Source organism: Hydrogenophaga sp. PML113, assembly GCF_001777155.1.
GTDB lineage: Bacteria > Pseudomonadota > Gammaproteobacteria > Burkholderiales > Burkholderiaceae_C > Hydrogenophaga > Hydrogenophaga borbori.
Genome location: NZ_MIYM01000002.1, coordinates 110491 through 221720, shown reverse-complemented (window position 1 = coordinate 221720; position 111230 = coordinate 110491). Strand labels below are relative to the sequence as shown.

Annotated in this window: 107 protein-coding genes and 1 other RNA gene (2 of these 108 only partly in view); 68 read left to right on the top strand and 40 right to left on the bottom strand. The window is 71.4% G+C overall.

The window, feature by feature from the left end; all coding sequences use genetic code 11:
- The 3 genes from BHU06_RS04645 to BHU06_RS04635 all read left to right on the top strand — a co-directional run.
- Positions 1–2365: the 3' portion of an exodeoxyribonuclease V subunit beta gene (locus BHU06_RS04645; protein ID WP_070397981.1), read on the top strand. The gene continues 908 nt to the left of window position 1, outside the view; 2365 of the gene's 3273 nt are visible here — the last part of the coding sequence; its start codon lies beyond the left edge, outside the window; it ends in the stop codon at positions 2363–2365.
- Positions 2362–3678, top strand: a complete 1317-nt coding sequence (locus BHU06_RS04640; RefSeq protein WP_070397980.1) for a TIGR03862 family flavoprotein — start codon at positions 2362–2364, stop codon at positions 3676–3678. The genes BHU06_RS04645 and BHU06_RS04640 overlap by 4 nt, the downstream gene beginning before the upstream one ends.
- Positions 3679–3808: 130 nt before the next feature.
- Positions 3809–4759, top strand: a complete 951-nt coding sequence (locus BHU06_RS04635) for a hypothetical protein (protein WP_139146948.1) — start codon at positions 3809–3811, stop codon at positions 4757–4759.
- 139 nt (positions 4760–4898) lie between these two features.
- Here BHU06_RS04635 and BHU06_RS04630 read toward each other — a convergent pair whose 3' ends face one another.
- A complete protein-coding gene (locus BHU06_RS04630) occupies positions 4899–5252 on the bottom strand; it encodes a DOPA 4,5-dioxygenase family protein (protein WP_070397978.1) in 354 nt (117 codons plus the stop codon).
- Between the two features lie 14 nt (positions 5253–5266).
- Positions 5267–5363: signal recognition particle sRNA small type (gene ffs / locus BHU06_RS04625), an RNA gene on the bottom strand.
- A 70-nt stretch (positions 5364–5433) separates the two neighbouring features.
- Here ffs and dnaX point away from each other — a divergent pair.
- The 4 genes from dnaX to BHU06_RS04605 all read left to right on the top strand — a co-directional run bounded on the left by dnaX (position 5434) and on the right by BHU06_RS04605 (position 9589).
- On the top strand, positions 5434–7389 hold the full coding sequence (gene dnaX / locus BHU06_RS04620; RefSeq protein WP_070397977.1) for a DNA polymerase III subunit gamma/tau: 1956 nt from the start codon (positions 5434–5436) through the stop codon (positions 7387–7389).
- Positions 7390–7501: 112 nt separating this feature from the next.
- Entirely contained in the window at positions 7502–7834 is a 333-nt protein-coding gene (locus tag BHU06_RS04615) for a YbaB/EbfC family nucleoid-associated protein (protein ID WP_070397976.1), read from the top strand.
- Between the two features lie 11 nt (positions 7835–7845).
- A complete protein-coding gene (recR, locus tag BHU06_RS04610; RefSeq protein WP_070397975.1) occupies positions 7846–8448 on the top strand; it encodes a recombination mediator RecR in 603 nt (200 codons plus the stop codon).
- 82 nt (positions 8449–8530) lie between these two features.
- Positions 8531–9589 carry an ABC transporter substrate-binding protein gene (locus BHU06_RS04605; protein ID WP_070397974.1) on the top strand — a complete coding sequence of 353 codons (1059 nt, stop codon included), beginning with the start codon at positions 8531–8533 and terminating at the stop codon, positions 9587–9589.
- Between the two features lie 24 nt (positions 9590–9613).
- On the opposite strand, the gene BHU06_RS04600 is transcribed toward BHU06_RS04605, so the two are convergent.
- Both BHU06_RS04600 and gloB read right to left on the bottom strand, forming a co-directional pair.
- Positions 9614–11254: a transglycosylase SLT domain-containing protein gene (locus BHU06_RS04600; RefSeq protein WP_070397973.1), complete on the bottom strand. Its 1641-nt coding sequence runs from the start codon at positions 11252–11254 to the stop codon at positions 9614–9616.
- Positions 11251–12024 carry a hydroxyacylglutathione hydrolase gene (gene gloB / locus BHU06_RS04595; protein ID WP_070397972.1) on the bottom strand — a complete coding sequence of 258 codons (774 nt, stop codon included), beginning with the start codon at positions 12022–12024 and terminating at the stop codon, positions 11251–11253. The genes BHU06_RS04600 and gloB overlap by 4 nt, the downstream gene beginning before the upstream one ends.
- Before the next feature lie 68 nt (positions 12025–12092).
- Between gloB and BHU06_RS04590 the strand changes: the two genes are divergently transcribed.
- From BHU06_RS04590 to BHU06_RS04575, 4 genes are all read left to right on the top strand, one after another.
- Positions 12093–12860, top strand: coding sequence for a class I SAM-dependent methyltransferase (locus BHU06_RS04590; RefSeq protein ID WP_175442794.1), 768 nt, complete (start codon positions 12093–12095; stop codon positions 12858–12860).
- 66 nt (positions 12861–12926) lie between these two features.
- Positions 12927–13361, top strand: coding sequence for a ribonuclease HI (gene rnhA / locus BHU06_RS04585; protein WP_070397970.1), 435 nt, complete (start codon positions 12927–12929; stop codon positions 13359–13361).
- Between the two features lie 187 nt (positions 13362–13548).
- Complete coding sequence (locus BHU06_RS04580; protein ID WP_070397969.1) at positions 13549–14694, top strand: efflux RND transporter periplasmic adaptor subunit; 1146 nt, start codon at positions 13549–13551, stop codon at positions 14692–14694.
- A gap of 30 nt (positions 14695–14724) precedes the next feature.
- Positions 14725–17820, top strand: coding sequence for an efflux RND transporter permease subunit (locus BHU06_RS04575; protein ID WP_070397968.1), 3096 nt, complete (start codon positions 14725–14727; stop codon positions 17818–17820).
- A gap of 6 nt (positions 17821–17826) precedes the next feature.
- On the opposite strand, the gene BHU06_RS04570 is transcribed toward BHU06_RS04575, so the two are convergent.
- From BHU06_RS04570 to BHU06_RS04510, 13 genes are all read right to left on the bottom strand, one after another.
- A complete protein-coding gene (locus BHU06_RS04570; RefSeq protein WP_070397967.1) occupies positions 17827–18351 on the bottom strand; it encodes a hypothetical protein in 525 nt (174 codons plus the stop codon).
- A 121-nt stretch (positions 18352–18472) separates the two neighbouring features.
- Entirely contained in the window at positions 18473–19747 is a 1275-nt protein-coding gene (gene glp, locus BHU06_RS04565) for a gephyrin-like molybdotransferase Glp (RefSeq protein WP_070397966.1), read from the bottom strand.
- Complete coding sequence (gene mobA / locus BHU06_RS04560) at positions 19744–20373, bottom strand: molybdenum cofactor guanylyltransferase MobA (RefSeq protein ID WP_070397965.1); 630 nt, start codon at positions 20371–20373, stop codon at positions 19744–19746. The genes glp and mobA overlap by 4 nt, the downstream gene beginning before the upstream one ends.
- A gap of 15 nt (positions 20374–20388) precedes the next feature.
- Positions 20389–21504 carry a GTP 3',8-cyclase MoaA gene (moaA, locus tag BHU06_RS04555; RefSeq protein WP_070397964.1) on the bottom strand — a complete coding sequence of 372 codons (1116 nt, stop codon included), beginning with the start codon at positions 21502–21504 and terminating at the stop codon, positions 20389–20391.
- Between the two features lie 14 nt (positions 21505–21518).
- Complete coding sequence (locus BHU06_RS04550; RefSeq protein WP_070397963.1) at positions 21519–22280, bottom strand: SDR family oxidoreductase; 762 nt, start codon at positions 22278–22280, stop codon at positions 21519–21521.
- Between the two features lie 27 nt (positions 22281–22307).
- Positions 22308–23741, bottom strand: coding sequence for an aldehyde dehydrogenase family protein (locus tag BHU06_RS04545; protein ID WP_070397962.1), 1434 nt, complete (start codon positions 23739–23741; stop codon positions 22308–22310).
- A gap of 13 nt (positions 23742–23754) precedes the next feature.
- Positions 23755–25083, bottom strand: coding sequence for a TRAP transporter large permease (locus tag BHU06_RS04540; RefSeq protein WP_070397961.1), 1329 nt, complete (start codon positions 25081–25083; stop codon positions 23755–23757).
- A 31-nt stretch (positions 25084–25114) separates the two neighbouring features.
- The gene (locus tag BHU06_RS04535; RefSeq protein WP_070397960.1) at positions 25115–25606 is read right to left on the bottom strand and encodes a TRAP transporter small permease; all 492 of its coding nucleotides are present in this window, start codon (positions 25604–25606) and stop codon (positions 25115–25117) included.
- A gap of 120 nt (positions 25607–25726) precedes the next feature.
- Positions 25727–26671 carry a TRAP transporter substrate-binding protein gene (locus BHU06_RS04530; RefSeq protein WP_239478330.1) on the bottom strand — a complete coding sequence of 315 codons (945 nt, stop codon included), beginning with the start codon at positions 26669–26671 and terminating at the stop codon, positions 25727–25729.
- A 68-nt stretch (positions 26672–26739) separates the two neighbouring features.
- Positions 26740–27768 carry a D-erythronate dehydrogenase gene (denD, locus tag BHU06_RS04525; protein WP_070397958.1) on the bottom strand — a complete coding sequence of 343 codons (1029 nt, stop codon included), beginning with the start codon at positions 27766–27768 and terminating at the stop codon, positions 26740–26742.
- 40 nt (positions 27769–27808) lie between these two features.
- On the bottom strand, positions 27809–28486 hold the full coding sequence (locus tag BHU06_RS04520) for an aldolase (RefSeq protein ID WP_070397957.1): 678 nt from the start codon (positions 28484–28486) through the stop codon (positions 27809–27811).
- Complete coding sequence (locus BHU06_RS04515; protein ID WP_070397956.1) at positions 28483–29253, bottom strand: FadR/GntR family transcriptional regulator; 771 nt, start codon at positions 29251–29253, stop codon at positions 28483–28485. The genes BHU06_RS04520 and BHU06_RS04515 overlap by 4 nt, the downstream gene beginning before the upstream one ends.
- A gap of 89 nt (positions 29254–29342) precedes the next feature.
- A complete protein-coding gene (locus BHU06_RS04510; RefSeq protein ID WP_070397955.1) occupies positions 29343–30170 on the bottom strand; it encodes a metal-dependent hydrolase in 828 nt (275 codons plus the stop codon).
- Positions 30171–30324: 154 nt separating this feature from the next.
- Between BHU06_RS04510 and BHU06_RS04505 the strand changes: the two genes are divergently transcribed.
- Complete coding sequence (locus BHU06_RS04505; protein WP_254668114.1) at positions 30325–30876, top strand: dihydrofolate reductase family protein; 552 nt, start codon at positions 30325–30327, stop codon at positions 30874–30876.
- Positions 30877–30891: 15 nt separating this feature from the next.
- Here the strand turns inward: BHU06_RS04505 and BHU06_RS04500 are convergent, their stop codons facing one another.
- Both BHU06_RS04500 and BHU06_RS04495 read right to left on the bottom strand, forming a co-directional pair.
- On the bottom strand, positions 30892–32163 hold the full coding sequence (locus tag BHU06_RS04500; protein WP_070397954.1) for an MFS transporter: 1272 nt from the start codon (positions 32161–32163) through the stop codon (positions 30892–30894).
- Positions 32164–32215: 52 nt separating this feature from the next.
- Positions 32216–32944, bottom strand: a complete 729-nt coding sequence (locus tag BHU06_RS04495; RefSeq protein WP_070397953.1) for a sigma-70 family RNA polymerase sigma factor — start codon at positions 32942–32944, stop codon at positions 32216–32218.
- Between the two features lie 258 nt (positions 32945–33202).
- Between BHU06_RS04495 and BHU06_RS04490 the strand changes: the two genes are divergently transcribed.
- The 4 genes from BHU06_RS04490 (at position 33203) to BHU06_RS04475 (ending at position 39718) form a co-directional block, all read left to right on the top strand.
- Entirely contained in the window at positions 33203–33700 is a 498-nt protein-coding gene (locus BHU06_RS04490) for a c-type cytochrome (protein ID WP_070397952.1), read from the top strand.
- A gap of 143 nt (positions 33701–33843) precedes the next feature.
- The gene (locus BHU06_RS04485) at positions 33844–35034 is read left to right on the top strand and encodes an efflux RND transporter periplasmic adaptor subunit (protein ID WP_070397951.1); all 1191 of its coding nucleotides are present in this window, start codon (positions 33844–33846) and stop codon (positions 35032–35034) included.
- 12 nt (positions 35035–35046) lie between these two features.
- The gene (locus BHU06_RS04480) at positions 35047–38274 is read left to right on the top strand and encodes an efflux RND transporter permease subunit (protein WP_070397950.1); all 3228 of its coding nucleotides are present in this window, start codon (positions 35047–35049) and stop codon (positions 38272–38274) included.
- Positions 38267–39718 (top strand): efflux transporter outer membrane subunit, encoded by a 1452-nt coding sequence (locus BHU06_RS04475; RefSeq protein WP_070397949.1) that lies wholly within the window; start codon positions 38267–38269, stop codon positions 39716–39718. The genes BHU06_RS04480 and BHU06_RS04475 overlap by 8 nt, the downstream gene beginning before the upstream one ends.
- Before the next feature lies 1 nt (position 39719).
- Here BHU06_RS04475 and BHU06_RS04470 read toward each other — a convergent pair whose 3' ends face one another.
- Positions 39720–40706 carry an NADPH:quinone oxidoreductase family protein gene (locus tag BHU06_RS04470; RefSeq protein WP_070397948.1) on the bottom strand — a complete coding sequence of 329 codons (987 nt, stop codon included), beginning with the start codon at positions 40704–40706 and terminating at the stop codon, positions 39720–39722.
- Positions 40707–40864: 158 nt separating this feature from the next.
- Here BHU06_RS04470 and surE point away from each other — a divergent pair, with 158 nt between their 5' ends.
- The 5 genes from surE to rlmD all read left to right on the top strand — a co-directional run bounded on the left by surE (position 40865) and on the right by rlmD (position 45726).
- A complete protein-coding gene (surE, locus tag BHU06_RS04465) occupies positions 40865–41647 on the top strand; it encodes a 5'/3'-nucleotidase SurE (RefSeq protein WP_070397947.1) in 783 nt (260 codons plus the stop codon).
- On the top strand, positions 41644–42423 hold the full coding sequence (locus BHU06_RS04460) for a protein-L-isoaspartate(D-aspartate) O-methyltransferase (RefSeq protein ID WP_070397946.1): 780 nt from the start codon (positions 41644–41646) through the stop codon (positions 42421–42423). The genes surE and BHU06_RS04460 overlap by 4 nt, the downstream gene beginning before the upstream one ends.
- A 77-nt stretch (positions 42424–42500) precedes the next feature.
- Positions 42501–43394, top strand: coding sequence for a peptidoglycan DD-metalloendopeptidase family protein (locus BHU06_RS04455; protein ID WP_083292908.1), 894 nt, complete (start codon positions 42501–42503; stop codon positions 43392–43394).
- A gap of 12 nt (positions 43395–43406) precedes the next feature.
- Positions 43407–44192, top strand: a complete 786-nt coding sequence (locus tag BHU06_RS04450; protein ID WP_070397945.1) for a 3'-5' exonuclease — start codon at positions 43407–43409, stop codon at positions 44190–44192.
- Between the two features lie 115 nt (positions 44193–44307).
- The gene (rlmD, locus tag BHU06_RS04445) at positions 44308–45726 is read left to right on the top strand and encodes a 23S rRNA (uracil(1939)-C(5))-methyltransferase RlmD (RefSeq protein WP_070397944.1); all 1419 of its coding nucleotides are present in this window, start codon (positions 44308–44310) and stop codon (positions 45724–45726) included.
- Between the two features lie 97 nt (positions 45727–45823).
- Here the strand turns inward: rlmD and BHU06_RS04440 are convergent, their stop codons facing one another.
- Positions 45824–46141, bottom strand: a complete 318-nt coding sequence (locus BHU06_RS04440) for a hypothetical protein (RefSeq protein ID WP_070398239.1) — start codon at positions 46139–46141, stop codon at positions 45824–45826.
- A 108-nt stretch (positions 46142–46249) separates the two neighbouring features.
- Positions 46250–46948, bottom strand: a complete 699-nt coding sequence (locus BHU06_RS04435) for a Bax inhibitor-1/YccA family protein (RefSeq protein ID WP_070397943.1) — start codon at positions 46946–46948, stop codon at positions 46250–46252.
- A gap of 184 nt (positions 46949–47132) precedes the next feature.
- On the opposite strand from BHU06_RS04435, the gene BHU06_RS04430 reads away from it, so the two are divergent.
- Entirely contained in the window at positions 47133–47540 is a 408-nt protein-coding gene (locus tag BHU06_RS04430; RefSeq protein WP_070397942.1) for a heme-binding protein, read from the top strand.
- A 117-nt stretch (positions 47541–47657) separates the two neighbouring features.
- Here the strand turns inward: BHU06_RS04430 and BHU06_RS04425 are convergent, their stop codons facing one another.
- From BHU06_RS04425 to BHU06_RS04415, 3 genes are read right to left on the bottom strand one after another with little or no spacing between them, the layout of a single operon-like run.
- On the bottom strand, positions 47658–48068 hold the full coding sequence (locus tag BHU06_RS04425) for a biopolymer transporter ExbD (protein WP_070397941.1): 411 nt from the start codon (positions 48066–48068) through the stop codon (positions 47658–47660).
- Between the two features lie 4 nt (positions 48069–48072).
- Positions 48073–48819, bottom strand: coding sequence for a MotA/TolQ/ExbB proton channel family protein (locus BHU06_RS04420; RefSeq protein ID WP_070397940.1), 747 nt, complete (start codon positions 48817–48819; stop codon positions 48073–48075).
- Between the two features lie 32 nt (positions 48820–48851).
- Positions 48852–49562 (bottom strand): energy transducer TonB, encoded by a 711-nt coding sequence (locus BHU06_RS04415; protein WP_070397939.1) that lies wholly within the window; start codon positions 49560–49562, stop codon positions 48852–48854.
- A gap of 326 nt (positions 49563–49888) precedes the next feature.
- On the opposite strand from BHU06_RS04415, the gene BHU06_RS04410 reads away from it, so the two are divergent.
- The 6 genes from BHU06_RS04410 to BHU06_RS04385 are packed head-to-tail and all read left to right on the top strand — an operon-like array spanning position 49889 to position 54537.
- The gene (locus tag BHU06_RS04410) at positions 49889–50227 is read left to right on the top strand and encodes a hypothetical protein (protein ID WP_083292907.1); all 339 of its coding nucleotides are present in this window, start codon (positions 49889–49891) and stop codon (positions 50225–50227) included.
- A gap of 31 nt (positions 50228–50258) precedes the next feature.
- Positions 50259–50864, top strand: coding sequence for a DUF6162 family protein (locus tag BHU06_RS04405; protein ID WP_070397938.1), 606 nt, complete (start codon positions 50259–50261; stop codon positions 50862–50864).
- A gap of 32 nt (positions 50865–50896) precedes the next feature.
- Complete coding sequence (locus BHU06_RS04400) at positions 50897–51832, top strand: metal ABC transporter solute-binding protein, Zn/Mn family (protein WP_070397937.1); 936 nt, start codon at positions 50897–50899, stop codon at positions 51830–51832.
- Positions 51829–52635: a metal ABC transporter ATP-binding protein gene (locus tag BHU06_RS04395; RefSeq protein ID WP_254668113.1), complete on the top strand. Its 807-nt coding sequence runs from the start codon at positions 51829–51831 to the stop codon at positions 52633–52635. The genes BHU06_RS04400 and BHU06_RS04395 overlap by 4 nt, the downstream gene beginning before the upstream one ends.
- 58 nt (positions 52636–52693) lie before the next feature.
- Positions 52694–53599, top strand: a complete 906-nt coding sequence (locus BHU06_RS04390; RefSeq protein WP_070397936.1) for a metal ABC transporter permease — start codon at positions 52694–52696, stop codon at positions 53597–53599.
- A complete protein-coding gene (locus BHU06_RS04385) occupies positions 53596–54537 on the top strand; it encodes a metal ABC transporter solute-binding protein, Zn/Mn family (protein ID WP_070397935.1) in 942 nt (313 codons plus the stop codon). Before BHU06_RS04390 ends, BHU06_RS04385 begins: the two co-directional genes overlap by 4 nt.
- 4 nt (positions 54538–54541) lie before the next feature.
- Here BHU06_RS04385 and BHU06_RS04380 read toward each other — a convergent pair whose 3' ends face one another.
- Positions 54542–55231, bottom strand: a complete 690-nt coding sequence (locus BHU06_RS04380) for a response regulator (RefSeq protein WP_070397934.1) — start codon at positions 55229–55231, stop codon at positions 54542–54544.
- A complete protein-coding gene (locus tag BHU06_RS04375; protein WP_083292904.1) occupies positions 55224–56750 on the bottom strand; it encodes an ATP-binding protein in 1527 nt (508 codons plus the stop codon). Before BHU06_RS04375 ends, BHU06_RS04380 begins: the two co-directional genes overlap by 8 nt.
- 162 nt (positions 56751–56912) lie before the next feature.
- Between BHU06_RS04375 and BHU06_RS04370 the strand changes: the two genes are divergently transcribed.
- The 9 genes from BHU06_RS04370 to BHU06_RS04330 all read left to right on the top strand — a co-directional run bounded on the left by BHU06_RS04370 (position 56913) and on the right by BHU06_RS04330 (position 67353).
- Entirely contained in the window at positions 56913–58343 is a 1431-nt protein-coding gene (locus BHU06_RS04370; protein WP_070397933.1) for an efflux RND transporter periplasmic adaptor subunit, read from the top strand.
- Positions 58340–60346, top strand: a complete 2007-nt coding sequence (locus tag BHU06_RS04365; RefSeq protein WP_070397932.1) for a MacB family efflux pump subunit — start codon at positions 58340–58342, stop codon at positions 60344–60346. Before BHU06_RS04370 ends, BHU06_RS04365 begins: the two co-directional genes overlap by 4 nt.
- Positions 60347–60375: 29 nt before the next feature.
- Positions 60376–61779 carry an efflux transporter outer membrane subunit gene (locus BHU06_RS04360; protein WP_254668112.1) on the top strand — a complete coding sequence of 468 codons (1404 nt, stop codon included), beginning with the start codon at positions 60376–60378 and terminating at the stop codon, positions 61777–61779.
- Positions 61780–61903: 124 nt separating this feature from the next.
- Positions 61904–62566, top strand: coding sequence for a PepSY-associated TM helix domain-containing protein (locus BHU06_RS04355; protein ID WP_070397930.1), 663 nt, complete (start codon positions 61904–61906; stop codon positions 62564–62566).
- A 22-nt stretch (positions 62567–62588) separates the two neighbouring features.
- Positions 62589–63101, top strand: a complete 513-nt coding sequence (locus BHU06_RS04350) for a DUF2271 domain-containing protein (RefSeq protein ID WP_070397929.1) — start codon at positions 62589–62591, stop codon at positions 63099–63101.
- Positions 63102–63129: 28 nt separating this feature from the next.
- Positions 63130–63993, top strand: a complete 864-nt coding sequence (locus BHU06_RS04345; RefSeq protein WP_070397928.1) for a DUF4198 domain-containing protein — start codon at positions 63130–63132, stop codon at positions 63991–63993.
- 113 nt (positions 63994–64106) lie between these two features.
- Positions 64107–65126, top strand: coding sequence for an FAD:protein FMN transferase (locus BHU06_RS04340; protein WP_070397927.1), 1020 nt, complete (start codon positions 64107–64109; stop codon positions 65124–65126).
- A gap of 35 nt (positions 65127–65161) precedes the next feature.
- Positions 65162–66574 (top strand): sulfite reductase subunit alpha, encoded by a 1413-nt coding sequence (locus BHU06_RS04335; RefSeq protein WP_070397926.1) that lies wholly within the window; start codon positions 65162–65164, stop codon positions 66572–66574.
- Positions 66575–66648: 74 nt separating this feature from the next.
- Complete coding sequence (locus tag BHU06_RS04330) at positions 66649–67353, top strand: SDR family oxidoreductase (RefSeq protein WP_070397925.1); 705 nt, start codon at positions 66649–66651, stop codon at positions 67351–67353.
- Positions 67354–67405: 52 nt separating this feature from the next.
- Here the strand turns inward: BHU06_RS04330 and BHU06_RS04325 are convergent, their stop codons facing one another.
- Positions 67406–68452, bottom strand: a complete 1047-nt coding sequence (locus BHU06_RS04325) for an extracellular solute-binding protein (protein WP_070397924.1) — start codon at positions 68450–68452, stop codon at positions 67406–67408.
- A gap of 95 nt (positions 68453–68547) precedes the next feature.
- Here BHU06_RS04325 and BHU06_RS04320 point away from each other — a divergent pair, with 95 nt between their 5' ends.
- Entirely contained in the window at positions 68548–69492 is a 945-nt protein-coding gene (locus BHU06_RS04320) for a patatin-like phospholipase family protein (RefSeq protein ID WP_070397923.1), read from the top strand.
- Here the strand turns inward: BHU06_RS04320 and BHU06_RS04315 are convergent.
- Positions 69458–70162 carry a phosphatase PAP2 family protein gene (locus BHU06_RS04315; RefSeq protein ID WP_070397922.1) on the bottom strand — a complete coding sequence of 235 codons (705 nt, stop codon included), beginning with the start codon at positions 70160–70162 and terminating at the stop codon, positions 69458–69460. The two genes, BHU06_RS04320 and BHU06_RS04315, sit on opposite strands and share 35 nt — an antisense overlap.
- Positions 70163–70301: 139 nt before the next feature.
- On the opposite strand from BHU06_RS04315, the gene BHU06_RS04310 reads away from it, so the two are divergent.
- The 16 genes from BHU06_RS04310 to fabG all read left to right on the top strand — a co-directional run bounded on the left by BHU06_RS04310 (position 70302) and on the right by fabG (position 83860).
- Positions 70302–70541, top strand: coding sequence for an acyl carrier protein (locus tag BHU06_RS04310; protein WP_070397921.1), 240 nt, complete (start codon positions 70302–70304; stop codon positions 70539–70541).
- A gap of 2 nt (positions 70542–70543) precedes the next feature.
- The gene (locus BHU06_RS04305; RefSeq protein ID WP_070397920.1) at positions 70544–71803 is read left to right on the top strand and encodes a beta-ketoacyl synthase; all 1260 of its coding nucleotides are present in this window, start codon (positions 70544–70546) and stop codon (positions 71801–71803) included.
- Between the two features lie 27 nt (positions 71804–71830).
- Positions 71831–72118: a phosphopantetheine-binding protein gene (locus BHU06_RS04300; protein WP_070397919.1), complete on the top strand. Its 288-nt coding sequence runs from the start codon at positions 71831–71833 to the stop codon at positions 72116–72118.
- Between the two features lie 67 nt (positions 72119–72185).
- A complete protein-coding gene (locus BHU06_RS04295; protein ID WP_070397918.1) occupies positions 72186–72851 on the top strand; it encodes a hypothetical protein in 666 nt (221 codons plus the stop codon).
- On the top strand, positions 72848–74209 hold the full coding sequence (locus tag BHU06_RS04290) for an AMP-binding protein (RefSeq protein ID WP_070397917.1): 1362 nt from the start codon (positions 72848–72850) through the stop codon (positions 74207–74209). Before BHU06_RS04295 ends, BHU06_RS04290 begins: the two co-directional genes overlap by 4 nt.
- On the top strand, positions 74196–74498 hold the full coding sequence (locus BHU06_RS04285) for a 3-hydroxyacyl-ACP dehydratase FabZ family protein (protein ID WP_070397916.1): 303 nt from the start codon (positions 74196–74198) through the stop codon (positions 74496–74498). The genes BHU06_RS04290 and BHU06_RS04285 overlap by 14 nt, the downstream gene beginning before the upstream one ends.
- A 61-nt stretch (positions 74499–74559) precedes the next feature.
- Positions 74560–75462, top strand: coding sequence for an acyl-CoA synthetase (locus tag BHU06_RS04280; protein WP_070397915.1), 903 nt, complete (start codon positions 74560–74562; stop codon positions 75460–75462).
- On the top strand, positions 75459–76034 hold the full coding sequence (locus BHU06_RS04275) for a LolA-related protein (protein ID WP_070397914.1): 576 nt from the start codon (positions 75459–75461) through the stop codon (positions 76032–76034). The genes BHU06_RS04280 and BHU06_RS04275 overlap by 4 nt, the downstream gene beginning before the upstream one ends.
- Before the next feature lie 55 nt (positions 76035–76089).
- The gene (locus BHU06_RS04270) at positions 76090–78426 is read left to right on the top strand and encodes an MMPL family transporter (protein ID WP_070397913.1); all 2337 of its coding nucleotides are present in this window, start codon (positions 76090–76092) and stop codon (positions 78424–78426) included.
- Positions 78423–79082: an alpha/beta fold hydrolase gene (locus BHU06_RS04265; RefSeq protein ID WP_070397912.1), complete on the top strand. Its 660-nt coding sequence runs from the start codon at positions 78423–78425 to the stop codon at positions 79080–79082. Before BHU06_RS04270 ends, BHU06_RS04265 begins: the two co-directional genes overlap by 4 nt.
- Positions 79079–79897 carry a polysaccharide deacetylase family protein gene (locus BHU06_RS04260; RefSeq protein WP_070398235.1) on the top strand — a complete coding sequence of 273 codons (819 nt, stop codon included), beginning with the start codon at positions 79079–79081 and terminating at the stop codon, positions 79895–79897. The genes BHU06_RS04265 and BHU06_RS04260 overlap by 4 nt, the downstream gene beginning before the upstream one ends.
- Positions 79898–79910: 13 nt before the next feature.
- Positions 79911–80630 (top strand): trans-aconitate 2-methyltransferase, encoded by a 720-nt coding sequence (locus tag BHU06_RS04255; protein ID WP_070397911.1) that lies wholly within the window; start codon positions 79911–79913, stop codon positions 80628–80630.
- 20 nt (positions 80631–80650) lie between these two features.
- Complete coding sequence (locus BHU06_RS04250; protein WP_070397910.1) at positions 80651–81841, top strand: beta-ketoacyl-[acyl-carrier-protein] synthase family protein; 1191 nt, start codon at positions 80651–80653, stop codon at positions 81839–81841.
- Complete coding sequence (locus BHU06_RS04245; protein WP_070397909.1) at positions 81838–82656, top strand: beta-ketoacyl synthase chain length factor; 819 nt, start codon at positions 81838–81840, stop codon at positions 82654–82656. The genes BHU06_RS04250 and BHU06_RS04245 overlap by 4 nt, the downstream gene beginning before the upstream one ends.
- Positions 82653–83135 carry a hypothetical protein gene (locus BHU06_RS22355; RefSeq protein ID WP_070397908.1) on the top strand — a complete coding sequence of 161 codons (483 nt, stop codon included), beginning with the start codon at positions 82653–82655 and terminating at the stop codon, positions 83133–83135. The genes BHU06_RS04245 and BHU06_RS22355 overlap by 4 nt, the downstream gene beginning before the upstream one ends.
- A complete protein-coding gene (gene fabG, locus BHU06_RS04235; protein WP_070397907.1) occupies positions 83132–83860 on the top strand; it encodes a 3-oxoacyl-ACP reductase FabG in 729 nt (242 codons plus the stop codon). The genes BHU06_RS22355 and fabG overlap by 4 nt, the downstream gene beginning before the upstream one ends.
- On the opposite strand, the gene BHU06_RS04230 is transcribed toward fabG, so the two are convergent.
- The 5 genes from BHU06_RS04230 to BHU06_RS04210 form a co-directional block, all read right to left on the bottom strand.
- Complete coding sequence (locus BHU06_RS04230) at positions 83841–84608, bottom strand: glycosyltransferase family 2 protein (RefSeq protein ID WP_070397906.1); 768 nt, start codon at positions 84606–84608, stop codon at positions 83841–83843. The two genes, fabG and BHU06_RS04230, sit on opposite strands and share 20 nt — an antisense overlap.
- Positions 84575–85372, bottom strand: coding sequence for a 1-acyl-sn-glycerol-3-phosphate acyltransferase (locus tag BHU06_RS04225; RefSeq protein WP_254668111.1), 798 nt, complete (start codon positions 85370–85372; stop codon positions 84575–84577). Before BHU06_RS04225 ends, BHU06_RS04230 begins: the two co-directional genes overlap by 34 nt.
- A gap of 11 nt (positions 85373–85383) precedes the next feature.
- Complete coding sequence (locus BHU06_RS04220) at positions 85384–86385, bottom strand: hypothetical protein (RefSeq protein WP_070397904.1); 1002 nt, start codon at positions 86383–86385, stop codon at positions 85384–85386.
- The gene (locus BHU06_RS04215) at positions 86382–87719 is read right to left on the bottom strand and encodes an NAD(P)/FAD-dependent oxidoreductase (protein WP_070397903.1); all 1338 of its coding nucleotides are present in this window, start codon (positions 87717–87719) and stop codon (positions 86382–86384) included. The genes BHU06_RS04220 and BHU06_RS04215 overlap by 4 nt, the downstream gene beginning before the upstream one ends.
- A gap of 302 nt (positions 87720–88021) precedes the next feature.
- Positions 88022–88564 carry a phasin family protein gene (locus BHU06_RS04210; RefSeq protein WP_070397902.1) on the bottom strand — a complete coding sequence of 181 codons (543 nt, stop codon included), beginning with the start codon at positions 88562–88564 and terminating at the stop codon, positions 88022–88024.
- A gap of 251 nt (positions 88565–88815) precedes the next feature.
- Here BHU06_RS04210 and BHU06_RS04205 point away from each other — a divergent pair, with 251 nt between their 5' ends.
- From BHU06_RS04205 to BHU06_RS04170, 8 genes are read left to right on the top strand one after another with little or no spacing between them, the layout of a single operon-like run.
- Positions 88816–89802, top strand: a complete 987-nt coding sequence (locus BHU06_RS04205; RefSeq protein WP_070397901.1) for a histone deacetylase — start codon at positions 88816–88818, stop codon at positions 89800–89802.
- Positions 89799–90242, top strand: coding sequence for a thioesterase family protein (locus BHU06_RS04200; RefSeq protein WP_070397900.1), 444 nt, complete (start codon positions 89799–89801; stop codon positions 90240–90242). Before BHU06_RS04205 ends, BHU06_RS04200 begins: the two co-directional genes overlap by 4 nt.
- Complete coding sequence (locus BHU06_RS04195; RefSeq protein ID WP_070397899.1) at positions 90239–90958, top strand: nitroreductase; 720 nt, start codon at positions 90239–90241, stop codon at positions 90956–90958. The genes BHU06_RS04200 and BHU06_RS04195 overlap by 4 nt, the downstream gene beginning before the upstream one ends.
- A 49-nt stretch (positions 90959–91007) precedes the next feature.
- The gene (locus tag BHU06_RS04190; RefSeq protein ID WP_070397898.1) at positions 91008–91355 is read left to right on the top strand and encodes an FKBP-type peptidyl-prolyl cis-trans isomerase; all 348 of its coding nucleotides are present in this window, start codon (positions 91008–91010) and stop codon (positions 91353–91355) included.
- Positions 91356–91369: 14 nt separating this feature from the next.
- On the top strand, positions 91370–92782 hold the full coding sequence (locus BHU06_RS04185) for a sodium:proton antiporter (protein ID WP_070397897.1): 1413 nt from the start codon (positions 91370–91372) through the stop codon (positions 92780–92782).
- Positions 92783–92827: 45 nt separating this feature from the next.
- Entirely contained in the window at positions 92828–93826 is a 999-nt protein-coding gene (locus BHU06_RS04180; protein ID WP_070397896.1) for a D-glycerate dehydrogenase, read from the top strand.
- 2 nt (positions 93827–93828) lie between these two features.
- Positions 93829–95217 carry a DNA recombination protein RmuC gene (rmuC, locus tag BHU06_RS04175; RefSeq protein ID WP_070397895.1) on the top strand — a complete coding sequence of 463 codons (1389 nt, stop codon included), beginning with the start codon at positions 93829–93831 and terminating at the stop codon, positions 95215–95217.
- A gap of 8 nt (positions 95218–95225) precedes the next feature.
- Positions 95226–96392 (top strand): MFS transporter, encoded by a 1167-nt coding sequence (locus BHU06_RS04170; protein WP_070397894.1) that lies wholly within the window; start codon positions 95226–95228, stop codon positions 96390–96392.
- Here BHU06_RS04170 and BHU06_RS04165 read toward each other — a convergent pair.
- Positions 96293–97033 carry a TetR family transcriptional regulator gene (locus BHU06_RS04165; RefSeq protein WP_070397893.1) on the bottom strand — a complete coding sequence of 247 codons (741 nt, stop codon included), beginning with the start codon at positions 97031–97033 and terminating at the stop codon, positions 96293–96295. The genes BHU06_RS04170 and BHU06_RS04165 overlap by 100 nt on opposite strands.
- A gap of 111 nt (positions 97034–97144) precedes the next feature.
- Here BHU06_RS04165 and BHU06_RS04160 point away from each other — a divergent pair, with 111 nt between their 5' ends.
- The 3 genes from BHU06_RS04160 to BHU06_RS04150 are packed head-to-tail and all read left to right on the top strand — an operon-like array spanning position 97145 to position 102895.
- Positions 97145–98353, top strand: coding sequence for an efflux RND transporter periplasmic adaptor subunit (locus BHU06_RS04160; protein ID WP_070397892.1), 1209 nt, complete (start codon positions 97145–97147; stop codon positions 98351–98353).
- A gap of 11 nt (positions 98354–98364) precedes the next feature.
- Positions 98365–101523, top strand: a complete 3159-nt coding sequence (locus BHU06_RS04155; RefSeq protein WP_070397891.1) for an efflux RND transporter permease subunit — start codon at positions 98365–98367, stop codon at positions 101521–101523.
- Positions 101513–102895, top strand: coding sequence for an efflux transporter outer membrane subunit (locus tag BHU06_RS04150; RefSeq protein WP_175442793.1), 1383 nt, complete (start codon positions 101513–101515; stop codon positions 102893–102895). The genes BHU06_RS04155 and BHU06_RS04150 overlap by 11 nt, the downstream gene beginning before the upstream one ends.
- A gap of 16 nt (positions 102896–102911) precedes the next feature.
- Here the strand turns inward: BHU06_RS04150 and BHU06_RS04145 are convergent, their stop codons facing one another.
- From BHU06_RS04145 to earP, 4 genes are all read right to left on the bottom strand, one after another.
- The gene (locus BHU06_RS04145; protein WP_070397889.1) at positions 102912–103805 is read right to left on the bottom strand and encodes a TIGR00730 family Rossman fold protein; all 894 of its coding nucleotides are present in this window, start codon (positions 103803–103805) and stop codon (positions 102912–102914) included.
- Positions 103806–103821: 16 nt separating this feature from the next.
- The gene (locus BHU06_RS04140) at positions 103822–104700 is read right to left on the bottom strand and encodes an AEC family transporter (RefSeq protein WP_070397888.1); all 879 of its coding nucleotides are present in this window, start codon (positions 104698–104700) and stop codon (positions 103822–103824) included.
- A gap of 70 nt (positions 104701–104770) precedes the next feature.
- Entirely contained in the window at positions 104771–105325 is a 555-nt protein-coding gene (gene efp, locus BHU06_RS04135; RefSeq protein WP_070397887.1) for an elongation factor P, read from the bottom strand.
- A 105-nt stretch (positions 105326–105430) separates the two neighbouring features.
- A complete protein-coding gene (gene earP / locus BHU06_RS04130) occupies positions 105431–106480 on the bottom strand; it encodes an elongation factor P maturation arginine rhamnosyltransferase EarP (RefSeq protein ID WP_139146945.1) in 1050 nt (349 codons plus the stop codon).
- 122 nt (positions 106481–106602) lie between these two features.
- Between earP and BHU06_RS04125 the strand changes: the two genes are divergently transcribed.
- From BHU06_RS04125 to BHU06_RS04115, 3 genes are read left to right on the top strand one after another with little or no spacing between them, the layout of a single operon-like run.
- Positions 106603–107967: an amidohydrolase family protein gene (locus BHU06_RS04125; protein WP_083292895.1), complete on the top strand. Its 1365-nt coding sequence runs from the start codon at positions 106603–106605 to the stop codon at positions 107965–107967.
- Complete coding sequence (locus tag BHU06_RS04120; protein ID WP_070397886.1) at positions 107964–108824, top strand: NAD(P)-dependent oxidoreductase; 861 nt, start codon at positions 107964–107966, stop codon at positions 108822–108824. Before BHU06_RS04125 ends, BHU06_RS04120 begins: the two co-directional genes overlap by 4 nt.
- 23 nt (positions 108825–108847) lie before the next feature.
- Complete coding sequence (locus tag BHU06_RS04115) at positions 108848–109912, top strand: maleylacetate reductase (protein ID WP_070397885.1); 1065 nt, start codon at positions 108848–108850, stop codon at positions 109910–109912.
- Positions 109913–109940: 28 nt separating this feature from the next.
- Here the strand turns inward: BHU06_RS04115 and BHU06_RS04110 are convergent, their stop codons facing one another.
- A protein-coding gene (locus BHU06_RS04110; RefSeq protein WP_070397884.1) for a hemolysin family protein crosses the window boundary here: on the bottom strand, positions 109941–111230 show its 3' portion. The gene runs 33 nt beyond the window's last position; only the last 1290 of its 1323 coding nucleotides appear in the window; the start codon falls outside the window, past its right edge; it ends in the stop codon at positions 109941–109943.

Genomic DNA, 111230 nt, shown 5'->3' with positions numbered 1-111230 from the left:
GCCGCGCAAGCTGGGCGAGCAGGCCGATGCGCTGCCCGCCGTGCAGGCCGCGCACACGCGCATCGAAGAAGCCCTGCAGGCCGAGCGCCAGCAGCGCGCCTGGGTGCACCACCAGCGGCTCGCGCGGCTCACGCGTGTGCTGCTGGGCGCGCTGGCCGACCTCAAGCGCGAGCGCGGCTGGGTCGACATGAACGACGTGGAGGGCGCGGCGCGCCGCCTGCTGGGCGACGCCGAGCTCTCCGGCTGGCTGCAGCAGCGCCTGGACGCGCGCGTGCGCCACCTGCTCATCGACGAATTCCAGGACACCAACCCGCTGCAATGGCAGGCCCTGTACGGCTGGCTCTCGGCCTACGCGGGCGCCGGGCCGGGGCAGGCCCCCAGCGTCTTCATCGTCGGCGACCCCAAGCAGTCCATCTACCGCTTCCGCCGCGCCGAGCCGCAGGTGTTCCGCGCGGCCCAGGCCTTCGTGGTTCAGGGCCTGGGCGGCTCGCTGCTGGCCTGCGACCACACGCGCCGCTGCGCCACTGCCGTGGTGGACGCCGTCAACACCGTCCTGCAGCGGGCCGTGGACGCGGGCGAGTACGGCGAGGCCGTGGGCGCGGCCTTCCGCCCCCACACCACCGCCAGCGCGCAGGCGGGTGCGGTGCTGTCCCTGCCCGTGGTCCCGCGCGAGGCGCGCGCCCCCACCGAGGCGGGGGACCCGGGCGCCTGGCGCGACAGCCTGGCCACGCCACGCCATCTGGCTGAGGACCTGATGAGCGAGCGGGAGGCCCGCCAGGCGGCCGACTGGATCGCCGATCAGATCGCCGCTGGCCGGTTGCGCGCCGACGAGGTGATGGTGCTCGCGCGCAAGCGCGAACGCCTGGGCTGGATGCACGAGGCCCTGCGCGAGCGCGGCATCGCCAGCGAACAGCCCGAGAAGCTGGACCTGGCCGAGGCGCCCGCCGTGCAGGACGTCATTGCGCTCATCGACGCCCTGGTGTCGCCGGGCCACGACCTGAGCCTGGCGCGCGCCCTGCGCTCGCCCATCGGCGGCTGGAGCGACGAGGACCTGGCCGCGCTGGCCGCCGCCGTGCGCGCCGCCGGCGCGGGCGCGCGCTGGTGGCCCGTGCTGCAGGACGCGGCCGGGTCGGCCGAGGCCCCGTCGCTGTGGCGCGATACCGCCACCCGCTGGCGGGCCTGGCGCGAGGCACTGCTGAACCTGCCGCCGCACGACGCGCTCTCGCTCGTGTTCCGCGATGGCGATTTGCCCGCGCGCTACCTGCGCGCCGTGCCGCCCGCGCAGCGCGCCGCCACGCTGGCGCAGCTGCAGGCCCTGCTGGCGCAGGCGCTCGACCACGAAGGTGGCCGCTTCCTCAGCGCCTACCGTTTCGTGCGCGCGCTCAAGGCCGGTGGCACGCCGCTGCCGCCGGTGGCCACGCCCGGCGCAGTGCGCCTGCTCACCATCCACGGCGCCAAGGGCCTGGAGGCCGACACCGTGCTGCTGCTCGACACCGACGCCGCGCCCGCGCGCGCCGAGACCATGGGCGTGCTGGTCGACTGGCCCGGCGAGGCGCCGCAGCCGCGCCGCTTCGTCTTCCTGGCGAGCGAGAAGTCGGCGCCGCTCTGCGCCCAGGCGCTGCTCGACGCCGAGCGCCGCGCGCGCTCGCTGGAAGAACTCAACGCGCTCTACGTGGCCATGACGCGAGCCGGCCGCCGGCTCGTGGTGTCCAGCTTCGAGCCCGGCCGCGCGAGCGCCGGCGCGTCCTGGTGGCAGCGGCTGTCGCCGCTCGCCGAGCCGCTGGCCGCGCCCGAGGCCGCCGCGCCCGCCGCGCGGGCCGAGGCCGAGCCGTTTGTCCTGCACGCCTTGCCCGGCTTGCGCGTGGCCCCGGAGCCGGTGGCCGACACCGAGGCGGCCGAAGCCGACGAGCAGACCCGCTTCGGTCGCGCCGTGCACCAGCTGCTGCAGTGGTGTCCCACCCCCGCGCGCGGGTTCGACTGGACCCCCACGCACCAGCGCGCCGCCGCCGAGCGGCACGCGCTCGACGCCGCCGGCGGCGCCCGGGCCGTCGAGGCCGCGCGCCGCATCGTGCGCGGCGAAGCGGCCTGGGCCTGGGACGACCAGCTCGTCGAACAATGGGGCAACGAGGTGGAGCTGCTGCACGGCGGACAGCTGCGCCGCCTCGACCGCCTGGTGCGCGAGCGCGCCAGCGGCACCTGGTGGGTGCTGGACTTCAAGACCCACGAAGCGCCGCACACCGTGCCCGCGCACCGCGAGCAGATGGCGGCTTACCGCGCGGCGGTGTCGGCCATCCACCCCGGAGAGCCGCTGCGCCTGGCGTTCATCAACCCGCAAGGGCGGGTGTTCGAATGGAGCGGTGAATGAAACCTGATCAAGGCGTGGCCATCGTTGGCGGTGGCCCGGCGGGCCTGATGGCGGCCGAGGTGCTGTCGGGCGCCGGCGTGCCCGTGGACCTGTACGACGCCATGCCCTCGGTGGGACGCAAGTTCCTGCTCGCCGGCAAGGGCGGCCTCAACCTCACGCACGCCGAAGCCTTCGAGTCCTTCGTGTCGCGCTTCGGCGAACGCGCCGGGGCGCTGAGGCCCCTGCTCGAACGCTTCGGCCCGCAGCAGGTGCGCGACTGGGCCGAGGGCCTGGGCATCGGCACCTTCGTCGGCAGTTCGCGGCGCGTGTTCCCCACCGACATGAAGGCCGCGCCGCTGCTGCGCGCCTGGCTGCACCGGCTGCGGCACCCGGCGCCGGGTGGTGAGCCGGTGCACCTCCACATGCGGCACCGCTGGCTGGGCTTCGGTGCCGATGGTGGGCTGCGCTTCCACACCCCCGACGGCGAACGGACGGTGCACGCGCGCGCCGCCTTGCTGGCCCTGGGCGGTGCGAGCTGGCCGCGCCTGGGCTCCGACGGCGCCTGGGTGCCGCGCCTGCGCGAGGCGGGTCTCGACGTGGCCGATCTGCGGGCCGCCAACTGCGGCTTCGACGTGGCGGGTGCGCTGACGCGCGGGGTGGCCGAAGGATGGAGCGCCGTGTTCGCCGAACGCTGGGCGGGCCAGCCCTTCAAGACCGTGGCGGTGGCGGTCGGCGGGCCGCCGACCGCGCCGCCTGGTGCGCTCCCAGATGCTTCCCCCCCAGATGCGCGGCGGTGGCACCGCGGCGAGTTCGTCGCCACCGCCACCGGCGTCGAAGGCAGCCTGGTCTATGCGCTGTCGGCGCCGCTGCGCGAGTGCATCGCGCGTGAGGGCTCGGCCACGCTGTGGGTCGACCTGCTGCCCGACCGCTCGGCCGAGCGCGTGCTGGCCGAGGTGGCGCACCCGCGCGGCTCGCGCAGCCTGTCCAGCCATTTGAAGGGCCGACTCGGGCTCGACGGCATCAAACTCGCCTTGCTGAACGAATGCCTGGACCGCGAGGCCATGCACGACGCCGCGCGCCTCGCGGCGGCCATCAAGGCCCTGCCGCTGCGCCTGATCCGCCCCCGCCCGATGGCCGAGGCCATCAGCACGGCCGGCGGCGTGCGGCTGGAGTCTTTGGACGAGGGCCTGATGGCGCGCGGGCGGCCCGGCCTGTTCGTGGCGGGCGAGATGCTCGACTGGGAGGCCCCAACTGGCGGCTACCTGCTGACGGCCAGCCTGGCCAGCGGAGCGTGGGCGGGAGAGGCGATGCGGCGCTGGGTGCGGCCGGGCTGAACGGCCAGGGCTTGGTGGCGGTGGCGAGGGGCGCGGATGAACTTTGCCCTGGGGCCCGTTACTCAGCGCAGGCCCCGGCCATCCGGGGTTGCCAATTGCCCTCATCTCCCTCCTTCGTGAAAGCCCTTCGATGACCCAACCCACCGCCATCAAGCGTTCATCGACTCCCATGGCAGCGCCGCAGGTGCCCGTCGACAAGGGTAGTGCCACCGCCCAAAAGGTGGATAAGGTGCTGAGCCGCAATCCCAAGGCGACACAGGCCTTCATCTTCAAGGGGCTAGGCGTCAAGGTGTTGTCGACGATGCCGCCCCCCTGGTTCAAGGGCAAGAAGGAAGGCGGTCCGATTGCCATCGGGAACACGCAGAAGTTCTTCCGCGACCTGGGGATTGAGAGCCTGTTTCACCCAAATCCTTCTGTGCGCGAGGCGGCGGAATTGGTGGCGAAACCAGCGGTTGGCAGCGGCCCGTACGAATTGACACCCGAGATTCGCGCTGCGGTGCGCACGCTGGCCGACCCCTCCAGCGATGCCCTCCAGCGGTATAGAGAAGAGCGTAAAGCGAAAGATCGGTTCTTGAGTGACACCGGGTTCGGCAAGAACCTGATTCGGCGGGCTCAGGAGAAGCTGACGTCTGACCCTGTCGCTGCCAGCGAAGGCCCTCTCGCGGTACTCGACGCCGATGAGCCCGTGCCGGCATTCCAACCGGCGCTGCCTCACGAACTGCAGAAGCAATACGACAAGTGGCGCAAAGCGCAGGTCAAGACGGCGCCGGAGCTCGACGCCGCCGTGACCGCCTATGCGCGTCAGACGTATGGCGGCGGGAACCCTTTCAAGGCGCAGTCATCCGCGGGCCAACCGGTGTCGGACCTGCTGACGTTCATCACGACGGGTGTGACGGAAAAACTGGCCAAGGGGGGGCGTTCGATCCAAGCCTTGAACGGGTTCCATGGCATCACATTCGGCTCTCGCACCGAGGCGCTTCACCATCTGCTGTGGAACACGCCCTTCCTGGTCCGCGTGCCGCCCACGGAAGCCAACCGGTTCATGAAGCTGTACAACGAGCTCGCGAAGGCGAGGCTGTGAGGTCGCACTGACGCGCGGTGCACCAGCCATCGCGATCCACCTCAACGGGAGATGCTGTCGGCATCTCCCGTTGTGTTTGGGGCGGATGAATCGCCAAGCCGCCTCCCGCCGCTTGGCGGGCGCGGTTCGGTCGCTCAATTCAGTCGCTCAAGGCGCTCAGATCCAGCGCATACGACCGGCCCAGCCACAAGGCGCTGTCGCGGTGGTCGCCCAGTTCGTCGCCGGTGTTGGGGTGGATGAACACATCGAGCGCCCCGTGGTTGAGTGCGAGCCAACTGGTCACAGGCGAAAACTGGTCGGCCTCAAAGGCCAGTTGGTACGACCACATGGGGTGTGGCCCAACGGGCCTCTCGTGGAAGCGGCCGATCTGCACCCGCTCGGCCAGATCGCTGGCGATCAATTCCCGCAAGGCCCAGGCCGCGTCGCGCGTGGCGGCGTCGAAGTAGACGTGGGCGTGCCAGCTGGCGATGGAAGAGGGATCGCGCGAGGGCATGGAAAAAGAAATAAGGTGACGAGCCTTGACCCCGGCACTGGCTCCACAGTTAGGGCTGCTTGGTTCCCCACCTGACCCGGTTGGCCGCTTCACCATGCGGGAAGGCCCGTCACCCGCGATTGTAGGCGACGGGGCATGACCGCCTCCCGGGCACGGGTACCCCGACGCATAGAATCGCCCGATGTCCTACGTCGTCCTCGCCCGCAAGTACCGGCCGCGCAATTTCCGCGAGATGGTGGGCCAGGGCCACGTGGTGCAGGCCCTCGCCAACGCGCTCACCAGCCAGCGCCTGCACCACGCCTACCTGTTCACGGGCACGCGCGGTGTGGGCAAGACCACGGTGTCGCGCATCCTGGCCAAGTCGCTCAACTGCACCGGGCCCGACGGGCAGGGCGGCATCACCGCCGAGCCCTGTGGCGTGTGCCAGGCCTGCACCGACATCGACGCCGGCCGCTTCGTCGACTACACCGAGCTCGACGCCGCCTCCAACCGGGGCGTGGACGAGGTGCAATCGCTGCTGGAGCAGGCGGTCTACAAGCCGGTGCAGGGCCGCTTCAAGGTCTTCATGATCGACGAGGTCCACATGCTCACCAACACCGCGTTCAATGCGATGTTGAAGACGCTGGAAGAGCCGCCCGAGTACCTCAAGTTCGTGCTCGCCACCACCGACCCGCAGAAGGTGCCGGTGACGGTGCTGTCGCGCTGCCTGCAGTTCAACCTGCGTCCCATGGCGCCCGAAACCGTGGCCGAACACCTGCAGCAGGTGCTGCAGGCCGAGGGCGTGAACGCCGAGCCGCAGGCGCTGCGGCTGCTGTCGCGCGCGGCGCGTGGCTCCATGCGCGACGCGCTGTCGCTCACCGACCAGGCCATCGCCTTCGGTGGCGGCCAGCTGCTGGAGGCGCCGGTGCGCCAGATGCTCGGCGCGGTCGACCGCAGCCACGTGCTGCGCCTCATCGACGCGCTGGCGCGCACCGACGGCGCGGCCGTGGTGGACACCGTGAACACGCTGCGCGTGAACGGCCTGAGCGCGGCGTCCACGCTGGAGGAGATGACCGGCCTGCTGCAGCGCATGGCGGTGTTGCAGAGCGTGCCCGAGTCGGCCACCACCGACGACGACCCCGACACGCCCGAGATCGCGCGCCTGGCCGAGGCCCTGCCGGCCGATGAGACGCAACTGCTCTACAGCCTGTGCCTGCACGGCCGCACCGAACTGGGCCTGGCGCCCGACGAGTACGCGGCCTTGACCATGGTGCTGCTGCGCCTGCTCGCCTTCAAACCTTCGGGCGCGGCGGAAAAAAAAACTCTGAGGCCGGCTGAGGCCCGGCCAGCGCCGGCTGCGCCGGTCGCTACGGCGGCGCCCGCCATGCCGGCTGCGCCCGTGGCCGCGCCACCGCGCCCGGTGCCCGTTGCGCCCGTGCTGGCGCCGGTCGCTGGTGAACCGGGCGTGCGGCCCGCTCCCGTCGCGCCACCGCAGGCCCCCGCGCCGGTGGCGCCCAGGGCCCAGGCGCCGATCGCCGCGCCGCCGTTGCCCGAGCCCGCCGCCTTCGATGGACCGCCCGATGACGAGGCCCCCTGGCCCGAGCCCGACGAGGACCTGCCGCCCTGGGATCCTGTGCCGGCGCCCACGGCGGCCCGGTCACCCGCGGCACCGGCCCCCACGGCCGCGCCGGTGGTGCGCATCCCCGTGCGCGACCCGGGCTCGCCGGGCCGGCTCGACCAACCCCGGCCCGCCGCCGCGCCATTGCAGCCCACGCCCGAGGGCGATTTCTGGACCGGGCTGGTGCAGCAACTCGCGGACAGCGGCGCCATCACGGCGCTCACGCGCGAGCTCGCGCTGCAGTCGCAGCTGGTGTCGCGCGACGGTCCGCGCTGGCTGCTGCGCATCGAACGCGAAACCCTGGCCCAGGGCAGCAACCGCGAACGGCTCATGGCCGCGCTGCACGCCTCGGGGCACACGGTCGAACTCGCGCTGGAGAACGGCGTGGTCACCGATTCGCCCGCGCGGCGCGCCACCGCCGAGGCCGAGCGCCGCCAGCGCGAGGCCGAGCAGCAGATCCTCGGCGACCCCTTCGTGCAGGCCATGATGCGCGACTTCGGCGGCACAATCGTGCCCGGCTCGCTCAAGGCGATAAGCTGAATCACCCCCGCCGCGCTTCGCGCGACCCCCTCCGAGGGGCACACCAGCGGCCCGTCCTGAACATGACAAAGGGCGGTTCCGCGGTGTTCCCCGATCAACCCCAAGGATTGCCATGTTCAACAAAGGACAACTCGCCGGCCTCATGAAGCAGGCCCAGGCCATGCAGGACAACCTCAAGAAGGCTCAGGAAGAACTCGCCCACGTCGAGGTCACGGGCGAATCCGGCGCCGGCCTGGTCAAGGTGGTCATGACCTGCAAGCACGACGTCAAGCGGATCACCATCGACCCCAGCCTGCTCGCCGACGACAAGGACATGCTCGAAGACCTGGTGGCCGCGGCCTTCAACGCCGCTGTGCGCAAGGCCGAGGAGACCTCCAACGAGAAGATGGGCAAGCTCACCGCCGGCATGCCGGGCCTGCCGCCGGGCATGAAGTTCCCCTTCTGATCCCGCGCCCGGTGGCCGACAACCATTCCCTGGAGAACCTGGTGCAGGCGCTGCGGCGCCTGCCCGGCGTGGGCGTGAAGTCGGCGCAGCGCATGGCCTTTCACCTGCTGCAGCACGACCGCGAGGGTGCGCAGCTGCTGGCGGGTGCCCTGCAGGCGGCGGTGAGCGAGGTGCGCCACTGCGCGCTCTGCCACACCTTCACCGAAGACGAGGTCTGCGCCACCTGCCGCGACCCGCGGCGTGACCGCAGCCAGCTCTGCGTGGTGGAAACGCCGGCCGACCAGGCCGCCATGGAACGCACGGGGGCCTACAAAGGCCTGTACTTCGTGCTCATGGGCAAGCTCAGCCCGCTCGACGGCGTGGGCCCGCGCGACATCGGCCTGGACAAGCTGTTCGACCGCGTGGACGACCCCGCCGCCGAGGTGCCGGTGCGCGAAGTGATCCTGGCCACCAACTTCACCGCCGAGGGCGAGACCACCGCGCACGTCATCGCGCAGGCGCTGAAGGACCGGGGCCTGCAGGTCACGCGCCTGGCGCGCGGCGTGCCGGTGGGCAGCGAGCTCGAGTACGTCGACCTGGGCACCATCGCGCACGCCCTGGTCGATCGGCGCTGAAGTTCCCGCCCCGCGGGTCGGTGTAAACCCGCTCAGGACTCGCCCGGATGGCGGGCGCGTCTCGCCCCCCTAATCTCGGCGCATGGGTCCCCTGAACCGCCGCCAGTGGAGCGCCGCCATGGCGGGGCTGGCGCTGGCCGCCGGTGCGGGCCCGGCCGGGGCCACTCCGCCCACCCCGCGTCCGGCCCCCTGGCCGCCCAAGCTGGTGGACACCCGCATCGTGATCGCGCTGGAGCCGCGCACCGGCTTGGGCAACCTGCCGCTCACGGTGGCCGAACAGCGGCACTTCTTCCGTGAGGAAGGCCTGGACGTGGAGCTGCGCGAGTTTCCCGACCTGGGCCAGGCCATGGCGGCGGTGCAGGCCAAGGCGGCGCACGTGGCGTGTGTGCCCTTCGCGCAGCTGATCGCGCCCCCGGCGCACGCCCTGGGCTGGCAGAGCTTCGTGGTGCAGGGCCGCGCGCCGCAGGTGGTGCTGGGCGTGTCGCACAAGACGGTGCCGGGGTTTCGCGGTCCGGCCGATCTGCGCGGGCGGCGCATCGGCCTGCACGCCAAGGACCCGCTGGCCCGCAGCGTGCTCACGGCGTTCCTGCAGCGCGAACAGGTGAGGGAGGATGAGGTGCAGGTGCTGCACCAGCCCAGCCCCGGGGCGGCGCTGCTGGCGTTTCGCGGCGGGCAACTGGACGCGCTGTGCCACGCCGATCCCATGATGACGCTGCTCGAGCAGTTGGGCGAGCTGCGCGTGGCGGTGGACACGCGCAGCCTGGGCGGCACCACCGAGGTGTTCGGCGGGCCCGTGCCGGTGGGCTGCCTGAGCGCGCCGGCCGAGTTCCTGGCGCAGTACCCGCGCGTGACGCAGGCGCTGACCGACGCCGTGGTGCACGCGCTCAAATGGCTGCAGACGGCCGGTCCCTCGGACCTCATCAAGACCGTGCCCGAGAGCCACTTACAGGGCGACCGGGCGATCTACCTGGCCACGGTGGAGCGCTCGCGCGACGCCTGGACGGCCGATGGCCTGATGCCGCGCGGCGGTCCCGAGGCCATGAACCGCGTGGGGGAGGGAACGCTGCTGGCACCGGCCGAGGTGGCGCGGCATTTCACGAACGCCTTCGCGCAGAAGGCGAAAGCGCGCTTCAGGGCCTGAGGCCCGCCCGCGCGCCGCGCCGTTTCATTTGCGCGCGGTCTTGCTGGAACCCGAACTGGCCGAGCGGGTTTTGCCAGACGAAGACTTGCTGGCGCTGGCCGGCTTCTTGACCATTGCCTTCTTCGCCGACGCCGAGCGGGTGGCGCTGGCGCGCGGCTTGGCCGCCTTGGTGGTGCGCGCCGTGGCGGTGCCGCTGGCCTTGGCCCGCTGCGGCAGGTGCAGGGTCACGCGCTGGCCGGTCTTGAGCGAACTGCCCACCGAGAGGCGGTTCCATTCGGCCACGCTCGCCGCGCTCAGGCCATAGCGCCGCGCCAGGCGGGCCACGTTTTCGCCCTTGCGCGCCTTCACCACCACGCGGCGCGTGGTCACTTCGGGCTGCAGGCTAAGGGTGCCGTTGTCGGCCACGTGGGCGGGCACGTCGCGGTCCAGCTTGCCGTTGCGCGGCACGATGAGGCTGGAGCCCGCGCGCAGCCGCATGCGCGGCGGAATGGCATTGGCCTTGCGCAGTTCGGCTTCGCTCATGCCCACGCGCTCAGCCGCCTGTGCCACCGTCATGGTGCTGGGCACCACCCAGGCGGTCCAGCTCGCCAGCGGGCCGCTGTAGGCCTGCAGCTTGCGTTGGAAGATCACCGCGTTGTCCCAGGGCAGCAGCACCTGGGGCGTGCCGGCGGCCATCACCACCGGCTGCTTGAGGGACGGGTTGAGCGCGCGCACGTCGGCCTCCTCGACCTCGGCCAGGCGCGCGATCACGGCCACGTCCATGTCGCGCTCGATGGCGACGGTGTCGAAGAAGGGGTGGTTGCCGATGTCGGGCAGGGTGGCCGAGTAGCGCGCCGGATTGGCCACGATGTTTTTCACCGCCTGCAGCTTGGGCACGTAGTGGCGCGTCTCGGCGGGCATGATGAGGTCGCCGTAGCCCGTGGGCAGGCCCGCGCGCTGGTTGCGCGTGATGGCGCGGCTGACGTTGCCCTGGCCCCAGTTGTAGGCGGCCAGCGCGAGGTGCCAGTCGCCGAAGCGCGCGTGGAGCTGCTCCAGGTAGTCGAGCGCGGCGCGGGTGGAGGCCAGCACGTCGCGCCGGTCGTCGCGGAAGGCGTTCTGCTTCAGGTCGAAGGAGGCGCCGGTGGCGGGCATGAACTGCCACATGCCGGCGGCGCGCGCGCTGGACACGGCCTGCGGGTTGAAGGCGCTTTCGATGAAGGGCAGCAGCGCCAGCTCCATGGGCAGGCCACGCGCCTCGATCTCCTCAACGATGTGGAAGAGGTAGCGGCTGGAGCGCTCGGTCATGCGCTGGATGTAGTCGGGGCGCGAGAGGTACCACTGCTCGTGCTGGCGCACCAGCTCGTCGTTCAGGTCGGGCAGGGCCAGGCCGCGGCGGATGCGCTCCCACAGGTCGGCGGGCGCGGCCAGCGAGGTCACGGTGGGCGCGTCCATCGGCGCGACGGCGAGGTCGCTTAGCGGCACGTTGCCGGGCAGGCGAACGGCCGGGCCGCCGCGCGTGCTGGAGGCGGGGTCGCCGGCGGGCGCGTTGGCGGCGGGCGAGTCCGGGGCGTTGACGGCGACGGTGCTGGCGCAGCCAGCCAGCGCCACGGGGACGGCGAGGGCCAGCGCCAGGCGCCGGGCACCGCCACGCAGGCGCGCGAGCGCCGGGGCAAGACAAGGGGTCATCGGAAAACGTTCTTCCATTCGCGCAGCGTGGCGAACACGGCCACCGGATCGGCCGAGAGGCCGGGTGCCTGTTGCTGAGCCGCGGCCACCACCTCGGGTTCCGCGGTGCGCAGAAACGGGTTGATGCGCCGCTCCAGATCGATGGAGCTGGGCAGGGTGGGCTGGTTGCGCGCGCGCTGCTGCTGGCAGTGCCGCGCATAGGCCGCGAGCTCGGCGTTGCCGGGTTCCACCGCCTGCGCGAATTTCAGGTTGGAGAGGGTGTACTCATGCGTGCAGCACACGCGGGTGGCGCCCGGCAGGGCCGCCAGGCGGTCCAGCGAGCGGTGCATTTGCGCGGGAGTGCCTTCGAACAGGCGGCCGCAGCCGCCCGAGAACAGCGTGTCGCCGCAGAACAGCAGGGGCAGGCCGTCGAGTTCGGGGGTGTAGTACGCGATGTGGCCGCTGGTGTGGCCCGGCACGTCGATCACGTCGAAGGCCAGGCCCAGCGCCGTGACCCGCTCGCCCCCGCCCACGCGGCGCAGCGGCTCGGGCATGGGCTCGTGGACGGGGCCGATGACCTGGGCGCCCGTGGCCTCGCGCAGGGCGGCCACGCCGCCGGTGTGGTCGGCGTGGTGGTGCGTGATGAGGATGGTGTCGAGCGCCAGGCCCAGGTCCTTCAGCGTGGCCAGCACGCCCGAGGCCTCGCCTGGGTCGACCACCAGCGCGCGGCGGCCGTCGTGCAGCAGCCAGATGTAGTTGTCGGTGAAGGCGGGGATGGGCAGGAGCTGCATGGGGGCTGCGGTGGGCGCGGGGGAGGGGGCGTGTAGAGTGCGGGCACTGTGAATACGCCCCCGCGCCGATGACCGAAAAAATTATAGGGTTGACCGAATGGTTCGCGACCCCGCCTGGCAGGTACCTGCTGGCCTGGGAGCAGGACCGGTTCGACCTGGCGGTGGCCGATGTGTTCGGTTTTCATGCCTTGCAGCTTGGCGTGCCCGAGCTCGACGCGCTGCGCGCCAACCGCATGCCGCAGCGCTGGCTGGCCTTGCCCGAGGGCGATGCGCCCACCATCGACGGCGCGCGCGTGGCCCTGGTCACCGACGCCGCGGCCCTGCCGTTTCCCGAAGCCAGCCTCGACCTGGTGGTGCTGCCGCACACGCTGGAGCTCAGCGCCGACCCGCACCAGGTGCTGCGGGAGGTGGAGCGCGTGCTGGTGCCCGAGGGGCGGGTGGTGCTCACCGGCTTCAATCCCGCGAGCCTGTGGGGCATGCGCCAGGCGCGTGCGCGCGCCATGCAGCGGCTGGGCCGGGGCACGCGCCCGTACCTGCCCGACGCGGGCGAGTTCATCGGGCCGGGCCGCCTGCGCGATTGGCTGCGGCTGCTGAGCTTCGAGGTCGAGGCCCAGCACTGCGGCTGCTACCGCCCGGCGGTGCGCACCGACAAATGGCTGCACCGCCTGCGCTGGATGGACCGCGCCGGCGCGCGCTGGTGGCCCATCTTCGGTGCGGTGCACGTCACCACCGCGGTCAAGCGGGTGCGCGGCATGCGCCTGCTGGGCCCGGCCTGGAAGCCGCGCCGCCTGCCGGCCACGGCGCCGGTGCCGCTGGCCAACCGGCAGCGGCGCTGAGGCACTCGCCGCCGCGCCGCGGCGGGCACGGCCATCGGGCATTTTTTTCTTTGGATGGAGCATTCTTTGGACCACGTGGTGATCTACACCGATGGCGCCTGCAAGGGCAATCCCGGCCCCGGCGGCTGGGGCGTTTACTTGAAATCCGGCGGGCATGAGAAGGAGTTGTGGGGCGGCGAGCGCGACACCACCAACAACCGCATGGAACTCATGGCCGTCATCCAGGCTCTGTCCGCCCTGAAGCGGCCCTGCCAGGTGTCGCTGCACCTGGACAGCGAGTACGTGCGCAAGGGCATCACCGAATGGATCCACGGCTGGAAGAAGAAGGGCTGGGTGACGGCGAGCAAGCAGCCCGTCAAGAACGCCGATCTGTGGCAGCGCCTCGACGCCCTGGTGCACGGCGGGCCGCACCGCGTCGAGTGGCACTGGGTCAAGGGCCACGCCGGCCACGCCGGCAACGAGCGCGCCGACGCGCTGGCCAACCGGGGCGTGCCGAACTAGAAAGCCCCCCCGCCGCGCTTCGCGCGACCCCCCAAGGGGGGCGGCACCTGCAGCCCGGCACAGCCGGTTCAGCGGTGCCCCTTGGTTGCGCCGCTTCTGGCGTGGACTGCACAATGTGAAGATTGTTGGCATGGAAACTGTTTCCCCACGGCGACAGGGCCAACGGCAGTATTCGAGCGGAGACTTCATGGCGAAACCCAAATCAACGGTCTGGCTGGCGGTGCTGGGCCTGGCGCTGGCGCTGGGCGGTGCCTGGTGGTGGCAGCAGCAGCCGCGCGCCTCGGGCGTGTCCGGCTCGGCGGGTGCGGCCCCCGCGCCCCGCGCGCCCGGCGGCGCCGGTCCGGTCAGCGTGGAGATCGCCGCCGTCAAGCAGGCGCGCCTGCAGGACGACGCCCAGGCCGTGGGCTCGCTGAACTCGCGCCAGGCCGTCACCCTCAAGCCCGAAACGGCGGGCCGCGTCGCCCGCATTGCCTTCAAGGACGGCCAGGGCGTCAAGCGCGGCCAATTGCTGGTGCAGCTCGACGACACGCTGCAGCGCGCCGAGCTGAGCCAGGCCCAGGCCCAGCTGTCCATCGCGCGCGCCAACCTCAAGCGCAATGAGGAGCTGCTGGCCCAGAGCTTCGTGGCCGCGCGCGTGGTGGACGAAAGCCGCGCCGCCCTGCAGGTGGCCGAGGCCCAGGTGGACCTGGCCCAGGCCCGGCTGCAGCGCATGCGCATCACCGCGCCCTTCGACGGCACGCTGGGCCTGCGCAGCATCAACCTGGGCCAGTACGTGAAGGACGGCGATCCGCTCGTCAACCTGGAAGACACCTCCCAACTGACCGTGGACTTCCGCCTGCCCGAGCGCTACCAGAACCGCATCGCCCCGGGCCAGTCCGTGCAGGTGCAGCTCGACGCGCTGCCCGGCCATCGCTACCAGGCGCGTGTGCTCGCGGTCGATCCGCTGCTGGACGCCAACGGCCGCTCCATCGCGGTGCGCGCCGAGATGCCGTCCTCCCCCAGCCAGGCGCTGCGCCCCGGCATGTTCGCGCGCGTGCTGATCGTGTTTTCGGTGAATGAGAACGCGCTGGTGGTGCCCGAGGAGGCCCTGGTGCCCCAGGGCGGCCGCCAGTACGTCTACGTGATCGACGAGCAGGGACAGGGCGACGCGCGCAAGCGCACCTCGCGCCGCGTCGAGGTGGAGCTGGGCGTGCGCCGCGGCGCCGACGTGCAGATCACCCAGGGCCTGAAGCCCGGCGACACCGTGGTGGTGGCCGGCCAGCAGCGCCTGCAGCGCGACGGCACCGTGGTGCGCGTGGTGGACCTGGCGGCCCGCGCCGCCGCCGCCAACTGACGCCGCCGCGCGCCCGCACCGGAGGCCCGCATGCAACTGCCCGAAGTCGCCATCCGCCGGCCGGTGTTCGCCACCGTGCTGTCGCTGCTCATCCTGCTGGTGGGCCTGGTCTCGTTCAACAACCTCACCGTGCGCGAGTACCCGCGCATCGACGAGCCCACCGTCACCGTCACCACCCGCTTCGGTGGCGCCTCCAGCGAGGTGATCGAGTCCCAGGTCACCAAGGTGCTGGAAGACTCGCTCGCCGGCATCGAGGGGGTGGACATCATCACCTCCATCAGCCGGCAGGAGCAGAGCCAGATCACGGTGCGCTTCAAGCTCGAGCGCGACCCCGACTCCGCCGCCGCCGACGTGCGCGACAAGGTCAGCCGCGTGCGCCAGCGACTGCCCGACGACGTCGACGAGCCCACCATCGCCAAGGTCGAGGCCGACGCCACGCCCGTCATCTGGCTCGCGCTCAACTCCGACACGGTGTCGGCCCTGGACCTCAGCGACGTGGCCAACCGCCTCATCAAGCCGCGCCTGCAGACGGCGCCCGGCGCGGCCGACGTGCGCATCTGGGGCGAGCGGCGCTTCTCCATGCGCATCTGGCTCGACCCGGACCGCCTGGCCGCCTACAACCTGACCGTGCAGGACGTGGAGGACGCGCTGCGCCGCTCCAATCTGGAGGTGCCGGCCGGGCGCATCGAGAGCTCGCAGCGCGAGTTCAACGTGACGGCCGCCACCGACGTGCAGACACCCGAGCAGTTCCGCGCCATCGGCATCCGCACGGTCAAGGGCCAGACCATCCGCATCGGCGATGTGGCGCGCGTGGAGCAGGCGCCCCAGGACGAGCGCACCTCGGTGCGCTACAACGGCCGCGACGCCGTGTCGCTGGGCGTGATTCGACAGGCCACGGCCAACCCGCTGGAGCTGTCGGCCGCGGTGCAGAACATGCTGCCCAGCATCACCGCCGAACTGCCCAAGGGCGTGAGCATCGAGGTCGCCAACGACAACTCCATCTTCATCGACCGCTCCATCAAGGCGGTCTACACCACCATCGCCGAAGCGGTGGTGCTGGTGGCGCTGGTGATCTTCCTGTTCCTGCGCACGCTGCGCGCCTCGGTCATTCCGCTGATCACCATCCCGGTCAGCCTGATCGGCTCCTTCGCGCTGATGGGCTTGTTCGGCTTCTCCATCAACACGCTCACGCTGCTGGCGCTGGTGCTGGCCATCGGACTGGTGGTGGACGACGCCATCGTGATGCTGGAGAACATCTACCGCCACATCGAGGAGGGCATGAAACCCTTCGACGCGGCGATCAAGGGCGCGCGCGAGATCGGTTTCGCCATCGTGGCCATGACGCTCACGCTGGCGGCGGTGTACGCGCCGCTGGCCTTCACGCCGGGGCGCACCGGGCGGCTGTTCGCCGAGTTCGCGCTGGCGTTGGCGGGTGCGGTGGTGGTCTCGGGCTTCGTGGCGCTCACGCTTTCGCCCATGATGTGCTCCAAGCTGCTGCGCCACGTGGACCAACCCGGCCGCTTCGACCGCTTCATGGAGCGTGTTCTGGTGCGCATCAACCAGGGCTACGACCGCCTGCTGGGCCTGTCGCTGCAGGTGCGCTGGCTGGTGGTGGGCGTGATGCTCGCCAGCGCTGGCGCGAGCTGGTGGCTGCTGAGCACCACGCGCTCGGAGCTGGCGCCCATGGAAGACCGCGGCGTGGTGTTGGCCAACATCAACGGGCCCGACGGCGCCACCCTGGCCTACACGCGCCGCTACGTGGACGCGATCGAGAAGATGGCCAGGGAACAGCCGGAGTTCGACCGCATCTTCGCGGTGGTGGGCAACCCCTCGGTGGCGCAGGGCAGCGTGACCATGCGCGGCAAGGCCTGGGAGGAGCGTGACCGCAGCACCATGGAGATCGCGCGCGCGCTGGCGCCGCGCATGGCGGCGCTGCCTGGCATCAGCGCTTACCCGATCACGCCGCCCTCGCTGGGCCAGGGCTTTCGCGAGCGGCCGCTCAACTTCGTCATCGTCACCAACGACACCTACGAAAACCTCTCGGCCGTGGTGCGCCAGTTCCAGGACCGCATGGCGCAGAACCCGGGCCTGGTGCAGGTCGACACCGACCTGCGCCTGAACAAGCCCGAGATCCGCATGGACGTGGACCGCGAGCGCGCGGCCGACATGGGGGTGAGCGTGGACGCCATCGCGCGAACGGTGGAAACCATGCTGGGCGGGCGCACGGTCACGCGCTACAAGCGCGACGGCGAACAGTACGACGTGGTGGTGCAGACCGTCTCGGCCAACCGCAGCACGCCCGAGGACATCGACCGGCTGTTCGTGCGCGGGCGCGGCGACGCGATGATCCCGCTCGCCTCGCTGATCAGCACGCGTGAGGTGGTGGTGCCGCGCGAACTGAACCACTTCGGCCAACGCCGCAGCGCCTCGATCACGGCCAACGTGGCGCCCGACTATTCGCTTGGCGAAGCCCTGCAGTTCATGGAACAGACGGCGCGCGAGATATTGCCTGCGGGCTACGCCACCGACCTGAACGGCCAGAGCCGCGAGTTCCGCAACGCCTCGGGCTCGCTGGCGCTGGTGTTCGTGCTGTCGTTGCTGTTCATCTACCTGGTGCTGTCGGCGCAGTTCGAGAGCTTCGTCGATCCCTTCATCATCATGCTGTCGGTGCCGCTGTCGATGATGGGCGCGCTGCTGGCGCTCAAGCTCTCAGGGGGCACGCTGAACGTGTTCAGCCAGATCGGCCTGATCACACTGGTGGGCTTGATCACCAAGCACGGCATCCTGATCGTGGAGTTCTCCAACCAGCTGCGCGAGCAGGGGCTGGAGAAGCTGGACGCGGTGAAGCAGGCGGCCGGCCTGCGCCTGCGGCCCATCATGATGACCACGGGCGCCATGGTGCTGGGCGCGATCCCGCTGGCCCTGGCCACCGGCGCGGGCGCCGAAAGCCGCCAGCAGATCGGCTGGGTGATCGTGGGCGGCATGTCGGTGGGCACGCTGCTCACCATCTTCGTGGTGCCGACCATGTACACGCTGCTCTCGCGCCGCCAGTCGGGCGAGTCGGCGCACCCGGTGATGCACGACGAGGCGGGTGGCGATCACGCCGGGGCGATACCCGCCAAGTAGCCGCGGTTACAGGGGCACGCCCACGGCGTCGGGCACCGGTGTGGCGCGCCGCTCGGCCGCCCCGCCTGCCTCGGGGACCTCGGACACGCTGAGCGCGGCCTGCAGGTCCCGCGCCGCGCTGCGCAGCGCCTTGCCGCTGCGCACGTCCTGCGCGGGAATTCGTGCAAGCAGCTTGTAGGCCATGTTCCGGACCAGCAGGAAGGGGTGCTCCTCGGCCAGTACGCGGCAGGCGGTCTGGAACCGGAGGCTGGCCGCTTGCCTGGCCGCCTGGCGGGTCTGCCGGTACTTCTTGAGGCTGAACCCGCAGTCGAGCAGCCGCCGCAGGGACATCGGTTCCTCCCATGCGCATTGCCCGCGGTCCATGCAGAGGGCCTTGTCCGCTTGCTGGTCGGCGGTGAGCCGGTCCATGAACCCCTTGACCACCCGGGTGGCTTCGTCGAGCGATGGGACGCCGGCCTCGCCGGGGTCGCTGGCGTCCCCTGGGGGCTGCTCGAGGGGGGCGGCGTCGGGTGGGGCAGGGCAATGTCTCATATCGGTCCGTGGAATCGATGCTGACAATGCCGCTTCAGTCGCCGCGGGTCGCCATTCGTTCCGCGTTCGGCCGCATGGCCGATGCCGGGCCCAGGGGGAGCGGGCCTCGCCGCCCGAGCCCTCAGATCGCCCCGTCGAAGACCATCACCTCGACGGTGTCGCCCACGGCCACGTTGCCCTGGTCGTGCCGCAGCACGATCAGCCCATTGGCCTGGACCATGGAGCTGAGCACGCCCGAGCCCTGGTTGCCGGTGGTGCGGGCCACCAGCGTGCCGTCGGCCGCGCGCTCGACGGTGCCGCGCTGGTACTCGGTGCGGCCGGGCTTCTTGCGCATGGCCTCGCCGCTCCTGGCCTGCAGCAGCACCGGTGGCGCCACGTCCGCGCCCATGAGGCGCTGCAGGGCCGGGCGCACGAAGGCCAGGAAGGTCACCATCACGGCCACCGGGTTGCCCGGCAAGCCAAACAGCACCGCGGACTTGGCGCCGTCGGTGATGCGGCCCACCGCCATCGGGCGGCCCGGGCGCATGGCGATGCGCCAGAAGGCCACGTCGCCGAGCTGTTTCATCATGGCCTTGGTGTGGTCGGCCTCGCCCATGCTGACGCCGCCGCTGGTGATGACGGCGTCGGCGCGCGCGGCGGCGTCGCGGAAGGCGGCCTCCAGGCGGGCGGGCCGGTCGGGGACCACGCCCATGTCGATCACCTCCACGCCCAGGCGCGTGAGCAGGCCGAACACGGTGTAGCGATTGCTGTCGTAGACCGCGCCTTCGCGCGGGGCCTCGCCCAGGCTCAGGATCTCGTCGCCGGTGGAGAAATAGGCCACGCGCGCGCGGCGCCGCACGCGCACCGTGGGCAGGCCCAGGCTGGCCACCAGGCCCAGCGCGGCGGGGCCCAGCACCTGGCCACGGCGCAGCGCGGGCTGGCCCGCCATCAGGTCTTCGCCTATGAAGCGGCGGTTGTCGCCGGGTTTGACCACGCCGGGCGGAATGGTGACCGTGTCGCCATCGACCCGGACGAATTCGATCGGCACCACCGTGTCCAGGCCCGCCGGCATGATGGCGCCGGTCATGATCTTCAGGCACTCGCCCGCGCCCACGGGGTGCGCCCAGGCCTTGCCCGCGAAGGCCGTGCCCTGGCAGCGCAGCACCAGCGGCGACGAACCCAGCGCCGCGCCATCGAAGGCAAAGCCGTCCATGGCGGAGTTGTCGTGGGGCGGCACGCTGATGGGCGAGACCACGTCCTCGGCCAGCACGCGGCCCAGGGCCTCGAAGATGCCGACGTCCTCGGTGTCGGTGATCGGCTCGACGAGCCGCGCGAGGAATGCATTGACGCGCTCGGCGGTCAGGGCCTGGGGGTCGTAGCCCTGCAGCTCGGCGGCGATCTGGTCGATGGTCTTCATGGGCGGCCCTGCTCCAGCGCGTGCAGCTCGTCCAGGGTGTTGGTGTTGAAGAAGGCCAGGGGGTCGTCGCCGGCTTGGTCGAAGGGCACGAGCACGGTGTGGTGCTGCTCGGTCCAGCGGTCGATCTTGCGGCCGCCGGCCTGCGTGAAGGCCACCAGGCTCTCCAGCAGTTGCACGCGCAACAGGCTGAACACCGGCTGCGCGCGCGGCGCGCTGCCGTTCTCGGGCGCGCTGGCCATGGCGATGTCGGTGGCCGGGTCATCGAAGGCGGCGGCCAGGCGCCGCGCCAGGTCCAGCGGGAAGCGCGGCGTGTCGCAAGGCACCGTCAGCAGGTAGGGCGTTTCGGCGCGCTCCAGGCCGGTGAGAAACCCGGCCAGCGGGCCCGCGTAGTCGCTCAGGGTGTCGGGCCACACCGGCACGCCGAAGGCCTCGTAGGCGCCGAGGTTGCGGTTGGCGTTGAGCATCAGCTCGCCAATGTGGTCGCCCTCCTGCATCTGCAGGCGCATGAGCGCGTGCAGCGCCAGCGGCGTGCCATTGAACTTCTGCAGGCCCTTGTCGGCCCCGCCCATGCGCGAGCCCCGGCCGCCGGCCAGGACCAGTGCCGTGATTTCTCTGGGATGGATCATTCGAGGAAGTGAGGCTTAGCCACCGATGTAGCTCATCTCGACGCGCCGCTTGCCGGCGCCGGGCTCGGGCGGCAGCGAGGCGCGCAGCTGCGAGTAGCGGTCGTCGCGGCCTTGCCAGATGGCGCCGATGGCGCTGGCCAGCTCGGCGTCGCTCGCACCGCCGCGGATCAGGTGGCGCAGGTCGTGGCCTTCGGTGGCGAACAGGCAGAGGTAGAGCTGGCCCTCGGTGGACAGGCGGGCGCGGTTGCAGTCGCCGCAGAAGGCCTGCGTCACGCTGCTGATGGCGCCGATCTCGCCCGAGCCGTCGGCGTAGGCCCAGCGCTCGGCGGTCTCGCCAGGGGCGGTGGGGTCCAGCGGCACCAGGGGCAGCTCGCGCTGAATGCGCTCGATGAGCTCGGCGCTGGGCAGCACCTCGTCCATGCGCCAGCCGTTGGTGGCGCCCACGTCCATGTACTCGATGAAGCGCAGCACGATGCCGGTGCCCTTGAAGTGGCGCGCCATCGGCAGGATCTGGTCGTGATTGGTGCCGCGCTTGACCACCATGTTGACCTTGATCGGCCCCAGGCCCGCGGCCTGCGCGGCCTCGATGCCGGCGAGCACCTCGGCCACGGGGAAATCGACGTCGTTCATGGCGCGGAAGACGGTGTCGTCCAGGCCGTCGAGGCTGACCGTGACGCGCTGCAGGCCGGCGGCCTTGAGCGCGGCGGCCTTGCGCGCGAGCAGCGAGCCGTTGGTGGTGAGCGTCAGGTCCAGCGGCCGGCCTTCGGTGGTGCGCAGCGCGGCCAGTTGGCCGACCAGGATCTCCAGGTTCTTGCGCAGCAGCGGTTCGCCGCCGGTGAGCCGGATTTTCTGCACGCCGTGCGCGGCGAACAGGCGCGCCACGCGGGTGATTTCCTCGAAGCTGAGCAGCTCGCCGTGCGGCAGGTACTGGTAGTCCTTGTCGAACACTTCCTTCGGCATGCAGTAGCTGCAGCGGAAGTTGCAGCGATCCGTCACGCTGATGCGCAGGTCGCGCAGCGGGCGGCCCAGGGCGTCGCCCAGCAGGCCGGTGGCGGCCACGGGCTGTGCCGGCACCGTGGCGGCGCGCCGCTGCAGGCGCTGGTCGATGAGGGGGATGACCCGTTCGGACATCCCCCGATTGTGGTTCAAACGCAGCGGGCGCCGTCCACCTCCAGGCAAACCCCGGAAATGAACGCGGCTTCGTCGCTGGCGAGGTAGAGCACGGCGTTGGCCACGTCCTCGGGGGTGGAGAAGCGCCCCAGCGGGATGGTGCTGCGGAACTTGGCCAGTCGCTCGTCGGTGAGCTCGCCGCCCGCGAAGGCCGTGCCCAGGCCGGTGAAGGGGTTCATCACCGGGTTGATGCAGTTGACGCGGATGTTGTCCGGCCCGAACTCGGCCGCGAGCGACTTGCTGGTGGTGATCACCGCACCCTTGGAGCCGTTGTACCAGGTGAGGCCGGGGCGCGGGCGCACCCCAGCGGTGGAGGCGATGTTGATGAAGGCACCGCCGCCGTTGGCGCGGAACACGGGCACCGCGTGCACGGCCGCGAGGTAGATGCTCTTGACGTTGACCGCGTAGCAGCGGTCGAACTCTTCCTCGCTCACGTCCAGCGCGGGCTGGTTCTTGTGCGTCCAGCCGGCGTTGTTGACCATGGCGTCGAGGCGGCCGTGGCGCTGCACGGCCGCCTGCACCAGGGCCTTCATGTCGCTGGAGCGCGTGACGTCGGCGGCGAAGAAGGTGGCGCGCCCGCCCTTGGCCGTGATGTCGGCGACCACGCGCTCGCCGCCGGTGGTGTTGACGTCGTTGACGATGACCCGCGCGCCTTCTTCGGCCAATCGGTGGGCGATGCCCTCGCCGATGCCGCCACCCGCGCCGGTGACGATGATGGACTTGTCTTTCACTCGCATGGGATGTGCCTCTGTGGTCTTGCTGAATCAGCCGTGGCGGATGGCCACGGTCTTGAGGGTGGTGAAGCCCAGCAGGGCCTCGAAGCCCTTTTCGCGGCCATATCCGCTGGACTTGACGCCGCCGAAGGGCAGTTCCACGCCGCCGCCGGCGCCGTAGTTGTTGATGAACACCTGTCCGGCCTTTACGCGCCGCGCCATGCGCAGCTGCCGCGCGCCGTCGCGCGTCCACACGCCGGCCACCAGGCCGAAGGACGTGCCGTTGGCCAGGCGCACCGCCTCGTCCTCGTCCTCGAACGGCATGGCCGCGAGCACCGGGCCGAAGACCTCTTCCTGCGCCAGCCGGTGCTGGGGCGGCACGTCGCGCACCAGGGTGGGCGCGGCGTAGTAGCCGTTGGCGTCGGCGGCGGGGTCGATGCGGCCCTGCGCGACGATGGGCAGGCCGTCGCGCCGCACCTCGTCCAGGAAGCCGCGCACGCGTTCCTGCTGGGTCTGGCGGATCAGCGGGCCGAGGTCCAGGTCCAGGGTGGGCGGGCCGGCGCGCAGGGCGGTGAAGGCCTCGCCCAGGCGCTGCAGCAGCGGCTCGTACAGGCCGCGCTGCACCAGCAGGCGCGAGCCGGCGCTGCAGGTCTGGCCGCTGTTCTGCACGATGGCGTTGACGATGAAGGGCAGGGCCGCGTCCACGTCGGCGTCATCGAAGACGATCTGCGGTCCCTTGCCGCCCAGCTCCAGCGTGACCGGGCAGTGGCGCTCGGCCGCGGCCTGCTGGATCAGCGTGCCCACGCGCGGGCTGCCGGTGAAGCTGATGTGGTCCACGCCGGGGTGGCGCGCCAGCGCGTCGCCCACCTCATGGCCGTAGCCGGTGACGATGTTGATGGCGCCGGGCGGAAAGCCCACCTCGGCCGCCAGTTCGGCCACGCGCAGCAGCGACAGGCAGGCGTCCTCCGAGGGCTTGACCACGCAGACGTTGCCCGCGGCGAGCGCGCCGCCCACGCTGCGCCCGAAGATCTGCATCGGGTAGTTCCAGGGGATGACGTGACCGGTGACGCCGTGCGGCTCGTGCCAGGTGAGCACGCTGTAGCCATCCAGGTAGGGGATGGTGTGGCCGTGCAGCTTGTCGCCCGCGCCAGCGTAGAACTCGAAGTAGCGCACCAGGGCCAGGGCGTCGGCCTTGGCCTGCCGGGTGGGCTTGCCGCAGTCGCGCTGCTCGATGGCGGCCAGCTCGTCGGCGTGCGCGGCCACGGCGGCGCTGAGCTTCATGAGCAGGCGCCCGCGCTCGGCCGCCGTCAGGCGCGACCAGGCGCCGTCCAGGCAGCGCCGCGCGGCCTGCACGGCCGCGTCCACGTCGGCGGCGTTGCCGCGCGCGATGCTGTCGTAGGGCTGGCCGTCGGCGGGGTCGATGACGGGCAGGGACTGGCCCGAGGCGCTGGGCACGGACCGGTTGTCGATGAAATGCAGGGCCATGGCGGGGGTTCCTTCACTGCGGGCCGATGGCGGGCGCGGGCCCGATCGGCGCCACGGCGGCGGGCTTGTGGTAGACGAGGTCGCGCAGGGTGAGCGAGACCGAGGGGAAGTAGGTGATGATGGCCAGGCAACCGACGATCACCAGCACGAAGGGCACCAGGTGGGCGACCATGCGGTCGAGCGAGATCTTGGCCACGGTGGCCGCGGCGAACAGGTTCACGCCGAAGGGCGGGGTGATCATGCCCATGGCCAGGTTGACCACCATGATCATGCCGAAGTGCACCGGGTCGACGCCGAAGTGCACGGCCACCGGCACCAGGATGGGCGCCAGCACGATGATGGCCGCCGACGTCTCGATGAACATGCCGATGACGAACAGCGCCGCGTTCACGCCGAGCAGGAACCACATGGGCGACTGCAGCACGTCCTTGAGCCACAGGCCGATCGCGTCGGGGATGCCGGCGCGCGTGATGAGGAAGGCGAAGAGGCCCGCGTTGGCGATGATGAACATGATCACCGCGCTGGAGATGACCGACTTGCGCAGCACCGGCATCAGGTCTTTCAGGCCCAGCTCGCGGTGGATGCCCAGGCCCACCAGCAGGGCGTAGAACACCGCCACCACCGAGGCCTCGGTGGGCGTGAACACGCCGCCGTAGATGCCGCCCAGGATGATCACCGGCATCAGCAGCGCCCAGCCGGCCTCCCGCGTGGCGCGGCCCACGGTGAGGCGGCCGTCGCCGTCGTTCTTGCCCAGGCCCTTGAAGCGGCACCACAGGTGCACGAACAGCATCAGCGTGCCGCCGATCAGCAGGCCCGGCACCACGCCGGCGATGAACAGCTCGCCGATGGACACCTCGGCCGCCACGCCGAACAGGATCATGGGGATGGAGGGCGGGATGACCACGCCCAGCTCGGCCGAGGTGGCCTGCAGCGAGGCCGCGTAGCCCACCGGATAGCCGTGTTTGACGAGCGCGGGGATGAGGATGGAGCCGATGGCGAAGGTGGTCGCCACCGAGGAGCCCGAGACCGCGGCGAAGATCATGCAGGTGAGCACGCAGGTCATGGGCAGGCCGCCCTGCACGCCGCCCACCAGCGATTTGGCGAAGTTGACCAGGCGGCGCGAGATGCCGCCGGTCTCCATGAGGTTGCCCGCGAGGATGAAGAAGGGAATGGCGGCGAGCGGGAATTTGTCGATCGCGCTGAACATCTCCTTGGGCACCAGGATGAGCTTGTCGCCGTCGAACAGCGCCAGGCCCAGCATGGCCGAGCCGCCGATGGCGACCGCGATGGAGATGCTGAGCGCGAAGCCCAGCAGCATGGTGAAGATCAGGGTGAAGGTCATGGCGCGGTCCGGCGGTCGGCGGGTCTGGGCCTTATTGGGCCGTGGCGAGTTCTTCGTTCTTCGGGTCCAGGTGGTGCGCGATCACCGCGACCACGCCCAGCGCGGCGCCCACGGGCAGCGCGGCGTACGCCCAGGCCATGGACAGCTCCATGCTGGCGAAGGTCTGGAAGCGCACGCGCGTGACCAGGTCGATGCCGAACCAGAGGATCACGCCCAGAAAGCCCAGGTTGACCAGCGTGATGATCCAGCGCACGGCGTGGTGCCAGGCGCCGCGCGACAGGCGCAGCATCAGGTCCACCGAGACCAGCGCGCCGTGGCGCAGCGCGGCCACCACGCCCAGCATCACCATCCAGATGAGCAGGCGGCGCATGGCCTCCTCCGTCCAGGTGGAGGGCTGCGAGAGCACGAAGCGGCTGGTGACCTGCCACAGGCCCAGGCAGGAGATGAGCGCGAGCAGCAGGCAGGCGAGCGTGAGGCACAGGCCGGTGAGCGCGCGGTCCAGCCGCAGAAAGAGGGATTTCATGAGAGCACCTTCGAGGGCGGGCCCACCCAAGCGAGGGTGCCGCGGACCCGGCTGTGCCGGTCCGCAGGCATCGCCCCTTGGGGGGTGACGGCCCACGCCAGTGGGCCGGCGCGGGGGGACCTACTTCACCGCTTGAATGGCGGCGATCTTGTCGGCGCCGAATTCCTTGGCGTACTGCTGGTAGGCGGGCGCCACGGCCTTGCGGAAGCTCTCGCCGTTGACCTGCTTGACGACCTGCATGCCGTCCTTCTCCAGCTGCGCGATGCCCGTGTTCTCGTCGTCGTTGACTTTCTTGCGCTGCGCGGCGGCGGCCTTCTTGCCAGCCTCCAGGAAGACCTTCTTGTCGGCGGCCGAGAGCTTGTTCCAGACGGCGGGCGAGAGGATCAGCGCGGCCGGCGAGTAGACGTGGCCGGTCAGCGAGAGGTGTTTCTGCACTTGCGAGAACTTGGAGGACAGGATCACCGGGATCGGGTTCTCCTGGCCGTCCACCGTGCCCTGTTGCAGCGCGGTGAACAGCTCGGGGAAGGGCATGGGCGTGGGCAGGATGCCGAAGGTTTTGTAGCCGTCCATGTGCACCTTGTTTTCCATGGTGCGCATCTTCAGCCCGGCGGCGTCGCTGGCCTGGTTGATGGCCCGCTTGCTGTTGGTCATGTGGCGAAAGCCGTTCTCCGTCCAGGCCAGGTTGACCAGGCCCTTGGCTTCCATCTTCTTGCTCAGGTCCTGGCCGATGGGGCCGTCCATCACCTTGCGCGCGTGGTCGTAGTCACGGAAGAGGAAGGGGATGTCGACGATCTTGACCTCGGGCACGAAGTTGCCCAGCGGGCCGGTGGAGGTGTTCACCAGGTCCTGCGTGCCCAGCTGCACGGCCTCGATCTGCTCGCGTTCGCCGCCCAGGGCCGAGTTGGGGAACTGCTGGCACTTGTAGCGGCCTTGCGTGCCTTTCTCCATTTCCTCGCAGAACACCGTGGAGCCCACGCCGTAGTGCGAGGTGGGGGAGGTGGCGTAGCCGATCTTGAGCACGGTCTGCGCCTGGGCGCCGGTGGCGGCCGCCAGCAGCGCGGCCATGGCCAGGGGGGTGAGCAGCGTTGTTTTCATGCGTTTGTCTCCTTGGGGTGGGTCACTGGCAAAAGGGCTCAGCGCGCGGGTGTCGGCCGTGGGCGCGCCGCGGGTGGTTTCACGGCATCGGGGTGGTCCTGAGCGTACTGGCGCAGGACGGCATGGAAATCGGGGTCTGCCTGTAGGCCCAGGGCGCGGGCGCGCGGGCTGTCGAAGCGCGCGGGCCAGCCGGCGACGATGCGCGCGGTGGCGGCGTCGGGCTCATGGCCCACGAGCGCGGCGGCCTCGGGGCCGGCGAAGTCGCCGAGCGCGTCCAGCATGTCGCGCACGCGCAGGCTCAGCGCCGGCAGGTTGATGGCGGTGCGCCCGCCGAAGGCCTCGCGGCTGGCCTCGGCCACGGCGATGATGCCGGCCACGGTGGTGGCCGGCGAGGACAGCGCCACGGGCGTGTCCAGCGGCACGGGGCAGTTGCTGGGCAGGCCGGCCAGGGGCTCGCGCAGCATGCCCGACAGGAAGCCCGAGGCCGCGCCGTTGGGCCGCCCGGGCCGCACCGAGACCGTCATCAGGCGTGCCGCGCGGCCGTCGATGTGGCCCTTGCGGGTGTAGTCGGCCACCAGCTGCTCGCACACGAACTTGTGGACGCCGTAGCTGGACTGCGGCGTGGGCAGGGTGTCGTCGCCCACCACCGCGGGCAGGGGCAGGGCCGGGTCGCTGCCGTAGACGGCGACCGAACTGGAGAAGAAAAACAGGACCGGTGCGTGGCCGTCGGCGGTCTGGCGGCGGCAGGCGTCGAGCAGGGCGCGCGTGGTGTCCAGGTTGGCGCGCAGGCCGAGGTCGAAGTCGGCCTCGCACTCGGCGGACACGGCCGAGGCGAGGTGAAAGACCGCGTCCCAGCGCTGGGCGAACAGGGTGGGCAGGCTGTCCATCAGGTCGCCGGCCAGGGACCGCACGCGCGGGTCGCGCGTGAGCGCGGCATCGCTGGGCGCGAACAGGTCGGCCAGCATCAGGCTGTCGATGGGGCGGCCGGCGAGCCGGCCGCGTTGCAGCAGCTCGCGCGCGAGGCGGCTGCCCAGGAAACCGGCGCCGCCGGTGATGAGGATGTTCATGCGGTGAAGCGGTGGGCGGATGGGGCTGTGCTGGCGGGCCTTACCAGGGGGCGCCAAAGCGTTGGCGCAGCTCGTCGACGCGCGCGTCGTTCAGTAGGGCGGGGCGGGGGGAGCAGAGCAGCCACAGGCGCGCGGTCTCCTCCAGTTCTTCGAGCAGCGCCATGGCCTGCGCGGGGCCCTGGTGCCACACGACGGGGCCCAGGCGTTCGAGCATCACGGCGCGCAAGGGCTGTTCGGCCCGGGCGATCAGGCCCGCCACCTCGTGGGCCACGGCGGGGTCGCCGGGCACGCGGTAGGCAACGTGGGGCACATGGCCGACCTTCATCACCTGGTAGGGCGTGATCGGCGGCAGGATGTCCTGCTCGGTCCACACGCCTTGCAGGCTCAGCGCCACGAGGTGGGTGCTGTGGGTGTGCAGCACGCAGCGGGCCTCGGGCGCGGCGTCGTAGATCTGGCGGTGCAGGGCCAGGGTCTTGCTGGCGCGCTCGCCGCCGCGCTGGTGGCCGTCTTCGCCCACCCAGGCCAGGGCCTCGGGGCGCAGGTGGCCCAGGCAGGCGTCGGTGGGGGTGATGAGGAAGCCGCCGCCCTGCGAGGCGTCGAGCCGCAGGCTGATGTTGCCGGCCGTGGAATGTGCATAGCCGCGCAGGAACAGCGAGGCGCCCACGCGCACGATCTCGTCGCGGCAGGCCTGCTGGGCGGGGGGGAAGGCGTCGCTCATTCGGGGCGGGACAGGGTGGGTTTGAGCAGCGCGTCCAGGGCGCGGCGCACGGGCGGCGAGGCGTGCTCGATGCGGTGCGCGGCGTTGGCCATGTGGCGCGTGGCGGCCTCGCGCGCGGCGGCGACGTCGCCGCGGCACACGGCCTCGGCGATGGCGCGGTGCTCGTGGTGCACCTCCACCATGTAGCCGCTGTCCAGAGATTCGTTGGTGCGCGTCACGCGCATGGCGTCGCGCTGGTACTGCTCCAGAAAGCCCAGCAGGCGCTCGTAGTGCGGGTTGTCGGTGGCGCGGGCGATGCTGCGGTGAAAGCGCAGGTCGGCCTCCACGCCGGGCGCGCCCACGGGCGGGCAGGCTTCCAGTTCGGCCAGCGCGTTCATGATGGCGCGCGCCTTCTCGGGCGTGATGCGCCGCGCCGCGAGTTCGGCCACGTCGGCCTCCAGGCCGCGCCGCACCTCCACCACCTGCAGCACGGCCTCCATGGAATGCAGCACGGTGGGGTCGAAGGCCAGGGCGCGCGCCTGGTGGCTGGGCGCCACGAACACGCCCGCGCCCTGGCGCGAGGTGAGCAGGCCGATGGACTTGAGCTGGCTGATGGCCTCGCGCACCACGGTGCGCGACACGCCGAACTGCTCGGCCAGGCGCTGCTCGGTGGGCAGGCGCTGGTCCGGGCCCAGCTCGCCCGACTCGATGCGCTGCATCAGCAGGGCCGCCAGCTGGTCGGTCAGGCGGGGCGGCGCCTGCAGGGGCTCGGCGCTGTCGGGGCTCATGGTGTCTCGGCCATTGGTGTGCTTATCAGGTCATCATACAAGTTGAGTGGGCGAAAAAAATCCCGGGAAAACCCGGGACGCCCGCGCGTTCAGCGACCGGCGGCGCTGACCGGCACGAAGCGCTCGCTGTGTTCGCGCAGCCAGGTGGCCGAGCGTTCGCTGTGCTGCTGGTTCGGGTGGAAGTCGGGCCGGAAATAGGCCCGCCAGGCCGGCCAGTTCGTCCTCAGCAGGCCTTGCCGGCCGAGCAGATGCCGCGCGGCGCTGCGCCAGGTGGACCAACGCCACAGCGTGCCGTCGCGCCGCAGGTTGGAGACGGTCTGGCGCAGGGCGTCGCTGAGGAAGAAAACGGTGACGCGGCGCATCCATTTCGCGCGCCAGGCGTGGTCGCCCCCCAAGGCTTGGTACAGGTCGAAGGCGGTGCTCTTGTGCTCGGCCTCCTCGGCGCTGTGCCACAGCCACAGGGTCTGCAGGCGCGGCTCGCTGCCGTCCAGCACCTGGGGGTGCGCCAGCAGCCACTCGGCGAAGAGGGCGGTGAAGTGCTCGTAGGCCGCGGTCACGCCCAGCGGGTGGCGGGGATCGGCGCCCTCGAACAGCACCATGCGCGACTCGGCGCGCGGCGCCCACGCGTTCACCAGGCCGTGCTTCTCGATCTGCGCGTTGAACAGGGCGTGGATGCGCCGGTGCGTGGCCTCCTGGCCCACGAAGCCCTTGATCTCGGCTTCCCAGCGCGCCTGCTGGTCGGCGGGCAGGGCCTTGGCGCCCTCCCGCACGGCGTCGATGAAGAACTGCTCGCCCACCGGAAAGCTCATGGACAGGGCGTTGAACCAGGCGGTGAGGAAGGCGTCGCCGCCGCACCAGTGGCGCGCGACGGGCGTTTCCAGGTCGATGAGCAGGCGGCGGATGGTGAGGGTGGTCATGTTGGTACAGGCAAGTACCGCACCACTGTGCGCGCATGCGGACGGGCTGTCAAGCGGGCTGGGCTGTCGAATCGGCGAAGGCTGGTCCGTCGTGCAGAGGGGGCCGGAACCCGCGTTCGCGTCGAACGGCGGCCGCCCCAGCGAGGACTGAACCATGCCCATGCGACCCCTTCGGTATTCCATCAACCTCACGCTGGACGGCTGCTGCGACCACAGCGCCATTCCCGCGGATGAGGAGCTGCACCGCCACGCGGTGGAGAACCTCCGGCAGGCCGATGCCCTGCTGTTCGGGCGGGTGACCTATGAGTTGATGGAGTCGGCGTTCCGGGCGCCGGCGGGGACGGCCGCAGGGCCCCACGCGGTGGACCCCTTCGCCCGGACGATCGACGCCGCACGGAAATACGTCGTGTCCGACAGCCTGGACGTGGTCGACTGGAACGCGGAGCTCGTGCGCGGGGAGCTGGGACCGCTGGTTCAGCGGCTCAAGCAGCGCCCGGGCAAGGGGCTGTTCGTGGGGGGCGTGAAGCTCCCGCTGGCCCTGACGGAGCTGGGGCTGATCGACGAGTACGAGTTCATCGTGCACCCCCGGCTGGCGGGCCATGGCCCGAGCGTGTTCGCGGGCTTGTCGAAGCATGTCGACCTGAAGCTGGTGAGCCGGCTGGAATTCGGCTCGGGGGCGGTGGCGATGCGGTATGTGCCGAAATAGATGAAGGGCGCGCCCTCAGGCCGCCGCCCCCCGCGCCACCCCCGGCCCGCTCCCCCGCACCCGCCAGAACAGGAACAGCGCGATGCCCATGTTGAGCAGGTTCCAGCCGATCCCGTTGAGGAAGGCCGCGCGGTAGCTGCCCGTCAGGTCGAACACCCAGCCCGACATCCAGCCCCCCAGCGCCATGCCCACCAGCGTGGCCATGATCACCGCGCCCACGCGGGCGCCGGCCTCCTGCGGCGCGAAGTACTCGCGCACGATGATGGCGTAGCTGGGCACGATGCCGCCCTGGAACAGGCCGAACAGGGCCGAGATCACGTACAGCGGCACCAGGCCGTCGAAGGGCAGAAACAGCAGCAGCGCCACGCACTGCAGCGCCGAGCCCAGCAGCAGGGTGCGGATGCCGCCGATGCGGTCGCAGATCCAGCCCGAGACCAGGCGGCTGACGATGCCGCTCGCCAGCATGAGCGAGAGCATCTCGGCGCCGCGCGCCGCGCCGAAGCCCAGGTCCACGCAGTAGGCGACGATGTGCACCTGCGGCATGGACATGGCCACGCAGCAGCCCACGCCGGCCAGGCACAGCAGGGTCTGCGCCTGCGCGGGCTTCATGCCGAAGGGGCGGCTGGTGTCGGGCACGGCGCCGCCGGGCGTGGCGGGCGCGGCCATCACCACCACGGGCGGGCGCTGGCGCATGCGGTTGGCCAGCAGGAACATGCCCGTGCCGCAGACGATGGCCAGCAGGAAGTAGGTGTTGCGCCAGCCGATGGTCTCGATGCCCCACTGCACCAGCGGCGGCCACACCGTGCCCGCCACGTAGTTGCCGCTGGCCGCGATGGCCACCGCGATGCCGCGCCGCTTGCGCCACCACAGCGCGGTGTCGGCCAGCAGCGGCGCGAAGGTGGCCGAGCTGCCGAGCAGCCCCAGCAGTAGCCCATGCGCCAGGCCGAAGGTCCAGATGTTGCCGGACAGGGCGGCGGCCGCGAAGCCGCCGGCCACCGCCACCGCGCCCAGGCGCAGCACCGGCGTGATGCCGTGGCGGTCGGCCATGCGCCCGGTCCACAGGCCGCCCAGGCCCAGGCAGACCATCATCAAGGTGTAGGGCAGGGAGGCGTCGCCGCGGCCGATGCCGAACTCCGTTTGCACGGCGGGCAGCACCACGGCCACCACGTACATGCCGCTGTTGCCCAGCGTGACCAGGCCCAGCACGGTGAGCAGCCGCCAAGCGGCGGCGCGGGAGTCGATGAGGCTGGGATCGGCGGGCGTGTTGTCTCTGTGGGGTGTTTTCATGGCCGGGCGATGCTACGCCGGGCCGCCGCCGCGCGCTGTCGCCGGTGATATATCAGTGCGCCTGCAGTTGGGCGCGCAGCAGGTCGATGGCGTGGCGGTGCACCTGGCTGACGCGCGATTCGCTCACGCCCAGCTCGCGGCCGATGTCCTTGAACATCATGTCCTCGCCGTAGTGCCTGAGCATGACCTGCTGCTCGCGCTCGGGCAGGCCCTGGATGGCGTCGACCAGGGCCAGGCGCATGCGCTGCTGTTCCAGGACGCTCAGCGGGTCGTGGGTGCTGTCGCCGAACTCGCTGCCGTGCAGGCCGTCGTCGTCCTCTTCGCTCACCAGGCCGGCGTCGTCCAGCGGCATCAGCTGGGAGCGGTGCAGCTTGGCCTGCAGCGCGTGGTATTCGTCGAGCGTGAGGCACAGCTCCGCGGCCATTTCGCTGTCGTGCGGGCGGCGGCACAGGCGCTGCTGCAGGCGCTGCGCGGCCTCGTCGATGTCGCGCCGGCTTTGCCGGCAGCCGCGCGAGGCCCATTCGGTCGCGCGCAGCTCGTCGATCATGGCGCCGCGGATGCGCGGCATGGCGAATTTCTCCAGCCCGCCGGCCTCGGCCTCGGCCGGGTCGCAGCGGCCGATGGCCTCGTTCAGGCCGATCATGCCGGCCTGGATCAGGTCGTCCACGTCGACCGAGGGCGGCAGCTGGGCGCGCAGGTGGCGGGCCACGCGCCGCACCAGGGGCTGGTAGAGGCGGATCTGGGCGTTGCGCGGATCGGCGAAACAGGCGGTGGTGCTCATGCGGATGTCCCTTTTTGCGGCCTGGACGCGGGGCTCAAGGGCCGCGTGGCCATGGCAGAAATTCTGGGGACTGGCCGCCCCACCGTCTGTGGGGATTGCTGGATGCGCCCTGTCAGCACCACGCGGCGAAGGCCGTGGGCATTTCCGGTGCCGCCGCCGCGCTTAGGTATTTTTTAAGCTTCGCCTAGGAAAGATTTAGGACGGAAGACTGAGCCCCTTGCGAACAATGCCGGCACACCGCAACGAAGGAGTGTTTCCATGTTCCGCACCGCCGCGCTGGCCCTTGGCCTGTTCGCGTCCACGGCCGCGCTGGCCAATGGCCCGGCCCCCGTTCGCCCGCCCGAGACGGACCTCGTGGCCCTGGGCCGCTACCTCGTCAAGACCTCCGGCTGCAACGACTGCCACACCCCCGGCTACGCCCCCAGCGCGGGTGCCGTGCCCGAAGCCCAGTGGCTCACCGGCGATGCCGTGGGCCTGCAGGGCCCCTGGGGCACCACCTACCCGAGCAACCTGCGCCAGCAGTTCCAGCAGATGAGCGAGGCCCAGTGGCTGCAGCGCGCCCGCCAGCCCATGCGCCCGCCCATGCCGTGGTTCGCTCTGCGTGACATGGCCGACACCGACCTGAAGGCGATCTACGCCTACGTGCGCGCCGCCGGCCCGGCCGGCCAGGCCGCGCCGGCCTATGCCCCGCCCGGGATGGCCGTGAAGACGCCGGTGGTGGTGTTTCCGTCGCCGCCGCCAGCCGGCAAACCGTGATCCGCAAGGCGTGTCGGCGAGCCGCCACACGCGCTCGAAAAGCCCTCGTCAATTCCCCCGGGATTGCGGCTTAATCCGCAACTCCCTCAGCGCCACGCCCCCTACCCGGGGGCGTCGGCGCCGGCATTTTCTGGAGCACCCCCATGCCAGCCAAGTTTCCCGGGCGCACCCCCGCCCTGGCCGTCCTGTTCCCCGTGCTGTTGTCCTTTCTGCCGGCCTGCGGCGGCCCCGCCGACGCGCAGGGCGGGCCGCCACCGGCCATGCCGGTGAGCGTGGCGCCCGCGGTGCAGCGCAGCGTCACCGACGTCGAAACCTTCAGCGGCCGCCTGGAAGCGGCCGAGTTCGTGGAGCTGCGCCCGCGCGTGGCCGGCACCATCGACAAGGTGCACTTCACCGACGGCGCCAGCGTCGCGGCCGGTGCCTTGCTGTTCACCATCGACCCGCGCCCCTTCGAGGCCGAGGTGGCGCGCGCCGAGTCGCAGCTGGCGGCCGCGAAGTCGCGCGCCGAGCTGGCGCAGACCGAGTACGCCCGCGCCCAGAAGCTGCTCGACAGCCGCGCCGTGTCGCGCCAGGAGTTCGACCAGCTCGCCGCCGGCGCGCGCACCAGCGAGGCCGACATCAAGGCCGCCGAGGCCGCCCTGCGCGTGGCGCGCCTGAACCTGGCCTACACGGCGGTGCGCGCGCCCATCGGCGGGCGGCTGTCGCGCGCCAACGCCACGGCGGGCAACCTGGTGAACGAACAGGTGGTGCTCACCACCATCGCCGCCACGAACCGCGTGTACGCCTACTTCGACGGCAGCGAGCAGACCTTCCTGCGCGTGCGCGCCGCCGGCAACGCCAAGCCCGTGGTGCGTCTGGGCCTGGCCAACGAGACCGGCTACCCGCACCAGGGCACGCTGGACTTCGTCGACAACCGCCTGAACCCGCAGACCGGTGCCATCCGCCTGCGCGCCAGCTTCGACAACCGCGACGGCCGCTTTGTGCCCGGCCTGGCCGCGCGCCTGACCATGACCACCAGCGCGCCCTACCAGGCCACGCTGGTGCCCGAGCGCGCCATCGGCACCGACCAGAACCGCAAGACCGTGGTGGTGGTGGGCGCCGACGGGCAGCCGCAGTTCCGCGTGGTGCAGCTCGGCGCCCTGCAGGACGGCATGCGCGTGCTGCTGGGCGACGCGGTCAAGCCCGGCGAGAACGTGGTGGTGGAAGGCCTGCAGCGCATCATGCCCGGCGTGCCGGTGCAGCCGCAGGTGCTGAAGGTGGACGACAGGGGCATGCCACTGCCTCCGCCGTCCATGCCGCCGACCTCGGCCGCGCCGCAGCAGCCCGGCCAATAAGGGAGCGCCCGCATGGACATCTCCCGGTTCTTCATCGACCGGCCGCGTTTCGCGGCCGTGCTGTCGATCTTCCTGTTCCTGGTCGGCGCGCTGGCCATCTTCCAGCTGCCGCTGTCCGAGTACCCCGAGGTCGCGCCGCCTCAGATCGTGGTGCGCGCCCAGTACCCAGGCGCCAACCCGCGCGTCATCAGCGAAACCGTGGCCACGCCGCTGGAGGAGCAGATCAGCGGCATCGAAAACCTGCTCTATTACGACTCGTCGGCCACGGCCGACGGCGGTATGGCGCTCACCGTCACGTTCAAGATCGGCACCAGCCCCGAGGCGGCCGAGACGGCGGTGCAGAACCGCATCAACCGCGCGCTGCCCCGGCTGCCGGACATCGTGCGCCAGATCGGCGTGACCACCGAAAAAAGCAGTCCCAACCTGACGATGGTGGTGCACCTGCTGAGCCCGGACAACAGCCGCGACGCGCTGTACCTGCGCAACTACGGCCAGATGAACGTGCGCGACGACCTGCTGCGCCTGCCCGGCATGGGCTCGGTGTTCCTGTTCGGCGCTGGCGACTACGCCATGCGCATCTGGCTGGACCCGGGCAAGCTGGCCGCGCGCAACCTCACCACCGCCGAGGTGGTGGGCGCCATCCGCGAGCAGAACGCGCAGGTGGCCGCCGGCACGGTGGGCGCGCCGCCCGCGCCCAAGGGCACGGAGTTCCAGCTCTCGGTGAACACGCAGGGCCGGCTGACGACCGAGGAGGAGTTCGCCGACATCATCGTGCGCACCGACCCGGCCACGGGCGGGCTGATCCGCATCCGCGACGTCGGCCGCGTGGAACTGGCGGCCGGCACCTACGCGATGCGCAGCCTGCTCAACAACAAGGAGGCCGCGGCCATCGCCGTCTTCCAGGCCCCGGGCTCGAACGCGCTGGCGCTGTCCAACAGCGTGCGCGAGACCATGGAGCGGCTGTCCAAGGGCTTTCCGCCCGGTGTGCAGTACGACATCGTCTACGACCCCACGCGCTTCGTGCAGACCTCGATCGAGAAGGTCGTGGCCACGCTGCTGGAGGCCATCGCGCTGGTGGTGCTGGTGGTCATCGTCTTCCTGCAGACCTGGCGCGCTTCACTCATCCCGCTGCTGGCGGTGCCGGTGTCCATCGTGGGCACCTTCGCCTTCCTGCTGCTGCTGGGCTATTCCATCAACACGCTCACGCTGTTCGGCCTGGTGCTGGCCATCGGCATCGTGGTGGACGACGCCATCGTGGTGGTGGAGAACGTGGAGCGCAACATCGAGGAGGGCCTGTCGCCGCGCGAGGCCACCATCAAGGCCATGCGCGAGGTCTCCGGACCCATCATCGCCATCGCCCTGGTGCTGTGCGCGGTGTTCGTGCCGCTGGCCTTCGTGCCCGGCCTCACGGGCCAGTTCTACAAGCAGTTCGCGGTGACGATCGCCATCAGCACGGTGATCTCGGCCTTCAACTCGCTCACGCTGAGCCCGGCGCTGTCGGCACTGATGCTGCACCCGCACGACCAGTCGCCCGACTGGCTGACGCGCGCCATGGACAAGGTCTTCGGCCGCTTCTTCCGCTGGTTCGACCGCGCCTTCCACCGCCGCAGCGAAGGCTATGGCCGCCGCGTCGGCTACATCGTGCGGCACAAGACCGTCTCGCTGGTGGTGTACGCGGTGCTGCTGGGGGTGACAGGCCTGCTGTTCGCGCGCATCCCGGCCGGCTTCGTGCCCGCGCCCGACAAGCAGTACCTCATCGGCATCGCGCAACTGCCGGCGGGCGCCTCCATCGACCGCACCGACGCCGTGATCCGCGAGATGACCGACATCGCACTCAAGGTGCCCGGCGTGATCGACTCGGTGGGCTTCCCGGGCCTGTCGATCGCGGGCTTCTCGGCCGCGCCGAACGAAGGGATCATCTTCTTTGGCCTGGCGCCGTTCGAGGAGCGCACCTCGCCCGAGATGAGCAAGGAAGCCATCCTGGGACAGGTGAATGGCGCGATCCAGCAGATCCAGGGCGCGCGCATGTTCGTGGTGCCGCCGCCGGCCGTGGACGGCCTGGGCAACGTGGGCGGCTTCAAGCTGCAGGTGCAGGACCGCGGCGGCCTGGGCGAGCAGGCGCTGTACGGCGCGGTCTGGGGCACGCTGGGGCAGGTGTACGCCAACCCGAAGTCGGCCGTGGGCACGCCGTTCTCCAGCTACGACATCAACGTACCGCAGCTCTACGCCAACGTCGACCGCACGCGCGCCAAGCAGATGGGCATCCACCTGGCCGACATCTACGACACCATGCAGGTGAACCTGGGCTCGCTCTACGTGAACGACTTCAGCCGCTTCGGGCGCACCTACCAGGTGGTGGTGCAGGCCGACGCGCCGTTCCGCGCCGACGCCGAGGCCATCACCAACCTGAAGACGCGCAACGCCGCGGGCGAGATGGTGCCGCTGGGCGCGCTCATGACGGTGGAGCCCAGCTTCGGTCCCACGCGCGTGACGCGCTACAACGGTTACCCGTCGGCCGACATCAACGGCGCGCCCAACCCGGGCTTCTCGTCGGCCCAGGCCGAAGGCGAGATCGAGACCCTGCTGCAGCGCACGCTGCCGCGCGGCATGACCTACGAGTGGACCGAACTCAGCTACCAGGACCGGCTCACGCGCGACTTCACCGTGCCGGGCACGCACATCACCCTGCCGGTGCTGGCGGCGGTGCTGCTGATTTCGGTGCTGCTGGTGATCCTGGTGCTGGCCGCCCAATACGAGAGCTGGACGCTGCCGCTGGTGATCGTGCTGATCGTGCCCATGGGCATCCTGTCGGCGCTGTTCGGCGTGTGGCTGTCCAGTTTCCCGCCCTTCATGCAGCCGGGCGACCTGAACGTCTTCACCCAGGTGGCGCTGGTGGTGCTGGTGGGCCTGGCGTGCAAGAACGCGATCCTGATCGTGGAGTTCGCCAAGGAACTGGAAGAGCGCGGTGAGACGCTGGTCGACGCCATCGTGCACGCCTGCCGCATGCGGCTGCGGCCCATCCTGATGACCTCCATCGCCTTCTGCGCGGGCGTGATCCCGCTCATCGTGGGCAGCGGGGCGGGCAGCGAGATGCGCCGCGCCATGGGCATCGCGGTGTTTTCGGGCATGGTGGGTGTCACGCTGTTCGGCATCTTCATGACGCCGGTGTTCTACGCGCTGCTGCGCTCGCGCCGCGCGCACCGCCTGGGGCAGGACGAGACGGAGGCCCAACATGCGTGAGTGGTGCCTTTGCGCCGCCGCACTGGCTGCGCTGCTCACCGGCTGCGCCGCCGTGGGCCCTGACCACCAGGCGCCGACCGTGGCGCTGGACGAGCGCTTCATCAACGCCGGCGCCAGCGGCAGCAACGCCCAGGCGCCGGGCGAGGACATCGCGCGCTTCTGGCGCGCCTTCAACGACCCGGCGCTGGACGCGCTGATCGAGCGCGCGCTGGCGGCCAACACCGACATCCGCCTCGCGCAGGCGCGCCTGCAGGAGGCGCGGGCGCTGCAAGGCGAGGCCGATGCGGCCGCGCGGCCCGGCGTGGCCATCGAAGGCAGCGCGCAGCGCGCGGTCACGCCGCTGACCCAGCAGCCCGGCGCCTCGCGCAGCGAGCGCACCGGCAACAGCTTCGACGCCAGCTTCGTCGCCGGCTGGGAGCTCGACCTGTTCGGCCGCGTGCGCCGCACGCGCGAGGCCGCCGCCGCGCAGGTGAGCGCGAGCGAGGCCGGCCTGCACGCGGCCCACACGGCCGTGGCGGCCGAGGTGGCGCGCTACTACCTGGAACTGCGCGGCCTGCAGGAGCGCCAGCGCGTGACCGAGGCCAGCCTGGCGAACCAGCGCGAGTCGCTGCGCATCACCGAGGCGCGGCTGGAGGCTGGTCGTGCGCGCCAGCTCGACGTGGCCGGCGCGCGCGCCCTGGTCGCCAGCACCGAGGCGCTGCTGCCCGCGCTGCAGGCCGGCGTCGAGGCCGCCGCCTACCGCCTGGCCACGCTCAGCGCCCAGCCGCCGCGCGCGGTGCTGGCCGAGCTGTCCACGCAGCGGCCCCTGCCGTCGCTGCCGGTGACGGACCTGGCCGCGCTGCCGGTGGGCACACCGCAGCAGTGGCTGCGGCGCCGGCCCGACGTGATCGCCGCCGAGCGCCGGCTCGCCGCCGCCACCGCGGGCATCGGCATCGCGCGCAGTGAGCTGTACCCGAGGATCTCGCTCTCCGGCCTGCTGGGCTTCAACGCCGCGCGCCTGGGCGACCTATTCACCAGCGATGCGGCGCGCTACGCGCTCGGCGTGGGCCTGTCGTGGACGCCGTTCGACTTTGGCGCCATCCGCTCGCGCGTGGCGGCCAGCGAGGCGCGCGCCCAGCAGGGCCTGGTGGTGTTCGAGCAGACCGTGGCGCTGGCGCTGGAGGAAACCGAGGGCGCGTTCAGCGGTTACAACCGCCACGCGCAAAGCGCCGGGCGCCTGCAGGAGGCCGCGCGCCACGCCGACGAGGCCGCGCAACTGGCGCGCGCGCGCTTCGAGGCCGGCGTGACCGACTTTCAGGCCGTGCTGCAGGCCGAGCGCGAGGTGCTGTCGATCCGGGAGCAGCTGGTGCAGGCCCAGGTGGGCACGGCGGCCGCGCTGGTGGCGGTGTACCGGGCCATCGGCGGTGGCTGGTCGGCGGGGGCGGCGACCACCGCCGCGCGCTGACTCAGTTCACCAGCACCAGCTTGCCCTTGACCGAGCGCGATCCCATGATCGCGTAGGCCTTGCGCAGCTCGGCCATGGGCAGGGTCTGGTCGATGACCGGTTTCACCTGGCCCTTGGCGTACATGCCGGCCAGGGCCTGCATCATGGCCGCGTTGGCCTGGGGCTCGCGCTTGGCGAAGTCGCCCCAGAACACCCCCACGATGCTGGCGCCCTTGAGCAGCGCCAGGTTGAGGGGCAGGCTGGGAATGGGTCCGCTGGCGAAACCCACCACCAGGTAGCGCCCGCGCCAGGCGATGGAGCGGAAGGCCGGCTCGGCGAAGTCGCCGCCCACGGGGTCGTAGACCACGTCCGGGCCCTTGCCCCCGGTGAGGCGCTTGATCTCGTCGCGCAGGCCGCCCAGGGGGCCGTGCTGGGCGTAGTTGATGGTGGCGTCGGCGCCGAGCGAGGCGCACAGCGCGCACTTCTCGTCGCTGGAGGCGGCCGCGATCACGCGCGCGCCGGCGGCCTTGGCGATCTGGATGGCGGCCGTGCCCACGCCGCCGGCCGCGCCGAGGACCAGCACCGTCTCGCCCGCCTTGAGTTGCGCGCGGTCCATGAGCGCGTGGTACGAGGTGGCGTAGATCATGATGAACGCGGCCGCGTCCACGGCGGGAAAGCCGTCGGGCAGGGGCATGCACAGCGCGGCGGGCGCCAGGGTGTGGGTGCCGAAGCCGCCGGTGCCGCTGAGGCAGGCCACGCGCTGGCCCGGCTTGAGGTGCTGGACGCCGTCGCCCACGGCCTCGATGACGCCCGCGTATTCGCTGCCGGGAACGAAGGGCAGCGGCGGCTTCATCTGGTACTTGTTCTGCACGATGAGCAGGTCGGGGAAGTTCAGGCTGGCCGCCTCGATGCGCAGGCGCACCTGGCCCGCGCCGGGTTCGGGCGTGGGCAGTTCCTTCCATTGCAGGGCGTCGACGCCGATGGGGTTCTCGCACAGCCAGGCGTGCATGGTGGGTCTCCTCTTGGAATGGGGGCGGGGCATGATAGGCACCGGTTTTGCATTCGCGCAGGGGGGCCTTGTCCCTTGGGCGACGGGCGTGGCCGACGCCGCAAGGCCACCCGGGATAAGAAGAAAGCGCCACACCCCGGATCAATAGAATTTCGCCCATGAAAATCCTGATCTCGAACGACGACGGCTTCCAGGCCAAGGGCCTCGTTGCCCTGTACGACGCCGTCAAGGCCCTGCCGGGCGTCGAGGTCGAGGTCGTCGCGCCCGAGCACAACAACAGCGCCAAGAGCAACGCCCTGAGCCTGCACTCGCCGCTCTACGTGCAGACCGCCACCAACGGATTTCGCTACGTCAACGGCACCCCCGCCGACTGTGTGCACATCGCGCTCACCGGCCTGCTGGGCTACCGGCCCGACCTGGTGATCTCCGGCATCAACAACGGCGCCAACATGGGCGACGACACCATCTACTCGGGCACCGTCGGCGCAGCCATGGAGGGCTACCTGTTCGGCGTGCCCGCCATCGCGTTTTCGCAGACCGAGCGGGGCTGGGCCCACCTGGATGTGGCCGCCACCAAGGCCGCCGAGCTGGTGCAGCAGTTGCTGCCTTCGCTGCCCGAGATGCAGCAGCGCGGCCAGGCCTGGCTGCTCAACGTCAACATTCCCTGCCGGCCCGCCGAGCAGATCCGCGGCGTGAAGGTCACGCGCCTGGGCCGCCGTCACGCGGCCGAACCAGTGATCGCCCAGGTCAACCCGCGCGGCGAGACCATGTACTGGATCGGCAGCGCCGGTCCCGCCCGCGACGAGGCCGAAGGCACCGACTTCCACGCCACGCAACAGGGCTACGTCAGCCTCACGCCCCTGCAGGTGGACCTGACCGACCACGACACCCTGGCCTACTGGGTGCCCACGGCGGCCGCGCTGTCGAAGGAGGGCGCATGAAAGCGCCGCCGCCGCGCCAGCGCCCGGGTTTTCCGGCCCGCCTGCCGGCTGGCACGCCAGCCCCTGTACCCGCGCGCCAGCACAAGCCCGATGCAGCGCCCGCGCACGCCCCGGTCCGGCCCAGCGGCGTCGGCATGGACTCGGCCGCCGTGCGCGCCGCCATGGTGCGCAAGCTGCAGGGGCAGGGCATCTCGCACCCGGCGGTGGTGGCGGCCATGCTCGCGGTGGAGCGGCACCGCTTCGTCGATTCGGCGCTGGTGAACCAGGCCTACGAGGACACCAGCCTGCCCATCGGCCAGGGCCAGACCATCAGCAAGCCCGGCGTGGTGGCGCGCATGGTGGAGCTGCTGTGCCAGGCGCGCGCGCAACCGCTGGGGCGCGTGCTCGAGATCGGCACCGGCTGCGGCTACCAGGCCGCCGTGCTGGCCCGCGTGGCCAAGGAGGTCTACAGCATCGAGCGCATCCGCAGCCTGCACGAGAAGGCGCGCGACAACCTGCGCGCCTTGCGCGTGCCCAATCTGCACCTGCTCTTCGGCGACGGCATGGTGGGTTTCCCGCAGGGAGCGCCCTATGCGGGCATCATCGCGGCGGCCGGCGGGAACGATCTGCCCGCCGCCTGGATCGATCAGCTCGCGGTCGGCGGCCGGCTGGTGGCACCGGCCGTCACGGCCGCCGGTCGACAGAACCTGGTGGTGATTGACAAAACCATCAATGGCGTGGTCCGCACCGAGCTCGAGGCCGTTCATTTCGTGCCCCTAAAATCGGGCCTCGCCTGACGGTCCCGCCCTTGCCGGCGTCGAGCGTGTATCGAAATGGGCCCCTTCGGGGCCCGCAAGACAATGGTGGAGTCTTCATGAACCAAATGGCAAGACACGACCTGGGTCATACCCGGGCGCAGGGACGCACAGCCCAGCGCGCGCTGACCTGGTCCGTGCTCGGCTTGGCCCTGCTCGTGAGCGCTTGCGGCTCGCAGCGCGTGGCGCGTCCCGCGCCGGTCGACGACCGGGGCACATCCCGGCCCGCCGCGGAGTCGGCAACGGCCACCCCGGCCCCTGCCGCCGCGCAGCCCCGCGTGGGCTATGTGACGGTGCAGCCTGGCGACACGCTGTACCGCATCGCCCTCAACGCCGGCCAGGACTACCGCGACATCGCGACCTGGAACAACCTGCCCAACCCGAATGCCATCGAGGTCGGCCAGCTGCTGCGCGTGGTGCCGCCCACCGCAGCGGCGCCAGCCCCGGCGCCGGCGCCCAGCGTGGGCACGGCACCCGTCAACAGCGGCAGCGTGGCCTCGCGGCCACTGAGTGAAACGAGCCCGTCCGCGGCGCCCGCGCCCGCCCCCGCCCCCGCGCCAACGCCGGCCCCCGCGGTGGCGGGCGACGACATCCAGTTCGTGTGGCCGGCCTCGGGCCCGGTCATCGCGGGCTTCGACGAGAACACCAACAAGGGCGTGAGCATCGGCGGCAAGATCGGCGACCCCGTGGTCGCGGCGGCCGATGGGCGCGTGGTCTACGCGGGCGCCGGCCTGCGCGGCTACGGCAACCTCATCATCCTGCAGCACAACAACACCTACCTCACGGCCTACGCGCACAACCAGGCGCTGCTGGTGCGCGAGAACCAGTCGGTGCGCCAGGGCCAGAAGATCGCCGAGATGGGCAGCAGCGACGCCGACCGGGTGAAGCTGCACTTCGAGGTGCGCCGCCAGGGCAAGCCGGTGGACCCGCTGGCCCACCTGCCCAAGCGCTGAGCCCGGCCGCGCATGGCCTGGCCCGTCCTCGTCTTCGACATCGAGTCCATTCCGGACGTGGACGGCCTGCGCGCACTGCGCGGGGCCGGCGCCGAGCTGAGCGATGAGCAGGTCCACGCCGCCTGGGTGGCCGAGCGCAAAGAAAAGGGGCAGAGCGATTTCATGCCCCTGTACCTGCAGCGCGTGCTGGTCATCAGCTGCGTGTTCCGCAATGCCGAGGGCCTGCGCATCCACTCCTTCGTCGACAAGGACGGCCAGAGCGAGGCCAAGGTCATCCAGAGCTTCTTCCAGGCGATCGAGAAGCACGTGCCCCAACTCGTGAGCTGGAACGGCGGTGGCTTCGATCTGCCCGTGCTGCACTACCGCGGCCTGCGCCACGGCTTGGAAGCCAACAAGTACTGGGACATGGGCGAGGACGACCGCGAGTTCAAGTGGAACAACTACATCGGCCGTTACCACATGCGCCACCTGGATCTGATGGACCTGCTGGCCATGTACACGCCGAAGAACAACGCGCCCCTGGACAGCCTGGCCAAGCTCTGCGGCTTTCCCGGCAAGCTGGGCATGGACGGCTCTCAGGTCTACCCGCAGTTCCTCGCAGGGCAGACCGACGCCATCCGCCGCTACTGCGAGACGGACGTGATGAACACCTACCTCATGTACTGCCGCTTCCAGAAAATGCGCGGCGGCTTCACGCCCGACGAGTACGAACGCGAGATCGCCTACGTGAAGGAGACGCTGGGTGGGCTGGCGCCGGGCGAACCGCATTGGCAGGAATACCTGGCGGCCTGGGCTTGACGTAGCCCCCACGCTTCGCCGCTGCGCGGGTCGCTGTCCCCCGAGGGGGCCATGTCGCCTGGGGGCGGTCCGGCGACGACACGGCCGCTTTCGGCCGGCCTGAGACAATTGCGGGATGTCCGCAGAGTCTCCTCCCCACACATCCCCCGCCTATCCCGACGGTTCGCTTGCCGTCGAGTCCCTGGACATCGAGGCCCAGGGCATCGCCCACCGCGCCGACGGCAAGGTGGTGTTCATCGAGGGTGCGCTGCCTTTTGAGCAGGTCAGCGTCTCCGTTCACCGCAAGAAGAACAACTGGGAAGCCGCCACCACCACGGCGGTGCACCGCGAGTCCTCGCAGCGCGTGCGCCCCCGCTGCCCGCATTTCGGCCTGCACGCGGGCGCCTGCGGCGGCTGCAAGATGCAGCACCTGCACCCGGCCGCGCAGGTGGCCATCAAGCAGCGCGTGCTGGAGGACAACCTCTGGCACCTGGGCAAGGTGCGCGCCGAGACCATCCTGCGCCCGATCGAAGGCCCCGCCTGGGGCTACCGCCACCGCGCGCGCCTGTCGGTGCGCCACGTGCACAAGAAGGGCGTGGTGTTGATCGGCTTTCACGAGCGCAAGAGCCGCTACGTGGCCGACATGGGCGTGTGCCTGGTGCTGCCACCGCACGTGAGCGACATGCTGGCGCCGCTGCGCGAGCTGATCTTCGAGATGGACGCGCGCGAAACCTGCCCGCAGATCGAACTGGCCTGCGGCGACAGCGTCACCGCGCTGGTGCTGCGCCACCTGGAGCCGCTGAGCGAGGACGACCTGTCGCGCCTGCGCGCCTTCGGCCAGCGGCATGGCGTGCAGTGGTGGCTTCAGGCCAAGGGCCCCGACACCGTGCGCCGGCTCGACGAGGGCGGCGAGGAACTGAGCTACGCCTTGCCCGAGTTCGGCGTGGTCATGCCCTTCAGGCCCACCGATTTCACGCAGGTCAATCCGTCGATCAACCGCGTGCTGGTGTCGCGCGCGCTGCGCCTGCTGGACGCGCGCGCCGACGAGCGCGTGATCGACTGGTTCTGCGGTCTGGGCAACTTCACCCTGCCCATCGCCACCACGGCACGCGAGGTGCTGGGCGTGGAGGGCAGCGAAGCCCTGGTCGCCCGCTCGCGCGAGAACCTGGCGCGCAATGGCGAAGGCCGGGCGCGGGCCTTCGCGCCCACGCGCTTTGCCGCCCGCAACCTGTTCGAGATGACGCCCGAGCAGTTGGTGGCCGATGGCGTGGCGCAGAAGTGGCTGGTCGATCCGCCCCGGGAAGGCGCCTTTGCGTTGGTCAAGGCATTGGCCGATCTGCACCAGCAACCCGAACTGCGGGGCGCTTGGACGCCCCCGACGCGCATCGTCTACGTGAGCTGCAACCCCGCCACGCTGGCGCGCGACGCGGGTCTTCTGGTGCACCAGGCCGGCTACCGCTGCGTGGCGGCGGGTGCGGTGAACATGTTCCCGCACACCGCGCATGTCGAGAGCATGGCCGTGTTCGAGTTGGCAGACGCTGAGTGCCCTGCGTAGCGAAGTAACGGAGGAGGACGGCGCAGCCGTCCGCAGGACATTCGCCGAGCAGGGCGCCCGGTGTCCGCCAGCTCCGCGAGGTGGAGGCCAGAAGCCGTCAGGACGTCGGCTTGTCCGACGAGGCCTTCTCGGCTGGGGCCGCCTCGCCCTCGGAGGGCATGCCCACGACGTTGTTGTCCCGCATGTATTGGTCCATCTCTCGCCAGCCCGCGAACACCGCGGCCTTGCCCGCGCGCGGGTTGGTCTGGAAGCAGGACTCGATGCTGCGCACCGCGTGGCGGCAGGCGCTGCCGATGGCGCGGCCCTCCGACTCCTTGCGGGCATTCACCTGCGTGGCGGTCTCGATGCCCAGGGCATCGCAGCCGGCCAGCCAGGTGCTGGCGAGTGTGAGCAGGAGGAGGGCGGGACGTCGCATGGTGGTCTTGGTGGCTTGCCCTTGCATTTCGGCGGGCCGGGCCGGAACTTGACGGCCTTGGCCAAGAAAAAAGGGCCCGAAGGCCCTTCTTTCACGGGGTGAAACGGCTCACTCGCGGTCGCCGCCGAACACGCCCAGCAGCATCAGCAGGCTCTGGAACACGTTGTACAGGCTCAGGTACACGCCCAGCGTGGCGCTGATGTAGTTGGTTTCCTCGCCGTCCTGCACGCGCTTGAGGTCGACCAGGATGAAGGCGGAGAACACGCCCACGGCCAGCACGGAAATGGTGATCATCAGCGCGCTGGACTGGATGAACACGTTCGCCACGGCGGCCACCACGATCAGGATCGCGCCGATGAACAGGAACTTGGCCATGTTCGACAGGTCGCGCTTGATGATGGTGGACAGCGAGGCCATGCCGAAGAACACGGCGGCGGTGCCGCCGAAGGCCATCATGATCAGGCTGGCGCCGTTGGAGAAGCCCAGCACCATCGCCAGCAGGCGCGACAGCATCAGGCCCATGAAAAAGGTGAAGGCCAGCAGGATCGGCACACCGGCGGCCGAGTTCTTGGTCTTTTCGATCGCGAACATGAAGCCGAAGGCGCCGCCCAGGAAGACGATCAGGCCCAGGCCGCCCGTGAGGCTGGCGGTGATGCCGGTGCTCACGCCCACCCAGGCGCCCAGAACCGTGGGCAGCATGGACAGCGCGAGCAGCCAGTAGGTGTTGCGCAGCACGCGGTTGCGTTGCGTGGCGCTGGCCGAAACAGCGGTGCCGAAGCGGCCGTTGGTTTGCACGTGGTCGGACATGGTGGAATTCTCCTTAAGTCTGCCGTAAGACTCTGGCATTGTGCACGAGGTTCCTTGGGGCCCTCAAATTCCTGGCCGGCGCCCGTGGGCGTGCGGTGAGGGCAGTTGTGACTGTCGGGTGAGGAATCGCCGGGTTATCGTCGGGCTTTCCCCGCTTTTCGATCCTGAATACAGAAAGACGTTCATGAAGACCAAACACCAGCTCGACGCCGCCGACGTCAAGGCCATGGCCATCGCCGCCGAGGCCGAGGCCCTGAAGAACCAGTGGAACGTGACCATCGCCATCGTGGACGACGGCGGCCACCTGCTGTGGCTGCAGCGCCTGGACGGCGCGCCGGCCATCTCGGCCCACATCGCGCCCGCCAAGGCGCACACGGCCGCGCTGGGCCGCCGCGAGAGCAAGGTCTATGAGGACGTCATCAACCAGGGCCGCATCTCGTTCCTGAGTGCGCCGCAGCTGCAAGGCATGCTGGAGGGCGGTGTGCCGGTGATGAAGGACGGCCAGTGCATCGGCGCCGTTGGCGTGAGCGGCGTGAAGTCGAGCGAGGACGCGCAGATCGCCCGTGCTGGCATCGCCGCGCTCGGTCTTTGAGGATCGGGTAAAAAACGCCTGGCTAACGGCGGGTGACCGCCCTGGCTGGCTAAAAACGACGCTCGGGGATGGAGAATCCCCGGGTCGCCCCACGATACGTGACGCGGTCCCCGCCCCTCAGGGCGTGGGCTCCGTGATGAAACCGATTTTGCGCAGCCCGGCCTTCTGCGCCGCGGCCATGGCCAGGGCCACGCGCTCGTAGCGCACGGCCTTGTCGCCGCGGATGTGCAGCTCGGGCTGCGGGTCTTGCGCGGCGGCGGCGCTGAGCCTGCCCGCCAGTTCGCCATCGGCCAGGCGCTGGTCGTTCCAGAAGTACTGGCCTTCGGCGTTCACCGAGAAGCGGATGTTCTCGGGCTTGTCCTGCACCTTTTCGACGCTCGCCTGCGGCAGGTCGATGTTCACCGCGTGCTGGATGACCGGCACCGTGATGATGAAGATGATGAGCAGCACCAGCATGACGTCGATGAACGGGATCATGTTGATCTCGCTCATGACTTCGTCGCTGGTGTCTTGCGTGCCAATGGCCATGTGATCAACCCCGCTGTTGCTGCTGCTTGATGGGCAGGACCTTGCCCTCGGCGCCCACGCTCACGCGGGCACCGGTGACGAAGTAGGCGTGCAGGTCGTGCGCGAAGCGGTTGAGCTTGTGCAGCACGGCCTTGTTGCCCCGCACCAGTGCGTTGTAGCCCAGCACGGCGGGAATGGCCACCAGCAGGCCCAGGGCCGTCATGATCAGCGCCTCGCCGATCGGGCCGGCGACCTTGTCGATGGCCACCTGGCCCGAGCTGCCGATGCTCAGCAGCGCGTGGTAGATGCCCCAGACCGTGCCGAACAGGCCGACGAAGGGCGCCGTGGACGCCACCGAGGCCAGCACCGACAGGCCGCCCTGGGCGCGGATGGTGAAGTCGTCCACGCTCTTGCGCAGGGCGCGCTCGATCCAGTCGCTCACGTCCAGGTTGTCGTGCAGCTGCGGCCGGCTGGCGCCGTCCTGGTGGGTGATGTGGCGGGCGGCCTCGCGGCCCTCGATGGCGGCGGTGCGGAAAGGGTTGCCTTCGGCGTCGCCGAGTTTTTCCAACCCTTCGGCGAAGTCGCTGCTGTGCCAGAAGCCTTCGACGCCGCGCGCCTGGGCGCGCTGCGCGCGCAGGTCCAGGGCTTTCCACAGGATGATGATCCACGAGGCCAGCGACATGGTCAGCAGCACCAGGGCGACGCTGCGGGTGACCCAGTCACCCTGGGTCCAAACGTGGGCGAGGCCGGATGAGACGAACGGCGAATCCATGAAAAGCGGGCTCCTGAGAAAAGCGGTTGACTTCAGTTCGAAAAGTTCAATTCGAAAACGATCGGTACCTCGACCCACATGGCCACGGGTTCGCCACCGCGCTTGCCGGGCACGAAGCGCCAGCGCAGCACGGTGTCGACGGCGGTCTTGTCCAGCCGCTCGAAGCCGCTGGATCGGGCCACCTCGACCCGGCTGGGCATGCCCTTGGTGTCGACGAAGGCACGCACCAGCACCCGTCCTTGTTCGCCCATGCGCTTGGACAGCGAGGGATAGGCGGGCTTGGGGTTGCTGAGGTAGTCCGCCTGGCTGGAGGGGAGGGTCACCACGGGCGCAGGCGCGGGCGGTGCCGGGGGAGCGGGCGGGGGCGCGGGCATCACGGGTGCCGGCGGCGCCGGCACCACAGGCTCGGGCGGTGCGGCCTGGATCGGCGCCGGGGCAGGCGAGGGCGTGGCCACCGGCAGCGGGCGCGGCGGCGGCGGGGCCGGGCGCGGCTTGGGTGGCGGCGGCTTGGGCGCGGGCGGCGCCGGGGCCGGCGGTTCGGGCGTCACCTGGGGCTGCGGCGGCTCGATGAGCTCGGCCATCACCTCCACGGGAATCACCAGCTCCACCGCGCGGCGCAGCAAGCCGCTCTGCAAGGCCCAGACCGCCAGCACGTGAAAGCCCAGCACCGAGCCGACCACGGCGAGGCGGCGGTTCAGGCGCCGCGACGGGGTCGGTACGGAGACGGTCGTTTCAAAACTCATTCGCGTCGAAAGATCCAGTACAGCGCGATCAGGGTCAGCATGAGACTGGCAACGTGAACGACGAGGCCTGTGATCATGGAGAACATCCTTTCGCGACGGCGGCGCACACGGGGTGTGACAGGAAAGTGGAGGCATTCTAAACGAGAATGTTTCGCATTCTCATGGTCGGCGCAAAAAAATTCCGTCGGCACACCGCAGATCCCCATTGTGCGCTTCGGCGCGGGCCGCCTCGATCGATTCTGGCAGGTGAGCCCCGTCTCTTTCTGAGAGTAAAAACAATTCTCATTTATGATTCAGGCTCATCGACGAACTCGCCCGATACACCCATGCCCCCTTTCCTGTCCCGTCCCACCGCCTGGTGGGCCCCCGTCCTGCTCACCGGCGCGCTGGCCTGGCCCGGCCTGTCCTCCGCGCACAGCCTGCTGCTGGCCTGCCAGCCCGCCGCCGACAACATGGTGCAGTGCAAGGGCGAGTTCTCCGACGGCAGCGACGCGGCCGGCATGGCCGTCTCGGTGAAAGCCTACGACGAGCGCGTGCTGGCCAAAGGCACGCTGGGTGGCGACTCCACCTGGCGCTTCCGCCTGCCCGAGGGCGAGTACTTCGTGCGCCTGGAAGACGGCGGCGAGCACTCGGTCGAGGTGGACCATACCGACGTGAAGCCATGAGCGCCGCTGCGCGCCGCACGGAGCTGTCCGCATGAGCACCCAAGTGGTGAGGCCGGCGGGCGCCGGCCACGAAACCCTGTGGGTGCTGCTCGCCGCGGCGGGTGTGCTCGCCTTGGCGGCGCTGGTCGTCGGCGTGCGATCGCAGGCGCCGGCCGCCTCTGCCCTGGCCACGCACCAGGTGGACGCGCGCACGCAACTGAACGCGGCCGAGCAGGGCGTGCACGCCGACCTGCTGGTCGCCGCCGATGAGATCGCCGCGCTGCGCGACGAAGACCAGGCCATGCCCACGCTGGACCGCCTGCGCGAACGGGGCCTGCCGCCCTTCGCCCCCGGCCCCGAAGCGCGCGCCCGCGGTGCGCACGAGTGGCGGTCGAGCCCGCAGGGGCAGGACCTGGCTTTCGTCGGCCGCAGCGCCGAGCCGCAGGTGGCCGCGTCCCTGCTGCTGCGCGTACCGGCCACGGTCGGCCCCGCCGCCGATGGGCACGCGCACGAGCACGCGGTCGAGATCTGGATCCAGCGCGAAGGCCCCGTGGCCTGGCCCGAGGGCATCGACGGCCCGGCGCTGGTGCGCCAGGGCTGGCGCCAGGTGGTCACGCGCTACGACGCCGGCGTGACGCGCAAGGACACCGCGCACTGAGCCCGGCGCCGACATTCACCGAACACATCACCATGCAAGACCTTCAGACGCCCTTCGCGCGCCGCCGCCTGCTCGCGGCCCTGGCCAGCACGCCCCTGGCGCTGGCCGCCACCGGCCTGCCCGCCTTCGCCCAGGCCAGGCGCCTGCGCGTGGGCGTGACCCTGCACCCCTACTACAGCTACGTCGCCAACATCGTGGGTGAGCGCGCCGAGGTGGTGCCCGTGATTCCCGCCGGCTTCAACCCGCACGCCTACGAGCCGCGCACCGAAGACATCAAGCGCATCGCCTCGCTCGACGCGATCGTGCTCAACGGCGTGGGTCACGACGACTTCGCAGGCCGCATGATCAAGGCCAGCGAGAAGCCCGACCTTCGGGTGATCGAGGCCAACGCCCAGGTGCCGCTGCTGGCGGCCGTGGGCGCGGGGCGCGGCACCTCGGGCAAGGTGGTGAACCCGCACACCTTCCTGTCGGTCACGGCCTCCATCTCGCAGGTCAACACCATCGCACGCGCGCTCGGCCAGATCGACCCCGCCAACGCCGCCGCCTACACCGCCAATGCCCGCGCCTACGCGCAGAATCTGCGCAAGCTGCGCGCCGACGCGCTCGGCCAACTGGTGAAAACGCCCGGTGCCGATTTCCGCATCGCCACCATCCACGGTGCCTACGACTACCTGTTGCGCGAGTTCGGCCTGGAGGTGGCGGCGGTGGTGGAGCCGGCACACGGCATCGAGCCCAGCCCGGCCCAGCTCAAGGGCACCATCGATCAGATCCGTGCGCTCGACGTGAAGGTGATCTTCTCGGAGATGGACTTCCCCTCGGCCTACGTCGACACCATCCGCCGCGAGACCGGCGTGCGCCTGTACGCGCTCACGCACATCTCGCACGGGCCCTACACGGCCGAGAAGTTCGAACAGGACATCGCGAAGAACCTCGCCACCGTGGTGCGCGCGATCCAGGAGGCGGCGTGAGCGCGGCTCTCCATGCCACGCCGCCGCGCGGGTCGCTGCCCCCCGAACTCGCCGGGCCAGCGGGTCGCGGCGGGCCCGCCCTGGCGTTCGACCGGGTCTCTCTCACCCTCGGCCAGACCGGGATCCTGCAGGGCGTGGACCTGCGCGTGGCCGCCGCTGGCGTGCACGCCCTGGTGGGGCCCAACGGCGGCGGCAAGAGTTCGCTGTTCAAGGCCCTGCTGGGCCAGGTGCCGCACCGCGGCCGAATCGCCCTGGAGTGGCCGGGCGAGCGGCCCGGCGTGGTGGGCTACGTGCCGCAGGCCCTGGCCTTCGACGCCGGCCTGCCGATGACGGTGCTGGACTTCATGGGGGCCATGTGCCAGCGCCGTCCGGTGCTGCTGGGCCTGTCGCGGCGCTGGCAGGTGCCGGTGGAGCAGGCCTTGCGGCGGGTGGGCATGTGGGACAAGGCGCGGCGCCGCATGGGGGCGCTGTCGGGCGGCGAGCGCCAGCGCGTGCTGCTGGCGCAGGCCCTGATCCCCGCGCCCGACCTGATCCTGCTCGACGAACCCATGTCCGCGCTCGACGAGGCCGGCATGCGCGTGTTCGAAGACCTGCTGGCGCACTGGCGCGAGCGGCGCACCACGGTGCTGTGGATCGAGCACGACCTGGACGCCGTCACGCGGCTGGCCGACCGGGTGAGCGGCCTGAACCGCCAGGTGCTGTTCGACGGCACGCCCGCCGAGGCGCTGACGCCGCAGCGCGTGCTGGCGCTGTTCTCGCACCGACCGCGGCACGAGGCCGCGGTCGAGGAGGTGGCGGCATGAGCCGCGCACGGCCGCCCGAAGGGGCTCGCACCGCAGCGCGTCGCGCGGAGGCTTCCCAATGACCGGATGGATCGAGTCCCTGCGCCACGCCATCCAGCACCTGGCCGAGCAAGGCGTGCTGCCGAATTCGCTGAGCTATGGCTTCGTGGTCAACGCCGTGCTCGCGGGCCTGTGCATCGGCCCCGTGCTCGGTGGCCTGGGCACGCTGGTGGTGGTCAAGCGCCTGGCCTTTTTCTCCGAGGCCGTGGGCCACGCGGCGCTCACCGGCGTGGCCATCGGCATCCTGCTGGGCGAGCCCTACACCGGGCCCTACGGCAGCCTGTTCGCCTACTGCACGCTGTTTGGCCTGCTGCTGATGTACCTGCGCAACCGCACCGGCCTGTCGCCGGACACGCTGATCGGCGTCTTCCTCGCGGTCTCGCTCTCGCTGGGTGCCAGCCTGCTGCTGGTGCTGTCGGGCCGCGTGAACATCCACATCCTGGAGAACGTGCTGTTTGGCTCGGTGCTCACGGTCGACACCAGCGACCTGCTGGTGCTGCTGGTGGTGGCCACGCTGGTCGTGGCGCTCACGCTGCCGCTCTACAACCGCTTCATGCTGGCCAGCTTCAACCCGCAGCTGGCCAGCGTGCGCGGCGTGCGCGTGAAGCTGCTGGATTACCTGTTCGTGGTGCTGGTGACCCTGGTCACCGTGGCCTCGGTCAAGGTCATCGGCGCCATCCTGGTGGGCGCGCTGCTGATCATTCCGGCCGCGGCCGCGCGCCTGCTGAGCCTGTCGCTGCGGGGCTTCTTCTGGTTGAGCGTGCTCATCGCCACCCTCAGCACGCAGGTCGGCATCCTGGTGCCGATCGAACTCGAGCTGCCGGTGCCTTCGGGCGCGGCCATCATCCTCACCGCCGGCGCGCTGTTCGGGCTCGCCGCCATCGTTCGCGGCTTCACGCCCGCCCTCAAAGGACACGCCGGATGAACCCGCGCTCCGTTTGCCGCCGCCTGGGCGGCGCCTGTCTGGCGGCGCTGCTGGCCGCCACCGCGCCGCTGGCCGCGCACGCCCAGACCGCCACCCCCGCCGCGCCGTCTGCCGCGGCCCCTGCCGCGCCCGCGCGCCTGCTGGTCGCGCACCCCGTGGTGGCCTCGCTCACGCAAACGGTGGTGCAAGGCACCGGCATCGCGGTGCTGCGGCCCGTGCCCGAGACACTGCCGGCGAACCGCCAGCTCGCCTTCTTCGGCAGCCGCGGTGCGGCCGGCCTGGCCCAGGCCGCGCGCCAGGCCGACGCGGTGATCGCGCTGCGTTCCATCTGGCCCGACGACCCGCTGTTTCCGCTGGCGCGGCGCCAGAACATCCGCCTGATCGAGATCGACGCCGCGCGCCCGCTCGACGCCTCGCTCCCCGGCATCGCGCTGCGCGAGGGCGTGGACCCGGCGGCCGCGCTGCCCTGGCTCGACACCGTGAACCTGGGCCGCATGGCCGACGTGATCGCGGCCGACGTGTCGCGCCTGGTGCCGCACGCCAGGCCCCGCCTGCAGGACAACGTGGCCGCGCTGCGCCAGCGCTTGCTGGCCGTCACCGCGATGAGCGAGGCCCGCCTGGCGCGCGCGGCCAATCTCTCGGTGTTCAGCCTGTCCGACCGACTGGACTATCTGGTGAGCGGCTTCAACCTGGACCTGGTGGGCACCGATTCGCGCGAGGACGATGCGGCCTGGACACCCGAAGCACTGGCGGCGCTGACGCAGCGCCTGCGCGACGGTTCGGTGGCCGCCGCGTTGCACCACCGAGAGCCGCTGCCCGCCGTGGCGCAGGCCGTGCAAGAGGCCGGCGCGCGGTTGATCGTGCTGCAGACCGAGGGCCGCGACCCGCTGGCCGACCTGCAGGTCAATGCCGAGCGCCTGGGCGCGCTGGCGCCCTGAGCCCTCAGGGCTCGTACTTGTAGCCCAGGCCGTACACCGAGTGGATCAGGTCGCGGCCTGGCGCGGCGTCCTCGATCTTGCGCCGCAGCTTCTTGATGTGGCTGTCCACCGTGCGGTCGGAGACGATGCGCTCGTCGCGGTACATCGCGTCCATGAGCTGCTCGCGCGAAAAGATGCGGCCCGGCCGCGCGCTCAGCACCTTGAGCAGCTGGAATTCCACCACGGTCAGGCCCAGGTCATGGCCGTCGAGCGTGGCGCGCCAGGCGGCTTCGTCCAGTTGCAGGCCGCCCGGCGCGCTGGCGGGCGCGTGCCTGCCCCGGCGCAGCACCGCCTTCACGCGCGCCACCACCTCGCGCGGACTGAAGGGCTTGCAGATGTAGTCGTCGGCGCCCAGCTCCAGGCCCAGCAGGCGATCGATTTCCTCCACGCGCGCCGTGACCATGACGATGGCCGGTGCCGGCCGGCCGGGCTGGCCGCTGCGCAGGGCCTTGCACACGTCCAGCCCGCTCTTGCCGGGCAGCATCAGGTCCAGCAGCACCAGGTCCACCGGGTGCTCGGCCAGCCAGCCCTCCACCTCGTCGCCGCGTGTGAGGTGGTGCGTCTCGAAGCCCGACTGCGCGAGGTAGTCGAGCAGCACGCCGGCGATCTTGTTCTCGTCCTCGACGATGAGGATGCGGCCCGCCGGTTCAGCCATGCGCGGCCTCCGTGTGCAGCGGCAGCCAGATGTCCCAGCGCAGCCCGCCCAGCGCGCTGGCCGAGGCGGTCATGCGGCCGCCATGGCCTTCGATGATGGCGCGCGCGATGGCCAGGCCCAGGCCCGAGCCGCCGCTGGCGCTGGCGCGCGATTCGTCCACGCGGTAGAGCCGGTCCGTCAGGCGCGGCAGGGCCTCGGCTGGCACGCCGGGCGCGGAGTCTTCCCAGCTCAGGCGCGCTTCCTGTCCCTCGCGCGCCAGGCGCACGCTCAGCGTGGCCGGGTCGTTGGTGTAGCGCCGCGTGTTCTGCAGCAGGTTGGCCAGCACCTGGTCGAGCCGGTCGCCATCGGCGCGCACGCGCAGGCCCGCGGGCAGGTCGGTGTGCAGCTGCAGGCGCCGGCCCGGCCGCGCGGTGGCGTCGTGCAGGTAGTCGGCCACGAAGGGGCCCAGGTCCAGCGGCGCGAAGCGGTAGTCCAGCGCGCCCAGGTCGGACAGGGAGAGCAGGCGCAGGTCGTCCACCAGGCGCGTGAGGCGGTTCACCTCCTGCGCCAGCGAGTCGAGGTTGGCCGCGTCGGGCCGGCGAATGCCGTCCTGCAGCGCCTCGATCTCGGCGCGCAGCGTGGCCAGCGGCGTGCGCAGTTCGTGGGCGATGTCGGCGATCCACTGCTGGCGCGCCTGGCGCGCGGCCTGCAGCGACTCGGCCATGCGGTTGAAGCCGTCGGCGAGCTGGGCCAACTCGTCGTGGCCCTGGGCGTTCAGGCGCACCCCGTAGTCGCCCTGCGCGATGGCGGTGGTGCCCGCGCCCAGCGCGCGCAAGCGGCGCGACAGCCAGTGCGCGATCAGCGCCGCGTTCAGCAGCACGGCCGCGAACAGGCCGAGCGCGATGGCCGCGTAGGTGCGCGCCTGCTGCGCCTGGAACACGCGCTCCAGCGAGGCCACCATCTGCAGGCGCGGCACATAGCCCAGGTAGCCGACCAGGCGCTCGTCCACCGTGATGGGTTTGAACACGGCTTGTTCGGCGCGCCACTCGGGCCCGATGAGCACGCGGCGTTCGGCGTCCAGCAGCAGCAGGCGCGGGTCGATGGTGAGCGCGGGCGGGTTGCCGGGCGGCGGCGCGTCGGCCGAAGGGCGCGAGGCCGGTGGCGCGGGCGCATTCGGGGGCGGCGCAGCGCCGGGCGGCTGGCCCTGTTCGCCCGGGCGGCGCGGCACGCGCCCGGAGCCCAACACTTCGCGCGAGAGTTCGAACCAGCGCTCGCGGTCGTTCACGATCCAATCCCAGTGGCCCTGCTCGCGGTAGCCATTGGCCAGGCGCACCACCAGGGGCTGCAGGCGCGTCTCGTCGGCCTTGTTCAGGTACTCGACCAGGCCCTTGTCGAAGCTCCAGCTGTAGATGAGGTAAGCCGCCATCACCAGCACCACGTTGGCGCCTGCGATGGCCAGGAAGAGCTTCACGCGCAGCGAGTCGAAGCGCGAGAGCCAGGCGCGGGGGCGTGTGGAGGAGGGGAGCGGGCCGGCGGACATGGGGTGAGCCTAAACCGGAATCTGGCAAACACTGTGCAAGGCCGGCGCCAAGCCCAGGCCCTTGTGTGAACCGGTCTTCGCACGCCGTACGCATTCTTTCCATATTTGCCCCGCACCATCCGCCCCCACAGAACCGCTCCACCCGGCGGCGCGTACCCGACCATGAACCCGACCCAGAAGACTTCCTCTGTTCGCCGCCACCCCTGGCGCACCGCGCTCCTGATCCTGGCCGGCCTGGCCCTGCTGGGCGGTGGCGCGGCCTGGTGGTTCCAATGGGGGCCCGGCGCCAAGACCGGGAGCACCTACATCACCGCCACCATCCAGCGCGGCGATATCGAGGACCAGGTGGCGGCCACGGGCTCGCTGCAGCCGCGCGACTACGTGGACGTGGGCGCCCAGGTCTCGGGCCAGTTGCGCAAGCTGCACGTGGAGGTGGGCACCGAGGTGAAGGAGGGCGACCTGCTCGCCGAGATCGACGCCGAGACCTCGCAGGCGCGGGTGGACGCCAGCCGCGCGCAGTTGCGTTCGCAGCAGGCCCAGATGGCCGAACGCGAGCTCGCCCTGGTGAAGGCCGAGCGCGACCTGCAGCGCCAGAAGAACCTGATGGCCGAGGAGGCCACCACCGCCGAAACCCTGCAGAACGCCGAGACGGCGGCGCGCACCGCGCGCGCGCAGATCAACTCGCTGAAGGCGCAGATGGAGCAGGTGCAGGCCAGCATGCGCGTGGAAGAGGCCAACCTCAAATACACCAAGATCTACGCGCCCATGGCGGGCACCGTGGTCAGCATCACCGCGCGCCAGGGCCAGACGCTCAACACCAACCAGCAGGCGCCCACGCTGCTGCGCATCGCCGATCTGTCGGTGATGACGGTGCAGACCCAGGTCTCGGAGGCCGACGTGAGCAAGCTGCGCCAGGACATGCCGGTGTACTTCACCACCCTGGGCGGCCAGGGGCGGCGTTGGTATGGCGAGCTTAAAAAGATCGAGCCCACGCCCACGGTGACCAACAACGTGGTGCTCTACAACGCCTTGTTCGAGGTGCCGAACAGCAACCGGAGCCTGATGACGCAGATGACCGCGCAGGTGTTCTTCGTGGTGGCGCAGGCGCGCGACGTGCTGATGGTGCCGATGTCGGCGCTGACGATCCAGCGCGCGGCGCCGGGGGGGCGCGAGGCTGTCGAGAAGATGACGCCCGAAGAGCGCGAGCGCCTGCGCGAGCAACGCCGCCAGGCGCGCGAACAAGGGAAGGGCGGCGGCGCGCCCGCAGCCAGACCCCCAATGGCGCCCAACGCAAGCCCCAAGGCCGCGGCCGGCCCCGGCGCCGCGCCGCGCGCCACGCGCGGTCCCCGCCAGGCCAAGGTCAAGGTCCTGCTCGCAGACGGCACGGTCGAGGAGCGCGAGGTCACCATCGGCATCGGCAACCGCGTGCACGCCGAGGTGCTGTCGGGCCTGAAGGAAGGCGATCGTGTCATCGCCGGTACGCGTGAGGCCGAGCCGCGCAACAACAACCCGCAGGGCTCGGCCCTGGGCCAGCGGGGGCCGGGCGGCCCGGGGGGCATGCCGGCAGCCGCACCGGCCGGGGCGCGCCGATGAGCCAGCTGCCCGCCGCCCCCGATGCCGCCGTGCGGCCAGCGGCCGCGCCGGCCGAAGCGGCCCTGCCGCTGATCGACCTGCGTGGCATCACCAAGACCTACCGCAACGGCGAGCTCGCGGTCGAGGTGCTGCACGGCATCGACCTGCGGATCTACCCTGGTGAACTGGTGGCCATCATGGGCGCCTCGGGCTCGGGCAAGTCCACGCTCATGAACATCCTGGGCTGCCTGGACCAGCCCACCACCGGCAGCTACCGCTTCATGGGCCGCGATGTCTCCGAGCTGGAGCGCGACGAGCTGGCCGAGCTGCGCCGCGACGCCTTCGGCTTCGTGTTCCAGAGCTACAACCTGATCGCCACCGGCACCGCCGCCGACAACGTGGAGGTGCCCGCCATCTACGCCGGCGTGCCGCCGGCCGAACGCCACGCGCGCGCGGCCGAGCTGCTCGCGTCCCTGGGCCTGGGCGAGCGCTCGCACCACCGGCCCAACCAGCTTTCGGGCGGCCAGCAGCAGCGCGTGTCGATCGCGCGCGCGCTCATGAACGGCGGGCGCGTGATCCTGGCGGACGAGCCCACCGGCGCACTGGACAGCAAGAGCGGCGCCGACGTGATGGCGCTGCTGAAGGACCTGTCGGCGCAGGGCCACACGGTGATCCTCATCACCCACGCGGCCGAGGTGGCCGCGCATGCGCAGCGCGTGATCGAGATCAAGGACGGCCACGTGGTGGCCGACCCCGGCCCGCGACCGCCGCAGGGCGAGGCCGCGCAGCTGGCGCGCGACTGGGCGCCGCGGCGCGGCCGCATCTCCCACCTGGGCGACGTGGCCGAGGCCGCCAAGACGGCCCTGCGCGCGCTGCGCGCCAACGTGTTCCGCGCCATCCTCACGCTGCTGGGCATCGTCATCGGCGTGGCCTCGGTGATCGCCATGCTGGCCATCGGCGACGGCGCCAAGCAGGCCGTCATCGACCGCATCAGCGCCATGGGCTCCAACCTGCTGCTGGTGCGCCCGGGCGCACCCAACCAGCGCGGCTTCCAGAACATCGCCACCCTGGTGCTGGCCGACGTGCAGGCCATCGACAAGGAGGTGCCCAACGTGCTGGCCGCCGTGCCCGAGCAGACCAGCAGCGTCACGCTGCGCTTCGGCGAGTCGGACTACGCCAGCAGCGTGCGCGGCACCTCGTCCAAGTTCCCGCTGGCGCGGCAGTGGAAGGTCGAGCGCGGCACCTTCTTCAGCGAAGAGGACGAGCAGGAGTACGCCACCGTGGCCGTGCTGGGCCAGACCGTGGCCAAGGCCTTGTTCCCCGACGGGCAGGAGCCGCTGGGCCAGTACATCCTGGTGAACAACCTGATCTTTCAGGTGATCGGCGTCATGAGCACGCGCGGCGCCTCGCCCAACGGCGACGACCAGGACGACATCGTCATGGTGCCGTACGCGACCAGCCAGCTGCGCCTGTCGGGCCAGCGCTTCCTGCGCAACGTCACCGTGGCGGTGGAGGACGTGGCCCGCATCGACGAGACGCAGTCGGCGGTGGAGTCGCTGCTGGCCGAGCGCCATGGCGTGATCGACTTCCAGATCCGCAACATGGCGTCGATCATCGACACCGCCACCGAGACGCAGAACACCATGACGGTGCTGCTCGGCTCCATCGCGGCGATCTCGCTGCTGGTGGGCGGCATCGGGGTGATGAACATCATGCTGGTGAGCGTGACCGAGCGCACCCGAGAGATCGGCATCCGCATGGCCACCGGGGCGCGCACGCGCAACATCCTGCAGCAGTTCCTGATCGAGGCCCTGGTGGTGTCGGCCCTGGGCGGTGTCATCGGCGTGGTCGTCGGCCTGGGCGTGGCCGCCGTGGTGGGCGCCTCGGGCACGGCCGTGCAGTTTTCCGTCGCGCCGGTGGTGCTGGCCTTCGGCTGTGCGTTCGCCACCGGCCTCATCTTCGGCTTCCTGCCGGCGCGCAAGGCCGCGCGGCTCGACCCTGTCGTGGCCTTGGCGTCCGAATGAACACCCCCCGCCGCGCCTGGAGTAGTGGAATGAACCGTGGTCTTGTCTTGAAGCTGTCCCTGCTGAGCGGCGCACTGGCCTTGCAGGCCTGCGCGATCACGCAGGACCCGGCGCGCGGCCCTGTGGTGGACATGCCCGCGCAGTGGGACGCCACGGCCGCCACGGCCGGTTCGCCCGCGCTCACCACCGACTGGTGGCAGGGCTTCGGTTCGCCCGCGCTGGTGCAACTGCTGGACGAAGCCCAGGCCGGCAGCGCCGACCTGCGCATCGCCGTGGAGCGCATGCGCCAGGCCGATATCGCCCTGCAGCAGACCGGCATCGCTCGCCTGCCTTCGGTGGGCGCCAGCCTGGGCACCACCGCCGGCCGCAGCGACGCGCCCGGCACACCGTCCACGTCGCGCGAATCCACCAGCGCGGGCCTGGCCATCAGCTATGAGCTGGATCTGTGGGGCCGCATCGCCGCCGGCGTGCGCGCGGGCGAGGCCTCGTTCGAGGCCAGCCAGCACGACTGGCGCGCTGTGCGCCTGGGCCTGCTCTCGGACGTGGCCGGCAACTACTTCCTCTGGCTCAGTGCCGGCGAGCGCCTGGTGATCGCGCGCCAGAACCTGGAGACCGCCGAGCGCGTGCTGCGCGTCGTCGAGGCGCGCCAGCGCAACGGCGTGGCCACGGCGCTGGAGGTGTCTCAGCAGCGCGCCACGGTGCTGTCGGCGCGCACCGCCCTGATCCCGCTGGAGCTGCAGCAGCGCCAGACCGCCTCGGCCCTGGCCCTGCTGCTGGGCCGCGTGCCGCAGGGCTACACGCCGGCCGGCGGCGCGTTCTCGCAGCTGCGCGTGCCCGAACTCGCCCCGGGCCTGCCCGCCACGCTGCTCACGCGACGGCCCGACCTGGCCTCGGCCGAGTCGCAGCTGGCCGCCGCCGACGCCAACGTCGCCGCCGCGCGCGCGGCGCTGCTGCCCAGCGTATCGCTGTCGGGCTCGCTGGGCCTGGGCACCTCGGCCCTGCTGAGCCTGGCCGACCCCACGCGCAGCGTCTCGCTGGGTCTGTCGCTGGCGCAGTCCATCTTCGACGGCGGCCGCCAGCGCCTGCAGGTGCGCACCACCGAGTCGCAGCGCGTGGTGCTGATCGAGAACTACGGCAAGGCCATCCGCACCGCCTTGAAGGAAGTCGACGACGGCCTGGGCAACCTCTCCCGCAGCGAGCGGCAGGAATCGCTGCAGCGCGAGCTGGTGGCGCAGGCGCAGCGCTCGCTGCAACTGGCCGAATTGCGCTACCGCGAGGGCAGCGGCGACCTGCTCTCGGTGCTGGACGCGCAGCGCACGCTGTTCTCGGCGCAGGACGCGCTGGCCACGCAGAAGCTCTCGCGCCTCACGGCCGCGGTGGATCTCTACAAGGCCCTGGGCGGCGACTGGGTCGAGTCCCCGTCGTTGTCCTAAGGCCACCCACCGCTCGCGCTTCGCGCGAACCCCTCAAGAGGGCGTCACCTGCGGCCCGCAAAGCCGGTCCCATGGTGTCTCTCGGTTTGGTCTTGCAAATGAGAATGGTTATAATTTGCAAGTTGTGAATACCCGGTCAGACACCTCCGCCAAACCCCCTTCGGCCGCCCCGGCGGCGTCCAGCCGGGCCTATTGGCTCAAGACCCTGCACCAGTGGCACTGGATCAGTTCCGCGCTGTGCCTGATCGGCATGCTGCTGTTCGCCTTCACGGGCATCACGCTCAACCACGCCGCCGACATCCCCTCCACGCCCGTGGTGCAGAACAAGGCGCTGGAGCTGCCCGAGGACCTGCGCGCCGCGCTGGCGGTGAAGGACGACGAACCCGGCAACGCCGCGCTGCCGCCCGCCGTGCACGCCTGGCTGTCCGAGGCGCTGGACCTGAGCCTGCCCGCCAGCGAGGCCGAGTGGTCGCCCGAGGAGATCTACCTCTCGCTGCCGCGACCGGGTGGCGACGCCTGGCTGCGCATCGAGCGCGAGACCGGCGGCGTGGAATACGAGCGCACCGACCGCGGCTGGGTCTCCTACCTGAACGACCTGCACAAGGGCCGCCACACCGGCCTGGCCTGGAAGTGGTTCCTCGACATCTTCTCGGTGGCTTGCTTGGTGTTCGCCATCACCGGCCTGTTCATCCTCAAGTTCCACGCCGCCGCGCGGCCCACCACCTGGCCCATGGTGGGCGCGGGCCTGGTGATCCCGTTGTTGCTCGTGATCCTGTTCATCCACTGACCCTCCAAGGAGCCGTTTTCCCATGACGACCATCCGTTACGCCGCCGCGCTCACCGCGGCCGGCCTCGCCTGGCCCGCCGTGGCCGCCGACATGGCGCTCAAGGTCGAGATCCCGCGCCTGTCGGTGGCGGAGTACCACCGCCCCTACGTGGCGGTCTGGATCGAGAAGCCCGACCAGTCCTTCGTGGGCAACCTCGCGGTCTGGTACGACATCAAGCTGCGCAACAACGAGGGCACCAAGTGGCTCAAGGACATGCGGGCCTGGTGGCGCAAGAGCGGGCGCGAGCTGAACATGCCCGTGGATGGCCTGAGCGGCGCCACGCGCGCGCCCGGCGAGCACAGCCTGCAGTTCGGCGATGCCGCCCTGGGCCAACTGGCCCCCGGCGAATACGCCGTGGTGCTGGAGGCCGCACGCGAGGTGGGCGGCCGCGAGCTCGTGAAGGTGCCTTTCGTGTGGCCGCCCAAGGGCGCCACCACCACGCAGGCCCGCGGCCAGCACGAACTCGGCGCGATCAGCGTCACCGTCAAACCCTGAAGCCCCGAAACCGACCGGAGACCTCTCGATGAAGAACATTCCGCTTCGCGCCCGCGCGCTCGCCCTGGCGGCGGCCGCCACCCTGGCCCTGCCGCTGGCCGCGCACGCGCACCGCGCCTGGCTGCTGCCTTCGGGCACCGTCTACTCGGGCCAACAGCCCTGGGTGAGCGTGGACGCCGCCATCTCCAACGACATCTTCTATTACGAGCACAACGCCGCCGGCCTGGACAACCTGGTCGTCATCGGCCCCAACGGCCAGCCGGTGCCGGCCGAGAACCAGGCCAAGGGCCGCTACCGCAGCATGTTCGACGTGAAGCTGGAGCAGCAGGGCACCTACCGCATCGCGCTGGTCAACGACGGCCTGATCGCCAGCTTCAAGGTCGGCGGCGAGACCAAGCGCCTGCGCGGCTCGGCCGAGTCCCTGGCCAAGGACATCCCGGCCGACGCCACCGAGCTGCGCGTGAGCCAGAACAACAGCCGCGTGGAGACCTTCGTGACGCGCGGCAAGCCCAGCACCGACGCGCTCAAGCCCACGGGTGCGGGCATCGAACTGGTGGCGGTGACGCACCCGAACGACCTGGTCGAGGGCGACACGGCCACCTTCCGTTTCCTGGACAACGGCAAGCCCGCCGCGGGCTACGCGGCCACCGTCATCCTGGACGGCCTGCGCTACCGCAGCGAGCTCGGCGAGATCCGCCTCACCACCGACCAGAACGGCGAGATCCAGGTGAAGTGGCCGGCGGCCGGCATGTACTGGGTGAACGTGGCCCCGCCGCGTGCGCCGCGCGTGGAGGGCGCGCCGCCCGCGCCGCCCAGCGGCCCCGCCGGTACCCTGGCCGAGCCGGTGCGCCGCTCCAACTACAGCCTGACGCTGGAAGTGCTGCCGAAGTAGGTCCCCCCGCCGCGCTTCGCGCGACCCCCCATGGGGGCGGCAGCTGCGGCCCGGCGAAGCCGGTTCCGCGCAGCCCCCGGGGCGGGGCGCTCCGTGCGCGGCCCAAGTCCACCATGACCCGCGTACTGGTGCCCGATCACATCGAAGGCGCGGCGCCCCTGCTGGGCGCGCGCCTGCAGCGCCTGCGTGGCGAGAGCATGGGCACCACCTGGCAGGTGCTCTGGGCCGACCGCGACGCGGCGCGCCAGGGCGCGCTGCGCGCGGCCATCGAGGCCGAGCTGGACCTGGTGGTCGGGCAGATGAGCAGCTGGCTGCCCACGTCCGACCTGGCGCGGTTCAACGCCGCGCCCGCCGGCGCGCGCCGGCCCCTGCCCGAGGCCTTCGCCGAGGTGCTGGCGGCGGCGCTCTGGCTGGCCGACACCTCCTCGGGCGCCTTCAACCCGGCTGCGGGCGCGCTGGTCAACCTCTGGGGCTTCGGTCCCGCGCCGCGCTACACCGACCCCGGCTTCGCTCCACCCTCGGCCGACGCCGTGCGGGCCGCGATGCCCGCCACCGACTGGCGCGCGCTGCGCTTCGACGCCGCCGCGCGCGAGGCCACGCAGCCCGGTGGCCTGCGGCTCGACCTCTCGGCCATCGCCAAGGGCCACGCGGTGGACCGCGTGGCGCGGCGGCTGCGGGCGATGGGCGTCGCCCACGCGCTGGTGGAGCTGGGCGGCGAGTTGCGCGGCCAGGGCCTGCGGCCCGACGGCATGCCCTGGTGGGTTGACCTGGAAACGCCGCCCGTGCGCGCCGGCCAGGTCGCGCCGCGTGCCACGCGCGTGGCGCTGCACGGTCTGTCGGTCGCCACCTCGGGCGACTACCGCCGCGCCTACCTCATGGACGGCCAGCGCCTGCCGCACAGCATCGACCCGCGCAGCGGCCAGCCCGTGGCGCACGGCCTGGCCTCGGTGAGCGTGCTGCACGCCGACTGCCTCTGGGCCGACGCGTGGTCCACCGCGCTCACCGTGGCCGGTCGCGAGCAGGGCCTGGCCCTGGCCGAGGCCCATGGCATCGCGGCCCTGTTCCTGCAGCGCGAGGCCGACGGCCGCCTCAGCGAAACCCTCACCAGCGCGATGGAGCGCCTCGCGGGCTGAACCGCGTTCGCCGCCCACCGCGCCCACGCCACCCGATGCCTCTACCGGAAAAAATCACCTACGCCCTGGCCGTGCTGGCCCTGTACGCCCTGATGTGCGGCGCCTTCGCCTGGCAGCACCGGCGCCGCCAGGCCGAGGCGCGGCGCCGCGTGGCCGCGCTGCTGCCCGCCACGCCCGGCGTGCCCGCCTGGTGGGTGACCTACGCCAGCCAGACCGGGCAGGCCGAGGCACTGGCCCTGCAGACCGCGCAGGCCCTGCACACCGCTGGTGTGCCGGTGCGGCTGGCGCCCTTGGGCGAGCTGGGCCTGGCCGACCTGCGGCAGGCCGATCGCCTGCTGTGCGTGGCCAGCACCTACGGCGAGGGCGATCCGCCCGACAGCGCCGCCCGGTTCGCGCGCCAGGTCATGGCCTCGGCCGACGTGAGCCTGTCGCACCTGCACGTGGGCCTGCTGGCCTTGGGCGACACCGCCTACGCCCACTACTGCGGCTTCGGCCGCGCGCTCGACGCCTGGCTGCGGGCGCGCGGCGCCTTGCCGCTGTTCGAGCGCATCGACGTGGACAAGAGCGACCCCGAGGCGCTGCGCCAGTGGCGCCAGCACCTGGCCCACCTGGCCGGCACCAGCGACCTGCCCGATTGGGAGGCCCCGGCGCTGCAGCCCTGGCGGCTGCGCGCACGCCGCCACCTCAACCCGGGCAGCGCGGGCGAGCCGGTCCACCACCTGGAGCTGGTGCCCAGCGCCGGCGCACTGCCCGACTGGCAGGCCGGCGACCTGGCGCAGGTCGAGGTGCCCGGGGCGCCGGGTGCGCCGCGCGACTACTCCATTGCCTCGGTGCCGGCCGATGGCGCGCTGCACCTGCTGGTGCGCCGTTCGCGCCGCGCCGACGGCCAGCCGGGCGTCGCCTCGGGCTGGCTCACCGAGGGCTTGGCGCTCGATGGCACCGCGATGCTGCGCGTGCGCGCGCACGCGGGCTTTCGCATCGCTGGCAATGCCGATCGCCCGCTGATCCTGATCGGCAACGGCACCGGCCTGGCCGGCCTGCGCGGGCACCTGCGCGGGCGCCTCGCCGCCGCGGGCCGCCTGCACGATGCCGCGAGCGCGCCGCGCCCGCCCGATGTGGCGCCGATGTGGCTGCTGTTCGGCGAACGCCAGTCGGCCCACGACGCGCACCACCGCGAGGAGATCGATGCCTGGGCGCGCCAGGGCTGGCTCTGCCGCGTGGACTGGGTGTTCTCGCGCGACCAGGCACAGCGCCGCTACGTGCAGCACGCGCTGGCCGACGCGGCCGGGGCCGTGCGCGACTGGGTGGGGCGGGGTGCCGCCCTCTATGTGTGCGGCAGCCTCGATGGCATGGCGGGCGAGGTCGACCGCACGCTGCGCGGGATCCTGGGCGACCAGGCCTTGGAAGACCTGGCCGCGCAAGGCCGCTACCGGCGCGACGTGTATTGAGGCCCCCGGCCCGCGCGCTCCGCGGTCCCCGGGTAGCATCCGCCGCTTCCCTCACTCATACGGAAGGCAAGGACATGGCGGCAGTCAAGGTGGCGATGGTCACGGCGGGTGGCAGTGGCATGGGCGCGGCCGTGGCGCGGCGGCTCGCGGCCGATGGGTATGGCGTGGGCGTGCTCTCGTCCTCGGGCAAGGGCGAGGCCCTGGCCAAGGAACTGGGCGGTGTGGGCGTGACGGGCTCGAACCAGTCCACCGACGACCTCAAGCGCCTGCTGGACGCGCTGCTGGAGCGCTGGGGCCGCATCGACGTGCTGGTGAACAGCGCGGGCCACGGGCCGCGCGGCCCCATCCTCGACATCAGCGACGAGGACTGGCACCGCGGCATGGACACCTACCTCATGAACGTGATCCGCCCGACGCGGCTGGTGACGCCGCACATGCAGCAGCAAAAGGGCGGGGCCATCGTCAATATCTCCACCGCCTGGGCCTTCGAACCGAGCGCCATGTTCCCGACCTCGGCGGTGTTCCGCGCGGGGTTGGCGTCCTTCACCAAGGTCTTCGCCGACACCTACGCGGCGGACAACCTGCGCATGAACAACGTGCTGCCGGGCTGGATCGACAGCCTGCCGCCCACCGAGGCGCGCCGCGACAGCGTGCCGCTGAAGCGCTACGGCACGAGCGAGGAGATCGCGGCCACCGTGGCCTTCCTGGCCTCGGACGGCGCGGCGTACATCACGGGCCAGAACCTGCGGGTGGACGGCGGGCTGACGCGCTCGGTCTGACATGAAAAAGGCCGCGCGGTGGCGCGGCCTTTTTTCTGGGGACCGGTCCGGTTTACTTGTAGCCCACCCGGTCCAGCATCTGCTGCACCTTGGTCAGGTTCTTCGCCACGGCCGCCAGCGGCACGGTCTCGATCTTGAAGTGCTCGCCGCCCATGGCCTGCAGCGCCGGGTTGTCCAGCTTCACGCCCTTGGCGGCGGCGAACTCGTTGTTGCCATCGGCGAAGTACTTCTGCGCCGCCGGGCTGGCCAGGTACTCCATGAAGGCGATCGCGCTGTCGCGGTTCTTGGCGTGTTTGGCCACCGCCGCGCCGGCGATGTTCACGTGCGTGCCCGTGGTGCCCTGGTTCGGGAACACCACCTTCACCTTGGCGGCCACCGCCTTGTCCTCGGGCTTGTCCGACTTCAGGATGCGGGCCATGTAGTAGCTGTTGGCGATCGCCACGCCGCACTCGCCCGAGGCCACGCCGCGGATCTGGTCGGTGTCGCCGCCCTTGGGCGCGCGCGCCTGGTTGTCCACCAGGCCCTTGAGCCAGGCCTCGCCCTTCTGGTCACCGAGCCGCTCCACCACTGTGGCGAACAGCGACATGTTGTACGGGTGCGAGCCCGAGCGCGTGCACAGCAGGCCCTTGAGCTTGGGGTCGGCGAGCTGCTCGTAGGTGGCCACGTCCTCGGCCTTCACGCGCGCCGGGTCGTAGATGACGATGCGCGCGCGGGTGGAGAAGCCGGTCCAGGTCACGCCATCGGCGGTGGGCGCGGCGCGCAGCGTGGCGGGGATGGTGTCGTCCAGCTTCTTCGACTTGATCGGCTGGAACAGGCCCTGCGCGTCGGCGGCGGCCATGCGGGCGGCGTCCACCATGAGCACGATGTCCGCCGGCGAAGCCGCGCCCTCTGCGCGCAGGCGCGAGACGATGCCCGCGTCGTCGGCTTCCACCCGGTTGATCTTGATGCCCGTGGCCTGCGTGAAGCCGTTGTACAGCGCCTCGTCCGTCTGGTAGTGGCGGGCGGAGTAGATGTTGAGCACCTTGTCCTGCGCCTGGGCGGCGCCGAGGCTCAGCGTGGCGGCGGCCAGGGCCGAAACGATGGTACGGGTGGTTTTCATGGTGGTCTCTTGGTTGCGAAAGAGGGGGCCGCCCGGCGCTTTGGGACAATCCCGCACCCGCCGGACAGCGGTGATAGATGCTAGCAGAGACGAGAATGATTCTTAAGCGCTTTCAATGGTTCCCCGGAGGCCGCGCGTGGGCTTGCGCGCTGGCCTTGCTGCTCACGGGCTGCGCCCTCGTGCCGCCGCAGGCGCCCGACAGGCCGGTGCCCCCGGTGGTGGCCGAGCCCGTGGTGCCACCCGTGACGCTCACGCGCCCGCCGCGCCTGGGCCTGGCGCTGGGCGGCGGCGCGGCGCGCGGCTTCGCCCACATTGGCGTCATCCAGGAGCTGGAGCGCGTGGGCATCCGGCCCGACCTGCTCGCCGGCACCTCGGCCGGCAGCCTGGTCGCCACCTTCTACGCCAGCGGCCTGCCGGGCAAGGAACTGGAGCGCCTGGCGCTGCGCATGCAGGAGGCCGAGATCGCCGACTGGTCGCTCCCCATCCTGGGTCGGGGCCTGCTGCGCGGCGAAGCGCTCGCGCGCTACGTGCGCCGCACCATCGACGGCAAGCTGCTGGAGGACATGGCCTTGCCCGTGGGCGTGCTCGCCACCGACCTGCACACCGGCCGCGGCGTGCTGTTTCGTCGCGGCGACGCGGCGCTCGCGGTGCGGGCCTCCAGCGCCGTGCCGGGCGTGTTCGCGCCGGTCAAGATCGGTGGTACCGAGTACGTGGACGGCGGCCTGACCGCGCCGGTGCCGGTGCGCCAGGCGCGCGAGATGGGCGCCGAGATCGTGCTCGCGGTGGACATCTCCGCCACGCCCGAGACCAATGCCGCCACCGGCAACCTCGACGTGCTGCTGCAGACCTTCGCCATCATGGGACAGAGCATCAACCGCCACGAGCTCGCCACGGCCGACCTGGTGGTGCGTCCGGTGCTCAACGGCATGGGTGGCGCGGACTTCTCCTCGCGCGAGCGCGCCATCGAGGCCGGGCGCGAGGCCATGCGCGCGGCCTTGCCGCGGCTCAACGCGCTGCTGGCGCAGCGGCGACCGCTGTAGCGGGGGGCCGGGCCTGGGCGGCGCGTTCCGAGCGGATCGACAGCCAGGCGAACAGCACGCCCACCGCCGCGCCGGCCAGCACGTCGATGAACACGTGCTGGCGGATCGCCATGGTGGACCAGACGATGGCCACGCACTGCAGGGCGCTGACCCAGCGCGTCCAGGCCGGCGCGCCCAACTCACGCAGGTGCCAGTGCAGCCAGCAGGCCGCGTGCAGTGCCGCCGCCACGTGCAGGGACGGGCAGGCGTTGCTGGACGCGTCGATGCCCTTGAGGAAGGCCAGGCGCGGGTAGGCCGACCAGTCAACGTCGAACACGGGCGTGCGCGTGGGCCAGAGCCAGAAGATCGCCAGGCACAGCGCGCACATGAGCGCCACCCAGGCGCCATAGCGCACCAGCGCGCGCCAGCGGTCCAGCAGGCCCGGCGCCACCGACACGTAGACCCAGAGCCAGCCGTAGGCGTAGATGGCCCAGGGCTCGAAACTCACCCAGCGGTCCGGCGCCAGCAGGGGCAGCTCCAGCGCTTCGCCCGATGGGTTTTTCAGCACCCAGAAATAGGCGTGGAAAAACAGCACCATGAAGGCGGTGGTGCCCACGGCCTTGAGCGGCCACAGGGCGAAGAATCGGCGCGCGAGGGCGCGGGTCCAGGCCGGTGGGTGGGTGGCGGTCAAGGCGGCGGGCGCGGGTGCTGTGGTGGGGTAGGGTGGGGGGCCACTGTACCCGAGGCGCGTGACGTCCCCCGCCAGGGTGGTACGCCCCAGGGCGTGCTGGGGGGCGCTCACTATAATTCCGCACTTTTTTCGGGCCCACATGAACGCCATCGAACTGATCCGCCAGTTTCTCGTCGATCGCCTGGGCGTGGCCGAGTCCGCCGTGGTGCCCGGGGCGGCCCTGGCCGAGCTGGGCGTCGATTCGCTGATGCTGGCCGAGCTCATGTTCGAGGCCGAAGACCGCCTGGGCATCGAGATTCCCTCCGATCAGACCCCACCCAGAAGCGTGGCGGACATGGTGGCGGTCATCGAATCGCTCGTGCCCAGCAAGACGGAGTGAGCATGGCGCGGCACCGCGTCGCGATCACCGGCCTGGGCCTCGTGAGTCCCTACGGCGGCGATCTCGAGGATTTCTTTCAGCGCGTGTGGGCCGGCGAATCGGCCGTTCGGTGGATGGTCACCGAGGACGAGCCGCGCCCCCTGCGCCTGCCCTACGTGCGCTGCGAGGGCTTCGACGCCGACCGCGAGCTGGGCAAGCCGCTGGCGTCCATGATGGAGCGTTTCTCGCAACTGGGCATGGCCGCCGTCTTCAAGGCCTGGCGCCACGCGGGCCTGGCCCGCTCGGCCGCCGAGGACGGCAGCGACCGCCGCCAATGGGGGTGCCTGTGGGGCACCGCGCTGGGCGGCCTGGCGGCGCACGAGCGGGGCGCGCGCGAGCTCTGGCTCAAGGGCCGCGAACGCGTGTCGCCGCTGTCGGTGGTGATGGGCATGAACAACGCGGCCAACGCACACATCTCCATCCAGCTGGGCCTGGGCGGCGTGAGCAGCAGCCACACGGCGGCCTGCGCCTCGGCCTCCATGGCCATCGGCGAGGCCTTTCGCCGCGTGCGCTCGGGCGAGTCCGAGCTGATGGTGACCGGCGGCTCCGACGTCTGCCAGTCCGTGAGCGTGGTGAAGGCCTGGGAGGCCATGCGCGTGCTCGCGCGCGGCGACGAGCAGACCGCATCCAGCGCCTGCCGGCCCTTCTCGAACGACCGCAACGGCCTGGTGCTGGGCGAGGGCGGGGCGGCGCTGGTGCTCGAGAACTGGGACCGCGCCGTGGCGCGCGGCGCGCGCATCCACGGCGAACTCATCGGCTTCGCCACCAACTGCGACCACACCCACCTGGTGCGGCCCGACCGCGCCGGCCAGGTGCGCGCCCTTCGCGCCGTGCTGGAGGACGCCGGCCTGGCCCCGGGCGAGGTGCACTACGTCAACGCGCACGGAACCGCCACGCCCGAAGGCGATCCGATCGAGGTACAGGCCTTGCGCGAGGTGTTCGGCGAACAGGCCGCGCGCCTGCCCGTGAGTTCCACCAAATCGATGCACGGCCACTTGCTGGGCGCGGCCGGGGCCATCGAGGCCGTCGTCACGGCCATGGCCCTGCGCGAGCAGGCCATTCCCCCCACCGCCCATCTGGCGGGCCGCCTCGACCCGGCCTGCGAGGGCGTGGACCATGTGCCACAGGGCCGGCACGCGAACGGCCTGCGCGTGGCGCTGTCCAACTCCTTTGCCTTCGGCGGCAGCAACGTCGTGCTGGCGTTCGCCGCCCCCGCCCACTGATCACCTCACGCTCCCCAGGAGTTCGCCATGCAGGAAGACACCGTCAACGCCGAAGCCGTGGAGCAGCTGATTCCCGAACTCGTGCAGCTCATCATCGAGGCGCTCAACCTGGAGCTGAGCCCGGGCGAGGTCGACCCCGACGCGCCCCTGTACGGCGAGGGCATGGGCCTGGACTCGATCGACATGCTCGAGATCGCGCTCGTCATCTCCAAGCGCTACGGGTTCCAGATGCGCTCGGACAACGAAAACAACCAGAAGATTTTCGCCAGCCCGCGCGCGCTGGCGGCCCACATCACGCGCCACCGCACCACATGAATACCCGCACGCTCCGCCGCGGCGTGGGTCGCGAGGCTTGGCTGGGGGCGGCCCGGCGCCGGATCGCATGAGCCCATCGGCCCCGCTGCGCGCCGCCGCGTCCGGCCTGCTGCTGCTGGGCTGGGTGGTGGCCTCGCACCTCGGCAGCACGGGCCGCGGGCCGATGGACCTGCACGTGGCGGTGGCCGTGGCGCCCTTTGCCGCAGCGCTGGCCGTGGCCTTCGCGCGCCTGGCGCGACCGGCGCTGCGCTGGCTCGCCTGGCTGGCGGCGGCGGCGCTGTTGTGGGGCCTGTGGCCCTGGCTGCGCGGCGAGGTGGCGTTGTTGTACTACCTGCAGCACCTGGGCATTCACCTCGCGCTGGCGGCGCTGTTCGGCGCCAGCCTGCTGGGGCCGGGCGACGCCCTGGTCACGCGGCTGGCGCGCCTGGTGCATGGCGCCGAACTCTCGCCGGGCCACCTGCGCTACACGCGCCAGGTCACGGCCGCCTGGACCGCCTTCTTCGTGCTGAACGCGCTGGTGTCCACCGCGCTCTTCCTGTTCGCGCCGCGCGGGCTCTGGTCGCTGCACGCCAACGTGCTCACGGGTCCCCTGGTGGGCCTGATGTTCCTGCTGGAAACCCTGTGGCGGCGGCTGGCGCTGCCGCCGCACGAGCGCCCCAGCCTGTCGGCCGTGCTGCGCGCCTGGCGGGCCGACAGCGAACGCCGCCAGTCGGCGCGGGGGCAGCGGCCATGAGCCGTTCCCCGCTCATCAGCGCGCACGCCATCGACGGCGTGTTCGCCTGGCGCCCCGACGGCCCGGTGCGCGTGGGCGAATTCCTGGCTGACGCCGCGGCCTTCGCCGAAGCGCTGCCGCCCGAGGGCGACCTCATCAATCTCTGCGAGGACCGCTACCGCTTCGCCGTGGGCTTCGCCGCCGGCCTGCTGCGCGGGCGCGTGAGCCTGCAGCCGTCCTCGCTGGCGCCGCAGAGCCTGCGCCAGCTGGCGCAGGATTTCCCGGGCGCGCTGTGCCTGGTCGACGGCGCCGAGATGTCGCACGCGGCCGAGGCCGCCGGGCTGCCCCGGCACGATGTGCCCGCGCGCCCCGGCGCCGGCCGCCCGCCGCTCGCCGACATGCCTTGGATCGACGACGCCCGGCGGGCCGCCGTGCTGTTCACCTCGGGCTCCACCGGCCGGCCGCAGCCGCACCCCAAGCACTGGGGTCGCCTGGTGCGCAACGGCCAGGCCGAGGCCGCCGCGCTGGGGCTGGACCGCGCGCCGCACGTGCTGGTGGGCACCGTGCCCATCCAGCACAGCTACGGTTTCGAATCCACCTTCCTGCTGGCGCTGCACGGCGGCTGCAGCTTCTGGTCGGGCAAGCCGTTCTTTGCCCAGGACATCAACGACGCCCTGGCCGCCGTGCCGGCGCCGCGCCTGCTCGTCACCACGCCCTTCCACCTCGCCAACTGGCTGGCCAGCGCCGCGCCGGGCGCCTTGCCGCAGCGCCTGCTGTCGGCCACCGCGCCGCTGGCCGAGGGCCTGGCGCAGCAGGCCGAGGCCGCCTGCGGCGCCGAACTGCACGAGATCTACGGTTCCACCGAGTCCTCCGCGCTGGCCAGCCGGCGCACCGTGGCGGGCCCGGCCTGGACGCTGCTGCCCGGCGCGCGCCTGCGGTTCGCGGGCGACGTGGCCAGCGCCGAGGGCGGGCACGTGGAGGGCACCGTGCCCCTGGCCGACCTGATCGAGCCGCTGGCCGACGGCCGCTTCGTGCTGCACGGCCGGCACGCCGACCTCATCAACATCGCGGGCAAACGCACGTCGCTGGCCTACCTGAACCGCCAGCTCGCGGGGCTCGAGGGCGTGCTCGACGCCGCCTTCTTCCTGCCCGAGGCGCCGGGCGGCGACGCCGCCGTCACGCGGCTGGTGGCCTTCGCGGTGGCGCCCGGTCGCCAGTCCGCGCCGCTGCTGGCCGAGCTGCGCGAGCGCGTCGACGCCATCTTCCTGCCGCGCCCGCTGGTGCTGCTGCCGGCGCTGCCACGCAACGCCACCGGCAAGCTCACGCGCGAGGCGCTGGCCGCGCTCTACCGCCGCGAGGTGCTGCGTGAGCCTTCTTGAGCGCGCCTGGCGCGTGCCCCCGGACCACCCCGCTTTCGCGGGGCATTTCCCGGGCCAGCCCATCCTGCCCGGCGTGGTGCTGCTGGACGAGGCCCTGCGCGCGGCGCGCGAGCTGGCGCCTGGCGCGCGCGGCTGGGGCCTGCCGCAGGCCAAGTTCCTGCAAGCCGTGCGGCCCGGCGACGAGCTGCGGCTGAGCCTGAGCGCCTTGCCCCGCGCGGGCTTCGCCTTCGTCTTTACGCGCGGTGGCGAGCCGGTGGCCACGGGCCAGCTGCGGCCGGTGGACGCATGAGCGCGGCCGGGCCATTCGCAAGGCGCTCGGCCCCACGGTGCGCGGCACGGGGGGGCGCCCGGTGAATGGGCGCGCGCTGCCCGAGTGGCGCCAGCGGCCCGAGCGCGGTCACCTGGGGCTGCTGCGCTTCATGGTGCGCCTGTCGCTGTGGGGGGGCCGACGGCTCAGCCGCGCGGTGCTGCACGGCGCCACGCTGTACTTCCTGCTGTTCGCGCCGCGCCCGCGCGCGGCCAGCCGCGACTACCTGCGCCGCGCACTGGGCCGCCCGCCCACCTGGCGCGAGCGCTACCGCCACCTGCTGAGCTTCGCCACCACGGTGCACGACCGTGTCTACCTGCTCAACGGACGTTTCGATCTGTTCGACGTGGAAGTGCAGGGCGCCGACGCGCTGCTGCGCGCCATGGACAGCGGCGGCGTGCTGCTGATGGGCGCGCACCTGGGCAGCTTCGAGGCCCTGCGCTGCGTGGGCCGCCAGCGCCCCGGCCTGCAGGTGAGCATGCTGATGTACGAGGACAACGCGCGCCAGATGCGGGCCGCGCTCGCCGCCATCAACCCCGAGGCCCGGCAGGACGTGGTGCCGCTGGGCCGGCCCGATTCCATGATCGAGGCCGCGCAGCGGCTGGAGCAGGGCCACCTGGTGGGCATGCTGGTCGACCGCTCGCTGGACGCGGACGACCGCGCCCTGCACGATTTCCTGGGCGGCCCCGCGGCCTTTCCGGTCGCGCCCTGGCGCGTGGCCGCCGTGCTGCGCCGGCCGGTGTTCTTCATGGCCGGCCTGTACCTGGGTGCGAACCGTTACCGGCTGGTGTTCGAACCCCTGGCCGACTTTGGTACGGTTGGCCGTGGCGCGGCGCGCGACGCCGCCATCCAGGCGGCGCGCGCCGCTTACGTGGAGCGCCTGCAGGCCGCTTGCCGGCAGGCGCCGTTCAACTGGTTCAACTTTTTCGATTTCTGGCAACGATGATCTCCCGCAGGCTCTGGCTACTGGCGCTGACGCTGCTGCCCCTGACGGCCGCGCGCGCGGCCGACGAACTCGAGCGCCTGATGGCCCTGCTGGCCGCGCACCCCGGCGGCACGGTGCGCTTCGTCGAGCGGCGCCACATGGCCATGCTCGACGCGCCCCTGGTCTCGCGCGGCGAGATGAGCTACCGCGCGCCCGACTGGCTGGAGCGGCGCACGCTCTCGCCCCGGCCCGAGCGCCTGCTGCTCGACAAGGACACGCTCACGCTGGAGCGCGACCAGCGCCGCATGAGCATGCCCGTGAGCCAGCGCCCCGAGGTCGAGGCCTTCGTGGCCAGCATCCGCAGCACCCTGCAGGGCGACCGCGCGGCGCTGGAGCGCCACTACCGCGTGGCCCTGCAGGGCCAGCCCGAGAAGCGCTGGACGCTCACGCTGGAGCCGCTGCAGGCGCGCCTGCGCGGCATCGTCACGCAGATCGTCATCTCGGGCGTGGGCGTCGCGGTGGACCGCATCGACTACACCCAGTCCGACGGCGACCGCACCGAGATGCGGCTGGAACCGGTGGGCAAGCCGTGAGCGCCGCCCGGCCGCCAGCCGGCGCCCGCACCGCCGCGCGCCCGGAGGGGCTCCGATGACCCGCCGTGCCGTGTGGATCGTGCTCGCCTGGGCCCTGGCCATGGCCCTGGGCGGCTGGCTGGCGTCGCGCACGCGCTTCACCACCGACCTGTCCTTCTTCCTGCCCTCCCACCCCAGCGCCGAGCAGCAGGTGCTGGTGGAGCAGTTGCGCGAGGGCGTGGTCTCGCGCCTGCTGATGGTGGCCATCGACGGCGGCGACGGCGCGGCGCGCGCCGAGGCCTCGCGCGCGCTGCGCCAGCGGCTCTCGGCCGACGGCGCCTTCGTTGCGGTGCAGAACGGCGAGCTGGAGGCCTTCGACCGCGAGCTCGCGCTGCTGCAGCGGCACCGCTACACGCTGAGCCCGGCCGTGGACGCACAGCGCTTCACGCCCGACGGCTTGCGCGAGGCCATCCTCAACGCCATCGACATCGTGTCCTCGCCGGCGGGGCTGCCGTTCAAGGCGCAGTTCCCGTCGGACCCCACGGGCGAGGCCTTCGAGGTGCTGATGGGCTGGCAGTCGCAGGGGCAGCCCAACATGGCCGAGGGCGTCTGGGTGTCGCGCGACGGCGCGCGCGCGATGCTGCTGCTGCAGACGCGCGCGGCGGGCTCGGACACCGACGGCCAGGCCGAGGCGGTGGCGCGCGTGCAGGCCGCCTTCGATGCGTTGCCGCCGGGCGCGCTGCGGCTGGAGGTGTCGGGCCCCGGCGTGTTCGCGGTGAAGACGCGCGCGGCCATCCAGGCCGACGTGGCGCGGCTGACCCTGTTCAGTTCCATCGGCATCAGCCTGCTGCTGTGGTGCATGTTCCGGCGCTGGCGCCCGCTGCTGCTGACCCTGGTGCCGGCGGTGAGCGGCTCGCTCGCGGGCCTGGTGGCGGTGGGGCAGGTGCACGGCTCGGTGTTCGCCATCACGGCCGGCTTCGGCGCCGCGCTGGTGGGCGAGGCGGTGGACTACGGCATCTACTACTTCGTGCAGACCGGGCGTGCGGACAGCGGCGAGGGCCGGCGCTGGCACGAGAACTTCTGGCCCACCATCCGCCTGGGCGTGGCCACCTCGGTGCTGGGCTTCGGCGCGCTGCTGTTCGCGGGCTTCCCGGGGCTCGCGCAGCTCGGCCTGTACGCCATGACGGGGGTCTTCGTCGCCGCCCTGACCACGCGGCTGGTGCTGCCCGCCATGGCCGGCGGCCAGATGGCGCGCACGCCCGAGCTGCCGGCCTGGGTGACGCCGCGCGTGCTGGCCCTGCGGGCCTGGCGCTGGCCCGTGCTGGGCGCGGCGCTGCTGGCGCTGGCCTGGCTGGTGGCGCAGCGCGACACGCTGTGGGAGCCGAACCTGTCCGCCCTGTCCAGCGTGAGCCCGCAGGACGCCGAGCGCGACGCCCGCCTGCGCGGCGACCTGGGCGCGCCCGACGCGCGCTACATGGTGGTGGTGCGCGCCAGCGACCGCGAGGCCGCGCTGCGCGGCGCCGAGGCGGCCGCCGCGCGCCTGCAGCCGCTGGTGGCGCAGGGCCTGATCGGCGGCTACGACAGCCCCGCGCGCTTCCTGCCCAGCGAGGCCCTGCAGCGCGAGCGCCAGCGCGCCTTGCCGGCGCCCGAGGCGCTGTCGCGCGACCTGGGCCTGGCGCTGCAGGGGCAGCCCCTGTCGGCCGCGCGGCTCAAGCCCTTCGTGGACGCCGTGGCGCAGGCGCGCGCGGCTGCGCCGATGCGGCGCGAGGACCTCGACGGCTCGGCCCTGGCCATCGCCGTGGACTCGTTGCTGCAGCCACACGCCGACGGCTGGACCGCCCTGCTGCCGCTGCGCCCCGCGCCCGGCGCGGCCGGCGCCGACCTGCCGGCCGAGGTGTTGCGCGCGGCGCTGCAGGGCAGCGGCGCGAGCTTCATCGACCTGAAGCAGGAGTTCGAGTCGCTCTACGGCAGCTACCTGCGCGAGGCCATCGCGCTGTCGCTGGCCGGGCTGGCGGGCATCGTGCTGGTGCTGGGCGCTTCGCTGCGCCGGCCGAGCCGCCTGTTGGGCGTGATGCTGCCCATCGTGGCGGCGGTGCTGATCGTGATCGCCGGCCTGCACGCCCTGGGCGTGCGCCTGCACCTGCTGCACCTCATCGGCATGCTGCTCATCGTGGCCGTGGGTTCCAACTACTCGCTGTTCATCGAGCGCTGGCGGCGCGACCCGCACGCCGATCCGCGGGCCCTGCTGTCGGTGCTGGTGGCCTGCGCCACCACGGCCATCGGCTTTGGCGTGCTCTCGCTGTCCTCTGTGCCGGTGCTGCAGGCCGTGGGCGTGACGGTGGCGCCGGGCGCGGTGCTGGCGCTGCTGCTGTCGGCGGTGCTCACGCCGGCGGAGAAGGACCCCGTCCCGTGAAGGCCCAGCGCTTCGAGGGTTGGACCGGCGAGGCCCCCTGCCGCCTGGTCTGGCTGCCCGGCGCGGCCATGGGCGCCGCCGACGTGGCCGCGCAAGGCTGGGACGCCGAGGCCGCCGCGGCGGGTCAGGCCATCGACATGGTGGCGGTCGATCTGCAGGCGCAGCGCTACGACGGCGCCGACGCCATCGAGGCCCTGGCCACCGAGTGGCTGCGGCCCGCGCGCGACGCAGGCCGCCGAGTCTGGCTGGGCGGTCTGTCGCTGGGCGGCTGGCAGGCCGTGCTGTGCGCGCGGCGCCACCCGGATCTGGTCGATGGCCTGTGCCTGCTGGCGCCCTACCCGGGCGATCGGCTGGCCTGGAACGCCATTCAACGCGCGGGCGGGCTGGACGCCTGGCCCGGCCCCGCGTCCCACGACAGCGACCCGGCCTTCGAGGTCTGGGCCTGGTGGAAACAGGCGCCACCGCGCCCCGTGGCCTGGATGGGCTATGGCCGCCAGGACCGCTTCGCCGGGGGCATGGACCGCATGGCCGCGCGCCTGCCCGCCGAGCGCGTGCTGCGCACCGACGGCGGCCACGACTGGGCCTGCTGGCGGTCCCTGTGGTCCGCCCTGGTGGCGCGGCGGCCCTGGGCGGCGGCCGGGGAGGGCGCGCCATGACGCCGGCCCGCTTGAACGGCCCGCGCTGGCGCCCCGCGCCGCTGCTTCAAGCCAGCGTGCTGCTGCATGGCGCCGCGCTGGGCGCGGGGCTGTGGCAGCCCGGCTGGTGGCCCTGGCTGGCGGGCGGCGTGGTGGCCAACCACGCGGCGGTGGTGGCCGCCGGCCTGTGGCCGCGCTCGCAATGGCTGGGCGAGAACTGGGTGCGCCTGCCCGAGGCCGCGGCCGCGCGCGGCGCCTTCGCCATCACCATCGACGACGGGCCCGACCCCGAGCGCACGCCGCGCGTGCTGGACCTGCTCGATGAACTCGGGGCCAAGGCCAGCTTCTTCTGCATCGGCCGCCGCGCGCAGGCGCAGCCGGCGCTGTGCCGCGCCATCGTGGCGCGTGGCCACCGCGTGGAGAACCACGGCCAGTCGCACTCCAATGCCTTCTCGCTGTTCGGGCCTGGCCGCATGCGGCGGGACATCGCCGCCGCGCAGGCCGCGCTGAGCGACATCACCGGCCAGGCGCCGCGCTTCTTCCGGCCCACGGCCGGCCTGAGCAATCCCTTCCTCGCCCCGGTGCTGCACGGTCTGGGCCTGCGGCACGCCAGCTGGACGCGCCGCGGCTTCGACACTCGCACCGGCGATCCGGCCACCGTGCAGCGCCGGCTGCTGCGCGGCTTCGCCGCCGGCGACATCCTGCTGCTGCACGACGGCCACGCCGCGCGCGCGCCCGACGGCCAGCCGGTGCTGCTGCACGCGCTGCCCGCCGTCATGGCCGAGGCGCGCCGCCTGGGGCTGCGGCCCGAGACCCTGTTCCAATCCCTTGAATGAGCCCGTCCCCCGCATGAGCCACGCCTTCGTCCACGAACTGGTCGACCACGCCAGCGAACGCTTCCGCGCCGGCGGCCGCTTCGCGTACCACTACGCGCGCGGCAAGCTCGGTTACGACACCATCTTTCACGACATCCTGCGCCGCGGCCTGCTGAGCCAGTCGCCACGCGTGCTGGACCTGGGCAGCGGTCAGGGCAGCCTGTTCTCGTGGCTGCTGGCCGCGCAGCAACTGGCGGCGCGGGGCCGCTGGCCCGCCGACTGGGCGCCGCCGCCCGCGCCGCGGGCCCTGCGCGGCATCGAGCTGATGGACAAGGACGTGGACCGCGCGGCGCAGGCCTTCGGTGCCACGCACCCGGTGGTGCGCATCGAGCGCGGCGACATGACGCGCACCGAGCTCGGTCGGCCCGACGCCATCACCATCCTGGACGCGCTGCACTACGTGGACCACCAGCGCCAGAGCGAGCTGCTGGCGCGCATCCGCGCCGCGCTGCCGGCGGGCGGCGTGTTCCTCACCCGCATCGGTGACGCCTCGGCGGGCTGGCGCTACCAGATGGGCCTGAACATCGACCGCGTGGTGACCTTCGCGCGCGGGCACCGGCTCTCGCGCCTGTACGCGCGCCCGCTGGCCGCGTGGCGCGCCGAGCTCGAATCGCTGGGCTTCGAGGTGGACAGCCGCGACATGAGCGGCAATAAGCCCCTGGCCAACGTCATGCTGTATTGCCGCGTGCGCTGAGCGCCGCGCCCCGGGTTCCCATGCAAGCCGTTTCCCTCACCGCCTACACCGCCACTTCCTGTCTGGGGCAGGGCCTGGCCGAGCACACGCGGGCGCTGCGCGCATCGCGCAGCGGCCTGACGCCCTGCCGCTTCGAAACCGTGGACCTGCCCACCTGGATCGGCGAGGTGCCCGGCGTCGACGCCGTGGCATTGCCCGCGGCGCTGAGCGCCTTCGACTGCCGCAACCACCGCCTGGCCTGGATGGGCCTGCAGCAGGACGGCTTCGCCGAGCGCGTGCGCGAGGCCGTGGCCCGCCACGGGGCGGACCGCGTGGGCGTGTTCGTCGGCACCAGCACCTCGGGCATCCTGCAGACCGAGCTGGCCTACCGCGAGCGCGACCCGGCCACGGGCGCGCTGCCCGCCTGGTTCCACTACGACACCACGCACAACACCGGCTCGGTGAGCGCCTTCGTGCGCGCCGCCTTCGGGCTGCAGGGCATGGCCATGGCGCTGTCCAGCGCCTGTTCGTCCAGCGCCAAAGTGTTCGCCGCCGCCGCGCGCCAGCTCGCGGCGGGGACCATCGACGCGGCCGTGGTGGGTGGCGTCGATTCGCTCTGCCTCACCACGCTGTACGGCTTCGCCTCGCTGCAACTCACCTCGGCCGAGCCCTGCCGGCCCAGCGATGCGCGGCGCGACGGCATCTCCATCGGCGAGGCGGCGGCCTTCGCGCTGCTGGAGCGCGACGGCGCGCCGGCCGCCGTGCGGCTGCTGGGTGTGGGCGAGTCCAGCGATGCGCACCATATGTCGGCCCCGCACCCGCAGGGCCTGGGCGCGCGCCGGGCCATGGAGGCCGCGCTGCGCTCGGCCGGCCTGCGGGCGGACCAGATCGGCTACATCAACCTGCACGGCACCGCCACGCCGGCCAACGACGCGGCCGAGGGCCTCGCCGTGGCCGCGCTGTTCGGGCGCGGCGCGCCGTGTTCGTCCATCAAGGGCGCCACCGGCCACACGCTGGGCGCGGCCGGCGCGCTGGAGGCGGTGGCCTGCGCCATCGCGCTGCGCGAGGGCTGGATTCCCGGCAGCCCCGGCACGCGCGAACTCGATCCGGCGCTCGATCTGGACTACCGCCTCGACGGCGCGCCCGCGCCCGGGCTGAGGTACGCGCTGTCCAACTCCTTCGGTTTTGGCGGCAGCAACTGCAGCCTGGTGTTCGGTGGGGGCCAGCCATGAACCAGAGCCCCCACGCCCCACCGCACGCCCCCATCTGGCTGCACGGCCTGTCCCTCATCGCCCCCGGCCTGGCCGACTGGCCCCAGGCCGCCGCCGTGCTGCGCGGCGAACAGGCCTGGGCGCACGCGCCTTCGGTGCTGCCGCCGGCCCAGGCGCTGCCGGCGGCCGAACGCCGCCGCGCCAGCCGTGTGGTGCGCCTGGCCCTGGCGCTGGGCCAGCGCGCGCTGGACGGGCAGGACCCGGCCGACATCGCCACGGTCTTCACCTCGTCTGGCGCCGATGGCCACAACTGCCACGCCCTGTGCGAACAGCTGGCGGGCGAGGACCGCGCCATCTCGCCCACGCGCTTCCACAACTCGGTGCACAACGCGGCGGCCGGCTACTGGGGCATCGCCACGCGCTCCATGGCGCCCAGCCAGGTGCTGTGCGCGCACGACGCCAGCTTGGGCGCGGGCTGGATCGACGCCGTGGGCCAGTTGCTCGACGGCGCGCCCGAGGTGCTGCTGGTGGCCTACGACAGCGAGTACCCCGAGCCGTTGCACGCTTGCCGGCCCGTGCCGGATGCGGCGGGCATCGCGCTCTGGCTGGGCACCGCGCCGCGCGAGCGAAGCCTGGGCACGCTGCACGGCGCGCTCACGCGCGATCCGGTGGACACGCTGGCGGCGGCGCCGCTGGAAGGCCTGCGCAGGGCCTTTCCCGCGCTGCGTGGCCTGCCCTTGCTCGAGCGCATCGCGCGCGGCGATGATCGCCCCGTGGTGCTGGACTACCTGGCGCCCCAGCGCCTGCGGCTGCGCTTCACGCCCCGCCAACCATGACCGACCCGACCTCCCACGCCCCGCTGGACCGCGACGCCATCGCGCGCCGCATCCCGCACCAGCTCGACATGTGCCTGCTCGACGCCGTGCGGCACTGGTCGCCCGAGGCCATTCACTGCGAGGCGCGGCTCGATGGCCTGGCCACGCACCCGCTGCGCGGCGCCGACGGCGCCCTGGGCGCGGTGCACGCCATCGAATACGCGGCCCAGGCCATGGCCGTGCACGGCGCCCTGGTCGCCGGTCTGCATGAGGCGCCGCGCGCGGGCTACCTGGCCAGCGTGCGCGGGGTGAACCTGCACACGCTGCGCATCGAAGCCGCCGACGCGCCGCTGCGCGTGCGCGCCGAGCGCCTGTCGGGCGATGCGCGAAACGTGCTCTACGGCTTCAGCGTCGAGGGCGCCCGCGGCGCCGTGGCCGATGGCCGCGCGGCCGTGGTGCTCGACGCCGCGGGCCTCTCGTCCGACGGGGGCCTGGCATGACGGCCTCGAAACGGGCCCTGGTCACGGGCGGCAGCGGCGGCCTGGGCGCGGCCATTGCGCAGCGCCTGGCGCAGGACGGCCTGGAGGTGCTGGTGCACGCCAACCAGGGCATGGAACGGGCGCAGGCCGTGGTCGACCGCATCCTGGCCGCCGGTGGTCGGGCGAGCGCCTGTCGATTCGACGTGACCGACCGCGCGGCCTGCGCGGCGGCCCTGGCCGAGCTGAACGAACAAGGCCCGGTGCAGGTGCTGGTGAACAACGCCGGCGTGCACGACGACGCCGTCTTTCCCGGCATGACGGGCGAGCAATGGGACCGCGTGCTCGACGTCTCGCTCAACGGCTTCTTCAACGTCACGCAGCCGCTCATGCTGCCCATGATCCGCACGCGCTGGGGCCGGGTCATCAACATCACCTCGGTGTCCGGCGTGGTGGGCAACCGCGGGCAGGTGAACTACTCGGCGGCCAAGGCCGCGCTGCACGCGGCGGGGCGCTCGCTGGCGCTGGAGGTGGCCGCGCGCGGCATCACCGTCAATGCGGTGGCGCCCGGCATCATCGACAGCGGCATGGCAGACGGCGTGTTCGACGCCGCCACGGTGAAGCAGCTGGTGCCCATGCAGCGCGCGGGCCGCGCCGAAGAGGTGGCCGATCTCGTGGCCTTCCTGGCCTCCGAGCGGGCCGGCTACATCAGCGGCCAGGTGATCGGCATCAACGGGGCGATGGCCTGAGCCGCTGCCACAGCAGCCGGGGCAGCCGCAGCACGAAGCCCGCGAACAGCCGGCTGTGCATCCAGGAGAGCAGCAGGTTGTCGCGCAGGTATTTGAAGTGCGACACGCCGCCTTCCTCGGGGGCGAGGTAGCGCACCGGCGCGTCCACGTTGATCGGGCGCACGCCGGCCCAGCACAGGCGCACCACGGCCTCGGGGTCGAAGTCGAAGCGGCGCATGAAGCGCGTGGAACGCATCACGTCGATGAGCGCGCGCACCGGGTAGACCCGAAAGCCATAGAGCGAATCGCCGACGCCCATGCCCAGGGTTTCCATGTTGGCCCAGGCGTTGGAGATGCGCCGCCCCTGCACGCGCAGCGCGGGCGCCTCGGGACCGAAGACCGGCTTGCCCAGCACCATGGCCTCGGGCCGTGACACCGAGGTGGCCATGAAGCGGGGGATCAGTTCGGCCGGGTGCTGGCCGTCGGCGTCCATGGTCAGTGCGTGCGTGAAGCCCGACAGCGCGGCGGCCTGCAGGCCCGCCAGCACCGCCGCGCCCTTGCCCTGGTTGCGGGGCAGCACGATCACGCGCAGCTGCGGGTCTTGCGCGGCCAGGGCCTGCACCTCGGCGGTGGAGCCGTCGGTGCTGCCGTCGACCACCACCCACACCGGCGCCCACCGCTCGCGCGCCGCGCGCACCGTGCGCGCGAGCAGCTCGCCGGGGTTGTAGGCGGGGATCAGGACGAGGTGGGTCGTGGAGGGCTGGGGCATGGGTTCGCGGACGCGACCTGGGCGTTCTTGAGCGCCTGGTCGAAGTGGCTTTGCAGTTCGTCGGTGAAGGCGCGGGCGTCGCTGGGCGGCGCGAAGCGCCGGCCCAGGCGCGCGCTCACCCGCAGCGGCAGCTCGGGGCGGCGCCACAGCGGCCAGGCCTTGCCCAGGTACGGGCTGGAGAAATCGAGCAGCACCGTCTGCACCGGCACCTGCGAGCGCACCGCCAGCAGGCCGATGGAGGCGGGCACGCGGTTCATGGGCCAGTCGGTGGTGCGCGTGCCTTCGGGAAAGACGACGACCTGGGCGCCTTCGCGCAGCTCACTGCGGCATTGCAGGATCACGTGCAGCAGGTTGTCGTTGCGCACATAGCCCGCGAGCCGGGCGCCCGCGCCGAACAGCGGGTTGTCCATCAGGCCAGCCTTCATGATGCAGACCGCGTTGGGCAGGCGCGAGACCAGCAGCAGGGCGTCGAGCAGGCTGGGGTGGTTGGCCACCACGATCATCGGGCCCTGCCCGGCCAGGCCATCGAGCGCGTTCAGGTCGAAACGGCAGCCGCAGACCGCGCGCAGCGCGCCGAGGTAGAAGCGGAAGCAGGCCGTGGCCACGCGCCGGCCCACGGCCTGTCCCCAGCGCCGCGGCAGCGCGTGGTGCAGCACCAGGGCGATCGGCGACCAGCTCAGGCACAGCGAGGCGAGCAGGCTCAGGCCCAGCACCATGGCCAGGTGCTCGCGCAGCGCCTGCAGCCACTGGGTGGGGCGGGACAAGGTGAGCCGCATCAGCGCAGGACGGGTCCGTGGGCCAGGGACTCCACCTCGACCAGCAGGTCCTGGCGGCAGATGTCGGCCTGCATCAGCGTGAGGCCGGCGCCGCCCAGGCAGCGCTCGAGCGCGCGGCGCACGACGGGGAAATCGGCCGCGTGGCGCACGTACACCCGATGGCTCAGCGCCTCGGCGCGGTGTCCGGCGGTGCGTGTGGCGCGGTTGGCCTCGTCCAGCACGGCGCGCAGGTTGCGCGCGGTTTCTTCGCATTGCGCGACCACGTCGCCCGGGTGCACGGTCTGGTGGCCGACGATGCTCGCGGTGCCGGAGACCAGCAGCCATTCGCCGGCGCCCGATTCGGCCAGCACCGCGCGCGCGAACAGCGGCGGGCGCGGGCCGTAGTCGCCCGGGTAGTGGAAGGCGCTCACCTGGCGCGGGTTCTCGATCGGGCGCGGCGCCCGGCGCCCGGCGAGGAAGGCGATCGACAGCGGTCCGCGGTCCGCCCAGCCCAGGGCGCTGGCCGCCGGCATCTGGGCGGCGGCGATGGGGCCCAGGGCCTGGTAGGCGTCGTGGCGGCCCAGGTTGAACCAGCGGTAGCGCTCCAGGCCCTGCTCATCGCCGTTGATGCCGGCCATGTAGTTCCACACGCGCCACAGGTGCGGCGTGCCGCGCGCGCCAAGCAGCGCGAACAGGCGCAGGTAGGCCTCGCGCGTGCGTTCGCGCAGGCACGCGCCGCGCTCGGGCGCGTCGGGCGTGGGCTCGTCGAGCTCGATCAGGCCGTACAGCAACTCGCCATCGCCGCGCCAGCGCAGGCCGCCGTCCTGGCCCTGCTGCAGCGGGCCGTCGCTGGCCCAGGCCTCGCGCCAGGCGGCCGCGGCGCCGCGTTCACCCGGCATGCGCAGGCGCTGTTCGGGCCAGGCGGGTGTGCCGCCCGCGCCGTCCAGGGCGGCCCCGCCCAGCACGCCGGACGGGACGGGAGCGTCGACGACGCGCGGTGTGAGCAATCGCAGGCCGCTCATGCGCTGGACGAGGCGCTGGCCGACGCGGTGGGCCGGATGTTGCGCCGGCGCTGTCGCCAGGCCCGCCAGCTGCGCAGCGGGTTGCCCAGGTTGACCGCCAGGTACAGGCCTTTGAAGGCCCACAGCGACGGCCAGATCGGCGTGCGGCCGAACAGATCGCCCGCCAGCACCGACAGCAGGGCCTCCTTCATGCGCAGGGGGTTGTGCGGGTCCATGAAGAAGCCGCGCATGGTGGGGTTGGTCATGCGGTAGATGAACCAGGAAAACTCGCGCGGGCCGTGGCGCATGTGGCGGTCGAAGCGGCGCAGGGCCTGGGCCGCGCGCGCCGGCTCGCGCAGGCAGGTGTCCACGGTGCGCGCGCCGATTTCGGCGCTGCTCATGGCCAGCCACACCCCCGAGGAGAACACCGGGTCGATGAAGGCATAGGCGTCGCCCAGCAGCAGGAAGCCGGCGCCGTGGCTGAGCGTGGAGCGGTAGGAGTAGTTGCCCGTGGCCTCGGCGGGCGTTGCCGGCTGCGCGCCGGCCAGGCGCTCGGCCAGTGGCGGGCAATGGTGGATGTTGTCCAGCAGGAAGTCCATCAGCTCGCGCCCACCGCGGGTCTTCATGTGGTACGGCCAGGTGACCATGCCGACGCTGGTGGCGCCGTCGCTCAGCGGGATGAACCAGAACCAGCCGTGCTCGAACCAGAAAATGGTGATGTTGCCGGCGTCCTGGCCCTCGTGGCGGCGCGCGCCGCGGAAGTGGGCGTAGACGGCGGCACTGTTGTGGTCGGGGTTCTTCTCTTTGGTCTTGAGCCTGCCCGCGAGGAAGGTGTCGCGGCCCGAGGCGTCGACCAGGAAGCGCGGGCGCCATTCGGTGCTGCGCCCCTGTGCGTCGCTGGAGACGACCGATGCCACGCGCTGGCCGTCGGCGGCCCAGCGCAGCTCGCGGGCCAGCGTGCCCTCGTGTACCTCCACGCCCTGTTCAGCGGCGTTGCGCAGCAGCAGCTGGTCGAAGTCGGCGCGTTTGACCTGGTAGGCCGTCGGCATGGACTTGTCCCAGGCGTCGGCGAAGTAGTAGGTCTGCGTGTGGCTGTGCTGCGGCGAGACGAATTCGGCGCCGGGCTTGAGCATGCCGATGGCCCGCACGGCGTCGCCCACGCCCAGCCGATCGAGCAAGGGCATATTGGCCGGCAGCAGCGATTCGCCGATGTGAAAGCGCGGGTGGTGGTCCTTGTCGAGCAGGACCACGCGGTGGCCCTGGCGCGCCAGCAAGGTGGAAACCGTGGAGCCCGCAGGCCCGCCGCCGATCACCAGAACGTCGCAGTCGCGCGGCGCGGTGTCTGTCTCTTGCATGGAACCTCGCTGGTCACTGGGCGCCGCGTGGGGAGGCGGCGCGGAAATCCAGGGATTCTAGGAGGCCCATTCGGCGCCAGAGCCGGGGGCATGTAACCAAAAAAAAGAAGCCCTCACCGTAGGGTGAGGGCTGTGAAGGGTCCGATGAAACCGAATTTCGAAAAGGACCCGAGGAGACAACCAGAAAAAACCGATGACAGCAAACCTTGGGCGTTCAGACTAAGGCCTGCAATACGCTGTCAATTGTGGGCGGGCGACGGAATGTCAAGTCCCGCGATCAACGGCAGCGTTCTTGTGCTATTTCAGCGCTTCTTGGCGGCGGTCTTGGAGGCGTTCACGGCGGTGGCGGCCACGGTGTTGAAGTTGGACTCAGCCATTTCGGTGGCCTGCTTCACGGCCTTCTGCACCGACTCGATGGCGTTGTTGGCGGCGGACACGGCGCTCTTCATCACGGCGACGGCGGTTTCGGAGCCGGCCGGCGCGTTCTTGGCGGCGTTGTCCACGACGGCCATGAATTTCTTCTGGGCGTCGGCGGCGGTGGCTTCGGCGGCCTTGCCGAACTCGGCGCCGGTGCCGGAGGCGATGTCATACAGGTGGCGGCTGTAGGCCACGGTCTTCTCGGCCAGGGGCTGCATCAGGCTGGCTTGCAGGTTCAGCAGTTCCTGGGCGTCCTTGACGCTGAGCAGGGCCTGGGCGTTGTTGGCGGACTCGGACAGGGCGGCCTTGGTGGCTTGCAGGTTGAGTTCAACCAGCTTCTCGACGCCTTCGAAAGCCTTCTGGGTCAGGCCAAAGAGGGTGTCCATCTGGGACTTCTGGGCGGCGATGATTTGTTCGGCGGTCAGCATGAAGATTCTCCTGAGGGGTGGATGGGGGACAACAGAGGCTGCGGCGTGGAGGCGGGTGGCCTCGGCTCGAACGGTGGTCTCGTTCGTTATGCTGCGCTGCAACATGGGTCGAATTATTGAGGAGCCGGGCCAGCGATGCAAGCCCTTTTTGCTGCATTGCAACAATTTAGGGGGTGCTTTCTAAACCCGGGGCCCGCGCTGCGGCTTCGCGCCGCGCCCACAATGCGCCGCCGCCGTTTCGCCCGCGCCCCGTGCACGCCTACTACGCCGATCACTTCGTGCTGCCCCTGCCCAGCGGGCACCGCTTTCCCATGGCCAAGTACGGCCGTTTGCGCGAACGCCTGGCGTGCGAGCTGCCCGAAGTGGATCTGCACGAGGCGCTGCCCGCCAGCGACGGGGAATTGGCCCTGGTGCACGCGCCGGCCTACATCGCCGCGGTGGCGGACGGCTCCCTGAGCCCTGCGATGCAGCGCGAGATCGGTTTCCCCTGGAGCCCGGCGATGGCCGAGCGCGCGCGCCGTTCGGTGGGCGCGACGCTGCAGGCCGCGCGCCGCGTGATGGGGCAGGGCGGTGGCCTGGCGGCCAACCTGGCGGGCGGCACGCACCACGCCTATGCCGACAAGGGAGGTGGCTTCTGTGTCTTCAACGACTTCGCGGTCGCCGCGCGGTTGATGCAGGCCGAACACGCCCGCCGCCACCGCCAGCCGCTGCGGGTGGCCATCGTCGACCTTGACGTGCACCAGGGCAATGGCACGGCACGCCTGTTCGCGGCCGACCCCAGTGTGTTCACGCTCTCGCTGCACGGTGCCAAGAATTTTCCCTTCCGCAAGGAGCCGAGCGACCTGGACGTGGAGCTGCCCGACGGCTGCGGCGACGACGACTACCTGTACGCCCTGGACCTGGCGCTCGACGAGCTGGCGCGCCGCTTCGAGCCCGGACTGGTGCTCTACCTGGCGGGCGCCGACCCGCACGAGGGCGATCGCCTGGGGCGCCTCAAGCTCAGCTTCGACGGCCTGGAGGCGCGCGACCGCCGCGTGATGGATTGGGCCTGGTCGCGCCGGCTGCCGCTGGTCTTCGCCATGGGCGGCGGCTACGGCCACGACCTGGAGGCCACGGTGCAGGTGCAGATCAACACCTACCGCACGGCGCTGGCTTTCGAGCGCCGCTGGCAGGCGTGGCCGCCGGCGCTGGCGGCTGGAACCCCGGCCGGTACGCACTGGCACAATCCCGGGCCATGACCGCACCGGCATCCCGTCCCCAGGCCCGGCCCCGCAGCGACTTCCGCGTCTTTCGCGCCATCGGCACCCGCTGGGCCGACAACGACGTCTATGGCCACGTCAACAACGTCGTTTACTACAGCTGGTTCGACACGGCGGTCAACGCGCACCTGATCGAATCCGGCGCGCTCGACATCCACGCGGGCGGCGTCATCGGCCTGGTGGTGGAGACGCAGTGCCACTATTTCGAGCCGCTGAGCTTTCCCCAGACCGTGTGGGCCGGCCTGCGCGTGGCGCACCTGGGCACGTCCAGCGTGCGCTACGAGGTGGGCCTGTTCGCCGATGGCGCGGACCGCACGGCGGCGCACGGCCACTTCGTGCACGTCTACGTGGACCGCGCCAGCCGCCGCCCCGTGCCCTTGCCCGACGCCTTGAAGAAGACCCTGGAGACCTTGAGATGAACCTCGCCGAGCCCGTCGCGATCGACCCCGCGAGCGTCGACGCCGCCATCACCAGCCGCATGTCGGTGCGCGCCTTCCTGCCCACGCCGGTGCCGCGCCAGACCATCGAACACATCCTGGACGTGGCCAGCCGCGCCCCGTCGGGCACCAACACCCAGCCCTGGCGCGTGTACGTGCTGCAGCATGCGGTGCGCGACGAACTCGTGGCCAAGGTCTGTGCCGCGCACGACGCCATCTACGCCAACCCCGCGCTGGCCGCCGAGTACCGCGAGGAGTACGACTACTACCCCGAGAAATGGGTCAGCCCCTACATCGACCGCCGGCGCGAGAACGGCTGGGGCCTGTACGGTCTGCTGGGCATCAACAAGGGCGAGAAGGACAAGATGCATGCGCAGCACCACCGCAACTTCCGCTTCTTCGACGCGCCCGTGGGCCTGATGTTCACGCTCGATCGCGTGATGGGCCGCGGCTCGCTGGTGGACTACGGCATGTTCCTGCAGAACATCATGGTGGCCGCACGCGGCCAGGGCCTGCACACCTGCCCCCAGGCGGCCTGGAACGGTTTCGCGAAAATCATCCTCCCGCACATCGGCGCCGGCCCCGACGAAATGGTGGTCTGCGGCATGGCGCTGGGTTACGCCAACCCCGACGAGCCCGTCAACGGCTTCCACACGCCGCGCGAGCCGGTCTCGTCGTTCACCCACTGGCTGGGCTGAGGCCGCGCGCTCTCTTTCCGCTTTTCCTTTTCTTTTTCAGGAGACAAACATGATCACCACCCCCAGCGGCCTGCAATACGAAGACACCGTGGTTGGGCAGGGCGAGGAAGCCCAGGCAGGCCGACCGGTGCAGGTGCACTACACCGGCTGGCTGTACGTCAATGGCGCCGCCGGCAGCAAGTTCGATTCGAGCAAGGACCGCGGCCAGCCCTTCGAATTTCCGCTGGGCATGGGCCACGTCATCCGCGGCTGGGACGAGGGCGTGCAGGGCATGAAGGTCGGTGGCACGCGCCGCCTGGTGATCCCGGCCGAGCTCGGCTACGGCGCGCGCGGCGCTGGCGGCGTGATCCCGCCCAACGCCACGCTGCTGTTCGAAGTCGACCTGCTGGCCGTCTGAACGGGGGGCGCGGCGTGAGCTCCCTTTCGCTCAGGGCCCTGGCCCTGTCGTCCCTGTTGTTGCCCGGCCTGGCCGGTGCCGCCGAGCTCGACGGCAGCCAGCTGTCCGCCTGGTGGGGCCTGCCCTTCGCCGGCGTGCTGCTGTCCATTGCCGTCATGCCGCTGCTGGCGCCCATGTTCTGGCACCACCACTTCGGCAAGGTGTCGGCCGCCTGGGCACTGGCCTTCCTGGTGCCGTTCGCCCTCACGTTCGGCGCTGGCGCCACGGGCGCCGCGGTGGTGCACGCGGCGCTGGCCGAGTACATCCCCTTCATCATCCTGCTCACGGCGCTGTTCACCGTCGCCGGCGGGATCTTCGTGCGCGGCAACCTGCACGGCAGCCCGGGGCTGAACACGGGCATCCTGGCCATCGGTGCGGTGCTGGCCAGTTTCATGGGCACCACCGGCGCCTCCATGCTGCTGATCCGCCCGTTGATCCGTGCCAACGACAACCGCCGGCACCAGGTGCACGTGGTGGTCTTCTTCATCTTCATCGTGTCCAACGCCGGTGGCGCGCTCACGCCGCTGGGCGATCCGCCGCTGTTCCTGGGCTTCCTCAAGGGCGTGGGCTTCTTCTGGACGCTCGAGCACCTGTGGGCCAAGACCGGTTTCATCATCGGCGTGCTGCTGGTGCTGTTCTATCTGATCGACTCGTACTACTACCGCCGCCGCGAAGAGGTTCGCGCGCCCGATCCCACGCCCGACACGCCGCGCCTGGGCTTCGACGGCGCGATCAATTTCGCGCTGCTGGGCGTGGTGGTGGTGCTGGTGTTGATGAGCGGCCTGTGGAAGTCTCCGGTGGTGTTCAACGTCGCCGGCACCGAGGTCGGCCTGCCCGGCATCGTGCGCGACGTCGGCCTGATCATCGTCACGCTGGTTTCGCTGCGCATCACGCCCGAGAGCGCGCACGAGGGCAACCAGTTCAATTGGGCCCCTATGCAGGAAGTGGCCAAGCTGTTCGCGGCGATCTTCCTGACCATCATCCCGGTCATCGCCATGCTCAAGGCCGGCGTGGACGGTCCGTTCGCGGCCGTGATCCGCGCGGTCACGCACGCCGACGGTTCGCCGAACAACCCCATGTACTTCTGGGCCACGGGCGCGCTGAGCTCCTTCCTGGACAACGCGCCCACTTACCTGGTGTTCTTCAACACCGCCGGTGGCGACCCGCAGGTGCTGATGACCACGCTCGCGCCCACGCTGATCGCCATTTCGGCCGGCGCGGTGTTCATGGGGGCCAATACCTACATCGGCAACGCGCCCAACCTCATGGTCAAGGCCATCGCCGAAGACCGCGGCGTGAAGATGCCCAGCTTCTTCGGCTACATGGCCTGGTCGGTGGGCATCCTGCTGCCGCTGTTCCTGGTCGTCACCTGGATCTGGTTCCTCTGACCCGACCCGCTTCCCGCACAACACCACCCCAAGGAGACCCGCCGCATGGCCGCCAAGCCCGCCATCCTCATCAGCCGCAAGATCTTCCCCGAGGTCGTCGAGCACCTGCGCCAGCACTTCGAAGTCGATCACAACGACGCCGATGGCGTGCTGGCGCCGGCCCAACTCATCGAGCGCCTGCAGGGCAAGGTGGGCGCCCTGACGACCGGCAGCGAGCGCATCGACGGTGCCATCGTCCAGGCCGTGCCCTCGCTGCGCATCGTGGCCAACATTGCGGTGGGGTACAACAACTTCGACGTGCCCGCGCTCAGCGCGGCCGGCGTGCTGGCCACCAACACGCCCGACGTGCTCACCGAAACCACGGCCGACTTCGGCTTCGCGCTGCTCATGGCCACCGCGCGCCGCCTCACCGAGAGCGAGCATTTCCTGCGCGCCGGCCAGTGGAACCGCTGGGCGCTGGACATGTTCGCGGGCGCCGAGGTGCACGGCAGCACCCTGGGCATCCTGGGCATGGGCCGCATCGGCCAGGCCATCGCGCGCCGCGGCGCACTGGGCTTCGGCATGAAGGTGATCTACCACAACCGCTCGCGCCTGGATCCCTCCACCGAGGCCGAGTGCCAGGCCCGCTACGTGGACAAGGCCACGCTGCTGCGCGAGGCCGACCACCTGATCCTGGTGCTGCCCTACAGCAAGGAAAGCCACCACGCCATCGGCGCGGCCGAGATCGCGCAGATGAAGCCCAGCGCCACGCTGGTCAACATCGCCCGCGGCGGCATCGTGGACGACGCGGCGCTGGCGAAGGCGCTCAAGGAGCGGCGCATCGCCGCCGCCGGCCTGGACGTGTTCGAAGGCGAACCCCAGGTGCACCCCGATCTGCTCACCGTGCCCAACGTGGTGCTCACGCCGCACATCGCCAGCGCCACCATCCAGACGCGGCGCGCCATGGCCATGCTGGCGGCCGACAACGTGATCGACTACCTCACCACCGGCCAGCCGCGCACGCCGCTCAACGCCGAGATCATCGGGAAAGGCGCGCGCGCCTGACCATGGACACTTGGTTGCTGATCGCGCTGCTGGCACTGGCCCTCGGCGGCGTGGTGCTGCAGCTCCTGCTGTGGCGCCGCCGGCCCGAACCTCCCGCGGTGTCGCCGGAGGACATCGCCCACCGCCAGGCGGTGCTGGCGCAGCTACAACAGATCGCCCAGCGCGTGGAGCACGTGGAAGGCGAGCTGCGGCGCGAGGTGAGCGACAACGCCCGCAACGCGCGCCAGGAGCAGCAGCAGAGCCTGAGCCGCTTCCAGGAGTCCATCACCGCGCAGTCGGCCGAAACCACGCGCACGCAGAACGCGCAGCTCGACGGCTTCGCCCAGCAACTGGTGCAGCTGCGCGGCGCGCTGGGCGACGCGCTCACGCGCCAACTGCAGGACATGAGCGAGGCCAACGCGCGCCGCCTGGCCGAGATCCGCACCACGCTGGACGCCCAGCTCACGCAGCTGCAACAGGGCAACGCCGCCAAGCTCGACGAGATGCGCGCCGTGGTCGACGAGAAGCTGCAGAGCACGCTGCAAGCGCGCCTGGGCGAGAGCTTCAAGCAGGTGGCCGACCGCTTGGAGCAGGTGCACAAGGGCCTGGGCGAGATGCAGACGCTGGCGCAGGGTGTGGGCGACCTCAAGCACCTGCTCACCAACGTGAAGACGCGCGGCATGTTTGGCGAGGCCCAGTTGGCCGCGCTGCTGGAGCAGGTGTTCGCGCCCGACCAGTACGCAGCCCAGGTGGTCACGCGCCCGGGTTCGCGCAACCCGGTCGATTTCGCGGTTCGCCTGCCGGGCCGCGGCGACGACGGCGCGCCGTGCTGGCTGCCGATCGACGCCAAGTTCCCGAACGAAGACTACGAGCGCCTGCTCGATGCCCAGCAGCGCGCCGATGGGGACGGCGCCGAGGCCGCGGGCCGCGCGCTGGAGCAGCGCATCCGCCTGGAGGCCAAGTCCATGGCCGACAAGTACCTCGAGCCGCCGCACACCACCGACTTCGCCATCCTGTTCCTGCCCACCGAGGGCCTGTACGCCGAGGTGCTGCGCCGCCCCGGCCTGATGGAGCTGCTGCAGCGCGAGCACCGCGTCACCCTGGCCGGCCCGACCACGCTGATGGCCATGCTCAACTCGTTGCAGATGGGCTTTCGCACGCTGGCGCTAGAGAAGCGCAGCAGCGAGGTCTGGCAGGTGCTGGGCGCGGTCAAGACCGAATTCGGCAAGTTCGGCGACGTGCTGGCGCGCGTGAAGAGCCAGACCCAGACGGTGCTCAACACCCTGGACCAGGCCGAGGTGCGCAGCCGCGCCATGGGCCGCGCGCTCAAGACCGTGGAAGCGCTGCCGCAGGACCGCAGCAGCGCGCTGCTGCCGCTGGACAGCGATCCCACCGACCCCGAGGCCCCTTGAACCCCCGCTTGCGCGTGGACCTCGCGCGGCTGATCGCTTCGCAGATCAGCGTGCACGCCTGCATGACCGGCTTTCGCATGGCCGCGCCCCTGATGGCGCTGCGCGAAGGCCACAGCGCCTGGTCGGTGGGCGTGCTGCTGGCGCTGTTTGCGCTGGCGCCGGTGTTCCTGGCGCTGCCCGCCGGCCGCTTCGCCGACCGGCACGGCCTGCAGCGGCCGGTGCGCCTGGCCGTTACCGTGGCCAGCGTGGGCGCGCTGGCGGCGGTGGCCTGGCCCACGTTCTGGGTGCTGTGCCTGTCGGCCACCACCTGCGGCGCGGCCAGCGGCCTGGCCATGATCGCGCTGCAGCGCCACGTGGGCCGGCTCGCGCACGACGCGACCGAGCTGCGCCAGGTGTTCAGCTGGATGGCGGTGGGCCCGTCGATCTCCAACTTCCTGGGGCCGGTGCTGGCCGGCTTCGCCATCGACCACGCGGGGTTCCGCTGGGCCTACCTGGTGCTCGCGCTGCTGCCCTGGCTGGCCTGGTGGTGGGTGCGGCGCACGCAGGAGCTGCCGCGCGAGCCCGCGCCCGAGGGCGCTCAGAAGCGGTCTTCGTGGGACCTGCTGCGCGAACCCGATTTCCGCCGCCTCATGGCACTGAACTGGATGCTGTCGTCCTGCTGGGACGTGCACACCTTCCTGGTCCCTGTGCTGGGCCACGAGCGCGGCCTGAGCGCCACCGCCATCGGTGCCATCCTGGGCGGCTTCGCGCTCGCGGCCACGGCCATCCGCGTGCTCATGCCCTGGATCGCCGCGCGCCTGCGCGAATCGGCGGTGATCGCCGCCGCCATGTTCGCCACCGCCGCGCTGTTCGCCCTCTACCCCTTCGCGTACGCGGCCTGGGCCATGGCCACGCTGTCCGTGCTGCTGGGCTTTGCGCTGGGGTCGGTGCAGCCCATGATCATGAGCATGCTGCACCAGATGACGCCGCCGCACCGCCACGGCGAGGCCCTGGGCCTGCGCGCCATGGCCATCAACGGATCGAGCGTTGCGATGCCCCTGCTGTTCGGCTCGGCCGGGGCGGCGGTGGGCGTGGCCTATGTGTTCTGGGCCGTGGGGGGCGTGGTGGGCATGGCCTCGCCCATGGCCTGGCGCTTGCGGCCGGCGGTCGCGCCGCCGGAGCGTTCGCGGCCTTGACGGCGGTCGGCCGCCGGCTCCCGAAAGCCCAGGCCGGTGAGGTAGATGTCCATGGTCTGGCGTCCGCGCGCGACCAGGTCGAAGGCCTTGGGGTCGAGCAGCCAGTTCTGGATCAGGCCATCGATCATCACGTGCAGGCCCAGCGCCGCCGCCGACAGGGGAATGGGCAGGCTCAGGCCCTGGCGTTGCGCGGCCAGCTGAAGGGTGTCTCGGGTCACGGCCATGCACTCGTTGCGCACCCGCAGGTGGCGATCGCGCACGGCCTGCATCTCGTCGGTGTATTCCACCTTGTGCGTGGCCACCTCGAACACGCGCCGCGTGCGCTCATCGCGCGCCGTCTGGCGCAAGGCGCTGCCCATGGTGTCGCGCAGGGAGCGCAGGGGATCGTCCTCGGCGGCGGCCGCGCGGCCCGCCTCGGCGAGTGAGGTCTCCAGCGGCAGGGTCACGCGCTCCATCATGGCGTTGAACAGGTCCGCCTTGTCCTTGAAGTGGTGGTAGACCGCGCCGCGCGTGGCGCCCGCGGCGGTGGCGATGTCGTTCAGCGTGGTGCCCGACACGCCCTTGGCCTGGAACAGGCGCTCGGCGGCGTCGAGCAGCCGGTTGCGTGTTTCCTGTGCTTCAGCTTTGGTGCGGCGGGCCATGAATGGACTTTGGTAAAAGAGGGGTTTTGCGGAAAAAAGCCGAATATACATACATTCACGTATGTATACTCGCGCGTTTCCCGAGCCCACCCGCGCGCCGAGGTCTATTCCATGCCCAGTTCCTTCCCGCTGCCGCGCTCCCGCGCGGCCAAAACCCTTGTTGCCATCGCCCTGGCCGCCCTGGTGGTCGCCTGCGGCAAGCAGGGCGCCCCGGCCCAGGCCGGCGGCGGCGCGCCGCCTCCACCCGAGGTGGGCGTGATCACCGTGGCTCTGGGCGATGTGGGCCTGGTCAACGAACTGCCGGGTCGCCTGGAGGCCTCGCGCGTCTCCGAGGTGCGGGCGCGCGCCGCCGGCATCCTCCAGCAGCGCCTGTTCCGCGAGGGCAGCGAGGTCAAGGCCGGCCAGCGCCTGTTCCAGATCGATCCCGCGCCGTACCAGGCCACGCTGCAGAGCGCGCGCGCCACGCTGGCCCGCGCCGAGGCCAACCTGACCCAGGCCAAGGCCCTGGCCGAGCGCTATGCCCCGCTGGTGAAGGAAAACGCCATCAGCCAGCAGGAATACGCCAACGCCCAGGCCGCGCAGAAGCAGGCCGAGGCCGACGTGGCCGCTGGCCGCGCCGCGGTGCAGACCGCCAATATCAACCTCGGCTACGCCAACGTCACGGCGCCCATCAGCGGGCGCATCGGCCGCGCGCTGGTGACCGAGGGCGCGCTGGTGGGGCAGGGCGAGCCCACGCCGCTGGCCGTGATCCAGCAGATCAACCCCATGTACGTGAACTTCACGCAGTCGGCCTCCGAGGTCTACCGCCTGCGGCGCGCCTTGCAGAGCGGCTCGCTCAAGGGCGCGGGCGATCAGGTCGCCCGCGTGAAGATCGTGCTGGAGGACGGCTCGGTCTATGGCCGCGATGGCCGCCTGCTGTTTTCCGACCTCACCGTGGACAGCGCCACCGGCCAGGTGACGCTGCGCGCCGAGGTGCCCAACCCCGATGGCGTGCTGCTGCCCGGCCTGTATGTGCGCGTGCGCATCGAACAGGCCACGGCGGGCAATGCCCTGCTGCTGCCGCAGCAGGCCGTCACGCGCACGGCGCAGGGCGATTCGGTGATGGTGGTCGATGGCGAAGGCAAGGTCGCGCCGCGCAACATCACCGTGCGGGGCCAGCAAGAGGGTCAGTGGGTCGTGACCGAGGGCCTCAAGGCCGGTGACCAGGTCATGGTCGACGGCTTCCAGAAACTGCGTCCGGGCGGCACCGTCAAGCCCGTGCCCTGGAAGAAGCCGGGTGAGCAGAAACCCAACGGGGCCGCGCCTTCCAAGGCCAGCTGAGGCAAGCACACATGGCGAAGTTTTTCATCGACCGGCCCATCTTCGCGTGGGTGATCGCGTTGTTCGTGATCGTGATGGGCGCGGTCTCCATCACGCAGCTCCCCATCGCGCAGTACCCGCCGGTGGCGCCGCCCTCCATCACGATCAACGCCACCTACCCCGGTGCGTCCGCCAAGACGCTCGAGGATTCGGTGCTGTCCATCATCGAGCAGGAAATGAACGGCTCGCCCGGCCTGATCTACATGGAGTCGGTGGCGCAGGCCAACGGCACCGGCTCGATCACGCTGAGTTTCCAGCCCGGCACCAACCCGGCGCTGGCGCAGGTGGACGTGCAGAACCGGCTGTCGCGTGCCTCGCCGCGCCTGCCGGCGGCCGTGACGCAGCAGGGTGTGCGCGTGGACCAGGCGCGCAGCAACTTCTTGCTCTTCACCATCCTCACCAGCGACGACCCCAAATGGGATCCGGTGGCGCTGGGCGATTACGCCACGCGCAGCGTGCTGCCCGAAATCCAGCGCGTGCCCGGCGTGGGCCAGGCCCAGCTGTTCGGCACCGAGCGCGCCATGCGCATCTGGATCGATCCGGCCAAACTGCTCGGTTTCAACCTGAGCGCGGCCGACGTGAACGCGGCCATCCGCGCGCAGAACGCCCAGGTCTCGGCGGGTGAAATCGGCGCCCTGCCCAACGTGGCGGGGCAGGGCATCTCGGCCACCGTGGTGGTCAACGGCCAGCTCGGCACGGTGGAGGAGTTTGGCAACATCGTGCTGCGCGCCTCCCCCGGCGGCGCCACCGTGCGCCTGAAGGACGTGGCGCGCATCGAACTCGGCGCGCAGGCCTACGCCACCTCGGCCCGACTGAACGGCAAGCCCTCCACCGGCATCGGCGTGCAGCTGTCGGCCAGTGGCAATGCGCTGGCCACGGCCGACGCGGTGCGCGCCAAGCTCACCGAGCTGGAGCGCTTCTTCCCCGAGGGCATGAGCTGGACCATTCCCTACGACAGCTCGCGCTTCGTCAAGATCTCCATCCAGCAGGTGGCGCAGACGCTGCTGGAGGCCGTGGCGCTGGTGTTCCTGGTGATGTTCCTGTTCCTGCAGAACTTCCGCTACACCATCATCCCGACCATCGTGGTGCCGGTGGCGCTGCTGGGCACCTTCGCCGTGCTGCTGGCCATGGGCTTCTCGATCAACGTGCTCACCATGTTCGGCATGGTGCTGGTGATCGGTATCGTGGTGGACGACGCCATCGTGGTGGTGGAGAACGTCGAGCGCATCATGAGCGAGGAAGGCTTGCCACCCTTGCAGGCCACGCGCAAGGCCATGGGCCAGATCTCGGGCGCCATCATCGGCGTGACCGTGGTGCTGATCTCGGTGTTCGTGCCGCTGGCCTTCTTCAGCGGCTCGGTGGGCAACATCTACCGCCAGTTCGCGGCGGTGATGGGCGTGTCCATCGCCTTCTCGGCCTTCATGGCGCTGTCGCTCACGCCCGCGCTGTGCGCCACGCTGCTCAAGCCCGTGCCCAAGGGGCACCACGTCGAGAAGAAGGGTTTCTTCGGCTGGTTCAACCGCGGCTTCGCGCGCACCACCGGCGGCTACTCACGCACGGTGAGCGCGCTGCTGCCGCGCGCCGGCCGCATGCTCATCGTCTACCTCGCCATCGGCGCGGCGGCGGCCTGGGTGTACGTGAACCTGCCCACCTCCTTCCTGCCCAACGAAGACCAGGGCACCATGCTGGTGAACGTGCAGCTGCCCCCGGGCGCCACGCAGGAGCGCACGCTGGAGGTGATGGAGCAGGTGGAGGGCTTCGTGCTCAAGCAGCCCGAGGTGGAAAGCATGGTCAGCGTGCTGGGCTTCAGCTTCTCGGGGCAGGGCCAGAACGCCGCCCTGGCCTTCGTCACGCTCAAGGACTGGGCCGAGCGCCACGCGCCCGGCAGCTCGGCCGAGGCCGTGGCGGGCCGCGCCTTCGGCGCGCTCATGGGCATCCGCGACGCCTTCATCTACCCGCTGAGCCCGCCGCCGATTCCGGAGCTGGGTGCGTCCTCGGGCTTCAGCTTCCGCCTGCAGGACCGGGGCGGCCTGGGCCGCGAGGCCCTGACCCAGGCGCGCGGACAATTGCTGCAGCTGGCCGCGCAAAGCCCGGTGCTCGCCCAGGTTCGCCCCGACGGCCTGGAGGACGCGCCGCAGCTGCAGCTCGACATCGACCGCGACCGCGCGCAGGCGCTGGGCGTGGGCTTCGACGCCATCAACGCCGCCATCGGCACCGCGCTGGGTTCCAGCTACGTGAACGATTTCCCGAACAGCGGGCGCCTGCAGCGCGTGGTGGTGCAGGCCGAGGCCGCGGCGCGCATGCAGCCCGATGACCTGCTGCGGCTGAACGTGGTGAACAACCGCGGCCAGGCCGTGCCGCTGTCGGCCTTCGCGTCCACGAAGTGGATCACGGGGCCCATGCAGACGGTGCGCTACAACGGCTACCCCACCATGCGCATCAGCGGCATGGCGGCGCCGGGCTACAGCACGGGCGCCGCGCTCAATGAGATGGAGCGCCTGGCCGCGCAGCTGCCGCAGGGCATCGGCTACGAATGGACCGGCACTTCGCGCGAGGAAAAGCTCGCCGGCGCGCAGGCCATGGTGCTCTATGGCTTCGCCATCCTCGCGGTGTTCCTGTGCCTGGCGGCGCTGTACGAAAGCTGGACCATCCCGCTGTCGGTGATTTTGGTGGTGCCGCTGGGGGTGGTCGGGGTGCTGCTGGCCACGCTCTTGCGTGGCTACCAGAACGACGTGTACTTCCAGGTCGGCCTGATCACCATCATTGGCCTGTCGGCGAAGAACGCGATCCTGATCATCGAGTTCGCGAAGGACGTGCAGGCCCAGGGCAAGAGCGCCATGGAAGCGGCATTGGCCGCGGCCCGCCTGCGTTTCAGGCCCATCATCATGACCTCGATGGCCTTCACGTTGGGCGTGGTGCCGCTGTTCATCGCGTCGGGCGCGGGCTCGGCCAGCCAGCGCGCCATCGGCACCGGCGTGATCGGCGGCATGATCTCCGGCACCCTGCTGGCCGTGTTCTTCGTGCCCCTGTTCTTCGTGGTGGTGCGCCGCTTCTTCAAGGGCAGCGAGCGCCAGCACCAGCGCGACCGCGACAGCGCGCGCGCACATGGAGTCGACAACGATGAATCCTGATTTCACGACCCGTCTCGGCCCGCTGGCGGCGGCCCTGCTGCTGGCCGGCTGCTCGATGATTCCCACCTACGAGCGTCCCGCCGCGCCTGTGCCGCAGGCCTATCCGCAAGCGGCCGATACCGCGGGCGTGCGCAGCGCGGCGGACACCGCCTGGCGCGACTTCGTGCAGGACGCGCGCCTGCGCGAGCTGGTGCAGCGCGCGCTCGACAACAACCGCGATCTGCGGGTCGCCACGCTCAACATCGAGCGCGTGCGCGCGCAATACCAGATCCAGCGCGCCAACCAGTTCCCCACCATCGGCGTGGCCGCCAGCGGCAACCGCCAGCCGAACGGCAGCGGCGGCATCCAGAGCACCTACAGCGTGGGCCTGGCCCTGAGCACCTGGGAGATCGACTTCTTTGGCCGCCTGGGCGCGCTCAAGGAGGCCGCGCTGGCCGACTACCTGGCCAGCGAGCAGGCGCGCAACGCCGCGCAGACCAGCCTGGTCTCGGCGGTGATCAGCAGCTGGTTGAGCCTGCAGACCAACGAGGCTCTGCTGGCCATCACGCGCCAGACCCAGGCCACGCGCGAGGACTCGCTGCGCCTGACCAAGCTGCGCTTCGACAACGGCGCGGCCTCGGCGCTGGATCTGCGCCAGGCCGAGTCGCTGGCGGCCACGGCCCGTGCGGCGCTGGCGCAGCAGCAGCGGGCGCGCGCGCTCGACGTGAACGCGCTGAACCTGCTGGTGGGCGAGCCGGTGCCGGCCGAGCTGCTGCAGGTGGCCGAGGCCGACGCCGCCTTGCTGGCGGACGTGCCGGCCGGCCTGCCCTCGGATCTGCTCACGCGCCGCGCGGACATCCGCCAGGCCGAGCAGACCCTGATCGCGGCCAACGCCAACATCGGCGCGGCGCGCGCGGCCTTCTTTCCGCGCATCACCTTGACCGCGAGCGCGGGCACGGCGAGCAGCGACCTGTCGGGCCTGTTCAAGGATGGCAGCTGGGGCTTCACGCTGAACCCGGTGGCGCTGCTGCCGATCTTCGACGCGGGCCGCAACCGCGCGGGCCTGCAATCGGCCGAGGTCTCGCGTGACATCGCCGTGGCGCAGTACGAGAAAGCGATCCAGACGGCGTTCCGCGAAGTGGCCGACGCGCTGGCCGGCCGCGCGACGCTGGCCGACCAGCTGCAGGCGCAGCGCGACCAGGTCACGGCGGAGGAGGACCGCTTCCGCCTCGCCGACCTGCGCTACCGCAACGGTGTGGCGAGCTTTCTCGACGTGCTGGACGCGCAGCGCGCGCTGTTCGCGGCGCAACAGGCCGAAGCGCAGACGCGCCTGGCCCTGCAGCAGAACCGCGTGGCGCTGTACGCGGCGCTGGGCGGGGGCTGGCTGGAGTGAGCCCGGGCCGGTGGGCTCAGCCCGCCGGCAACTGGTAGAACTTCACGATCGCTTCCCAGGCCACCTGGGGGTCGTCCACGTACTGGAAGAGCTGCAGGTCCTCGGGCGAAATCGTGCCTTCTTCCACCAGCAGATCCAGGTTCAGCAGGCGCTTCCAGTAGTCGCTGCCGTACAGCAGGATGGGCACGGGCTTGGACTTCTTGCACTGCACGAGCGTGATGACCTCGAACAGCTCGTCCAGCGTGCCGAAGCCGCCCGGGAAGGCCAGCAGCGCCTTCGCGCGCATCATGAAGTGCATCTTGCGCAGCGCGAAGTAGTGGAACTTGAAGCTCAGCCGCGATGGGATGTACGGGTTGGCCGACTGCTCGTGCGGCAGCGCGATGTTTAGGCCCACGTTGAGCGCGCCCTCGTCGTGCGCGCCCCGACTGGCCGCTTCCATGATGCCCGGCCCGCCGCCGGTGCAGATGAAGAGCTTCTCGTGCGGCAGGCAGTGCGCGCTGTACTGGGCCACGATGCGACCGAACTCGCGCGCCCGGTCGTAGTAGTGGGCGTTGCGCACCATGGCGCGGGCCTTGGCGATGGCGCGCGGTTCACCCGAGGCCTCGGCCGCGCGCAGGCTGGCCTCCGCCTCGCTCTGTTCGCGAAAGCGCGCGCTGCCGAACACCACGATGGTGTTCTCGATGCCCAGCTGTTGCTGCGCCAGATCGGGCTTGAGCAGCTCCAGCTGCATGCGGATGCCGCGCGTCTCGCGCCGCAGCAGGAACTCGGGGTCGGCGAAGGCCAGACGGTAGGCGTCGGCGGCCAGCGGGTTGCCGCTGTCCGCATGGGCCTGCAATTCGGCCCAGGCGTCGGCCAGGCGGCGTTCGGTGATGTCGTGGGTGGCAGGGGGGGAGGTGTGGGCGTCGGTCATGTTCTTCACTCCGGGGTCACAGCCCGAGGGCCAGGGCCAGCGGCACGAAGACCACCGCCAGCGCGTTGCCCACCATGATGGAGGCGGCCACTTTTTCGGGTTCCTGATGGTATCGGTCGGCCAGCATGAACTGGATGACGGCGGGCGGCAAGGCGGCGAACAGCAGCAGCTGGCCGCGCGCCGCGCCTTCCAATCCCATGGCCCAGGCCAGCGGGATGCCGATGGCCAGGCCGATCAGGGGACGCGCCAGCGCGCCCAGCAGGCCCAGGGCCAGGCCCTGGCGCGTCAGGCCGGTCAGCCGCACGCCCAGGGCGAACAACATCAGCGGCAGCGCGGCGTCGCCCAACAGCTTCAGGCCCGACAGCAGCACCGGCGGAGGGCGCAGTTCGGTGAAGGCGCTGAAGAAGCCCAGCATGGTGGCGATCATCAGGGGGCTGAGCAGCAGGTCGCGCGTGCGCGCGGCGGCGCTGGTGATGCGTGCGCCCAGCGAGAAGTGCAACAGGTTGCTGACCGAGAACAGCGCCACCGCGGCGCCGAAGTTCGCGGGTCCGAAGGCCAGCAGGGCCAGTGGCAGGCCCATGTTGCCGCAGTTGTTGAACATGACCACCGGCACCAGGGTGCGCGGCTGCGCGCCGAAGGCCTTGGCCAGTGGCCAGGCCAGCAGGCCGCTGCCCAGGATCAGCGCCGTGCCGCCGATGAGCAGCGGCACGTGCTCGCCGATGGCGAAGTCGCGCGAGGCCAGGGCCGAGTACACCAGCAAGGGCGCCAGCACGTCGAGCGAGATGCGGTTGAAGCTGCTGAGGTCCGGCGGGCGGCGGCGCGCGTAGCCATAGCCAATGGCCACGATCAGGAAGACCGGGATGATGATGTCGGCGATGCGGGCGATCAGGTCCATGGCGCTCGGGCGTGGCGTTCAAAACAGAAGGGCTCCCTGTGGAGCCCTTCGTATCGCGCAATGGAAGCGGTCAGACGCGCTTGCGGTATTCGCCCGTGCGCGTGTCGATCTCGATGCGATCGCCCTGGCTCACGAACAGCGGCACGGGGATCTCGAAGCCGGTGGCGATCTTGGCCGGCTTGAGCACCTTGCCCGAGGTGTCGCCCTTGACGGCGGGTTCGGTCCAGGTGATCTCGCGCTCCACGCTGGTGGGCAGTTCCACCGAGATGGCCTTGCCTTCGTAGAACACCACCTCGACGGCCATGCCGTCTTCCAGGTAGTTGAGGGCGTCGCCCATGTTCTCGGCCTCCACCTCGTACTGGTTGTAGTCGGTGTCCATGAACACGTACATGGGGTCGGCGAAGTAGGAGTAGGTGCACTCCTTGTGGTCCAGGATGATCTGGTCCATCTTGTCGTCCGCCTTGAAGACGACTTCGGTGCCGATGTTGCCGAGCAGGCCCTTGAGCTTCATGCGCACGGTGGCGGCGCCGCGGCCGCCGCGGGCGTATTCGGTGCGCAGGACGATCATCGGGTCCTTGCCGTGCATGATCACGTTGCCGGCGCGGATTTCTTGGGCGATTTTCATGAGGGAGTTCCGTTGAAGGGATCGCCCGGCGGTTCGGGCGAGGGGCCGGCATCGGCGGTGGATGGACCGGGCCCGGGTTGCGGGTTTGTCGCTAAACCCAATATTTTACCGTTTTCGCCCCACCGCCTCGGCCAGCTGCGTGGCGAGGTCGGGCTGGGCGAGCAGGCGCTGGCGCGCGGCCTGCACCACCTCGCGCCAGCCGTCCACCACGTCCCAGCCGGGCCAGGCTGCGTCGGCGGTCGCGCCCGGCAGGCCGTTCCAGTGGTGGTGGAAGGCGCGCAGGCTGGCGGGCGCGTCCAGCCAGTCCAGGAAGGCCTGCAGCTTGGCGTGGTGCGCGTCGTCGTGCTGCGGGTAGATCTGCCAGACGAAGGGCTGGCCGGCCCAGAGCGCGCGCACCAGGGAGTCTTCGCCGCGCACGAGGTTGAGGTCGGCGCTCCAGAGCAGTTCGTCGAAACCGCGCTGGCTCAGCCAGGGCAGGGCATGGCGCGTGGCGCCTGGCGCCAGCGGCAGGCCCGTCGCGGCGGCGGCGGCGCGGCCCGGCGTGACCAGCCAGTGCGCGTCGGCCCGCGCCATCACGGCCGGCAGGCTCGGCGGTTCGTAGCAAAAGAGCGCGATGCGCCGCCCCTGGGCGGGCAGGCCCTGGGCCGCGAGCCAGGCGCCGCGGTCGAATGCCACCTGGCGGTCGGCGAGGTCGTCTTCGCGCAGCAGCCCACCGGTGCGCGCCGTGAAGCCGGGGTAGAAAAAGCGCTTGGTGAGGCCCCGGCCCGGGCCGCTCATCACGGGGGAGGGCAGGCCGTGGCAGCGCTCGACCCAGGCCTCGGCGCTCAGGTACTCCAGGTTGATCCAGGCCGGCTCGATGGTGCGCGCGGCGATGAAGGCCTCGGGCGGCTCGCAGCCGAAGGCCTCGATCCAGACCTCGCCGGGCACCAGGCCCAGCGCGTCGAAGGGCTCGCGCCAGGGGCGCACGCTCACGCCGGGCGCGCCCTCGGGCGCCATCCAGGCCAGCGGCGCGGGATCGTCGATCCACAGCCGCACGGCCTGGCCGCGCGCGCCCAGCTGCGCGGCCAGGCGCCAGCAGACGCCGGCGTCGCCGTGGTTGTCGATCACGCGGCAGAAGATGTCCCAGGTGCGCGGGGTGGTCATGCGGTCGATCATGCCCGCATCCGTCGCGGGCCGGCCGGCCCTGGAAAACTGATTTCCGCGCGCCGGGTTGTCGCGGGGGGGCGTGCGTGGACACACTCCCTGCCCTTGACTGCCGACAGAGAAGAGACACCCACGTGACCCAGCGCACCCTCATCCGCGGCGCGTCCATCGTCACCATGGACGCGCAGGGCGACCTGCCCGTCGGCGATCTGCTGGTGGTGGACGACACCATCGAGGCCATTGCGCCGCGGCTGTCGGTGGATGGCGCGCAGGTGGTCGACGCCACCGGCTGCATCCTGGTGCCGGGCTTCGTCAACGCGCACATGCACACCTGGCAGACCGCACTGCGCGGCGTCGCCGCCAACTGGACGCTGCTGCAGTACTTCCGGCACATGCACGCCGGCCTGGCCACGGTGTTCGGTCCCGAGGACCTGCGCATCGCCACGCTGGCGGGGGCGCTCAACCAGCTCAACTGCGGCACCACCACCTTGGTGGACTGGTGCCACAACAACCCCACGCCGGCGCACAGCGACGCAGCGGTGGACGCGCTGCTGGCCTCGGGCATCCGCGCGGCCTTCTTCCATGGCACGCCCAAGCCCGACCCCCAGCCGGGCCAGGCGCCGTTCTGGGAGGTGCCCCACCCGCGCGCCGAGATTCAGCGCCTGCTCAAGGCCCACCAGGGCCGGCCGCTGCTCAGCGTGCACGCCGCCGTGCTGGGCCCGCACTACAGCACGCTGGAGGTGGCGGTGCACGACTTCCGCATGGCCCGCGACTTCGGCCTCATCGCCTCGCTGCACCAGGGCGGCGGTGCGGCGCGCGCGCCCGAGGGCTGGGCGCAGCTGGAGGCGCTGGGCTTGCTGGGGGAGCAGATCAACATCGTGCACGGCCACGCGCTGAGCGACGAGCAGCTCAAGCGCTTCTGTGGCCTGGGCATGAGTTTTTCGGCCGCGGCCGAGAACGAGATGACCCAGGGCCACGGTCACCCGCTCACGGGTCGGTTGCGCGCGCTGGGCCGCGCGCCCTCGCTGGGCGTGGACCTGGAAAGCGTGTTGGGCGGCGACATGATCACCCAGGCGCGCATCGCGCTGGGCGTGCAGCGCAGCCTGGACAACGAAGCCCACCGCGCCGCGCACGGCGGTATCCCGGACACCACCAGCATCACCACGCGCGAGGCGCTGGCCTGGATCACGGTCGAGGGCGCGCGCATGCTGCGCCAGCTGCACCGCATCGGCACCCTGGCCCCGGGCAAGCAGGCCGACCTGGTGCTGATCCGCGCGGACAGCCTGAACATGCAGCCCGTGCACGACCCGGTGAGCGCGGTGGTGTTCCAGGCCACGCTGGCCAACATCGATTCGGTCATGGTCGCGGGGCAGTGGCGCAAGCGCGCCGGCCAACTCGTGGGCGTGGACCTGCCCCCCTTGCTCGCGGCGCTGCGCGAGTCGGGCGAGAAGATCACCCGCGCCATGGGCATGGGCGCATCGAATGGAGTTTTTGCATGAAGGTTCACTTCATTGGCGTCGGCAAGATGGGCTTGCCCATGGCGCGCCACCTGCTCGCGGCCGGCCACGGCGTCACGGTGGAAGACCCGGCGGCGGACCGCCTGGCGCTCGCGCGCGAGGCCGGCCTGGCGGTCGCCGATGGCCTGGCCCAGGCCGAGCTCATCGTCTCTTCGCTGCCGCACGACGGTGCGCTGCTCGCCGTGGGCGAGCGCGTGGCCGAGCACGCGGCGAAGGGTGCGGCCTGGGTGGACACCAGCACGGTGTCGCCCGAGGCTTCGGCCCGCGCGGCCGAGGCCTGCGCGCGCGCCGGGGTGCCCACCCTGCGCTGCACCGTCTCGGGCAACAACCACATGGCCGAGGCCGCGCAGCTCACGGTGATGGCCTCGGGTCCGAAGGCGCTGCACGAGCGCCTGCTGCCCCTGCTGAGCTGCTGGGGGCCGACGCAATTCTGGCTCGGCGAGGCCGAACAGGCGCGCCTGATGAAGCTGGTGGTGAACCTCATGATCGCGCAGACCAGCGCCATGCTGGCCGAGGCGCTGAGCCTGGGGCAGAAGGGTGGTCTGGCCTGGCAGGACATGTGGCGAGTCATCGGCGCCAGCGCCGTCGCCTCGCCCATCGTGAAGGCCAAGGGTGTGCAGCTGAGCCAGCGCGACTACACGCCCACCTTCACCGTGGGGCAGATGAACAAGGACATCGACCTCATCCTGGGCGAGGGCGCGCGCCTGCAGGTGCCCCTGACGCAGACGGCGGCCACGCGCCAGCTCATGTCGGCCGCGCAGGCGCAGGGCGACGGGGCGCTGGACTACGCCGCCATCATCCGCGTGGCGCAGCGGGCCGCTGGCCTGGACACCGATTGAGGCGACAGAAAGGAAGGTTGCGCATGCGATCGTTCGTTTATCAGGGCTTGCCCAGCCGCGTGGTGTTTGGCGCGGGCGCGCTGTCCCAGCTGCCACAGGCCATCGAGGCCATGGGCGCGCAGCGCGCGTTGGTGTTGTGCACACCGGAGCAGCGCGCCAGCGCCGAGCGCGTGGCGCGGTTGCTGGGCGACAGGGCCGCCGGCATCTTCGACCGCGCGGTGATGCACGTGCCGATCGAGACCGCGCGCGAGGCGCGCGAGGTAGCGCGGCGGCTGGGCGCGGACTGCGCCGTGGCCATTGGCGGTGGCTCCACCACCGGCCTGGGCAAGGCCATCGCGCTCGACTCGGGCCTGCCCATCCTGGCCATTCCCACCACCTACGCGGGCTCGGAGATGACGCCGATCTACGGCATCACCGAGGCGGGCCTGAAGAAGACCGGTAAGGACCTGAAGGTCCTGCCCAAGAGCGTGATCTACGACCCCGAGCTCACGCTGACGCTGCCCGTGGGCCTGAGCGTGACCAGCGGCCTCAACGCCATCGCGCACGCGGCCGAGGGCCTGTACTCGGTGGAAGGCAATCCGGTGATCGACCTGATGGCGGAGGAGGGCATCGCCGCCATCGGCCGCGCGCTGCCGCGCATCCGCGCGAGCGCCAGCGACGTGGAGGCGCGCGGCGACGCGCTGTACGGCGCCTGGCTGTGCGGCATCGTGCTGGGCTCGGTGGGCATGGCACTGCACCACAAGCTGTGCCACACCCTGGGCGGCAGCTTCAATCTGCCGCACGCCGAGACGCACACCGTGGTGCTGCCACATGCGCTGGCCTACAACGCGGCCGCGGCGCCGCTGGCCATGCGGCGCATCGCGCGGGCCCTGGGTCGCGACGACGGACAGGCCGCGCGGGCGGTGTTCGACCTGGCGAAGGACAACGGCGCGCCGGTGGCGCTGCGCGACATCGGCATGAAGGCCGAGGACCTGGACCGCGCGGGCGAGATCGCCTTGCAGAACCAGTACCCGAACCCGCGCCCCCTGGAGGCGCGGGCCATCCGCGAGCTCTTGCAGGCGGCCTGGGAAGGCGTGCGGCCCGCCTGAATGGCCGGGACGGCGCGCGGCGCGGCCGTCAGCTGTCCGGGCGCTGGTCCTCGGGCGCGGGTGGATCGATGGGCAGCGGGGTGGCCAGCACCTTGTCGATGGTGCGCCCGTCCATGTCCACGATCTCCAGGCGCCAGCCTTCCCAGGTGGCGCAGTCGCCGACGCGCGGCAGGCGGCCCGTCAGCAGCATCAGCATGCCACTGAGGGTGTGGTAGCGGCCGCGCTCTTCGTCGGGCACGCTGAGCAGCCCCAGCCGGTCCTTCAGCTCGGGCACGGGGATGTGGCCGTCGAGCAGCCAGGAGCCGTCCTCGCGCTGCATGGCCCAGGCGGTTTCCGGGTCGCGCGGCTGGAACTCGCCCGTGATCGCCTCGATGAGGTCCTGCAGCGTGACGATGCCCTGCAGCTCGCCGTACTCGTCGATCACGAAGGCCATCTGCACGTCGGAGAGGCGGAAGTTGTCCAGCAGCTCCATGCCCGTGATGGTCTCGGGCACGTACAAGGGCGTTTGCAGCGGCTGCTCGGACAGTTCACGCGCCGTGCCGCGGATGGCCTGCGCCAGCCACTGCCGCGCGTTCAGCACGCCCTGCAGCTGGCCCAGGTTGCCCTTGACCACCGGGAAGCGCGAGTGGTTGCTGCTTTCCACGCGCGCCATGTTCACTTCGAACGGCTCCTCCAGGTCGAGCACCACCACGTCGCTGCGCGGCACCATCAGCGAGCCGATCTGGCGGTCGTCGAGCCGGAACACGTTGCGCACCATGGCGTGCTCGTGCGACTCGATCACGCCCGCACTCGTGCCTTCGGCCAGCATGGCGTGGATCTCTTCCTCGGTGACGGCGTTGGCGTTGCCCTCTTTGACGCCCAGCAGGCGCAGCAGCGCGCGTGTGGACACCGACAGCAGGATCACGAACGGCTTGGTGGCCTTGGACAGCCAGTCGATGGGTCGCGCCACCAGGCGCGCCAGCGACTCGGGGTAGGTCTGGCCCAGGCGCTTGGGCACCAGCTCGCCCACCACGATGGAGAAGTAGGTGATGACCACCACCACCAGCGCGGTGGCGCCGAACTGGCTGGCCTGTTCGGGCGCGCCCAGGCCTTGCAGCCAGACCGCCAGCGGCCCGGCCAGGGCGGCCTCGCCGACGATGCCGTTGAGCACACCGATGGAGGTGATGCCGATCTGGATGGTGGAGAGGAAGCGGTTCGGGTCTTCCCCGAGCTTGACGGCCGCGGCGGCCGCGCCGTCGCCTTCGTCGATGAGTTTCTGCAGTCGCGCCTTGCGCGCGGTGACGAGCGCCAGCTCCGACATGGCGAAGACGCCATTGAG

Coding starts and splice junctions, on each gene's coding strand:
- BHU06_RS04640 (WP_070397980.1), top strand. CDS start 2,362: ATGAAACCTGATCAAGGCGTGGCCATCGTTGGCGGTGGCCCGGCGGGC.
- BHU06_RS04635 (WP_139146948.1), top strand. CDS start 3,809: ATGACCCAACCCACCGCCATCAAGCGTTCATCGACTCCCATGGCAGCG.
- BHU06_RS04630 (WP_070397978.1), bottom strand. CDS start 5,252: ATGCCCTCGCGCGATCCCTCTTCCATCGCCAGCTGGCACGCCCACGTC.
- dnaX (WP_070397977.1), top strand. CDS start 5,434: ATGTCCTACGTCGTCCTCGCCCGCAAGTACCGGCCGCGCAATTTCCGC.
- BHU06_RS04615 (WP_070397976.1), top strand. CDS start 7,502: ATGTTCAACAAAGGACAACTCGCCGGCCTCATGAAGCAGGCCCAGGCC.
- BHU06_RS04605 (WP_070397974.1), top strand. CDS start 8,531: ATGGGTCCCCTGAACCGCCGCCAGTGGAGCGCCGCCATGGCGGGGCTG.
- BHU06_RS04600 (WP_070397973.1), bottom strand. CDS start 11,254: ATGACCCCTTGTCTTGCCCCGGCGCTCGCGCGCCTGCGTGGCGGTGCC.
- gloB (WP_070397972.1), bottom strand. CDS start 12,024: ATGCAGCTCCTGCCCATCCCCGCCTTCACCGACAACTACATCTGGCTG.
- BHU06_RS04590 (WP_175442794.1), top strand. CDS start 12,093: ATGACCGAAAAAATTATAGGGTTGACCGAATGGTTCGCGACCCCGCCT.
- BHU06_RS04580 (WP_070397969.1), top strand. CDS start 13,549: ATGGCGAAACCCAAATCAACGGTCTGGCTGGCGGTGCTGGGCCTGGCG.
- BHU06_RS04575 (WP_070397968.1), top strand. CDS start 14,725: ATGCAACTGCCCGAAGTCGCCATCCGCCGGCCGGTGTTCGCCACCGTG.
- BHU06_RS04570 (WP_070397967.1), bottom strand. CDS start 18,351: ATGAGACATTGCCCTGCCCCACCCGACGCCGCCCCCCTCGAGCAGCCC.
- glp (WP_070397966.1), bottom strand. CDS start 19,747: ATGAAGACCATCGACCAGATCGCCGCCGAGCTGCAGGGCTACGACCCC.
- mobA (WP_070397965.1), bottom strand. CDS start 20,373: ATGATCCATCCCAGAGAAATCACGGCACTGGTCCTGGCCGGCGGCCGG.
- moaA (WP_070397964.1), bottom strand. CDS start 21,504: ATGTCCGAACGGGTCATCCCCCTCATCGACCAGCGCCTGCAGCGGCGC.
- BHU06_RS04550 (WP_070397963.1), bottom strand. CDS start 22,280: ATGCGAGTGAAAGACAAGTCCATCATCGTCACCGGCGCGGGTGGCGGC.
- BHU06_RS04545 (WP_070397962.1), bottom strand. CDS start 23,741: ATGGCCCTGCATTTCATCGACAACCGGTCCGTGCCCAGCGCCTCGGGC.
- BHU06_RS04540 (WP_070397961.1), bottom strand. CDS start 25,083: ATGACCTTCACCCTGATCTTCACCATGCTGCTGGGCTTCGCGCTCAGC.
- BHU06_RS04535 (WP_070397960.1), bottom strand. CDS start 25,606: ATGAAATCCCTCTTTCTGCGGCTGGACCGCGCGCTCACCGGCCTGTGC.
- BHU06_RS04530 (WP_239478330.1), bottom strand. CDS start 26,671: ATGGCCGCGCTGCTGGCGGCCGCCACCGGCGCCCAGGCGCAGACCGTG.
- denD (WP_070397958.1), bottom strand. CDS start 27,768: ATGAACATCCTCATCACCGGCGGCGCCGGTTTCCTGGGCAGCCGCCTC.
- BHU06_RS04520 (WP_070397957.1), bottom strand. CDS start 28,486: ATGAGCGACGCCTTCCCCCCCGCCCAGCAGGCCTGCCGCGACGAGATC.
- BHU06_RS04515 (WP_070397956.1), bottom strand. CDS start 29,253: ATGAGCCCCGACAGCGCCGAGCCCCTGCAGGCGCCGCCCCGCCTGACC.
- BHU06_RS04510 (WP_070397955.1), bottom strand. CDS start 30,170: ATGACCACCCTCACCATCCGCCGCCTGCTCATCGACCTGGAAACGCCC.
- BHU06_RS04505 (WP_254668114.1), top strand. CDS start 30,325: ATGCCCATGCGACCCCTTCGGTATTCCATCAACCTCACGCTGGACGGC.
- BHU06_RS04500 (WP_070397954.1), bottom strand. CDS start 32,163: ATGAAAACACCCCACAGAGACAACACGCCCGCCGATCCCAGCCTCATC.
- BHU06_RS04495 (WP_070397953.1), bottom strand. CDS start 32,944: ATGAGCACCACCGCCTGTTTCGCCGATCCGCGCAACGCCCAGATCCGC.
- BHU06_RS04490 (WP_070397952.1), top strand. CDS start 33,203: ATGTTCCGCACCGCCGCGCTGGCCCTTGGCCTGTTCGCGTCCACGGCC.
- BHU06_RS04485 (WP_070397951.1), top strand. CDS start 33,844: ATGCCAGCCAAGTTTCCCGGGCGCACCCCCGCCCTGGCCGTCCTGTTC.
- BHU06_RS04480 (WP_070397950.1), top strand. CDS start 35,047: ATGGACATCTCCCGGTTCTTCATCGACCGGCCGCGTTTCGCGGCCGTG.
- BHU06_RS04475 (WP_070397949.1), top strand. CDS start 38,267: ATGCGTGAGTGGTGCCTTTGCGCCGCCGCACTGGCTGCGCTGCTCACC.
- BHU06_RS04470 (WP_070397948.1), bottom strand. CDS start 40,706: ATGCACGCCTGGCTGTGCGAGAACCCCATCGGCGTCGACGCCCTGCAA.
- surE (WP_070397947.1), top strand. CDS start 40,865: ATGAAAATCCTGATCTCGAACGACGACGGCTTCCAGGCCAAGGGCCTC.
- BHU06_RS04460 (WP_070397946.1), top strand. CDS start 41,644: ATGAAAGCGCCGCCGCCGCGCCAGCGCCCGGGTTTTCCGGCCCGCCTG.
- BHU06_RS04455 (WP_083292908.1), top strand. CDS start 42,501: ATGAACCAAATGGCAAGACACGACCTGGGTCATACCCGGGCGCAGGGA.
- BHU06_RS04450 (WP_070397945.1), top strand. CDS start 43,407: ATGGCCTGGCCCGTCCTCGTCTTCGACATCGAGTCCATTCCGGACGTG.
- rlmD (WP_070397944.1), top strand. CDS start 44,308: ATGTCCGCAGAGTCTCCTCCCCACACATCCCCCGCCTATCCCGACGGT.
- BHU06_RS04440 (WP_070398239.1), bottom strand. CDS start 46,141: ATGCGACGTCCCGCCCTCCTCCTGCTCACACTCGCCAGCACCTGGCTG.
- BHU06_RS04435 (WP_070397943.1), bottom strand. CDS start 46,948: ATGTCCGACCACGTGCAAACCAACGGCCGCTTCGGCACCGCTGTTTCG.
- BHU06_RS04430 (WP_070397942.1), top strand. CDS start 47,133: ATGAAGACCAAACACCAGCTCGACGCCGCCGACGTCAAGGCCATGGCC.
- BHU06_RS04425 (WP_070397941.1), bottom strand. CDS start 48,068: ATGGCCATTGGCACGCAAGACACCAGCGACGAAGTCATGAGCGAGATC.
- BHU06_RS04420 (WP_070397940.1), bottom strand. CDS start 48,819: ATGGATTCGCCGTTCGTCTCATCCGGCCTCGCCCACGTTTGGACCCAG.
- BHU06_RS04415 (WP_070397939.1), bottom strand. CDS start 49,562: ATGAGTTTTGAAACGACCGTCTCCGTACCGACCCCGTCGCGGCGCCTG.
- BHU06_RS04410 (WP_083292907.1), top strand. CDS start 49,889: ATGCCCCCTTTCCTGTCCCGTCCCACCGCCTGGTGGGCCCCCGTCCTG.
- BHU06_RS04405 (WP_070397938.1), top strand. CDS start 50,259: ATGAGCACCCAAGTGGTGAGGCCGGCGGGCGCCGGCCACGAAACCCTG.
- BHU06_RS04400 (WP_070397937.1), top strand. CDS start 50,897: ATGCAAGACCTTCAGACGCCCTTCGCGCGCCGCCGCCTGCTCGCGGCC.
- BHU06_RS04390 (WP_070397936.1), top strand. CDS start 52,694: ATGACCGGATGGATCGAGTCCCTGCGCCACGCCATCCAGCACCTGGCC.
- BHU06_RS04385 (WP_070397935.1), top strand. CDS start 53,596: ATGAACCCGCGCTCCGTTTGCCGCCGCCTGGGCGGCGCCTGTCTGGCG.
- BHU06_RS04380 (WP_070397934.1), bottom strand. CDS start 55,231: ATGGCTGAACCGGCGGGCCGCATCCTCATCGTCGAGGACGAGAACAAG.
- BHU06_RS04375 (WP_083292904.1), bottom strand. CDS start 56,750: ATGTCCGCCGGCCCGCTCCCCTCCTCCACACGCCCCCGCGCCTGGCTC.
- BHU06_RS04370 (WP_070397933.1), top strand. CDS start 56,913: ATGAACCCGACCCAGAAGACTTCCTCTGTTCGCCGCCACCCCTGGCGC.
- BHU06_RS04365 (WP_070397932.1), top strand. CDS start 58,340: ATGAGCCAGCTGCCCGCCGCCCCCGATGCCGCCGTGCGGCCAGCGGCC.
- BHU06_RS04360 (WP_254668112.1), top strand. CDS start 60,376: ATGAACCGTGGTCTTGTCTTGAAGCTGTCCCTGCTGAGCGGCGCACTG.
- BHU06_RS04350 (WP_070397929.1), top strand. CDS start 62,589: ATGACGACCATCCGTTACGCCGCCGCGCTCACCGCGGCCGGCCTCGCC.
- BHU06_RS04345 (WP_070397928.1), top strand. CDS start 63,130: ATGAAGAACATTCCGCTTCGCGCCCGCGCGCTCGCCCTGGCGGCGGCC.
- BHU06_RS04340 (WP_070397927.1), top strand. CDS start 64,107: ATGACCCGCGTACTGGTGCCCGATCACATCGAAGGCGCGGCGCCCCTG.
- BHU06_RS04335 (WP_070397926.1), top strand. CDS start 65,162: ATGCCTCTACCGGAAAAAATCACCTACGCCCTGGCCGTGCTGGCCCTG.
- BHU06_RS04330 (WP_070397925.1), top strand. CDS start 66,649: ATGGCGGCAGTCAAGGTGGCGATGGTCACGGCGGGTGGCAGTGGCATG.
- BHU06_RS04325 (WP_070397924.1), bottom strand. CDS start 68,452: ATGAAAACCACCCGTACCATCGTTTCGGCCCTGGCCGCCGCCACGCTG.
- BHU06_RS04320 (WP_070397923.1), top strand. CDS start 68,548: ATGATTCTTAAGCGCTTTCAATGGTTCCCCGGAGGCCGCGCGTGGGCT.
- BHU06_RS04310 (WP_070397921.1), top strand. CDS start 70,302: ATGAACGCCATCGAACTGATCCGCCAGTTTCTCGTCGATCGCCTGGGC.
- BHU06_RS04305 (WP_070397920.1), top strand. CDS start 70,544: ATGGCGCGGCACCGCGTCGCGATCACCGGCCTGGGCCTCGTGAGTCCC.
- BHU06_RS04300 (WP_070397919.1), top strand. CDS start 71,831: ATGCAGGAAGACACCGTCAACGCCGAAGCCGTGGAGCAGCTGATTCCC.
- BHU06_RS04295 (WP_070397918.1), top strand. CDS start 72,186: ATGAGCCCATCGGCCCCGCTGCGCGCCGCCGCGTCCGGCCTGCTGCTG.
- BHU06_RS04290 (WP_070397917.1), top strand. CDS start 72,848: ATGAGCCGTTCCCCGCTCATCAGCGCGCACGCCATCGACGGCGTGTTC.
- BHU06_RS04275 (WP_070397914.1), top strand. CDS start 75,459: ATGATCTCCCGCAGGCTCTGGCTACTGGCGCTGACGCTGCTGCCCCTG.
- BHU06_RS04270 (WP_070397913.1), top strand. CDS start 76,090: ATGACCCGCCGTGCCGTGTGGATCGTGCTCGCCTGGGCCCTGGCCATG.
- BHU06_RS04260 (WP_070398235.1), top strand. CDS start 79,079: ATGACGCCGGCCCGCTTGAACGGCCCGCGCTGGCGCCCCGCGCCGCTG.
- BHU06_RS04255 (WP_070397911.1), top strand. CDS start 79,911: ATGAGCCACGCCTTCGTCCACGAACTGGTCGACCACGCCAGCGAACGC.
- BHU06_RS04250 (WP_070397910.1), top strand. CDS start 80,651: ATGCAAGCCGTTTCCCTCACCGCCTACACCGCCACTTCCTGTCTGGGG.
- BHU06_RS04245 (WP_070397909.1), top strand. CDS start 81,838: ATGAACCAGAGCCCCCACGCCCCACCGCACGCCCCCATCTGGCTGCAC.
- BHU06_RS22355 (WP_070397908.1), top strand. CDS start 82,653: ATGACCGACCCGACCTCCCACGCCCCGCTGGACCGCGACGCCATCGCG.
- fabG (WP_070397907.1), top strand. CDS start 83,132: ATGACGGCCTCGAAACGGGCCCTGGTCACGGGCGGCAGCGGCGGCCTG.
- BHU06_RS04230 (WP_070397906.1), bottom strand. CDS start 84,608: ATGCCCCAGCCCTCCACGACCCACCTCGTCCTGATCCCCGCCTACAAC.
- BHU06_RS04220 (WP_070397904.1), bottom strand. CDS start 86,385: ATGAGCGGCCTGCGATTGCTCACACCGCGCGTCGTCGACGCTCCCGTC.
- BHU06_RS04215 (WP_070397903.1), bottom strand. CDS start 87,719: ATGCAAGAGACAGACACCGCGCCGCGCGACTGCGACGTTCTGGTGATC.
- BHU06_RS04210 (WP_070397902.1), bottom strand. CDS start 88,564: ATGCTGACCGCCGAACAAATCATCGCCGCCCAGAAGTCCCAGATGGAC.
- BHU06_RS04200 (WP_070397900.1), top strand. CDS start 89,799: ATGACCGCACCGGCATCCCGTCCCCAGGCCCGGCCCCGCAGCGACTTC.
- BHU06_RS04195 (WP_070397899.1), top strand. CDS start 90,239: ATGAACCTCGCCGAGCCCGTCGCGATCGACCCCGCGAGCGTCGACGCC.
- BHU06_RS04190 (WP_070397898.1), top strand. CDS start 91,008: ATGATCACCACCCCCAGCGGCCTGCAATACGAAGACACCGTGGTTGGG.
- BHU06_RS04180 (WP_070397896.1), top strand. CDS start 92,828: ATGGCCGCCAAGCCCGCCATCCTCATCAGCCGCAAGATCTTCCCCGAG.
- rmuC (WP_070397895.1), top strand. CDS start 93,829: ATGGACACTTGGTTGCTGATCGCGCTGCTGGCACTGGCCCTCGGCGGC.
- BHU06_RS04165 (WP_070397893.1), bottom strand. CDS start 97,033: ATGGCCCGCCGCACCAAAGCTGAAGCACAGGAAACACGCAACCGGCTG.
- BHU06_RS04160 (WP_070397892.1), top strand. CDS start 97,145: ATGCCCAGTTCCTTCCCGCTGCCGCGCTCCCGCGCGGCCAAAACCCTT.
- BHU06_RS04155 (WP_070397891.1), top strand. CDS start 98,365: ATGGCGAAGTTTTTCATCGACCGGCCCATCTTCGCGTGGGTGATCGCG.
- BHU06_RS04150 (WP_175442793.1), top strand. CDS start 101,513: ATGAATCCTGATTTCACGACCCGTCTCGGCCCGCTGGCGGCGGCCCTG.
- BHU06_RS04145 (WP_070397889.1), bottom strand. CDS start 103,805: ATGACCGACGCCCACACCTCCCCCCCTGCCACCCACGACATCACCGAA.
- BHU06_RS04140 (WP_070397888.1), bottom strand. CDS start 104,700: ATGGACCTGATCGCCCGCATCGCCGACATCATCATCCCGGTCTTCCTG.
- efp (WP_070397887.1), bottom strand. CDS start 105,325: ATGAAAATCGCCCAAGAAATCCGCGCCGGCAACGTGATCATGCACGGC.
- earP (WP_139146945.1), bottom strand. CDS start 106,480: ATGATCGACCGCATGACCACCCCGCGCACCTGGGACATCTTCTGCCGC.
- BHU06_RS04120 (WP_070397886.1), top strand. CDS start 107,964: ATGAAGGTTCACTTCATTGGCGTCGGCAAGATGGGCTTGCCCATGGCG.
- BHU06_RS04115 (WP_070397885.1), top strand. CDS start 108,848: ATGCGATCGTTCGTTTATCAGGGCTTGCCCAGCCGCGTGGTGTTTGGC.